General features: G+C 73.3%; 104 protein-coding genes and 1 pseudogene. 57 read left to right on the top strand and 48 right to left on the bottom strand.

Translation table 11 applies throughout. From position 1 onward, the window contains the following. Positions 1-69 precede the first annotated feature (69 nt). Positions 70-1992, top strand: coding sequence for a cholesterol oxidase substrate-binding domain-containing protein (locus ABZW30_RS09515; RefSeq protein WP_355670460.1), 1923 nt, complete (start codon positions 70-72; stop codon positions 1990-1992). 26 nt (positions 1993-2018) lie between these two features. Here ABZW30_RS09515 and ABZW30_RS09510 read toward each other — a convergent pair whose 3' ends face one another. Then, entirely contained in the window at positions 2019-2609 is a 591-nt protein-coding gene (locus tag ABZW30_RS09510) for an XRE family transcriptional regulator (protein WP_355670459.1), read from the bottom strand. Positions 2610-2847: 238 nt separating this feature from the next. Here ABZW30_RS09510 and ABZW30_RS09505 point away from each other — a divergent pair, with 238 nt between their 5' ends. Both ABZW30_RS09505 and ABZW30_RS09500 read left to right on the top strand, forming a co-directional pair. Continuing rightward, positions 2848-3612, top strand: coding sequence for an AzlC family ABC transporter permease (locus ABZW30_RS09505; protein ID WP_355670458.1), 765 nt, complete (start codon positions 2848-2850; stop codon positions 3610-3612). After that, the gene (locus ABZW30_RS09500) at positions 3609-3920 is read left to right on the top strand and encodes an AzlD domain-containing protein (protein WP_355670457.1); all 312 of its coding nucleotides are present in this window, start codon (positions 3609-3611) and stop codon (positions 3918-3920) included. Before ABZW30_RS09505 ends, ABZW30_RS09500 begins: the two co-directional genes overlap by 4 nt. A gap of 120 nt (positions 3921-4040) precedes the next feature. On the opposite strand, the gene ABZW30_RS09495 is transcribed toward ABZW30_RS09500, so the two are convergent. Then, positions 4041-4352 (bottom strand): hypothetical protein, encoded by a 312-nt coding sequence (locus tag ABZW30_RS09495; protein WP_355670456.1) that lies wholly within the window; start codon positions 4350-4352, stop codon positions 4041-4043. Positions 4353-4384: 32 nt separating this feature from the next. Continuing rightward, a complete protein-coding gene (locus ABZW30_RS09490) occupies positions 4385-4924 on the bottom strand; it encodes a GNAT family N-acetyltransferase (protein WP_355670455.1) in 540 nt (179 codons plus the stop codon). Between the two features lie 89 nt (positions 4925-5013). Here ABZW30_RS09490 and ABZW30_RS09485 point away from each other — a divergent pair, with 89 nt between their 5' ends. From ABZW30_RS09485 to ABZW30_RS09460, 6 genes are all read left to right on the top strand, one after another. After that, the gene (locus ABZW30_RS09485) at positions 5014-6201 is read left to right on the top strand and encodes an acyl-CoA dehydrogenase family protein (protein ID WP_355670454.1); all 1188 of its coding nucleotides are present in this window, start codon (positions 5014-5016) and stop codon (positions 6199-6201) included. A gap of 73 nt (positions 6202-6274) precedes the next feature. Then, complete coding sequence (locus ABZW30_RS09480; RefSeq protein WP_355670453.1) at positions 6275-6649, top strand: hypothetical protein; 375 nt, start codon at positions 6275-6277, stop codon at positions 6647-6649. After that, positions 6646-7506, top strand: coding sequence for an ATP-grasp domain-containing protein (locus ABZW30_RS09475; protein ID WP_355670452.1), 861 nt, complete (start codon positions 6646-6648; stop codon positions 7504-7506). Before ABZW30_RS09480 ends, ABZW30_RS09475 begins: the two co-directional genes overlap by 4 nt. Before the next feature lie 175 nt (positions 7507-7681). Then, positions 7682-8560 (top strand): alkaline phosphatase family protein, encoded by an 879-nt coding sequence (locus ABZW30_RS09470; RefSeq protein ID WP_355670451.1) that lies wholly within the window; start codon positions 7682-7684, stop codon positions 8558-8560. A gap of 362 nt (positions 8561-8922) precedes the next feature. Continuing rightward, positions 8923-9405 (top strand): hypothetical protein, encoded by a 483-nt coding sequence (locus tag ABZW30_RS09465; RefSeq protein ID WP_355670450.1) that lies wholly within the window; start codon positions 8923-8925, stop codon positions 9403-9405. A 239-nt stretch (positions 9406-9644) separates the two neighbouring features. Beyond that, positions 9645-10931 (top strand): multidrug effflux MFS transporter, encoded by a 1287-nt coding sequence (locus ABZW30_RS09460; protein ID WP_355670449.1) that lies wholly within the window; start codon positions 9645-9647, stop codon positions 10929-10931. 144 nt (positions 10932-11075) lie between these two features. Here the strand turns inward: ABZW30_RS09460 and ABZW30_RS09455 are convergent, their stop codons facing one another. From ABZW30_RS09455 to ABZW30_RS09405, 11 genes are all read right to left on the bottom strand, one after another. Beyond that, on the bottom strand, positions 11076-12818 hold the full coding sequence (locus tag ABZW30_RS09455; protein WP_355670448.1) for a carbohydrate binding domain-containing protein: 1743 nt from the start codon (positions 12816-12818) through the stop codon (positions 11076-11078). A 384-nt stretch (positions 12819-13202) separates the two neighbouring features. Then, positions 13203-13616, bottom strand: a complete 414-nt coding sequence (locus tag ABZW30_RS09450; protein WP_355670447.1) for a hypothetical protein — start codon at positions 13614-13616, stop codon at positions 13203-13205. A 339-nt stretch (positions 13617-13955) separates the two neighbouring features. Then, positions 13956-14552, bottom strand: a complete 597-nt coding sequence (locus ABZW30_RS09445; protein ID WP_355670446.1) for a hypothetical protein — start codon at positions 14550-14552, stop codon at positions 13956-13958. A gap of 138 nt (positions 14553-14690) precedes the next feature. Next, positions 14691-15623 carry an ABC transporter substrate-binding protein gene (locus tag ABZW30_RS09440; RefSeq protein WP_355670445.1) on the bottom strand — a complete coding sequence of 311 codons (933 nt, stop codon included), beginning with the start codon at positions 15621-15623 and terminating at the stop codon, positions 14691-14693. 50 nt (positions 15624-15673) lie between these two features. Further along, complete coding sequence (locus ABZW30_RS09435) at positions 15674-16351, bottom strand: ABC transporter permease (RefSeq protein WP_355670444.1); 678 nt, start codon at positions 16349-16351, stop codon at positions 15674-15676. Continuing rightward, positions 16348-17016, bottom strand: a complete 669-nt coding sequence (locus tag ABZW30_RS09430; protein WP_355670443.1) for an ABC transporter permease — start codon at positions 17014-17016, stop codon at positions 16348-16350. The genes ABZW30_RS09435 and ABZW30_RS09430 overlap by 4 nt, the downstream gene beginning before the upstream one ends. Continuing rightward, positions 17006-18199, bottom strand: coding sequence for an ATP-binding cassette domain-containing protein (locus ABZW30_RS09425; RefSeq protein ID WP_355670442.1), 1194 nt, complete (start codon positions 18197-18199; stop codon positions 17006-17008). Before ABZW30_RS09425 ends, ABZW30_RS09430 begins: the two co-directional genes overlap by 11 nt. Positions 18200-18474: 275 nt before the next feature. Beyond that, complete coding sequence (locus ABZW30_RS09420; protein WP_355670441.1) at positions 18475-18861, bottom strand: rhodanese-like domain-containing protein; 387 nt, start codon at positions 18859-18861, stop codon at positions 18475-18477. Next, on the bottom strand, positions 18855-19379 hold the full coding sequence (locus ABZW30_RS09415) for a cysteine dioxygenase family protein (RefSeq protein ID WP_355670440.1): 525 nt from the start codon (positions 19377-19379) through the stop codon (positions 18855-18857). The genes ABZW30_RS09420 and ABZW30_RS09415 overlap by 7 nt, the downstream gene beginning before the upstream one ends. A gap of 221 nt (positions 19380-19600) precedes the next feature. Then, a complete protein-coding gene (locus tag ABZW30_RS09410) occupies positions 19601-19678 on the bottom strand; it encodes a putative leader peptide (protein ID WP_101948289.1) in 78 nt (25 codons plus the stop codon). A 64-nt stretch (positions 19679-19742) separates the two neighbouring features. Next, positions 19743-22751, bottom strand: coding sequence for a hypothetical protein (locus ABZW30_RS09405; RefSeq protein WP_355670439.1), 3009 nt, complete (start codon positions 22749-22751; stop codon positions 19743-19745). 533 nt (positions 22752-23284) lie between these two features. Between ABZW30_RS09405 and ABZW30_RS09400 the strand changes: the two genes are divergently transcribed. From ABZW30_RS09400 to ABZW30_RS09380, 5 genes are all read left to right on the top strand, one after another. Further along, the gene (locus ABZW30_RS09400; RefSeq protein WP_355670438.1) at positions 23285-24127 is read left to right on the top strand and encodes a nitrilase-related carbon-nitrogen hydrolase; all 843 of its coding nucleotides are present in this window, start codon (positions 23285-23287) and stop codon (positions 24125-24127) included. 11 nt (positions 24128-24138) lie between these two features. Continuing rightward, on the top strand, positions 24139-25569 hold the full coding sequence (hydA, locus tag ABZW30_RS09395) for a dihydropyrimidinase (protein WP_355670437.1): 1431 nt from the start codon (positions 24139-24141) through the stop codon (positions 25567-25569). Between the two features lie 77 nt (positions 25570-25646). Beyond that, the gene (locus ABZW30_RS09390; protein WP_355670436.1) at positions 25647-26660 is read left to right on the top strand and encodes a TIGR03842 family LLM class F420-dependent oxidoreductase; all 1014 of its coding nucleotides are present in this window, start codon (positions 25647-25649) and stop codon (positions 26658-26660) included. 27 nt (positions 26661-26687) lie between these two features. Continuing rightward, the gene (locus ABZW30_RS09385) at positions 26688-28256 is read left to right on the top strand and encodes an NCS1 family nucleobase:cation symporter-1 (RefSeq protein WP_355670435.1); all 1569 of its coding nucleotides are present in this window, start codon (positions 26688-26690) and stop codon (positions 28254-28256) included. A gap of 237 nt (positions 28257-28493) precedes the next feature. Continuing rightward, a complete protein-coding gene (locus ABZW30_RS09380) occupies positions 28494-28760 on the top strand; it encodes a GlsB/YeaQ/YmgE family stress response membrane protein (protein ID WP_355670434.1) in 267 nt (88 codons plus the stop codon). A gap of 83 nt (positions 28761-28843) precedes the next feature. On the opposite strand, the gene ABZW30_RS09375 is transcribed toward ABZW30_RS09380, so the two are convergent. From ABZW30_RS09375 to ABZW30_RS09360, 4 genes are all read right to left on the bottom strand, one after another. Then, the gene (locus tag ABZW30_RS09375) at positions 28844-29761 is read right to left on the bottom strand and encodes an ADP-ribosylglycohydrolase family protein (protein ID WP_355670433.1); all 918 of its coding nucleotides are present in this window, start codon (positions 29759-29761) and stop codon (positions 28844-28846) included. 107 nt (positions 29762-29868) lie between these two features. Next, on the bottom strand, positions 29869-30456 hold the full coding sequence (locus ABZW30_RS09370) for a TetR family transcriptional regulator (protein ID WP_355670432.1): 588 nt from the start codon (positions 30454-30456) through the stop codon (positions 29869-29871). Positions 30457-30511: 55 nt separating this feature from the next. Continuing rightward, the gene (locus ABZW30_RS09365; protein ID WP_355670431.1) at positions 30512-31525 is read right to left on the bottom strand and encodes an aldo/keto reductase; all 1014 of its coding nucleotides are present in this window, start codon (positions 31523-31525) and stop codon (positions 30512-30514) included. A 134-nt stretch (positions 31526-31659) separates the two neighbouring features. Continuing rightward, the gene (locus ABZW30_RS09360; RefSeq protein WP_355670430.1) at positions 31660-32481 is read right to left on the bottom strand and encodes a class I SAM-dependent methyltransferase; all 822 of its coding nucleotides are present in this window, start codon (positions 32479-32481) and stop codon (positions 31660-31662) included. 184 nt (positions 32482-32665) lie between these two features. Here ABZW30_RS09360 and ABZW30_RS09355 point away from each other — a divergent pair, with 184 nt between their 5' ends. The 8 genes from ABZW30_RS09355 to paaE all read left to right on the top strand — a co-directional run bounded on the left by ABZW30_RS09355 (position 32666) and on the right by paaE (position 40847). Then, positions 32666-33979, top strand: coding sequence for a histidine kinase (locus ABZW30_RS09355; protein ID WP_355670429.1), 1314 nt, complete (start codon positions 32666-32668; stop codon positions 33977-33979). Then, positions 33976-34635, top strand: coding sequence for a response regulator transcription factor (locus ABZW30_RS09350; protein ID WP_355670428.1), 660 nt, complete (start codon positions 33976-33978; stop codon positions 34633-34635). Before ABZW30_RS09355 ends, ABZW30_RS09350 begins: the two co-directional genes overlap by 4 nt. Before the next feature lie 650 nt (positions 34636-35285). Next, the gene (locus tag ABZW30_RS09345) at positions 35286-36677 is read left to right on the top strand and encodes a M20/M25/M40 family metallo-hydrolase (protein ID WP_355670427.1); all 1392 of its coding nucleotides are present in this window, start codon (positions 35286-35288) and stop codon (positions 36675-36677) included. Between the two features lie 241 nt (positions 36678-36918). Further along, entirely contained in the window at positions 36919-37905 is a 987-nt protein-coding gene (gene paaA / locus ABZW30_RS09340; protein ID WP_355670426.1) for a 1,2-phenylacetyl-CoA epoxidase subunit PaaA, read from the top strand. Continuing rightward, positions 37902-38219 (top strand): 1,2-phenylacetyl-CoA epoxidase subunit PaaB, encoded by a 318-nt coding sequence (gene paaB / locus ABZW30_RS09335; protein WP_355670425.1) that lies wholly within the window; start codon positions 37902-37904, stop codon positions 38217-38219. Before paaA ends, paaB begins: the two co-directional genes overlap by 4 nt. Positions 38220-38232: 13 nt before the next feature. Next, positions 38233-39138, top strand: coding sequence for a 1,2-phenylacetyl-CoA epoxidase subunit PaaC (gene paaC / locus ABZW30_RS09330; protein WP_355670424.1), 906 nt, complete (start codon positions 38233-38235; stop codon positions 39136-39138). Further along, positions 39135-39674: a 1,2-phenylacetyl-CoA epoxidase subunit PaaD gene (gene paaD / locus ABZW30_RS09325; protein ID WP_355670423.1), complete on the top strand. Its 540-nt coding sequence runs from the start codon at positions 39135-39137 to the stop codon at positions 39672-39674. The genes paaC and paaD overlap by 4 nt, the downstream gene beginning before the upstream one ends. Next, on the top strand, positions 39675-40847 hold the full coding sequence (paaE, locus tag ABZW30_RS09320; protein WP_355670422.1) for a 1,2-phenylacetyl-CoA epoxidase subunit PaaE: 1173 nt from the start codon (positions 39675-39677) through the stop codon (positions 40845-40847). It begins immediately after the preceding gene. A 13-nt stretch (positions 40848-40860) separates the two neighbouring features. Here the strand turns inward: paaE and ABZW30_RS09315 are convergent, their stop codons facing one another. Both ABZW30_RS09315 and ABZW30_RS09310 read right to left on the bottom strand, forming a co-directional pair. Then, positions 40861-41964, bottom strand: a complete 1104-nt coding sequence (locus ABZW30_RS09315; RefSeq protein ID WP_355670546.1) for an NAD(P)-binding domain-containing protein — start codon at positions 41962-41964, stop codon at positions 40861-40863. A 273-nt stretch (positions 41965-42237) separates the two neighbouring features. Then, positions 42238-42609 carry a YbjQ family protein gene (locus ABZW30_RS09310; protein ID WP_355670421.1) on the bottom strand — a complete coding sequence of 124 codons (372 nt, stop codon included), beginning with the start codon at positions 42607-42609 and terminating at the stop codon, positions 42238-42240. A gap of 124 nt (positions 42610-42733) precedes the next feature. Between ABZW30_RS09310 and ABZW30_RS09305 the strand changes: the two genes are divergently transcribed. From ABZW30_RS09305 to ABZW30_RS09295, 3 genes are all read left to right on the top strand, one after another. Further along, positions 42734-43663, top strand: a complete 930-nt coding sequence (locus tag ABZW30_RS09305) for a hypothetical protein (RefSeq protein WP_355670420.1) — start codon at positions 42734-42736, stop codon at positions 43661-43663. A gap of 67 nt (positions 43664-43730) precedes the next feature. After that, on the top strand, positions 43731-44258 hold the full coding sequence (locus tag ABZW30_RS09300; protein ID WP_355670419.1) for a hypothetical protein: 528 nt from the start codon (positions 43731-43733) through the stop codon (positions 44256-44258). A gap of 89 nt (positions 44259-44347) precedes the next feature. After that, on the top strand, positions 44348-45094 hold the full coding sequence (locus tag ABZW30_RS09295) for an aminoacyl-tRNA hydrolase (protein ID WP_355670418.1): 747 nt from the start codon (positions 44348-44350) through the stop codon (positions 45092-45094). Between the two features lie 134 nt (positions 45095-45228). On the opposite strand, the gene ABZW30_RS09290 is transcribed toward ABZW30_RS09295, so the two are convergent. From ABZW30_RS09290 to ABZW30_RS09280, 3 genes are read right to left on the bottom strand one after another with little or no spacing between them, the layout of a single operon-like run. Beyond that, entirely contained in the window at positions 45229-45984 is a 756-nt protein-coding gene (locus ABZW30_RS09290; RefSeq protein ID WP_355670417.1) for a hypothetical protein, read from the bottom strand. Positions 45985-46022: 38 nt separating this feature from the next. After that, the gene (locus ABZW30_RS09285; RefSeq protein ID WP_355670416.1) at positions 46023-46802 is read right to left on the bottom strand and encodes a hypothetical protein; all 780 of its coding nucleotides are present in this window, start codon (positions 46800-46802) and stop codon (positions 46023-46025) included. Then, positions 46799-47716: an ATP-binding cassette domain-containing protein gene (locus tag ABZW30_RS09280; RefSeq protein ID WP_355670415.1), complete on the bottom strand. Its 918-nt coding sequence runs from the start codon at positions 47714-47716 to the stop codon at positions 46799-46801. Before ABZW30_RS09280 ends, ABZW30_RS09285 begins: the two co-directional genes overlap by 4 nt. A gap of 182 nt (positions 47717-47898) precedes the next feature. On the opposite strand from ABZW30_RS09280, the gene ABZW30_RS09275 reads away from it, so the two are divergent. Next, positions 47899-49104, top strand: coding sequence for a histidine kinase (locus tag ABZW30_RS09275; RefSeq protein WP_355670414.1), 1206 nt, complete (start codon positions 47899-47901; stop codon positions 49102-49104). Continuing rightward, complete coding sequence (locus ABZW30_RS09270; RefSeq protein WP_355670545.1) at positions 49104-49808, top strand: response regulator transcription factor; 705 nt, start codon at positions 49104-49106, stop codon at positions 49806-49808. The genes ABZW30_RS09275 and ABZW30_RS09270 overlap by 1 nt, the downstream gene beginning before the upstream one ends. Before the next feature lie 31 nt (positions 49809-49839). Here ABZW30_RS09270 and ABZW30_RS09265 read toward each other — a convergent pair whose 3' ends face one another. From ABZW30_RS09265 to modA, 3 genes are all read right to left on the bottom strand, one after another. Then, positions 49840-50910: an ABC transporter ATP-binding protein gene (locus tag ABZW30_RS09265; protein ID WP_355670413.1), complete on the bottom strand. Its 1071-nt coding sequence runs from the start codon at positions 50908-50910 to the stop codon at positions 49840-49842. Between the two features lie 17 nt (positions 50911-50927). Then, positions 50928-51728 carry an ABC transporter permease gene (locus tag ABZW30_RS09260; RefSeq protein ID WP_355670544.1) on the bottom strand — a complete coding sequence of 267 codons (801 nt, stop codon included), beginning with the start codon at positions 51726-51728 and terminating at the stop codon, positions 50928-50930. Positions 51729-51799: 71 nt separating this feature from the next. Further along, positions 51800-52633: a molybdate ABC transporter substrate-binding protein gene (modA, locus tag ABZW30_RS09255; RefSeq protein ID WP_355670412.1), complete on the bottom strand. Its 834-nt coding sequence runs from the start codon at positions 52631-52633 to the stop codon at positions 51800-51802. Between the two features lie 339 nt (positions 52634-52972). On the opposite strand from modA, the gene ABZW30_RS09250 reads away from it, so the two are divergent. From ABZW30_RS09250 to ABZW30_RS09220, 7 genes are all read left to right on the top strand, one after another. Then, positions 52973-54040 (top strand): RNA ligase (ATP), encoded by a 1068-nt coding sequence (locus ABZW30_RS09250; RefSeq protein ID WP_355670411.1) that lies wholly within the window; start codon positions 52973-52975, stop codon positions 54038-54040. Positions 54041-54178: 138 nt separating this feature from the next. Beyond that, positions 54179-55543: a cytochrome P450 gene (locus ABZW30_RS09245; protein ID WP_355670410.1), complete on the top strand. Its 1365-nt coding sequence runs from the start codon at positions 54179-54181 to the stop codon at positions 55541-55543. A 339-nt stretch (positions 55544-55882) separates the two neighbouring features. Next, complete coding sequence (locus tag ABZW30_RS09240) at positions 55883-56731, top strand: MHYT domain-containing protein (RefSeq protein WP_355670409.1); 849 nt, start codon at positions 55883-55885, stop codon at positions 56729-56731. A 41-nt stretch (positions 56732-56772) separates the two neighbouring features. Further along, positions 56773-59505, top strand: a complete 2733-nt coding sequence (locus tag ABZW30_RS09235; protein ID WP_355670408.1) for a nitrate- and nitrite sensing domain-containing protein — start codon at positions 56773-56775, stop codon at positions 59503-59505. Continuing rightward, positions 59502-59912, top strand: a complete 411-nt coding sequence (locus tag ABZW30_RS09230) for a roadblock/LC7 domain-containing protein (protein ID WP_355670407.1) — start codon at positions 59502-59504, stop codon at positions 59910-59912. Before ABZW30_RS09235 ends, ABZW30_RS09230 begins: the two co-directional genes overlap by 4 nt. 197 nt (positions 59913-60109) lie before the next feature. Next, entirely contained in the window at positions 60110-60457 is a 348-nt protein-coding gene (locus ABZW30_RS09225; protein WP_355670543.1) for a DUF742 domain-containing protein, read from the top strand. Continuing rightward, complete coding sequence (locus tag ABZW30_RS09220; protein WP_355670406.1) at positions 60438-61079, top strand: ATP/GTP-binding protein; 642 nt, start codon at positions 60438-60440, stop codon at positions 61077-61079. The genes ABZW30_RS09225 and ABZW30_RS09220 overlap by 20 nt, the downstream gene beginning before the upstream one ends. Positions 61080-61254: 175 nt before the next feature. Here the strand turns inward: ABZW30_RS09220 and ABZW30_RS09215 are convergent, their stop codons facing one another. Next, complete coding sequence (locus tag ABZW30_RS09215; protein WP_355670405.1) at positions 61255-61626, bottom strand: hypothetical protein; 372 nt, start codon at positions 61624-61626, stop codon at positions 61255-61257. A 316-nt stretch (positions 61627-61942) separates the two neighbouring features. Between ABZW30_RS09215 and ABZW30_RS09210 the strand changes: the two genes are divergently transcribed. After that, complete coding sequence (locus tag ABZW30_RS09210) at positions 61943-62446, top strand: RNA polymerase sigma factor (protein ID WP_355670404.1); 504 nt, start codon at positions 61943-61945, stop codon at positions 62444-62446. Positions 62447-62590: 144 nt separating this feature from the next. Further along, a complete protein-coding gene (locus ABZW30_RS09205) occupies positions 62591-63556 on the top strand; it encodes a hypothetical protein (RefSeq protein ID WP_355670403.1) in 966 nt (321 codons plus the stop codon). Positions 63557-63650: 94 nt separating this feature from the next. Here the strand turns inward: ABZW30_RS09205 and ABZW30_RS09200 are convergent, their stop codons facing one another. After that, complete coding sequence (locus tag ABZW30_RS09200; RefSeq protein WP_355670402.1) at positions 63651-65048, bottom strand: cation:dicarboxylase symporter family transporter; 1398 nt, start codon at positions 65046-65048, stop codon at positions 63651-63653. A gap of 219 nt (positions 65049-65267) precedes the next feature. On the opposite strand from ABZW30_RS09200, the gene ABZW30_RS09195 reads away from it, so the two are divergent. The 4 genes from ABZW30_RS09195 (at position 65268) to ABZW30_RS09180 (ending at position 70811) form a co-directional block, all read left to right on the top strand. Next, positions 65268-66947, top strand: a complete 1680-nt coding sequence (locus ABZW30_RS09195; protein WP_355670401.1) for a sensor histidine kinase — start codon at positions 65268-65270, stop codon at positions 66945-66947. Continuing rightward, entirely contained in the window at positions 66944-67666 is a 723-nt protein-coding gene (locus ABZW30_RS09190) for a response regulator (RefSeq protein WP_355670400.1), read from the top strand. The genes ABZW30_RS09195 and ABZW30_RS09190 overlap by 4 nt, the downstream gene beginning before the upstream one ends. Before the next feature lie 308 nt (positions 67667-67974). Beyond that, on the top strand, positions 67975-69300 hold the full coding sequence (locus tag ABZW30_RS09185; protein ID WP_355670542.1) for a diaminobutyrate--2-oxoglutarate transaminase: 1326 nt from the start codon (positions 67975-67977) through the stop codon (positions 69298-69300). Next, entirely contained in the window at positions 69297-70811 is a 1515-nt protein-coding gene (locus tag ABZW30_RS09180) for a pyridoxal-dependent decarboxylase (protein ID WP_355670399.1), read from the top strand. Before ABZW30_RS09185 ends, ABZW30_RS09180 begins: the two co-directional genes overlap by 4 nt. 124 nt (positions 70812-70935) lie before the next feature. On the opposite strand, the gene ABZW30_RS09175 is transcribed toward ABZW30_RS09180, so the two are convergent. The 10 genes from ABZW30_RS09175 to ABZW30_RS09130 all read right to left on the bottom strand — a co-directional run bounded on the left by ABZW30_RS09175 (position 70936) and on the right by ABZW30_RS09130 (position 83128). Further along, complete coding sequence (locus ABZW30_RS09175; RefSeq protein WP_355670541.1) at positions 70936-71733, bottom strand: inositol monophosphatase; 798 nt, start codon at positions 71731-71733, stop codon at positions 70936-70938. Between the two features lie 222 nt (positions 71734-71955). Beyond that, positions 71956-73158, bottom strand: coding sequence for a type III PLP-dependent enzyme (locus ABZW30_RS09170; RefSeq protein WP_355670398.1), 1203 nt, complete (start codon positions 73156-73158; stop codon positions 71956-71958). Next, complete coding sequence (locus ABZW30_RS09165; RefSeq protein ID WP_355670397.1) at positions 73155-74924, bottom strand: IucA/IucC family protein; 1770 nt, start codon at positions 74922-74924, stop codon at positions 73155-73157. The genes ABZW30_RS09170 and ABZW30_RS09165 overlap by 4 nt, the downstream gene beginning before the upstream one ends. Next, positions 74921-76105, bottom strand: a complete 1185-nt coding sequence (locus ABZW30_RS09160; RefSeq protein WP_355670396.1) for an MFS transporter — start codon at positions 76103-76105, stop codon at positions 74921-74923. The genes ABZW30_RS09165 and ABZW30_RS09160 overlap by 4 nt, the downstream gene beginning before the upstream one ends. Beyond that, on the bottom strand, positions 76102-77826 hold the full coding sequence (locus ABZW30_RS09155) for an IucA/IucC family protein (protein ID WP_355670395.1): 1725 nt from the start codon (positions 77824-77826) through the stop codon (positions 76102-76104). The genes ABZW30_RS09160 and ABZW30_RS09155 overlap by 4 nt, the downstream gene beginning before the upstream one ends. After that, entirely contained in the window at positions 77823-79022 is a 1200-nt protein-coding gene (locus ABZW30_RS09150; protein WP_355670540.1) for an ATP-grasp domain-containing protein, read from the bottom strand. The genes ABZW30_RS09155 and ABZW30_RS09150 overlap by 4 nt, the downstream gene beginning before the upstream one ends. 101 nt (positions 79023-79123) lie before the next feature. Beyond that, positions 79124-80116: an iron-siderophore ABC transporter substrate-binding protein gene (locus ABZW30_RS09145; RefSeq protein ID WP_355670394.1), complete on the bottom strand. Its 993-nt coding sequence runs from the start codon at positions 80114-80116 to the stop codon at positions 79124-79126. Between the two features lie 36 nt (positions 80117-80152). Continuing rightward, on the bottom strand, positions 80153-81034 hold the full coding sequence (locus ABZW30_RS09140) for an ABC transporter ATP-binding protein (protein WP_355670393.1): 882 nt from the start codon (positions 81032-81034) through the stop codon (positions 80153-80155). After that, entirely contained in the window at positions 81034-82068 is a 1035-nt protein-coding gene (locus ABZW30_RS09135; protein WP_355670392.1) for an iron ABC transporter permease, read from the bottom strand. The genes ABZW30_RS09140 and ABZW30_RS09135 overlap by 1 nt, the downstream gene beginning before the upstream one ends. Before the next feature lie 94 nt (positions 82069-82162). Then, complete coding sequence (locus ABZW30_RS09130; protein WP_355670539.1) at positions 82163-83128, bottom strand: iron ABC transporter permease; 966 nt, start codon at positions 83126-83128, stop codon at positions 82163-82165. 230 nt (positions 83129-83358) lie between these two features. Between ABZW30_RS09130 and ABZW30_RS09125 the strand changes: the two genes are divergently transcribed. Beyond that, positions 83359-84240, top strand: coding sequence for a (2Fe-2S)-binding protein (locus ABZW30_RS09125; protein ID WP_355670391.1), 882 nt, complete (start codon positions 83359-83361; stop codon positions 84238-84240). A gap of 21 nt (positions 84241-84261) precedes the next feature. On the opposite strand, the gene ABZW30_RS09120 is transcribed toward ABZW30_RS09125, so the two are convergent. Beyond that, positions 84262-84633 (bottom strand): DUF6191 domain-containing protein, encoded by a 372-nt coding sequence (locus ABZW30_RS09120; RefSeq protein ID WP_355670390.1) that lies wholly within the window; start codon positions 84631-84633, stop codon positions 84262-84264. Positions 84634-84738: 105 nt separating this feature from the next. On the opposite strand from ABZW30_RS09120, the gene ABZW30_RS09115 reads away from it, so the two are divergent. The 4 genes from ABZW30_RS09115 (at position 84739) to ABZW30_RS09100 (ending at position 90778) form a co-directional block, all read left to right on the top strand. Further along, a complete protein-coding gene (locus ABZW30_RS09115; RefSeq protein ID WP_355670389.1) occupies positions 84739-85497 on the top strand; it encodes a dienelactone hydrolase family protein in 759 nt (252 codons plus the stop codon). 181 nt (positions 85498-85678) lie between these two features. Continuing rightward, complete coding sequence (locus tag ABZW30_RS09110) at positions 85679-86602, top strand: alpha/beta hydrolase (protein WP_355670388.1); 924 nt, start codon at positions 85679-85681, stop codon at positions 86600-86602. Between the two features lie 113 nt (positions 86603-86715). After that, entirely contained in the window at positions 86716-88629 is a 1914-nt protein-coding gene (locus tag ABZW30_RS09105; RefSeq protein WP_355670387.1) for a serine/threonine-protein kinase, read from the top strand. 505 nt (positions 88630-89134) lie between these two features. After that, positions 89135-90778 (top strand): M4 family metallopeptidase, encoded by a 1644-nt coding sequence (locus ABZW30_RS09100; protein WP_355670386.1) that lies wholly within the window; start codon positions 89135-89137, stop codon positions 90776-90778. Positions 90779-90940: 162 nt separating this feature from the next. On the opposite strand, the gene ABZW30_RS09095 is transcribed toward ABZW30_RS09100, so the two are convergent. Together ABZW30_RS09095 and ABZW30_RS09090 are read right to left on the bottom strand one after the other, a co-directional pair. Then, positions 90941-91333, bottom strand: coding sequence for a VOC family protein (locus ABZW30_RS09095; protein ID WP_355670385.1), 393 nt, complete (start codon positions 91331-91333; stop codon positions 90941-90943). 60 nt (positions 91334-91393) lie between these two features. Further along, positions 91394-91807 (bottom strand): helix-turn-helix domain-containing protein, encoded by a 414-nt coding sequence (locus tag ABZW30_RS09090; RefSeq protein ID WP_355670384.1) that lies wholly within the window; start codon positions 91805-91807, stop codon positions 91394-91396. 124 nt (positions 91808-91931) lie between these two features. On the opposite strand from ABZW30_RS09090, the gene ABZW30_RS09085 reads away from it, so the two are divergent. Next, on the top strand, positions 91932-92597 hold the full coding sequence (locus tag ABZW30_RS09085; protein WP_355670383.1) for an NAD(P)-binding domain-containing protein: 666 nt from the start codon (positions 91932-91934) through the stop codon (positions 92595-92597). A 225-nt stretch (positions 92598-92822) separates the two neighbouring features. On the opposite strand, the gene ABZW30_RS09080 is transcribed toward ABZW30_RS09085, so the two are convergent. Then, the gene (locus ABZW30_RS09080) at positions 92823-93599 is read right to left on the bottom strand and encodes a MerR family transcriptional regulator (protein WP_355670382.1); all 777 of its coding nucleotides are present in this window, start codon (positions 93597-93599) and stop codon (positions 92823-92825) included. Between the two features lie 239 nt (positions 93600-93838). On the opposite strand from ABZW30_RS09080, the gene ABZW30_RS09075 reads away from it, so the two are divergent. The 3 genes from ABZW30_RS09075 to ABZW30_RS09065 all read left to right on the top strand — a co-directional run bounded on the left by ABZW30_RS09075 (position 93839) and on the right by ABZW30_RS09065 (position 97440). Continuing rightward, positions 93839-95410: an NAD(P)/FAD-dependent oxidoreductase gene (locus tag ABZW30_RS09075; RefSeq protein WP_355670381.1), complete on the top strand. Its 1572-nt coding sequence runs from the start codon at positions 93839-93841 to the stop codon at positions 95408-95410. Positions 95411-95560: 150 nt separating this feature from the next. Next, the gene (locus ABZW30_RS09070; RefSeq protein ID WP_355670380.1) at positions 95561-96538 is read left to right on the top strand and encodes an alpha/beta hydrolase; all 978 of its coding nucleotides are present in this window, start codon (positions 95561-95563) and stop codon (positions 96536-96538) included. After that, positions 96535-97440 carry an SDR family oxidoreductase gene (locus tag ABZW30_RS09065; protein ID WP_355670379.1) on the top strand — a complete coding sequence of 302 codons (906 nt, stop codon included), beginning with the start codon at positions 96535-96537 and terminating at the stop codon, positions 97438-97440. Before ABZW30_RS09070 ends, ABZW30_RS09065 begins: the two co-directional genes overlap by 4 nt. 94 nt (positions 97441-97534) lie before the next feature. Here ABZW30_RS09065 and ABZW30_RS09060 read toward each other — a convergent pair whose 3' ends face one another. Further along, complete coding sequence (locus ABZW30_RS09060; RefSeq protein ID WP_355670378.1) at positions 97535-98857, bottom strand: PLP-dependent aminotransferase family protein; 1323 nt, start codon at positions 98855-98857, stop codon at positions 97535-97537. A gap of 97 nt (positions 98858-98954) precedes the next feature. Between ABZW30_RS09060 and ABZW30_RS09055 the strand changes: the two genes are divergently transcribed. The 3 genes from ABZW30_RS09055 to ABZW30_RS09045 all read left to right on the top strand — a co-directional run bounded on the left by ABZW30_RS09055 (position 98955) and on the right by ABZW30_RS09045 (position 102642). After that, positions 98955-99626: a LysE family translocator gene (locus tag ABZW30_RS09055; protein WP_355670377.1), complete on the top strand. Its 672-nt coding sequence runs from the start codon at positions 98955-98957 to the stop codon at positions 99624-99626. Positions 99627-99862: 236 nt separating this feature from the next. After that, positions 99863-100636 (top strand): SDR family oxidoreductase, encoded by a 774-nt coding sequence (locus tag ABZW30_RS09050; RefSeq protein WP_355670376.1) that lies wholly within the window; start codon positions 99863-99865, stop codon positions 100634-100636. Between the two features lie 164 nt (positions 100637-100800). Beyond that, a complete protein-coding gene (locus ABZW30_RS09045; RefSeq protein WP_355670375.1) occupies positions 100801-102642 on the top strand; it encodes an ABC transporter ATP-binding protein in 1842 nt (613 codons plus the stop codon). A gap of 19 nt (positions 102643-102661) precedes the next feature. On the opposite strand, the gene ABZW30_RS09040 is transcribed toward ABZW30_RS09045, so the two are convergent. Further along, the gene (locus ABZW30_RS09040) at positions 102662-103330 is read right to left on the bottom strand and encodes a lysophospholipid acyltransferase family protein (RefSeq protein WP_355670374.1); all 669 of its coding nucleotides are present in this window, start codon (positions 103328-103330) and stop codon (positions 102662-102664) included. A 175-nt stretch (positions 103331-103505) separates the two neighbouring features. On the opposite strand from ABZW30_RS09040, the gene ABZW30_RS09035 reads away from it, so the two are divergent. Beyond that, positions 103506-103718 (top strand): EF-hand domain-containing protein, encoded by a 213-nt coding sequence (locus ABZW30_RS09035; RefSeq protein WP_355670373.1) that lies wholly within the window; start codon positions 103506-103508, stop codon positions 103716-103718. Between the two features lie 84 nt (positions 103719-103802). Here ABZW30_RS09035 and ABZW30_RS09030 read toward each other — a convergent pair whose 3' ends face one another. Further along, positions 103803-106022, bottom strand: a complete 2220-nt coding sequence (locus ABZW30_RS09030; RefSeq protein WP_355670372.1) for a CDP-glycerol glycerophosphotransferase family protein — start codon at positions 106020-106022, stop codon at positions 103803-103805. A 706-nt stretch (positions 106023-106728) separates the two neighbouring features. Here ABZW30_RS09030 and ABZW30_RS09025 point away from each other — a divergent pair. Together ABZW30_RS09025 and ABZW30_RS09020 are read left to right on the top strand one after the other, a co-directional pair. Next, entirely contained in the window at positions 106729-106998 is a 270-nt protein-coding gene (locus ABZW30_RS09025; RefSeq protein WP_355670371.1) for a hypothetical protein, read from the top strand. 225 nt (positions 106999-107223) lie between these two features. After that, a complete protein-coding gene (locus tag ABZW30_RS09020) occupies positions 107224-107679 on the top strand; it encodes a YjbQ family protein (RefSeq protein WP_355670370.1) in 456 nt (151 codons plus the stop codon). A gap of 258 nt (positions 107680-107937) precedes the next feature. On the opposite strand, the gene ABZW30_RS09015 is transcribed toward ABZW30_RS09020, so the two are convergent. Both ABZW30_RS09015 and ABZW30_RS09010 read right to left on the bottom strand, forming a co-directional pair. Further along, on the bottom strand, positions 107938-108504 hold the full coding sequence (locus ABZW30_RS09015) for a DUF1990 domain-containing protein (protein ID WP_355670369.1): 567 nt from the start codon (positions 108502-108504) through the stop codon (positions 107938-107940). Positions 108505-108579: 75 nt separating this feature from the next. Continuing rightward, complete coding sequence (locus ABZW30_RS09010; protein WP_355670368.1) at positions 108580-109698, bottom strand: FAD-dependent monooxygenase; 1119 nt, start codon at positions 109696-109698, stop codon at positions 108580-108582. Positions 109699-109909: 211 nt separating this feature from the next. Here ABZW30_RS09010 and ABZW30_RS09005 point away from each other — a divergent pair, with 211 nt between their 5' ends. Both ABZW30_RS09005 and ABZW30_RS09000 read left to right on the top strand, forming a co-directional pair. Further along, positions 109910-110938 carry a TetR/AcrR family transcriptional regulator C-terminal domain-containing protein gene (locus tag ABZW30_RS09005; protein WP_355670367.1) on the top strand — a complete coding sequence of 343 codons (1029 nt, stop codon included), beginning with the start codon at positions 109910-109912 and terminating at the stop codon, positions 110936-110938. A gap of 9 nt (positions 110939-110947) precedes the next feature. After that, on the top strand, positions 110948-111181 hold the full coding sequence (locus tag ABZW30_RS09000; protein WP_355670366.1) for a hypothetical protein: 234 nt from the start codon (positions 110948-110950) through the stop codon (positions 111179-111181). Between the two features lie 10 nt (positions 111182-111191). On the opposite strand, the pseudogene ABZW30_RS08995 reads toward ABZW30_RS09000, so the two are convergent. Continuing rightward, positions 111192-112019: pseudogene (locus ABZW30_RS08995) on the bottom strand (SbcC/MukB-like Walker B domain-containing protein); the annotation flags it as partial. Positions 112020-112202: the final 183 nt, after the last annotated feature.

The following is a 112202-nucleotide window of genomic DNA, read 5'->3' as shown; positions in this document are numbered from 1 at the left end:
CGGACACCGGCCCGCCCCGGACCGCCGCAGTTCGGCCCGGGGACACCAGCGCAGGGGGAGCGGACCCGGATGACCACAGGACACGGAGTGAACGGCGGAGCGGGTGGACGAGCGGGCGGCGAGGGGAACGACCCGGGCCGCAACCGGGGGAGCGGCCTGAGCAGGCGCCGGCTGCTCGGCGCGTCGGCGGCACTCGGCGGTGCGGCCTGGCTGCTGCGCGGCACCGTCGGCCCGGACAGCGCCGAGGCCGCCACACCCGTACCGCCCGGCCTGCCCGCCGGCACCGAGCTCTACCAGCGGGTCTTCCAGAACTGGTCCGGCGAGATCCGCACCGACCAGCTGTGGACCTGTGCGCCGCGCACCCCCGAGGAGGTCCCCGCGCTCGCCGACTGGGCGCACGCCAACGGCTGGCGGCTGCGCGCCACCGGCTACCGGCACACCTGGGCGCCGCTCACCGTCGCCAATGGGACCCCGGACAGCGCCCGCGTGCTGCTCCTGGACACCGGCCGCCACCTCACCGCCCTCACCGCCGACTCGCCCACCACCGTCCGGGCGCAGACCGGCGCGAGCATGGAGGCGCTGCTCGCCCACCTGGCCGACCGGGGCCTCGGCCTGACGGCCTGCCCGGCCCCGGGCGACCTCACCGTCGGCGGCGTGCTCGCCATCGGAGGCCACGGCACGGCCGCCCCCGCCGCAGGCGAACTGCGGCCGGACGGGCACGGCTACGGCTCGGTCAGCAACCAGGTGGTCCGGCTCACCGCCGTCGTCCTCGACCCGGCCACCGGCCGCTACACCCTGCGCACCTTCGACCGCGCCGAGGCCGACAGCGCCGCCTTCCTGGTGCACCTGGGCCGCGCCTTCCTCACCGAGGTCGTGCTGCGGGCCGGAGCCGACCGGCCGCTGCGCTGCGTCAGCCGACTCGACATTCCGGCCACCGAGTTGTTCGCCCGCCCGGGCAGCGACAGCGGCGGCGGACTGCTCGGGGGAGTGCTCGGCGGACTGCTGGGTGGCGGCGGCCCGCGCACCCTGGCCGACTTCGTCGAGCGCGACGGCCGGGTCGAGGCGATCTGGTTCGCCTACACCGACTACCCGTGGCTCAAGACCTGGACCGTCACCCCGGCCAAGCCGCTCGCCTCCCGGGCCGTCGAACAGCCCTACAACTACCCCTTCTCGGACAGTATTCCGGAACCTGTCGCCCGGCTGGCCGGCCAAATCATCGGCGGAGCCTGGGGATCGGCCCCGCTGTTCGGCCAACTCCAGTACCTCATCGCCAAGGTGGCGCTCACCGGTGACCTCACAGACGTCCTGCTGTCCGGCGGACTGCTGCGCGACCTGCTCACCGGCGACCTGATCACCCACCTGCTCGCCGGCGGCCTGCGCTCCGACCTCTGGGGCCTCTCACGCACTCTGTTGCAGTACGTCCGGCCCACCACGCTGCGGGTCACCGCCAACGGCTACGCGATCCTGACCAAGCGCGCCGATCTGCAGTGGGTGGTCAGCGAATTCGCCGCCTACTACCGGCAGTTGCTCGGCGAGTACCAGGCCCGGGGCGAGTTCCCGGTGAACGGCGCGGTGGAGATCCGGGTCACCGGCCTGGACGACCCTTCGTTCTCCGGCGTCCCCGGAGCCCGTCCGCCGCTGCTGTCCGCGCTAAGGCCCCGGGCCGACCGGCCGGAGTGGGACACCGCGGTCTGGCTCGACGTGCTCGCCCTCCCCGGCACCCCCGGCCTGGAGCGCTTCGCCCGGGACCTGGAGCAGTGGCTGCTGCGCACCTTCGACGGCACCCGGGCGGGAACGCGCGTCGAGTGGTCCAAGGGCTGGGCCTACACCGCCGACGCGGCCTGGGCCGACCCGGACCTGCTCGGCCGGGTCATCCCCGACAGCCTGCGCGTCGGGGGCGGGCCGGGCTGGGACGAGGCGGTCGCCGTACTGGACCGGCACGACCCGCACCGGGTGTTCGGAAACCCCTTCCTGGACGGGCTGTTGAAGTAGCCGGCCGCTGCCCCCCCCGGGGAGGGTCAGATGTGCTCCATCACGATCACCGCGAGGGTGTCCGGGGCCAGGGCGCGGAACAGGTGCGGGGCGTCGCCCGGGTAGCTGATGTAGTCGCCCGGGCCCAGCTCGACCGGCGCCTCGGCCGGGCCGACCAGGGCCCGGCCCGAGCCGATCATCACGTGCTCGACGGTGCCGGGCATGTGCGGGTCGGAGGCCCTGGTCTCGCCCGGCTGGGCCTCGATCCGGTAGATGTCGCGCCGGGCGTTCGGCGGGCAGGAGGACAGCACGGTGGCCGCGTAGTTGGCCTGCTCGGAGTGGGTCACCGGGCCCTCCCCGGCCCGCAGCACCTTGACGGTCGGGCGCGGCGGGTCGACCAGGCGGCTGAACGGCACGTTCAGCGCGACCCCGAGCGCCCAGAGCGTCTCCACGCTCGGGTTGCCCGCGCCCGACTCCAGCTGCGAGAGCGTCGACTTGGCGATGCCCGCGCGCCGGGCCAGCTCGGTCATCGACAGACCGCTGCGCTCGCGCTCACGCCGGATGGAGGCGGCGATCTGGCCGATCAGCTCCGTGCCGGAGCCGTTGGCGCCCGTGGGCTGGGAGGTCTGGTCACTCATGCTCGCCACTCACGCTTTCTCCGGGCTCCTCTGTCGTTTCTCGGGCGGGTTCTCGGGCCGGCTCTCGGGTCGGCCTGCGGGCCGGTTCCCGAGTGGTCGGCCGCCGGTGCTTGGTGCTTGGTGCTTGGTGCCTGGTGTCGTTCATGCTGCCACGGTCGTCCGCGCTGATGTGCGTTCGCTCTGTCGGTCTTCCTGTTCGCCTTGACGAACCGCGCTTCGCGGGTTCACTCTGATGGACATGCGTTCGCTACTCCGAACACTGGAACACGCCACTCTTCGCGACATCGCCCTGGTCTGCCTTGCCGACGCCCTGGTCGGCGCCTCCTTCGGCGCGATCAGCGTGTCCGGCGGCCTGCCCCTCTGGGTGCCGATCGCCCTCTCCGTCCTCGTCTTCGCGGGCGGCTCGCAATTCGCGGCCGTCGGCGTGGTGCTGTCCGGCGGCGGCGCGCTCGCGGCCGTCGCCACCGGGCTGGTGCTCAACGCTCGGCTGCTGCCGTTCGGGTTCGCGGTGGCCGATGTGCTCCAAGGGCCCTGGTGGCAGCGGCTGTTGGGTGCCCAGCTGCTCACCGATGAGAGCGCCGCGTTCGCGATCCAGCAGCGTGACCCGCGCCAGCGCCGGGCGGCGTTCTGGATCTGCGGGATCGCGCTGTTCGTGGTGTGGAACGCCGCGGTGGTGCTCGGGGCGCTCGCGGGCGGGCTGATCGGGAACACGGACGCGGTGGGCCTGGACGCGGCCTTCCCGGCGGTGCTGCTGGCGCTCGTCCTGCCCTCGCTCGCGGACCGCCGGACCCGTACGGCGGCACTGGTCGGCGCGGTCGCGGCGGTCGCGGTGACGCCGTTCGTCCCGGCCGGGCTGCCGGTGCTGCTGGCACTGGTCGGGCTGCTGTTCGCCGGGCGGCCCGAGGCGGGGGAGTCGGCCGGGTCTGCTGAGAGTCCCGAGTCTGCCGAGCCTGCCGAGTTCGCCGCGGTCGACGTGGTGGCCGTGAAGGAGGGAGTCCGATGATGCCGCTGTATGCCGTCCTGCTGTTGGCGGTCGGGACGTACGCCTATCGGGTCGCCGGGCCGCTGCTGGGGCGCCGGCTCGCGCTCTCGGAGCGGCTGCGGCACCTGCTGGCCGTCGCGGCGGCGGTGCTGCTGGTCGCGCTGGTGGCGACCGGTGCGCTGACCCAGGGGCACGGCTTCGCGGGGTGGGCGCGCCCGGTGGGCGTGCTGGTCGCGGGGGTGCTCGCCTGGCGTCGTGCGCCGTTCCCGGCGGTGGTCGTCGCGGGCGCGGCGGCCACGGCGCTGCTGCGGCTGTGCGGGGTGGGGTGACGGCGGGCGACCCGGGGGGCGGCGGACGTTCGACGGGCAGGCTTCAGCTGACAGATTTCAGCGAACAGCTGACAGATTTCGAAATCTGTCAGCTGTTCGCTGAAATCCGCCCCCTCCCGCTCACTCCTCCGCGGTGCGCTCCGCCTGCACCTCCGGCCGCTTGCTGTCCCACAGCAGCTCCCACACTTTGAACACGCAGTGGTAGTCCCGCATGCTCCCCCGCGAGATCAGCAGGTAGGTGTCCCCGTCCCGGAGCAGCGTCTGCTGCCGGCTGTTGAACGGGTGCTGCGGGGTGAAGGTCGGGACGATCCGCCGCAGTTCCTCGACGGCCTCCTCGCGGGTGCCGACGACCTCGCCGAGCACCTTGCTGCCCCAGGTTCGGTCGCTGCCGACACCCACCGTCTCCTCGACGACCAGCGCCCAACGCGTCATGTTCCGCCTCCCCTTCCGTTCCGGTTGTTCCGTCACCGCACCAGCGACTTGAAGAAGATGGTGGTCGGGTGCAGGGTGCCCTTCGGGTCGGCCGCGTAGTCCGGCACCGAGCCGACCCGGGTCCAGCCCGTCGCCTCGTACAGTCGCTCGGCAGGACTGCCCGTCTCGGTGTCCAGCACCAGCAGCCGAAGGCCCCACCGCGCCGCCCGCTCCTCCAGCGCCGCCAGCAGGCGCCCGGCCAGACGGTGCCCGCGGTCCGCCGGGTGCACCATCAGTTTGGCCACCTCGCCCCGGCGTCGGCCGTTCGCCGTCGTAGCCGGCCGTAGCTGCACCGTCCCGGCGAGCCGCCCGGCCGCCTCCGCCCGAGCCGTCCACACCACCAGCCGTCCGGCCGCGACGTCCGGGATGAGGGCCCGCCACCACGCCGAGGACTCACCCGGCTCCAGCGAGGCGAGGAACCCGACCGAGGCGCCGCCGTTGACAGTCTCCACCAGCAGCCCGGCGAGCTCCTCCGCCGAGCGGTCCAGTTCCTCCGCCGTCACCTCGTCGACCACGTACGCCGTGCTGGACATGTCGCCTTCCTCACTCGCTCCCGTCCACCCGAGGCCGGGCGGGTTGCGGAATACTCCCCGGTATTCCGCCGAGAGTACAAGGAGCTTCAATGACGAAGCCGACCCGGATCGACCCGTCCGACCTGCTCGCCGTCGGCGACCTCCTCTCCGACGAGGAGCGGCTGATCCGCGACACCGTCCGCAAGTACACCGAGGAGCGGATCCGCCCGCACATCGGCGACTGGTTCGAGCACGGTGTCTTCCCGGCCCGTGAACTCGCCCCCGAACTCGGCGCCCTCGGCGTGCTCGGCATGCACCTCGACGGCTACGGCTGCGCGGGCGCCGACGCCGTGGCCTACGGGGTCGCCTGCATGGAGCTGGAGGCCGCGGACTCCGGGCTGCGCAGCTTCGTCTCCGTCCAGGGTTCGCTGGCGATGCGCTCGATCCACGCCTTCGGCTCCGAGGAGCAGAAGCAGCGCTGGCTGCCCGGGATGGCGGCCGGTGAGCTGATCGGGTGCTTCGGCCTCACCGAGCCGGACTTCGGTTCCGATCCGGCCAACATGCGCACCCGGGCGGTCCGGAAGGGCGGCAAGGACGGCGACTGGGTGCTGTCCGGCAGCAAGATGTGGATCACCAACGGCAGCATCGCGGACGTGGCCGTGGTCTGGGCGCAGACCGAGGAGGGTGTGCGCGGCTTCCTGGTCGAGCGCGGCACCCGCGGCCTGACCGCCACCGACGTGCACGGCAAGCTCTCGCTGCGAGCCTCGGTCACCAGCGAGCTCGCCTTCGACGAGGTGGTGCTGCCCGCCGACGCCGTGCTGCCCGGCGTCACCGGCCTGCGTGGACCGCTCTCCTCCCTCAACGAGGCCCGCTACGGCATCCTCTGGGGCACCGTCGGCGCCGCCCGCGACTGCTACACGGCCGCCCTGGACTACGCCAAGAGCCGGATCCAGTTCGACCGCCCGATCGCCGCCTTCCAGCTCACCCAGCAGAAGCTGGTCGAGATGATGCTGGAGGTCGAGAAGGCCTACCTGGTGGCGCTGCGGATCGGCCGGCTCAAGGAGGGGGGCGCGGCCCGCGCGCCGCACATCAGCTTCGGCAAGCTGAACAACGTCCGCACCGCGCTGGGGATCGCCCGCAGCGCCCGGACCGTCCTCGGTGCCAACGGCATCACCACCGAGTACCCGGTGCTGCGGCACGCCAACAACCTGGAGTCGGTGCTCACCTACGAGGGCACCAGCGAGATCCACACCCTGGTCCTCGGCGAGGCCATCACCGGCGAGCCCGCCTACCGCTGACGGCCAGTCCACACCGGTCGACCAGCGGAAATCCGGTGGCCGGGCCCGTTGCGGCCCGGCTACCGTTCCCGCCATGAACGGCCAGAGCACCCGGATGCCCCCGACCACCACCCTCTGGCGCCCCACCGGGCCGCAGGAGCTGGCGTTGGTCGAGGCCGCCGACCGGCGTGCCTGGCCGCCCCGGCTGCCCGAGCAGCCGATCTTCTACCCCGTCCTCAACGAGGACTACGCGATCCGGATCGCCCGCGACTGGAACGTGCCCGCCTCCGGCGTCGGCTACGTCACCCGCTTCGAGGTCGAGACCGACTTCCTCACCCGCTACCCCGTGCAGCGGGCCGGCGGTCGGACCATCCTCGAACTCTGGGTGCCAGCTGATGAGTTGGCCGAGTTCAATCGACACATCGTCGGCCGCATCGAGGTCGTCCACGAGTTCCGGCCCCAGCCGTGACGCCGCGCACGGGCCAGGCGGACATGGGTCAGGCTGGCACGGGCGAGGCGGGTACGGGCACGGCCGCGGCGGAGCGGGTCCTGCTCACCTCCGCCCAGACCACCAGCACCACCACCCTGCTCGCCGAGGCCGCCGCCCGGCGCGGCCTGACCACCGCCGTCCTGGAAGGCCCGGGGACGCTCGAGCGGCTCGCCGGGCGGCCCGTCCACTGGTACGGCGGGCCGCTCGCCGCCGCCCGGATCGCCGCGCCGCTCGGCCTGGCCCTGCTCGAACCCGGGGACGACTGGCTCGCCCGGCTCCCCGAGGAGTTCACCCGTCGGCGGATCGAACTCACCACCCTCGCCGAGGCCTGGACCCTGCGCCACCCGGCCTTCGTCAAGCCGCCCGCCGACAAGTCGATCCCGCCCGCCGTCTACCCGGACGGCTCCCGGCTGCCGCGCACCGGCGAGCGGATCGGCCCCGACATGCCCGTCCTGGTCAGCGAGCCGGTGACCTTCGCCGCCGAGTACCGGCTTTTCGTCCGCGACGGCGAGGTGCTCACCGGCAGCCGCTACGCCCGCTTCGGCCGACTCGACCCGGCGCCGCTGACCGACGGGGCCGCCGCCTTCGCCCGCCGCCTGCTCGACGCCGTCGGCGACACCCTGCCCAGCGCCGTCGCCCTGGACGTCGGCCCGATCGCCGACCCGTACGACCCGGCCGAGCACTGGGCCGTGGTCGAGGCCAACCTGCCCTGGTTCGCGCACTGTTACGCCGCCGACCCGGAGCGGGTCCTCGACGTGGTGCTGCGCGCCGCCGGACCGGCCGCCGAACTCGCCGAGGCCGACCGCCGGTTCGTCCGCGCGCTGACCGACATCTGACGGACAGCTGACCGACAGCCGGTCGACGGCTGACCGGCGGCTTCCCGACACCTCGCGGACACCTGTCGTTCGACGTGGCGACGCCGAGCGGTACGGCGGGCGGTGGAGCATGGCGCGGTCGGCGGTGCCCTCGACGGGCGCGGCCGGGTGTGTACGACCGAAAGGAAGCCCCAGCATGTCCGCAGCTCAGTGGCCCCGCCCCCGGGTGCTCGTCGTCGGGATCGACGGAGTACGCCACGACTACCTGGCCGAGGTGCCGATGCCACGCCTCCAGGAGGTCGCCGAGGCCGGGTTCCTGGTGCCGGTCACCGTCGCGGACAGCACGCCCACGATGTCCGGCCCCTGCTGGGCCACCATCGTGACCGGCGTCGAGCCCGCCAAGCACGGCGTCTGGGGAAACCACCTGGGTGGCAACCGGCTCGACGTCTTCCCCGACTTCGCCACCCGCCTCAACCGCGGCGACCGCCGCCGCACCTTCGTCGCGGCCGGCTGGGACCCACTGATGATCAACGGGTCCGGCGGCCCGCTGTTCCGCGCCCCCGGCCGGCTCTCCTACATAGCCCCGGCCGAGGACACCCCCGAGGCCTGGGAGACCGTCGACGAGGAGGTCACCCGGGAGGCCGTCCACGTCCTCTCCACCGCCGACCCCGAGGCCTCCTTCGTCTACCTCGGCGCCGTCGACGAGACCGCCCACTTCCTCGGCTGCGGCGAGGAGTACCGCGCCTCGATGCGCACCGCGGACGAGCGGCTCGGCCGTCTGCTCGACGCCGTCCGCGGCCGGGCGACCTACGCGCAGGAGCAGTGGACCGTCATCGTCGTCACCGACCACGGGCACGTCGACGCCGGCGGCCACGGCGGGCGCACGGTCGAGGAGCGGACCGCCTGGGTCGCCTGCGCCGGGCACGACATCCCGGCCGGCCCGCCCACCGGTGAGATCCGCCACCCCGACGTCGCCGCCCAGGTGTACGCCTCCCTGCTGCGCCCCATCGATCCGCACTGGACCCTCGACGGGCGCCCCTTCCCGGTCGCCCGACCGGTGCCGGCGACGGTCTGACCCACCTCTGCCCCGGCACTGTTCGGCGGACCCGTTCGAGGCGGTCCGTGCCCCGGGTGCAGCAGGCGGGGCTGCGGCGCTCCCGCGCCTCAGCCAGGCTCGATCGGGGCCCGAACGGCACGTACTCGGGGATCGGGCCGCCGGACATACGCCTGAAGGTGGAGACGGTACCCCGTGGGTTGGATGCGAGATCGCGACCTCGTGGTGACGATCCGAAGGGTCGGCCCGGGCCACGATAGGTACAGCCGGACGGCGGACCATTCCGTCGGACGCTCCGGACGCTCCGGACCGTCCGGACCGGCTGGAAACGGTCACATCGGCAACCGGCACATCGGCACCGGACACGGAGAGGGCAGTCGGGCATGAAGGGCATCGTGAGCAAGGTCGCGCTGGGAGTCGCGGGCACCGGCATGGCCGTCGCCGTGGCCGCCGTGGCAATCGGCCCGCGGGTGTCCGAGTGGTGGGACGGGCGCCACCAGGAGCAGGCCTCGTACGAGAGCGGGTCCCAGGCCAAGGCCGACCGCCGATCGATGCCCACCTGGCTGCCCGACAACGCCTCCTCGGTGAAGTACCTGATGTCCACCACGGGTGACGACCGCCTGCTGCGCGCCACCCTCCCCGAGGGCCGGCTGCCCTCCGGCTGTACCGCCGGGCTGCCGGGCAAGGGCCCGCACCCGGTGCCGGCCTCGCTCAAGGCCGGCTGGTTCCCGGAGCGCATCGCGACCAAGGCGAGCGGCAGCTGCGGGCACTACAATGTGACACTCACCGGCAACCAGCTCTACGCGTGGCAGGACGGCGCGGCGGTGCAGGCGGCCCGTCGGGCCGAGCACGTCGCCAAGCACTGAGGGTGCTGACCGGGAGCTGATCCCGGATCAGCCGTCCTGACCAGGGAGTGGAACGGCCCGCCTGGCACCGGAAGGTGGCCGGCGGGCCGTCGTCGCGCGCATGCCGTGAGCCGTGCGGCGTGCTGTGATCGGCCAGTGGGCGGATCCGCCCGGACGCACCCCTGCTGTCTTTTCCCCTGCCGGGCTGCGATAGGACGGATCGCGAGCGAACCCACGTCACCGCGTCCGTTAGGAGAGCCATGCCCGGCCCGACCGTCGGCCCCGCCGACGACACGTCGACCGCTTCCGCACCCGCAGCAGACACCACGTCCGGCATCGGCCGGCCCGGTGCCGACCGGGCGGTGATCGCGGTCCTCGGCGGTCTCACCGCGCTCGGCCCGCTCACCACCGACCTCTACCTGCCCGGTCTGCCCGCGATCGCCGAGGACCTGACGGCCGAACCGGCGGCCGTTCAGCTCACCCTCACCTTCTCGATGTTCGGGGTCGCGGCCGGGCAGCTGCTCTTCGGACCGCTCAGCGACCGTTTCGGGCGCCGCCCGCCGCTGCTCGTCGGCCTGCTCGTCTACACCGTGTCCAGGGTGGTGTGCGTGCTCGCGCCCAACCTGTCGGTGCTGATCGCCGCCCGCTTCGTCCAGGGCGCGGCCGGGTCGGCGGGGCTGGTCATCGGGCGAGCCGTCGCCAGGGACCGCTTCCAGGGCGTCGCGATGCTGCGCTTCCTCGCCTCGATCGCGCTGATATCCGGGCTGGCGCCGATCCTCGCCCCGATCATCGGCGCCCAGCTGATGCGGTTCACCTCCTGGCGCGGCACCTTCGGCGCGCTGACCGCGCTCGGACTGCTGCTCACCCTGGCCGCGTTCGGCGCGCTGCGCGAGACGCTGCCGACACAGGCCCGGGACGGCGGCGGGGTGGGCACGGCGCTGCGCACCATCGGGCGGCTGCTGCGCCATCGTCCCTTCCTGGGACTTGCGTTGACCAGCTCGCTGTCCTTCGGTGCGCTGTTCGGCTACATCAGCGGGTCGTCGACGGTGCTGCAGCACGTGTACCAGGTCTCGCCGCAGACCTACAGCCTGCTGTTCGGGCTGAACTCGCTCTCGATCGTGGTGATGACCCAGCTGAACGGGCGGGTGCTGGCCCCGCGCTTCACGGCGCGGGCGCTGATGCTGGGCGGGCTCGTGACGGCGATCGCGGCCGGGGTGGCGCTGGTGCTGCTGACGACCGTGTGGGACTTCGGGCTGGCTGGGTTCTGCCCACCGCTGTTCGTGCTGATGGGAAGCCTCGGGGTGGTCCTGCCGAACACGGCGGCGCAGGCGTTGGGCATGGTCGAGCCGCAGGTGGCGGGGACGGCCTCGGCGCTGCTGGGCGCCGGCAGCTTCCTGTGCGGGGCGCTGGTCGCGCCGCTGAGCAGCCTCGGCGGACGGCCGTCGGCGGTGTTGCTGGCGGTGGTGGTGCTGGGGTGCGGGGTGCTGGCGACGGTGGCGTACGTGACGATGTGCCGACCAGGGTGGTTTCGGGCCGCGGCGAGCTGACCTCGGCGGGCGGGGGAGAGCCAGCGGCGGGTGACAACTGATGGCAGGTGGCAACCGACGGCGAACAGATGACGGCTGACAGATGTTGAAATCTGTCAGCCGTCATCTGTTACAAGTCGGCCGTCGGCCGTCAGTCATCAGCCGCTAGGCGATCGCGAAGTCGTCCCCGTAGACATTGCCCTGCCCGTACCAGCCGTGCAGGTACACCGTCACGGTGCCCGAGGAACTGGTCGTGAACGGCACGGACAGCTTGGTCCAGCCCGAGGAGTCGGTCCAGGTGCTGGCGGTGGCACCGCCGCTGACCCCGACGTAGGCGTAGTCGCCCTGCACCCACCCGCTCAGCGTGTAGCCGGTGTTGGGCTGCAGCGTCACGGTCTGCGAGCACTCGCCGGTCTGGCTCGCGCCGGGCGCGGCCCGCAGCGCGTAGGAGCCGGAGTGGACCGGGGTGGAGACCACGCCGCCGCCGCTCTGGCAGGTCCACGGGGCCAGGCTTCCGCTCTCCAGGTCGCCGTTGACCAGGCCGGTCGACGGCGCTGTGCCGGTGACGGTCAGCGAGTAGGTCGCGGTGTGGGTGCCGGAGGCCGCGCTGCCCGTGATCGTCAGCGGGTAACTCCCGGGCGCCACCGCGGAGGTGGTGGCGATGTCGAGCGTCGCGCTGCCGCCTGCGGTGACGCTGCCGGGGGTGACGGTGGCGGTGACGCCCGCCGGGGCGCCGCTCACCGACAGGCTGACGCTCTGCGCCGAACCCGCCGTCACCGCCGTCGCGACGGCCGCCGAGGTGGACGAACCGGCGGTGACCGTGGCCGAGTCGGGGTTCACCGCCACCGAGAAGTCGTTGGTCACCGTTGAGCCGCCGGTGAACGGCGCGAAGACGTGGGAGAAGTCCCAGGTGTTCTGGCTGATGCCGGAGCAGGAGTCGTCCCCGCCCTTGCCCGGGCAGCCGCCGTTGTCGCGCTGGAGCGCCCAGAAGGACAGCGTGTTGATGCCCTTCGACACCGCCCAGTTGTAGACGGTGGTGGCGTTCGCCACCGTGAAGGTCTCGGCCGCTCCGTAGTCGTCGATGCCGACCATCTCGGTGATCCCGATCGAACCCCACAGCTGCGCCGGCGTCTTGGACGGGTAGAGCTTGGCCAGCTGGTTGTACAGGCCCTGCGCGGAGGTCTGGGTGTCGGCCGCCATGTCGTGGGTGGCGCCGTCGTAGTAGTCGAAGGTCATCATGTTGACGACGTCGATCCGAGCGTTGTTGCCGACCGCGTTCTTCAGCACCGCGAGACCGCTGGCGGCCAGTCCGCCGGTGGTGGTCGGCAGGGTGTAGGAGAACTGGACGGCGCGCCCGTTGGCGGCGGCCCAGTCCTGCACGGTCTTGATGGCCTTGTTGCGGCGGTCGATCCCGGCCGTGTTGGTGAGCGAGTTGTCCTCGATGTCGAGGTCGATCCGGCTGATGTCGTAGGTGGTGATCAGGTTCTCGTAGGCGGCCGCGATCTGGTTGACGTCGGTGCAGCTGTCGGCCAGCTCGGTGCCGGTGTTGTCGGCGGTGTAGCCGCCGAAGGAGGGGATCACGTCCCCGCCGTCGGCCCGAATGGTGGCGATGTCGGCGCCGAAGGTCGAGGAGGAGACCGGCTTGGAGGTGTCGCCGTTCCAGTACGGGGTGCAGGAGCCCTTGGTGGCGGCCTGCAGGAAGGCCATCGTCAGGTACTTGGCGCCGGACTGCGCGGCCAGGGTGGCGGGACTCTGGCCCGTCCAGGACTCGAAGTAGGGGGCGAACACCCGGCTGGGCAGAGGGTTCGCGGCCTGGGCGGGGCCCGTTCCGGCGGCGACCGGACCGGCCGCGGCGGCCAGTGTGGCGCAGGCCGTCAGTGCGGCCTGGACGGTTCTGTGAAGACGCATGGATTCTCCAACAGGCATGGTGGGGCAAGACGTTGGGGAGGTTCGAGCGGGCCGGGGCATCGGCGGCCGTGTGGGGTCGGCCGCGCGGGCCCCGGTCCGGGGTGTTCGAGACGGACACAAGGGCGTGCGGAACCCGTCGACTCGCGTGGAGGCGGGCGACGGTGCGAACGTGCGCACGCCGTACGGAGCGGGGGCGGAGCGGAACAGGGCAGGGCGGTGCCTCAGCCGCCGGTGGTCACACCCCCACAGTGCATCCCGGTCGGATCGACATGCTTATGTTTGGACTAGACCACTGGCCTGTCAAGGGACCTGACTGTTCGTCAGTATGTGGCCTCGGCTGCCGAAGGAGGGGGATCGGCGGCCGGGCGCGGCGGAGTCGGGTGGTCAGGCCGCGCGGCGCAGGTCGCCCAGCGTCTCCTCGACCAGCCGCAGGGCGGTGGTCTCCTGGTAGTAGCGCGGAGGCTGGAGCTTGATGACGGCCTGCGTCAACCATTCGTCGTCACCCAGGAGTTCCGTGCGGCGCTCGCAGGCGGCGTGCAGCAGTATGAAGCGGAGCAGCAGGATGTGACGGGCGGGGTACCAGGCGCGGTGGTGGGTGAATCGCGCGGTCCAGTCCTCCTCCGGATCGCGCAGCGCGGAGCCCAACGCGGCGCCCGTCCAGGGGCTGTACGGCCGGAGCGACAGGAAGCCGGCGGACCTCGTGGCGAAGACGGGGTCGCAGGCCACCTGGAGGCTGATGCCCCGGAAGCGGTCCCAGGTGACCAGCTTCGGTTCGCGGTCGACGACGCGGTGCTCCATGCCCTCGGGGAGGAGGGCCAGATGGGCCTAGCGGGTGTGGTCGCCGATCACCCAGTGCTCGTCCGTGCGCACCAGTGGGCCGAGCTGCAGCGGGCGGGTGGCGTCGGCGGGGGCGGGCGAGGCGGTCCGGTCGGCGTTCACGGTGGCTCCTCGGGCAGGGTTCGGCACCTTGCCGACCAGTCTTCCCGGCTCACCTTTCACCGACCCTACACGACTCCCGCCTTTTCCCGTACGGGAGTTAGGGTCCGCGGATGCCGATGGCCGCGCACCCGGCGGGCGGGGCGCGGCCACGGCTGCCCGGAGCTCAGGACGCCGGGCGGTCAGGGGGCACTGAGCGCTCTAGCGCGGTGGCGGGCAGAGCGTGGCGCGCAGCGCGTCGTTGATCTTCGCGGCGGTGTCCGGCCCGAAGCCCTGCGGGTGGTCGGGCGAGGTGAAGTGCTGGTCGGCCAGTTCGATCAGCTTCGCCTTGTCCTTGGGGAACTGGTACATCGACTGGCACTGCTTGCGGGCCTGCTCCACCACCTGGTCGGGCTTGTCGCCGACGATCGCCGGGTCGATCGCCTTCAGCGCGGCGACCACCTTGCCGGTCACGTCGGCGTCCGGCTTGGCGGGCAGCCCCGCGTCGGCGGGCGGGGCGGGCTTGGCCGGGGCCGAGCCGTCCGTCCCGGGCGCCGGTGCGCCCGTGGCGCCGTCGGCCGTGCCGGTCGCGGAGGGTGCGGGGGTGCCGGGTGTCCCGGCGGTCCCGGACGTTGAAGCGGTCGAGCCGGTCGAGCCGGTCGAGCCGGGGGTCGAGGCATCGGACGGGGTGGCGGCGGCGGTGGTGGGGGAACCGGCCGCGGCGGTGGCCTTGCCCGAGCTCGATCCCGAGCTGGAGCAGGCAGCGAGGCTCACCGCGGCGAGTGCCGTGAGGGTGGCGGCGAGGAGTCGAGTGCGCATGGCGCCACACTGTCATGTTCGCGGCGTCGAGGGGAAGGTCCCCCGGACGGCGGACGGCGGACGGCGGCCCGGAAGCCGAGGCCTCCGCACCGGCGTCCGAAGGGCGAGCCGTTCACCGTCCGCCGTACGCCCCGGGCGTCAGCCGAGCCCGTTGGCCTTCAGCCAGTCCTTGGCCACCGCCGACGGGTCCTCCTTGTCGACCGCGACCCGCTTCATCAGCGCCGTCAGTCCGGCGGTGTCCAGCTTGGCCGACACCGCGTTGAGCGCTGCCGTCGCGGTGGCGTTCACGCCCGCCTTGCTGACCAGCGGGGTGACGTTCTGCGCGCCGAAGACGTTCTTCGGGTCGGTCAGCGGGACGAGCTTGTACTGGACGATCTTCGGGTCGGTGGTGAACACGTTGCCGACCTGGATGCTGCCGTCCTTGAGCGCGTTCGCGGTGGTGTCGGCGGTGGGCTTCCACTCCTTGAAGGTCAGCCCGTAGACGTCCTTGAACTGCTGCTCGCGGCGGGACTTGAACTCCGGCGGACCGCCGATGGTGAACTCGCCGGCCTTGGCGGCCAGGTCGGAGATGCTCTTGAGGTTGTACTTGTCGGCAGCCTCCTGGGTGACGCTGAGCGAGTCCTTGTCCTCGGCGGGGGAGGAGTCGAGGATCCCCAGCGAGGCGGGCAACGTCTTGGTCAGCGCCGCGTTCACGTCCTGGGTGGTGACGGCGGTGGCCTTGGCGTCCAAGTAGGCGAGCAGTGAGCCGTTGTACTCGGGCAGGACGGTCAGGTTGCCGCTCTGCAGCTGCCCGTAGAGCACCTCGCGGCTGCCGATGTTGAACTTCTCCTCGACCTTGACGCCCTTGGCCTTGAGGGCCTGCGAGTAGATCGAGCCGAGCAGGACGTTCTCCGGGAAGTTCGCCGAGCCGACGACCACCGTCGACCCGGAGTCGCCGCCGGTCGCGGCGGCGCCCGCCGCGGCGCCCGAACCCCCGTCGAGCGGGTTGCTGCTGGAGGAGCTGCAAGCGGTGGCGCCCAGGGCGAGCGTGGCGAGGGTGCCGAGGAGGACGGCGCGCCTGCTTCTCTTCATCGTCGACATGGTGACAGTTGTCCTTCCGGAACGGATGGGAGCGGAGAGTTTCAGCGGGCCCGGCGCTGGGCGCGCACCCCGGGCGGGAGCGCGAACCGGGCGAGCAGGGCGAAGAACAGCTGGGCGCCGACCGCGAGCAGCACCACCAGCAGCGCGCCGCCGACGGTCACCGCGTACTGGCGGGTGGCCAGTCCGTCGATGACGTAGCGGCCCAGACCGCCCAGTCCGACGTAGGCGGCCACCGTGGCGGTGGCGATCACCTGGACGGTCGCGGTGCGGAAGCCCGCCAGCAGGGTCGGCGAGGCCGACGGCAGACAGACCTGGAGGAGCACCTGGGGGTGGGTCAGCCCGATGCCGCGCGCGGCGTCCCGGACGTCCGGGTCGGTCCCGCGTACCCCTTCGACGGCCGCCACCAGCAGCGGCGGCGCGGCCAGCGCGACCAGTGGGATCAGCACGGCGGTGTCGCCGACCCCGGCGAGCAGCACCGCGAGCGTCACCAGACCGAGGGTGGGCAGGGCACGGGCGGCCCCGGCCAGCGCGGTGACCGCGGTGACGCCGCGCCCGGTGTAGCCGATCAGCAGCCCGAGCGGCACGGCCAGCAGGGCCGCGAACAGCAGGGCCTCACCGGAGAGCAGTAGGTGCTCGGTGATCCGGTGCACGATCGAGTCCGGACCGCTGCGGCGGTCCGGGGCGGAGAAGAAGTCGTTCAGCCAGTTGAGCCAGTTCACGAGCCCGCTCCCTTCTCCCGGACGGCCCAGGGCGCGAGCAGCCGCCGGGCGGCCACCAACAGCAGGTCGACGGCCAGCGCGAGCACGGCGATCAGTACGATGCCGGCCACGATCGGGGTCGGGAAGGTGCGCTGGAAGCCGTCGACGAACAGGTAACCGAGCCCGCCGCGCCCGACCAGTGCGCCGACGCTGGCCAGCGAGATGCTGGACACCGCGGCGACCCGCAGTCCGGCGATCAGGTACGGCACGGCGGCGGGCAGTTCGACCGAGGTCAGTCGGTGCCACGGCCCGTACCCCATCGCGGTGGCGGCCTGTCGGACGGACTCGGGGACGGCGCGCAGCCCGTCCACGGTGGTCGGCAGCAGCACGGCGAGGGCGTAGAAGGCGAGCGGGATCATCACGGTCGCCTGGGTGGCGAGCCCGGTGTAGGGGATCAGCACCACGAACACGGCCAGCGAGGGCAGCGCGTAGACGACGTTGAAGACCGCGGCCAGCGGCTGGTACAGCCGGGGGAACCGGGCGCAGGCCAGACCGAGCGGGACGGCCAGCAGCAGGCCGATGAGCACCGGGACCAGGGCGATCACGGCGTGGTCGGCGAGCAGATGGCCGAGGTAGCCGAGGTGGTCGCCGATCCAGTACCAGCGGACGATCGGTTCATCGTCCATCGTCGGCTCCGTCCGCCCGATCGGCTCCGGTCGTCTCGTCGGCGCCGGTCGTCGTGTCGGTGCCGGCGGTCTCGGCGGTGCCGCTCGCCCCATCGGTGCCGGCCGGCTCGCCGGTGTTGACTCTCTTGTCGAAGGCGGCGCCGGTTCCCGTGACAGGCGCGAGCGCCGCGAAGATCGCCTCGCGGCTCACGGTGCCGGTGGCCCGGCCCTCGGCGTCCAGCGCGACCGCGACCCCGACGGGGGAGAGCACGGCGGAGTCCAGGGCGGTGCGCAGGGTGTCGGTGTCCGGGCGGTAGCCGGCCACCGGCTGCAGCTCGGCGGCGACGGCGTTGCGGTCGATCCAGCCGATCGGGCGGCGCTCGTCGTCCAGGGCCAACTCCCAGCCCCCGTACCGGACTCCCTCGCCGACCGGGCGGAGCGGGACGGCGCCGGCGGGGCGCAGCCCGAGACCGCGCAGGCCCCGGTCGCGGCCGAGGAAGGCGGCCACGCCGTCGTCGGCAGGGGCGGTCAGCAGGGTGTGTGGGTCGGCCAGTTGGGCGATCCGACCGTGCTCGCGCAGCACCACGACCTGGTCGCCGAGCCGGACGGCCTCCTCGATGTCGTGGGTGACGAACAGCACCGTCTTGTGCAGCTCGGACTGCAGCCGCAGCAGCTCGTCCTGCAGCCCGGCGCGCACCACCGGGTCGACGGCGCTGAACGGCTCGTCCATCAGCAGCACCGGCGGGTCGGCGGCCAGTGCGCGGGCCACGCCGACCCGCTGCTGCTGGCCGCCGGACAGCTGGAACGGGTAGCGCTTGGCGGTCTCGGGGACGAGCCCGACCAGTTCGAGCAGTTCGGCGGCCCGGGCGCGGGCCTTCTTGCGGTCCCAGCCGAGCAGGTAGGGGACGGTGGCGATGTTGTCGATCACCCGCCGGTGCGGGAAGAGCCCGGCCTGCTGGATCACGTAGCCGATGCCCCGGCGCAACTTGGCGGGTTCCAGCTGGGCGACGTCGGTGCCGTCCAGCAGCACCCGGCCCGAGGTGGGCTCGACCATCCGGTTGACCATGCGCAGCAGGGTGGTCTTGCCGCAGCCGGACGGTCCTACCAGGACGGTTATCCGACCGGTCGGGACGTCCAGGTCCAGGCCCTCGACGGCGATGGTGCCGTCGGGGTGGCGCTTGCCGGCGCCCTCGAATCTGATCACGGGGTGTTTCCTCGTCAGGGCGCCCCGGGGAGGCGGCGCCTGTGTCGTTCGGTCGTTCGGTCGGGTCGTTCGATTGACGGCGGCTCCAACCGCCCGGGCGTTCTTCCGCCCGCGTGGTTGCCCAGGTTTGGACCGGCGGAAACTCCGATCAGATTATGACCTGAATTATCTCCTGTCCGTGATTTACCGTGTGGCACGCGCCGTGGAGCCCGGCTCAGACCAGGCTTGAGCCCCCGTTCGCCGCGCCGCTTCCGTGCTCCGCTCGGGCCCGCGGCTCAGCCGCCCGGGCGGGTCGGCAGCCCCGCGGCCGCCCAGCCGGCGAAGCCGCCGTCCAGGTCGGTCGCCCGGTGCAGTCCCAGCGCACGCAGCGACGCGGCGGCCAGGCTGGAGGCGTAGCCCTCGGAGCAGACCACGATCGGCTCGATGTCGTAGCCCGTGGCCTCGGGGATGCGGTGACTGCCCGTCGGGTCGAGCCGCCACTCCAGGACATTGCGCTCGATGATGAGCGAGCCGGGGATCTCGCCCTCGGCCGCCCGCTGCGCCGCCGGACGGATGTCCACCAGCAGCGCGCCCTCCAACTGGGCCTGGTACGCCTCCCGGGCGCGCGGGCGGTGCACGCCTTCGCGGGCGCGCTCCAGCAGGTCGTCGATCGTGGTCACCACTGCTCCGGTCCTTCCTCCGAGGTGCGGACGAGCCCACCGGCCCGCAGGTCGTAGTGCGCCATCGAGCTGAGCGGCGGCGAGTAGGCGTGCAGGGTGACGGCCGGGCCGGAAGCGGTGTTGCGGACGTCGTGCACGTACTCGGGGCCGAAGGCCCGGGCGGTCCCGGCCGGGACCCGGCGGATCAACAGGCCCTGCTCCGGGCCGCCGAGGGACAGCTCCTCCAACTCGCCGAGGGCGACGGTGAACGCGCCGCGCGAGCCGCCGTGGTCGTGGAAGCCGGTGGACTGGCCGGGCAGCCAGCTGATCAGCCACACCTCGTGGTCGTCCTCGGCCACCAGGCGCCGGTACCAGCGCTCCTCGGCGGAGAGGCGGACCAGGTGGATCCACCGCTCGGGCCGCTCGGCCAGCTCGCGGACGACGGTCCGCAGGGCGTTCGGGGTGAGCGGAGCACGGGCGCGCTCGGCGGGGGGTGTCTCGGGGGTGTGCGTCGGGGTCTCGGCGGCGAGGTCCGGGCTCATGGGGCGTCCTCGGGTGCGGCGGGAACGTCGGCGGGGTGCGTCCGGGTGCGGCGGCCGAAGCGCTGGTGCCTGGGCGGGCGCGGGCCGACGGAGCGGCCCGGCACCACCGGGCACGGCACGCACGGTGCCGCCGGGCGGGCGGGAGTCAGAACTGCGGGTGCAGGTGCGCGGCGCGGGCCCTGGTGGACGTCACAGGGTGGGACCGGCGGGGGAGAACAAGGTCAACAGGCACAGATGGAACTCGCCTGGCGTCGCAGATCGACGTGCAGGCGGCAAACCAGAGTGGTGCCGGAGTCCATGAACCGGATCCTTTCCGAGCCGGTCGGACGAAGTCAAGCCGGGACGCCCGACTGTTGCGCCCTGTTAACCCTCGGCGGAGCGGCACGGCGCCGGGGCAGCCGCGGCCGACGGCGCCTGTGCGCAGTGGCCGGACGGCGTCGAGGGCGAGCCGCCGGGCGGCTGCGCGGGGACCGGCGCGACGGCGGAGCCCCCGGCGGGCGACAGTGCCTGTTCGATCACCGGCCCCGCCTGCTCGCCCAGGTAGCGGCCGAGCGTCTGGTAGGCGTCGAACTGCTGGTGGTTGAACCACTGGTCACTGGTGCCGTCGTTCGGGAAGGCCCGGTTCGCCACCGCGTAGGAGTGCAGCTCGTACGGCATGTCGGCGGTCAACACCGCCTGGAGGACGATCAGAGTGCCGTGCCGGTCGGGCTCCGGCCGGCCGTCGGTGTCGGGGTAGCGGATGTCGCCGGTGATCACCCCGCGGGCCGAGAGTCGGTCGGAGAGCTGGGCCGCCAGCCCGCGCAGCGGTGCGCCGGCCCCGTCCCGCCCAGCGGCCCCGTCCCGGTCGCCGGCCCCGTGCTGGTCGGCGGTGGCGCTGCCCGGGATCAGCAGCTCCGGCCGGTGCAGGGTGATCACGATGCCGAGCTCCTCGCGGGCCAGGGTGATCGCGGCGGCCAGGTTCGCGGCGTAGCCCGAGTCCCCGCTGGCGTCGATGCACACGGCCGTCCGCACCCGGTGCCGCAGCAGCTCGACCAACCCGAGGTTCTCGTAGTGGCCGCCGTCGGTGGTGAGCAGGAAGCGGTCGTCCGCCGGGAACCGGCCGGTCAGCTCCCGCAGTTGGTACGGGAGCCGACGGACCGCGGGCTGCGCCGCTCGGCGCCAGTCCGGGGCGCCGGACCAGACCGGGCCGAGCACCGCCGGGTTGGGCAGCCATGTCCCGAGCCGGGCGTTGGTCACCGCGAACAGGCCCTGGTAGACCTGGGACTGGCGCCCCATGGCGGAGGAGAAGGCGGCGCCGGAGACGGCCATCGCCGACTGGACGGTGAGGTCCCGGGCGATGTGCCGCCGGGTGCGCCGCTCCAGCAGGTCGGTGCGCGCGTACCCGACGTCCGGACCGCCCACGTAGTCGTGGGAGAGCGAGAAGGAGACCGCCCGACGGCCCGGCGGCGTACGGGAGTTGCCGGAGAGGTTGGCCGCGGTGGAGAAGATCACCTGCGGGAAGTCGGGGTGCCGGGCGGCGTAGTGGCTCAGCCAGGTCTGCTCGCGGTAGAAGTCGTACCGGCGGGCGAACGACCGGCCGCCCTCGTTGACCCGGCGGACCGCGAACGCCGAGGCCAGGCGCAGCCGGTAGAACGGGTGCAGGCTCATCCAGGTCTGGTCGAGGTTGAGTCCGACCGCGCCGAGCACCAGCGGCAGCAGCACCTGGACGGCCGTCGGCCAGGCGTACCCCGTGGCGACCGCCCAGCCGAGGGCCAGCAGCGCGCCCGCCGTCAGCGCGGTGAGGGCCGCCCACACCACGACGTACTGCGGCAGGTTGGCGGTCATCCGGCCGCCGAGCCGGCCGATGCCGCGCAGTGCCCCGGCGACCGCGGCCGCGCCGCTGCGGATCGTGCGGCGGTCGCGCCAGAGTATGCCGAGCAGGAGCGCGAGGTAGCTCAGCACCACGGTCAGGCTGAGCCCGGCGCCGGTCAGCTGCGGACCGGCCGCCAGCGCCTGTTGGAGCCGGACCGCGCCCCAGGCCAGCCCCGGCACCGCCAGCACCCCGACGGCCAGCAGGGCGGCCAGCGCGAGCGCGGCGTAGTAGAGCCGGTGCAGCGTGCGTGGCAGCAGCGCGTGCCAGCCGAGCGGCGGGAAGGCCAGCAGCCACAGCAGCCAGCATCCGGCCGCCGCGGCGAGCAGCGCTCCGACGGCGGCCAGCGCGGGCGTCCGGAACACCAACTCGCCCGGTACGGCGCCCGCGTGCCGCAGTCCGGCCGCCGCCAGGCCGTCCAGGTCGGTGAGGGGGAGGGCGTGGTAGAAGCGGCTGAGGCCGAGGCCGAGCACCAGGACGGCGGCCAGCAGCAGGGTGAGCGCCGACAGCACGCCGCGCAGCAGCGTCCCGAGGGCGACCAGCCACTCGCCGGTGCCGTCGGCGATGAACTTGCTGTGGCGGCGGAGGTGGTCCTCCTCCGGGGAGCCGGGCTCCAGCACGGTGTCGGCCGTCAGCCCCGAGACGGCGTGCACCGGGCTGCCGGGGGCGGAGTCGCTGAGCGCGAGCTGCAGTGCGCCCACGGTGTAGCCGCCGCCAGAGACGGAGACCAGGTACCGCGCCCGTTTGAGCCACGGGCGCAGCGCCTGGAGGGCGCCGAGCGTGACGCAGGCCGAGCGGATGCCACCGCCCGAGGCGCAGAAGCCCAGCTCGGCGGGCTCGCGGCCGGGCGGCACCCGGGCGGCTTCGCGCCAGTGGGTGCGGGCGTCGGGTGGCTCCTCGGACGGCTGCCCGCCGTGCCGGGCGGCCGTCGGCCAGGGCGGGATCAGCGCCGGACGCTCCGGGTCGGTCTCGTCCGCGGGCTTCGACGAGGAGGGCAGCAGCCCGCGTACCGCCCGGGCGGCCGTCACCGTCAGCAGGCCCGCCGCCACCACCCCGGCGGGCGGGAGCAGCAGCCAGGCGACGGTGGAGAGCGCGGCCGCCAGCGCGAACGGGGTGTCGGAGCCGCCGTGGTCGAGCCCGATGCGCAGCAGAACGTTCCCGGTGAGGTCGCAACCGGCCGCGAGCAGCCCGGCCCCGCCGACCGTGAGGACCAGGGCCCGCCGCCGCCGGCCGAGCACGTACCCGCCGAGCAGCGCCGCGGCCACCAGCGTGAGCCCGCACCCGGCGGTCAGCCAGACCTCGGCGCGCAGGGCGGCCGCGTAGTCCCCGGCGTGCTCGCCGACCACCGCCTCGGCGGCGGTACGGGAACCGGCCAGCCGCAGGGCGACCTCCCGCGCAGGGGGCGCCTGCCGGTGGTACAGCAGCCGGCCGAGGACCAACGGGAGCAGGGCGCCGAGGGCGAGCAGCAGGCCCGCCCACGCGGGCAGGGCGGGCGGGCGCCCCGCCGCCTGGCCGTCACCCACGGCCGCACCCGAAGGACCCGTCGCGCCTGAAGGGCCCGCCGTATCCGGAGTACCCGCAGTACGCTCCGCGCGCTTGCTGAACGCTGCCACCCACACCACTCCTTGGTCCTGATGCCACCCCGTGTCGTCGCCGTGCCGTCGTCCGATTCCCCTGCCCGATCCCCGAATTGACGCCTCCAGGCCCCGGTGTGACGGTCCGTCGCGGCATCCACCGGCGTTTTACCCGGCGGTGGCCGATTCCGCACCCCGGGCGCCCGCATTCACTCGAATGAGTAAGGAGCGCACTTCCGGGGTAGATGAGCGTTTCATCCCACCCCGGGCCACCCGCGTGTCCGCGTAACAAGATCGCCCCAGACGCGTTACCGCCAACGTATTGTCAGGCCACCAAGGCCCGGCCTACCGTCTACAGATCGCTTTCTACGCACGTAGACCCCTGCGGTTCCCCGAGCGGACCCGCAGGAGAGACCCACCCCGTCAACCCTCAGACCGCGGGCCCGACCGCTCGGCCGGGCCCCGGAGTTGCGGAGGTACCCATGTCGCAGATCGTCCGTGCCGCGCTCGTCCAGACCCGCTGGACCGGCGACCAGGAGAGCATGATCGCCCTCCACGAGCGGTACGCCCGTGAGGCCGCCGCCCAGGGCGCGAAGATCATCGGCTTCCAGGAGGTCTTCAACTCCCCGTACTTCTGTCAGGTCCAGGAGCCCGAGCACTACCGCTGGTCCGAGGCCGTCCCGGACGGCCCGACCGTGCGCCGGATGCGCGAGCTCGCCCGCGAACTCGGCCTGGTCATGGTCGTTCCGGTCTACGAGGAGGAGCAGACCGGCGTCTACTACAACACCGCCGCCGTGATCGACGCGGACGGCAGCTACCTCGGCAAGTACCGCAAGCACCACATCCCGCAGGTCAAGGGATTCTGGGAGAAGTACTACTTCAAGCCCGGCAACCTCGGCTGGCCCGTCTTCGACACCGCCGTCGGCAAGGTCGGCGTCTACATCTGCTACGACCGCCACTTCCCCGAGGGCTGGCGTGCCCTGGGCCTGGCCGGCGCGCAGATCGTCTACAACCCCTCCGCCACCAGCCGCGGCCTGTCCGCCTACCTGTGGCAGCTCGAACAGCCCGCCGCCGCCGTCGCCAACGAGTACTTCGTCGCCGCCATCAACCGGGTCGGCACCGAGGAGTACGGCGACAACGACTTCTACGGCACCTCCTACTTCGTCGACCCGCGCGGCCAGTTCGTCGGCGACGTCGCCTCCGACAAGGAGGAGGAACTCGTCGTCCGCGACCTGGACCTGGATCTGATCGAACAGGTCCGCCAGCAGTGGGCGTTCTACCGCGACCGCCGGCCCGACGCCTACGGACCGCTCGCCGAGGCCTGAGGAGCACCGCGATGACCACCCGCGACCCGCACCAGCGCACCGTCGTCCGCGGCGGCCTCGTCATCACCGCCACCGACGAACTCCACGCCGACGTCCTCATCGAGGGCGAACGCATCGCCGCGCTGGCCGCCACCGGCAGCGCCGCCGCCGAGGCCTGGACCGCCGAGACCGTCATCGACGCCACCGGCCACTACGTCATCCCGGGCGGCGTCGACGCCCACACGCACATGGAGCTGCCCTTCGGCGGCACCGCGGCCTCAGACACCTTCGAGACCGGCACCCGCGCCGCCGCCTGGGGCGGCACCACCACCATCGTCGACTTCGCCGTCCAGCCCGTCGGCGGCTCGCTGCGCGAGGGCCTGGACACCTGGCACGCCAAGGCCGAGGGCAACTGCGCCGTCGACTACGCCTTCCACACCATCGTCTCCGACGTCAACGACGCCGTCCTCAAGGAGATGGACGCCCTCGTCGACTCCGGCGAGTCCACCTCCTTCAAGCTGTTCATGGCCTACCCCGGTGTCTTCTACAGCGACGACGGCCGCATCCTGCGCGCCATGCAGCGCGGCGCCGCCAACGGCGGGCTGATCATGATGCACGCCGAGAACGGCATCGCCATCGACGTCCTGGTCGAACAGGCCCTCGCCGCCGGTCACACCGCCCCGCGCCACCACGGCGAGGTCCGCCGCGAACTGCTGGAGGCCGAGGCCACCCACCGGGCCATCAAGCTCGCCCAGGTGGCCGGCAGCCCGCTCTACGTGGTGCACGTCTCCGCCGCCTCCGCCCTCGCCGAACTCGCCCAGGCCCGCGATGCCGGGCTCAACGTCTTCGGCGAGACCTGCCCGCAGTACCTCTTCCTCTCCACCGACAACCTCGCCGAGGAGGGCGCGGACGGCTTCGAGGGCGCCAAGTACGTGTGCAGCACGCCGCTTCGGCCCCGCGAGCACCAGGAGGCGCTCTGGCGGGGGCTGCGCACCAACGACCTCCAGGTGGTCTCCACCGACCACTGCCCGTTCTGCTACGTCGGGCAGAAGGAGCTCGGCCGCGGCGACTTCTCGAAGATCCCCAACGGCCTTCCGGGCGTGGAGAACCGGATGGACCTGCTCCACCAGGCCGTGGTGGACGGGCACATCAGCCGGCGCCGCTGGGTCGAGATCGCCTGCACCACCCCGGCCCGGATGTTCGGGCTGCACCCGCGCAAGGGCACCATCGCGCCGGGCGCCGACGCCGACCTGGTCGTCTACGACCCCGCCGCGGTGCAGACCGTCTCCGCCGCCACCCACCACATGAACGTGGACTACTCGGCCTACGAGGGCCGACAACTCACCGGCCGGGCGCGGACGGTGCTCTCACGCGGCACCGTCGTGCTGGACGGCGGCAGCTGGCTCGGCCGGGCCGGTCACGGTGCCTTCCTGCGCCGTGACACCTGCCAGTACCTGACCTGAGCCCTCCCTTCTCCCGCCCGGGGTCGCGCGGCACACGCCGACCCCGGGACGCCCTCCCACCCCTCCCGGAGCCATCCATGGACATCGGCCTCGTCCTGCAGACCGACCCGCCCGCCCGCCTGCTCATCGACCGGATGATCCGCGCCGAACAGGCCGGGTTCAGCCACGGCTGGACCTTCGACTCCTGCGTGCTGTGGCAGGAGCCCTTCGTCATCTACAGCCGGATCCTCGCCGAGACCGAACGCCTGACCGTCGGCCCGATGGTCACCAACCCCTCCACCCGCACCTGGGAGGTCACCGCCTCCCTGTTCGCCACGCTCAACGACATGTACGGCAACCGCACCGTCTGCGGCATCGGCCGCGGCGACTCCGCCATGCGGGTCGCCGGACGCCGGCCCGCCACCCTCGACCGGCTCTCCCAGGCCATGCACGCCATCAAGGAGTTGGCCGAGGGGCGCACCATCGAGGTGGACGGCACCGAGATGCACCTGCCGTGGGTGGGCCCCGGCGCCGCGCTGCCGATCTGGATGGGCGCGTACGGCCCGAAGGCGCTCGCGCTGACCGGCCGTCAGGCCGACGGCTTCATCCTGCAGTTGGCCGATCCCTACCTCACCGAGTACATGGTCAAGGCGGTCCGTGCCGCTGCCGTCGAGGCCGGCCGGGACCCGTCCTCGCTCACCATCTGCGTGGCCGCCCCCGCGTACGTCACCACCGACGACTCGCCCGCCGCGCTCGCCCACGCCCGGGAGCAGTGCCGCTGGTTCGGCGGGATGGTCGGCAACCACGTGGCCGACCTGGTCAGCCACTACGGCGAGCACTCCGGCCTGGTGCCCGACGCGCTCACCGACTACATCAAGGGCCGCCAGGGCTACGATTACAGTCACCACGGCCGGGCCGGGAACCCCGACACGACGTTCGTCCCCGACGAGATCGTCGACCGCTTCTGCCTCATCGGGCCGGTGGAGGCTCAGCGCGCCCGACTGGCGGAGCTCCGCTCGCTCGGCGTCGACCAGTTCGCCGTCTATGCCATGCACGACGCCGTCGAGGCCACCATCGACGCCTACGGAACGGACGTCATCCCCCATCTCTGATCCCCTTGTGTCAGACGGGAGTTGCCCATGACCGACTCCGCGACCGGCGGCAGACAGCGGCAGTACCCCGACGGCCGGGTCGAACTCGACCCGGCCGACGGGGCGTTGCCTCCCAACGGCTTCACCAGTGACGACCTGCGGCCGGTCCCGGTGCGGCAGCGCACCTGGACCACGTACAACTTCCTGGCGCTCTGGGTCGGCATGGCCCACAACATCCCGTCCTGGACGCTGGCTTCGGGCCTGGTCGCGATCGGCATGGACTGGAAACAGGCGGTGCTGACCATCGCGCTCGCCAATCTGATCGTGCTGTTCCCGATGCTGCTCACCGGACACGCGGGTACCAAGTACGGCATCCCGTTCCCGGTGTTCGCCCGGGCCTCGTTCGGGCTGCGCGGGGCCAACCTGCCCGCACTGATCCGGGCGGCGGTGGCCTGCGCGTGGTTCGGCATCCAGACCTGGATCGGCGGTGAGGGCATCTTCCTGCTGGTGGGCAAGCTGTTCGGCGAATCCTGGCGCACGGCACCGGAGCTCGGCGGATACCCGTGGACGCAGTGGCTCTCGTTCCTGCTGTTCTGGCTGATCCAGATGGCCGTCATCGCCCGCGGGATGGAGGCGCTGCGGCGCTTCGAGAACTGGGCGGCGCCGTTCGTCATCGTCGGAGCGCTCGCCATGCTGGTGTGGATGGCCGTCAAGGCGGGCGGGTTGGGGCCGCTGCTCTCCCAGCCGTCCCAGCTGGGCTGGGGCAAGGGGTTCTGGAAGGTCTTCTTCCCGTCGCTGATGGGGATGATCGGCTTCTGGTCCACCCTGTCGCTCAACATCCCCGACTTCACCCGCTTCGGCGGCAGCCAGCGGGCCCAGATCCGCGGCCAGGCGCTCGGCCTGCCGACGACGATGACGCTCTTCGCGCTGCTGTCGGTGCTGGTCACCTCGGGCTCCGAGGCGGTCTACGGCGAACCGGTGTGGGATCCGATCAAGCTGGCCGCGAAGTTGGAGAACCCGGTCGCCATCCTGTTCGCGCTGCTGACCGTCCTGATCGCGACGCTGTCGGTGAACATCGCGGCCAACGTCGTCTCCCCGGCCTACGACCTGACCAACCTGCTGCCCCGGTTCGTCGACTTCCGCACCGGGGCGCTGATCACCGGCGTGGTCGGGATCGCGATCTTCCCCTGGAGGCTGATCGCCGACCCGCACGTTTACATCTACGTCTGGCTGGGAGTGGTCGGCGGACTGCTCGGAACGGTGGCCGGGGTGCTGATCGCGGACTACTGGGTCGTGCGCCGAACCAGCCTCCACCTCGCCGACCTCTACCGTCCGTTCGGCGCGTACTGGTACACGGCCGGGTGGAACTGGCGGGCGGTGGTCGCGCTGCTGGTCGGCGGCCTGCTGGCGGTCGGGGGCTCGTACTCGCCCGTCGACGGGCGCGGGGTGAAGCAGGGCCCGTTCCCGGTGGACGGGGTGATCCCTTTCCTCAAACCGCTCGCCGACTACGGCTGGGCGGTCGGTTTCGCGTCGGCGTCGGTGCTGTACCTGGGGCTCAGCGCGGTGTTCGGCGGGTGGCGGGGAACGGGCGCGGGGCGGCACGCGGCGGGCGGGTGATCGGTGGCCCGGGGAGCGACCGACCGGATTCAGCGGACGGACAGCGGCGGACGGACAACGGCGAACAGATGACGGCGGACAGCGTCGGAAGGGCGCCGCGCGCGGACCGGTCGGTTCCCGGTGGCCGGATCCCGCTCGTCCGCCCCGGACGGGGGAACCGGGCCCGCGGGCGGCGGCGTCCTCAGGGGCAGAGCGGGCGGGACGGGGCCGTCGCGCTGCGGACGGGAGGGATGACGGATGAGCATCGTCGCGTGGATCGTGCTGGGCCTGGTGGCCGGAGCCCTGGCCAAGCTGCTGTTGCCGGGGAGGGACCCGGGCGGCCTGATCGTGACGACCCTGATCGGTATCGCCGGCTCCTTCGTCGGCGGCTGGATCGCGTCCCACTTCCTGCACAGGTCGATCACGGCGCGCTTCTTCGACGGTCCGACCTGGGTGTCGGCGATCGGTGGCGCGCTGGTGCTGCTGATCGCCTACCGACTGCTGTTCGGCAACTCGCGTCGCTGACCGTGGAGTCGTCACGAATCTGACGGGCCGGCCCCCGGGGGAGGGGGTCGGCCCGTACGTTTCACCGCTCGGCGCCGTGCGGCTCAGGACTCCGCCGACACCTCGGCGACCCAGTCCGGCAGCTCTTCACGGGCGGCGAGCCAGGCGGCCGGGATGTCCGTGAGCCCGGTGCGGGCGGCGACCACCCCGGCGGCGATGGCGCAGGTGGTGTCCATGTCGCCGCCGCCCTCCAGGGTGTGCCAGATCGCCTCGGGCAGCGAGTCCAGGTGTCCGGCGGCGGACCACAGGGCGAACGGGACGGTGTCCGGAGCGGAGATCATCAACCCCGAACCGAGCACCGTGGCGGCGTGCCGGACGCTGGTGCTCCCGGGCATCCGGGCGGCGATCCGCAGGCCGGAGCGGACCTCGCTGTCCGGCAGCCGCCCGGCCACCTCGGTCAGCAGCTCGGCCCGCCCGGGCGGGGTTCGGCCCCGGCTGCGGACGGCGAGCGCCGCGGCGAGGGCGACCGCCACCGCGCCGGTGACCGCCTCCGGGTGGAAGTGTGTGGTGAGCGCCTGGAGTTCGGCCTGCCGGGCCACCTCGTCCAGGTCGTCGGCGAACCACGCGCCCAGCGGGGCGACCCGCATCGCGGCGCCGTTCCCGTGTGAGCCCTGGCCCTCGAACTGGCCCGAGGTGATGGCGCGCCAGTCCCCGCCCGCGCCGATCCCGCGCAGCACCCGGTGCATCGAGGGGCCGTACTTGCGCCCGTACTCGCGGGTGTACTCCGCCGCGAACTGCTCGGCCAGCGTGTCCTGGTGGACCTCGCCCCGGGTGGCCAGGTGGCGGACCAGGACCAGGGCCATCGCGGTGTCGTCGGTCCAGTGCCAGGGCGCCGGGCGGGCCAGGCGGCCCGCCCGGGCGGCGGGCGCCTCGTCGGCCGGGACCGAGAACCACCGGTCGCCGAAGGCGTCGCCGAGGGCGAGCCCCCGCAGGCTGTCCAGGACCGGACCGGCCACACGCATGTCATCCTCCATGTGAGATCAACTGTGGGCGGTAGTCTGCTCGACGATCGAGGCGCCGGCGACCGGATTTCGCTCCGGACACCGGCGCCTCGACTGCCGACAGTGCGCTACTTGGCCTTCAGGCCGCCGAATACGAGCTTCCAGACCGCCTCGAAGCGCTCGTCCGCGGTCGGCTCGGACCAGGTGGGCGCGTAGGCCGGATCGTGGAAGGGCGCGGTGGCGTCGAAGACGGCGCGGGCGGTGCTGAGGATGTGGGCGAGCTTGAACTCCTTGCGGTCCATGCCGTCCTGGACGATCTGCGCGATCTGCTTGACCAGGGTGTCGATGTGCGCCGCCACGATGCCGCTGTTCTCCCCGACCAGCACCATGTAGGTGGCGAACAGCTCCGGGTCGTCCAGCGCCTTCTTCCGCTTGGCCGCGAACAGGGTGGTCAGCCAGTGCTTGAGGCGCTCGGCGGCGCCGCCGGCGTCGATCGAGATGGTCTCCAGCTCGTGATGCGCCTGGTCGAGCCAGCGCTGGGTGACCGCCTCGCGCAGGGCGGCCTTGCTGGGGAAGTGGCGGTAGACGCTGCTGTGGCTGACGCCGAGTTCGCGGGCGACGTCCACGACGGTGGCCTTGGCCGGGCCGAACCGCCGGAGGACTTCCTCCGCCGCGATCAGGATCTGCTCGGCGGTGAGTGCGGTGTCCGTGGTCACGGGGAGGGCCGTCCTTAGGGTCGTGCGGTCAGGTGGTGCGGAGGGTTTCCGCTGGTCAGCGTTCGCTGTCCAGGTTCGCCATCTGCGCGGCAGCGTACCGGTCGCCCGCGGCGGCACCGGCGGGGACGGCCGCCTCGATCGCGGCGAGGTCGTCCGCGGTCAGCGCGACGTCCAGGGCTCCGAGGGCCTCGGTCAGGCGGTCCCGGCGGCGGGCGCCGACCAGCGGGACGACGTCCTCGCCGCGCGAGGCGACCCAGGCGATCGCCACCTGGGCGACGCTCGCGCCCTTGGCGACGGCGACCTGGCGCAGCGCCTCCACGAGCGTGAGGTTGTGGGTCAGGTTGTCGCCCTGGAAGCGCGGGCTTTGGCCGCGGAAGTCGGTGCCGGCCAGCGAGCGGTCCTGGTTCCAGTGGCCGCTGAGCAGGCCGCGCGAGAGCACGCCGTACGCGGTGATGCCGATGCCGAGTTCACGGGCGGTGGGCAGCACGGCGGCCTCGATCGAGCGGGAGAGCAGCGAGTACTCGACCTGCAGGTCGCTGATCGGGTGGACGGCGGCGGCGCGGCGCAGGGTGTCGGCGCCGACCTCGGACAGGCCGATGTGGCGGACGTGGCCGGCCTTCACCAGGTCGGCGATGGCGCCGACGGTCTCCTCGATCGGGACCTTCGGGTCGAGGCGGGCCGGGCGGTAGATGTCGACGTGGTCGGTGCGCAGGCGGCGCAGGGTGTAGGCGAGCGCGGTCTTGGTGGCGGCCGGGCTCGCGTCGTAGCCGAGCCACTGGCCGTTCGGGTCGCGCTGGGCGCCGAACTTCACGCTGATCTGCACGCTCTCGCGGTCACGGCCGCGCAGCGCCTCGTGGATCAGCAGCTCGTTGTGGCCCATGCCGTAGAAGTCGCCGGTGTCGAGGAGGGTGATCCCGGCGTCCAGGGCGGCGTGGATGGTGGCGATGCTCTCGGCTTCGTCGGCCGGGCCGTACAGGTCGGACATGCCCATGCAGCCGAGGCCGAGGGCGGAGGTGACGGGCCCGGAGGTGCCGAGCGCGCGCTGTGCGGGGCGGGTGGTCGAGGCCATGAGTACTCCAGGGACGGGGGCGGCGCCGGGTGGCGCGGGCGGTGTGACCCGGGTCTCACTATGGCACGACAGCAAACAGATTTCAAAATCTGTTCGCTGTCGTCTGTTATCTGAAATTTGAAATCTGTCGATTGTCATCTGTTCGGAGCAGCGGGGGCCGGTGTCTGGGTCGGTGTCGGAGCGGCGGGGGCCGGTGCCGGGGTAGGCGAGCGCAGCAGGTGGGCCCGGGCGGGCGGCAGGTTGCGCCACACCGTGCGCTCGCCCAGTCCGTACGTCGCCTCGAAGCGCCGCAGCAGCCGCACCACCGCCCGGTGTCGGGCACCCTGACGCGGGCCGGAGGTGAGCGTGCGCACGGTCGTCGTGCCGAGGTAGCCGAAGTACGTCAGCTCGCCGCCGGGCGCCAGCAGCCGCAGGTAGAGGTTGAGGATGTCCCGGACTTGGGCCGGCTCGAAGTTGGTGAACGGCAGCCCGGACACGATCACGTCGTACCGTCCTTCGGAGCCCGGGGTGGCGCCCGTCCCCTCGGTGGTCGCCCCCTTGCCCGCCGCGGGCAGCTCCTCCACCCGGCAGACCGACAGCCGCAGCTCCACCCCCGGCCCGCGTGCCGCAAGCACCGGGTCCTCCCGCAGCCGCTCGGCGAAGCGAGGGTTCGCCTCGACCACGTGCAGCCGGTCGCCCGGGCGGAGCACCTGGGCCAGCCGTCGGGTCACCACGCCCGTCCCGGCGCCGACCTCCAGCACCGAGATCGGCCGGTTCGGACGGCTGGTCGCGGGCACCACCAGCGCGTTCACCAGCTCCGCGCCGCTCGGTGCCAGCGCGCCGGTGTCGTGGAAGATGCGCAGTGCCTCAGTGAGGAACAGCAGGTGGTCCCCGCCGGCCGGCGAACCGAGCGTGTCGCGCGAACTGAGCTGCGGGGCGGGGGAGTCGGGGCGGCGGTGGAGCTGTCCGTTCGTCATGCCGTCGACGCTAGGGAGGTCGCGGCGGCTCGGAATCGGCCGGTGAGCGGCGCCGACCCCCGACCAAAGTCGAGGGTGCGGCCACCCGGGAGAAGGGGGCGTCGGGCCGCCGCCCGACCTAGCATCGAGCGGACGGACGGACGGACGGACAGGCGGACAGGCGGGGCGGGAGGGGAGGAGTCCGATGCGCGCAGGCCTGCTCGGCTGGTACGGCCCGTACCGCCAGCCCCGGACCGACACGCTGCTGCTGCTCGGCATCCTCGCCCTCGCCGTCGAGGAGGGCCTGGCTCAGTGGCTGAACACCGACGGCCCGCTGCGCCTGCCCCGGACCGCAGTTGCCGCGCTCGCCGCGCTCTGCCTGCTGTTCGCCCGGCGCTACCCGGTGGCCTCGGCCGTTCTGCCGGTGCTCACCGGCGGCCTGTTCAACCGGGCCTTCCCCGCCCTGTTCAGCGTCTACTACCTCGCCTCCCTCGGTCGGACCGGACCTGCGGCGGCCGGTGGCGCGGTCGTCGCGCTGCTCAGCGCGACTCGGGCTGACCCGTCGGTGGGCTGGGCGGGCACCACCGGCTCCCAACTGCTCGTCCAAGCCGCCGTCCTGTCCGTCGGGCTGTGGCTGCACGGCCGCCGAGTGCTGATCCGCACCCTGCACGAGCAGGTCGAAACCCTGCGCCGCGAGCGCGAGTTGCGGGCCGAGCAGGTCCGCTCCGCCGAACGCGCCCGGATCGCCCGGGAGATGCACGACGTGCTGGCCCACCGGCTCAGCCTGCTGGTGCTGCACGCCGGGGTGCTGCGCGACCAGGCCCGGGCCGGGACGGTCGCCGCCGACCCGGACCGGCTCACCCACCGCCTCGAACTGCTGCGCACCACCGCCGCCCGCTCGCTCGACGACCTGCGCGACGTCCTGGGTGCCCTGCGTGCCGACCCGCCAAAGCCGCCCGCCGCCGGGGAGGAGCCGCCTGCACCGACCGGGGCGCCCCGCGTGCCGGCTCCGGCCCTGCGCGACCTCGCCGAACTGGTCGGCGAGGCGACCCAGGCCGGGCAGCAGGTCGAACTCGCCCTCTCCGGCGACCCGGAGGCCGTACCGACCACCCACCGGCTGGCGGTGCACCGGCTCGTCCAGGAGGCACTGACCAACGCCCGCAAGTACGCCCACGCCGCGCCCGTCACCGTCCGGGTCGGTTACGGCGCCCCGGCCACCACCGTCGAGGTCCGCAACGGGCCGGGCGAGGCGCCGCCGAACGGGCCGGGCAACGGCGGCGGGTACGGCCTGGTGGGGCTCAGCGAACGGGTCGGCGCACTGGGCGGCCGTCTCGACGCGGGCCCGGACGGCACCGGTGGCTTCCGGCTCTCCGCCCGGCTGCCCGCGCCGGACCGCCCGCCGCAACCGCTCTCCGCCCCCGAGGACCGCCAGTCCCTGGAGCCACCCACTCCGCAGCCGCCGACCCCGCAGTCGCCGACCGCGCAGTCACCGACCCCGCAGCCGAAGGACGTCGCATGATCCGCACGATGGTGGTCGACGACGATGCGCTGGTACGCCTCGGACTGGTCGACCTCCTCGCCCAGGACCCGGCCCTGACCGTGGTCGCAGAGGCCGCCGACGGGCTGCAGGCCGTCGAGCTCGCCCGCGGCCACCGGATCGACGTCGCGCTGATGGACATCCGGATGCCACGGCTCGACGGCATCGCCGCCACCCGGCGGCTGCGCGAACTGCCGGACGGCCCGCGGGTCATCGCGCTCACCACCTTCGACCTGGACGAGTACGTGTACCAGGCGCTCGCCGCCGGGGCCGACGGCTTCCTGCTCAAGGACACCCCACCCGCCGAGATCGCCCGGGCCGTCCACGTGGTCGCGGGCGGCCAGGGGATGTTGCACCCGGCGGCCGCGCGACGGCTGATCGACCGGTACCACCGGGTCGGCGCGCCCCGGTCGCTCGCCGCCCGGAGCAGGGTCGCCGGGCTCACCCCGCGCGAGACCGATGTGCTGCGCGAACTCGCCGACGGGCTGTCCAACGCCGAGATCGCGGGCGTGCTGGGGATGCGGGAGAGCACCGTCAAGGCGCACGTCAGTCGGATCCTGACCGCGCTCGGCGTCGGCAACCGGGTCCAGGCCGCGCTGCTCGCGCGGGACGCGGGGGTGGTCGGGGACGGTGCCTGACGGCCGGCGCTCGCGAGGGCGGGCCGGGGCGCAGCGTCGGACGGTGTTCACGCGAATGTTCCCCGGACGTCAGGCCGGGGGCCGTGGTGGGCTTCCCTGAGCCCTCGCGTGCCCCCGGTTCGTATCGCCTGCTGAGCCGTTGTCACCCATCCGGCGTGGAATTGCCGTGCCTTGGCGCTTTACGCTGCCGAACCCGGGCAGCGGGTCCATGGTGGAGATGGGCGCGATCCGGCGACCGCGCCCGCGCGCCGATCCGGGCCCGCGCGCCGAGCGCCCGCCGCCGTTGTCCGACGGGTGTCCCAGGCAGGGGCCGGTACCGGCACGCTGGGAGCAGGGCCACCTCGCAGGAAACCGAACGGTTCTTCTAGGCTCACATCTTGGCTTCCCTGCGGTGGTTCGGCCTCTGCGCCCGCCCCCAGGAAGCCGCCGTGCACGGGGCTCCGGGCGGACCGGGGCACCGGATCGAGCGAGGAGGACGCAATGCCAAGCACGCCGCCCAGCCGTTCCACCGTACTTGGGCCAGACGGGCCGTTCCGGCGGGCCGTCCATCATCCCGGCCGACCGGTGCGGTCCGGGCGGGCCTGGTGTCCGGGCGGGAGCGGTCGGCCGGTACGGCCGCTGAATACCGGCGGCGGCCGCGGAGGCGAGCGTTGAGTCCCCAGATCGTCGGGTCGCAGGCCGCTCCGGGTGCCGCCGCCGAACCCGACCCCGTACCGGTGACTGTTCCGGCCGCCGCCGACGGTGAAGCACTCGTTGCCGCTGCCGCTGCTGCTTCCGCCACTGCCGCTACCGCCGCATCTGCCACATCTGCCGCATCTGCCACTTCCACTACGTCTGTCGCGGCCAAGGCCGCCGCCGGTGTCCCTACGGCGCTGCCGGGCCTGCCGCAGGCGCTCAGCGCCCGCGCCCGTACCCTCGCCGGTGCCGTCCGGCGGCGCTGCGCCGACCTGGCCAGGATCGAGTCGCCGAGCGGGGACGCGCCCAGACTCGACGCGCTGGCCGAGGAGTTGGCGGCCGGCTTCCGCGCCACCGGGGCCACCGCCCGCCGCGAACCCGGGCCGGCCGGTGACCACCTCGTACTGGAGTGGGAGGGCAGGGACGAGACCCTGCCGCACCTGCTGATCGTCGGCCACCACGACACCGTCTGGCCGGTCGGCACCCTGGCGGACTGGCCGGTGGCCGAGCAGGACGGGCGGCTCACCGGGCCCGGTGTGGTCGACATGAAGGGTGGACTCGCCATCCTGGAGGGCGCGTTGGCGCTGCTCGCGGGCCTGGGGGAGCGGCCGCACCGCGCCGTGCGGCTGGTCGTGGTCTCCGACGAGGAGGTCGGCAGCCCGGACGGTCGGCGCCTGGTCGAGCGCCAACTGCGAGGCGCGGCAGCGGTGCTGGGGCTGGAACCGCCGCACCCGGACGGGCGGCTGAAGACCGCGCGGCGCGGCAGTACCAGGGTCCGGCTCACCGTGACCGGGCGGGAGGCCCACGCGGGCAACGACGCCCACGACGGGGTGTCGGCGGTGGACGAGCTCGTCGACCAGCTGGTGGTCGTCCGCGGCCTTGCGGGCCAGCCCGGCACCGAGCTCAACGCCGGTCGGATCAGCGGGGGTTCGCGGGCCAACGTGGTGGCCGGCCGGGCCGAGGCGGAGCTCGGCCTGCGGTTCGCCACCGCCGAGGCGCAGCGCCGTACCCTGGACAACCTCGCCCGGCTCACCGCGCTGCGCCCGGGTGCCCGGGTGCGGACGGAGGTGCTGTCCAGCCGCCCGGCCTGGCCTGAGCGGACCGGCAACCCGCTGCTGCGGCACGTGCGTTCGTTGGCCGCGGTGCTCGGGCAGCACTTGGACGGCGCCCCGGCGGGCGGGGCCGGGGACACCAACCTGCCGGGCTCGCGCGGGCTGCCGACGCTGGACGGCTTCGGTGCGGTGGGCGCCGGCGCCCACGCGAGGCACGAGCACATCCGGCTGGACCAGCTCGCTCCCCGGATCGCCCTGCTGGCAGCGCTGCTCGCCGTGCCGCTGCCGCGGTTGCGGGACCGCGCGGAGGGGTGAGCCGGGGCGGCTGACAGAGGGGCGCTGACAGCGGACGGCTGGCAGCGAACGAATGACAGCTGACAGATTTCAGATTCTGTCAGCTGTCATCCGTTTCCGGCGCCCCGTTCGTCCCTTGCCATCCCTCCACTCCGCCGCGCAGAATGGTACCGACCGAACGGTCAGTCGGTTGGCCCGGGCGCCCGACGGGACGCAGAGCGCAAGAGTGGGAACACGAGAGGGGACCGTGGTGACAGCAGAGGTGGCAGAGGCGGTCCCCGCGCAGACGCCGGAGGACCGGTTCGAGACGGTGATCGCCGCCGAGCAGCGGATCGAGCCCAGGGACTGGATGCCCGACGCCTATCGGGCCACCCTGATCCGCCAGATCGCCCAGCACGCCCATTCCGAGATCATCGGCATGCAGCCCGAGGGCAACTGGCTCACCCGGGCCCCCTCACTGCGCCGCAAGGCCATCCTGCTCGCCAAGGCCCAGGACGAGGCCGGCCACGGCCTCTACCTCTACGCCGCCGCCGAGACCCTCGGCGTCGACCGTGCCGAACTCACCGAGAAGCTGATCAGCGGCCGTCAGAAGTACTCCTCGATCTTCAACTACCCCACCCTCACCTTCGCCGACGTCGGTGTGATCGGCTGGCTGGTGGACGGCGCCGCGATCTGCAACCAGGTCCCGCTCTGCCGCTGCAGCTACGGCCCGTACGCCCGTGCGATGGTGCGGATCTGCAAAGAGGAGTCCTTCCACCAGCGCCAGGGCTACGAGCTGCTGATGACCCTGATGCGCGGCACCGAGGCCCAGCGCCGGATGGTCCAGGACGCCGTCGACCGCTGGTGGTGGCCGTCGCTGATGATGTTCGGCCCCTCGGACGCCGACTCGCCGAACACCGCCCGCTCGATGGCCTGGCGGATCAAGCGCCACACCAACGACGAGCTGCGCCAGCGCTTCGTCGACATGACCGTCCCGCAGGCCGAGCACCTGGGCGTCACCCTCCCCGACCCCGAGCTGCGCTGGAACGAGGAGCGCGGCGGCTGGGACTTCGGCGAGCCGGACTGGTCCGAGCTGACCAGGGTCATCCACGGCCAGGGCCCCTGCAACGCCCAGCGGGTCGACCGTCGGCGGGCCGCCCACGAGGACGGCGCCTGGGTGCGCGAGGCGGCCGTCGCCTACGCGGCCAAGCGCGCCGCCGAACAGACCGCCCCCGTCGAGCAGCACACCGAACAGGAGAACGGAAAGTGACCGAGCCCAAGGCCGAGTCCCCGGCCGAGTCCAAGGCCGGCTGGCCGCTGTACGAGGTGTTCGTGCGTCCCCGGCGCGGCCTGAACCACGTCCACGTCGGCTCGCTGCACGCGTCCGACGACCGGATGGCCCTGCTCGCCGCCCGCGACCTGTACACCCGCCGCAACGAGGGCGTCAGCCTCTGGGTGGTCCGTTCGGACGCGATCACCGCGTCCACCCCGGACGAGCGCGACCCGTTCTTCGAGCCCAGCGGCGACAAGGTCTACCGCCACCCGACCTTCTACGACATCCCCGAGGATGTCCCGCACATCTGACGGGGGAGCCACCGTGCACGACCACACCACGTCCACCACCGAGGACGACCACGTCTACCTCAGCCTCACGGACGCCACGCCAGGCCCCGAGGGCGAGGGCCGCTGGGCGTACGGGACGGGCTTCGCCGACCCGCTGCTCGGCGTGGACACCGTCCTGCCCGCCGGTCTGGACGGCGCCGACCTGGCCGCCTACTGCCAGATGCTCGGCGACGACGCCCTGATCCTCGCCCAGCGGCTGATCGAGTGGTGCACCCGGGCGCCCGAGCTGGAGGAGGAGGTCGCGCTCGCCAACCTCGGCCTCGACCTGCTCGGCCAGGCCCGGCTGCTGCTCACCCGGGCCGGCCAGGCGGACGGCTCCGGCCGCACCGAGGACGACCTGGCGTACTGGCGGGAGGAGCACGAGTTCCGCAACGTCCGCCTGGTGGAGACCCCGAACGGCGACTTCGCGTACTCGGTCGCCCGGCTGCTGCTGTTCGCCACCGCCCGCGGCGCGCTGTACGAGGCGTTGAGCTCGCACCCCGACCCGGTGCTGGCCGCGGTCGCCGCCCGGGGCGTCAAGGAGCTGGCGTACCACCGCGAGTACGCCACCGCCTGGACCCTGCGGCTCGGCGACGGCACGCCGTACTCGGCGGAGCGGATGCAGGCCGGGCTGGATGCGGTCTGGCCGCTGCTGGAGGAACTGTTCACCGCGCACCCGGTGGAACGGCGGGTGGGCGTCGACCCGGCGGTGCTGCGCGAGCCGGTGCTGCGCTCGCTCGGCGCCGTGATCGCCGAGGCCGGGCTGACCGTGCCGGACGTCCCGCCGCTGGCCACCGTGCTCGGTCGGGCCGGCCGGGACGGGGTGCACACCGAGTTGCTCGGCCCGCTGCTGGCCGAACTGCAGGTGGTGGCCCGCGCACACCCGGGGGCGACGTGGTGACGGACACCGTGGGCACCACCCGCGACCTGGCCTGGTCGGTCGCCGCGGCCGTCCCGGACCCGGAGCTTCCCATGCTCACCCTGGCCGACCTGGGGGTGCTGGCCGAGGTCGAGGTGGACGGCGGCGGCACGGTGACCGCCTGGTTGACCCCGACCTACTCGGGCTGCCCGGCCGTCGCCGAGATGGCCGCCGACGTGGACCGCCGGCTGCGCGTGGCCGGGTACCCGGACGTCCGGGTGCGGCTGCGGCTCGACCCGCCGTGGTCCACCGACCTGATCACCGCGGAGGGCCGCCGCAAGCTCGCCGAGGCGGGCATCGCTCCGCCGCGGCCGACCTCGGCCGTCGGCGCCGCCGGGGCCGGCCCGGTCCCGCTCACCTTCGGGCCCACCCGCACCGGAGCCGCGGCCGCCGTGCACTGCCCGCTCTGCGGCGGCACCGACACGGAGGAGCTGTCCCGCTTCGGCTCCACCGCCTGCAAGGCGCTCTGGCGTTGCCGCGCCTGCCGTGAGCCCTTCGAACGCGTCAAGGAGATCTGAATGCCCGCCGCCTCTCCCGCCGGCACCTCCGGCACGTCCGGCACGTCCGCCACGTCGGCCACGTCCGCGACGGACGCCGTGCGCCCCGCCCGCCGCCCGACCTTCCACCGACTGCGGATCGACCGGGTGGAGCGGCTCTGCGACGACGCCGTGGCGGTGACCTTCGAGGTGCCGGACGGCCTGGCGGCCGAGTACGCCTTCCGCCCCGGGCAGACGCTGACCCTGCGCAAGCTGGTGGACGGCGCCGACGAGCGCCGCTCGTACTCGATCTGCGCCCCCGTCGGGGGCCCGCTGCGGATCGCCGTCCGGGAGGTGCCCGGCGGGCTGTTCTCGCGCTGGCTGGTGCGAGAGGCCCGGCCGGGCGAGGAGGTGGAGGTGCTGACCCCGTCCGGGCTGTTCACCCCCGAACTCGTCGTCCCCGCCGACCACGTGCTGCTCGCGGCCGGCTCCGGCATCACCCCGATGCTGTCGATCGCCGCCTCCGTGCTGGCCGCGGACCGCCGCTCCACCGTCACCCTGCTCTACGGCAACCGGCGCAGCGACACCGTGATGTTCGCGGACGAGCTGGCCGACCTGAAGGACCGCTACCTCGGCCGGTTCCAGCTGGTCCACGTGCTCTCCCGGGAGACCCGGGACGCCGAACTGCTCAGCGGCCGGCTGGACCCGGAGCGGGTCCGGGCGCTGCTCGCGGCGCTGGTGGACGTCGGCAGCGTCGGGCACTGGTGGCTGTGCGGCCCGTTCGGCATGGTCACCGGGGCGAAGGAACTGCTCGCCGACCTGGACGTGCCCGGTGAGCGGGTGCACCAGGAGCTGTTCCACGCCGAGGACGAGCCGCTCTCCGAGCGCGACGAGGACTGGGACCGCGCGGACGGCGACGCCGAGGGCGCGCCCGGCGAGCGCAGCGAGGTCACCGTCGTCCTCGACGGGCGCGGCAGCACCCTCACCCTCCCGCGGGACCGGTCGATCCTGGACGGCGCCCAGCGCTCCCGCCCCGATCTGCCCTTCGCCTGCAAGGGCGGGGTCTGCGGTACCTGCCGCGCCCTGGTCACCGAGGGCGAGGTGGAGATGCGGCGGAACTTCGCGCTGGAGGAGAAGGAGCTGGCGGCCGGCTACGTTCTCACCTGTCAGGCCCGTCCGGTCACCGACCGGGTGACGGTCGACTACGACCGCTGACCTGCGCTGCGCTTCAGACGGCGGCGGGGACCTGCTCGGGCGCCTGCTCGGGCACCTTCGCCGGCTCCCCGAGCAGGTTGACCAGGTCGTTGACGGCCGCCCGCCCGGCCCGGTTGGCACCGATGGTGCTGGCGGACGGGCCGTAGCCGACCAGGTGGACGCGCGGGTCGGCGGTGGCGCGGGTGCCGGTCAGCGCGATGCCGCCGCCGGGGGAGCGCAGGCCGAGCGGTGCGAGGTGGCCGACCTCGGGGCGGAAGCCGGTCGCCCAGATGATCACGTCCACCGCCGACTCCTGGTCCCCCCAGGCGACCCCGTGCTCGGTGAGCCGGTCGAACATCGGCCGGCGGTGCAGCGCGCCCAGCTCCTCGGCGCGCCGGTAGGCGACCGAGGGGCCGAGGCCGGTCACGCTCACCACACTGCGTACCGGCAGTCCCTGGCGGACCCGCTCCTCGACCTTGGCGACCACCGCGCGCCCGTACTCGGGGGTGAACGGGCCCTCGTGGTAGACGGGTTCGGAGCGGGTGACCCAGACCGTCTCGCTGACCGCGGCCACCTCCGAGAGCACCTGGATCGCCGAGGCGCCGCCGCCCACCACCAGGACGCGCTTGCCCGTGAACTCCTCGGGACCGCCGTAGTCGGCGTAGTGCAGCTGACGGCCCGCGAAGTGCCCCGGGTAGTGGGGGAGGAAGGGACGGGTCCAGGTGCCGGTGGCGTTGATCAGCGCGCGGGTGGACCAGATGCCCCGGTCGGTCTCGACCAGCAGCCGGGCGTCGGGGCGGTCGGACTCGGCGCGCACCGCGCGAACCGCGACCGGGCGCACGACCGGGAGCGCGTGCCGGGTCTCGTACGCGGTGAAGTACCCCGGCACCACCTCACGCGCGGGGGCCTCGGGGTCGGTCGGCGGGAGTTCGGCGTCCGGGAGGTCGTGGAAGCCGTGCACGGTGGCCATCCGCAGGGACGGCGAGCGGTGCGCCCAGGCGCCGCCGGGCGTCGCGTTCGCGTCGAGCACGACGAAGCCGCCGTCGGCTCCCTCCCGGTAGGGGGCGAAGCCGCGGCGGCGCAGGTGGTAGGCGGCGGACAGGCCCGCCTGCCCGGCGCCCACCACCAAGACGTCCACGCGGCGCTGCGGCCCGTCGGGCCGTTGGCCGTCGAGTCGCCGGGCGTCGAGTCGCCGTCCGGCGAGTCGCCCGCGGTCGAGTCGCCGGCCGTCGGGAAGCTGCGGAGCGCCGTTGGTTGCACCGTAAACAGTCACGACAGTGAAACATCTGGGCGGCGGCGGCTGTTCCCGCGACCGGTTCCGGTGTCCGGGTCCGTAACCGCGGTCGCGTCGAAGCGCATCCGTCGAAGCGCATCACCGGCGCCGCGTTCCCGCGACGCGTGCGGGGAGGCCTCAGGCGATCCGGGAGATCACCGCGGCGGTGCCGTAGGCGCAGACCTCGGTGCCCACGTCCGCCGCCCCGGTCACGTCGAAGCGCATCATCAGCACCGCGTTGCCGCCGCGCGCCTTGGTCTGCTCGATCAGCCGCTGCATCGCCTCGTTGCGGCTGTCGACCAGGGTCTTCGTCAGGCCCCGCAGCTCACCGCCGATCAGCGACTTCAGCCCGGCACCGATCTGGCTGCCGACGTGGCGGCTGCGCACGGTCAGTCCGAAGACCTCGCCGATCACGTGGTCGACCCGGAAGCCGGGGATGTCGTTGGTGGTCACGACCAGGACGTCGGCGTTCGGGCCCTGCCCGCCGCCGTACTCGTTGATGTCAGCCATGGGGCCCATCCTGCCGGGGTCGTGCGTCCGAGTGACAGAGGCGCGGCCCGGCGGTGGCCGAGAAGGCTTCGCGAAGCTGGTTCAGACCGGTGATCGGGCGGCCGAAAAGCCGTACCGTAGCCCCATGGGCGAGCGAAGCGATCATCCGCAGGGGCCGGGCGCGGCGGAGTACTCCGGCGCGCCGGAGATCGAGGCGACGGTGGTGCTGGGCCTGCGGATCACCGACTGGCCGGCGCTGCGCGCGGCCGCGATCAGGGCCGTCGAGGAGCTGGACTTCGAGGGCATCGACCCGGCCGGCCAGCGCCGTGAACTGCTGCGCGAGGTGGCCGAGGACGCCAACGCGGCGCTCGGCGCGCTGCTGCACCCGGACCGGCTGGTGGCCGCCATCCCGGGTGTGGAGGCGATCGGCGGGACGCTGGAGATCAGCGTGACCGAGGACTTCACACCGGACTTCGCCGAACTGTTCCCGCTGGACGGCGAGGACGAGGACGGCGGCGCGGGCGCCGACTGGACCCTCACCCCGCGCACCGCCTGCCTGCTGCACGCCCAGCTGATCGGACTGGGCGACGCCGCCTACGACGACCTCGACGAGCACGGGGACGACCCGGTGATCGAGAGCGAGGACACCGACTGGACGGTCTTCGCCCGGCTGCCCCAGCGCACCTGGCGGCTGCACCGGGGCTGGCGCCGCGCGATGGCCCGGGCCTTCGACGACCTGGCCGACGACCTCGCGCTCGGCGAGTGGCCGCTGCCGCGCTGCCTGGCCGAGGAGATCGCGTTGCGGATGGCGCTGGTGGACGCCCGGGCGCTGCTGGGCTCCCAGCCCGAATCGGTGGCCGACATGATGGGCGATCTGCCGGCCGACCTGTACGACTACGACTGGGACGGCTGCCACGACGAGCTGTTCGGCGTCTACGGGCCGGACGACGGGGACCCGGAGCTGGGCGCCGAGCAGCGCACCGAACTGCTGCTGGCGGCGACGCACCCGGAGGGGTGGTTCCTGATGTACGAGGACGCGGAGGAGCGGGACCCGCAACGCGGGTACCGGCGCTGAGCGGGCGTCGGCCGGGGGCGCCTCCAGTGAGCGGGCACGGCGGTGGGTGGGCGGCTAGGCTGCGGGAATGTCCGATGTGTCCGGTGTATCCGATCCGTCCGATGCTTTCGCTGCGCCCGGTCCGCCCTCGGGGGAGTCGGGCGAGGACGAGCCGGTGCTGGCCCGGATCGCGCTCGGGCTGGACGGTGTGCAGGCGGCGCAGCGCGGACGGACGGCCGAGGCGCGGGCCAGCTTCGAGGCCCTGTGGGAGGCGCTGGGCGAGCGGGACGTGTTCCATCGCTGCGTCCTGGCGCACTATCTGGCCGACTTGCAGGACGACCCGCGGGCCGAGCTGGAGTGGGACCGGCGGGCGCTCGCGGCCGCCGACTCGTTGACCGCCGAGCGCGCCCAGATGTACGAGTCGGCGCTCCAGGTGCGCGCCTTCTACCCCTCGCTGCACCTCAACCTGGCCTCGGACCACCTCAAGCTCGGCGAGTCCGACCTGGCGCGCGAGCAGCTGGAACGGGCGGTGCGGAGCCTGGACGCGCTGCCGGAGGGCGCGTACGGCGCGGGAATCCGGGCGGCGGTGGACGAGCTGCGGCAGCGGCTGCGCTGAGCGGCTGGGCTGAGGGGCTGAACCGAACGACCGTGCTGCGTCCGGGGGCGGGCCGGGGCGGGTGGCGGCGGGGCTGGCATGCTGGACGGGTGACTTCTCCGTTCGATGCCCCGACCCCTGTTCCCGCGCCCGACGGCGCTCCCGACTCCGGGGACTCACCCGCGCCCGAGGGCCGTGACGCGCGGCCGCAGTACGTGCTGCCGCTGGTCGTGCGGCTGGAGCGGGCCACGCCGCCGGGGCGGACCGACGCGCTGGAGACCTCGGCGCGGGCGGTGCTCACGCTGCTCGCCGATCCCCGGGTGACCGAGCCGGAGGGCGAGTGGGCGGAGCGGGTCACGGCCTGGGAGGACGCCCGGATCCGCAAGGTGGTCCGGCGGGCCCGGGGCGGGGAGTGGCGCCGCGCGGGGGAGCTGCCGGGCATCACCGTGCAGGGGCGGGAGGCGGAGGTGCGGGTTTTCCCGCCGATCCCGTTGGACGGCTGGCCGAAGGAGCTCGCCAAGCTGCAGGTCTCCGGGACGGATCTGGAGGAGACGGCCGAGGTCGGTGCGCCCGAGCCGGGGCTGCCGGTGCTGTGGCTCAACCCGGAGCTGGAGATGAGCGCGGGCAAGGCGATGGCGCAGGCCGGGCACGCCGCTCAGCTCGCCTGGTGGCGGCTGGACGACGCGCAGCGCAAGGAGTGGGCCGAGGCGGGTTTCGCGCTCGCGGTTCGGACGGCCTCGCCGGAGGCGTGGGAGGGGCTGGTCCGCAGCGGGCTGCCGGTGGTCCAGGACGCGGGCTTCACGGAGATCGCGCCGGGGAGCTGCACGGTGATCGCGGATCACTCGGCGCTGCGGTGACGGGTCGCGGAGGGCGAGTGACGGGTGGTGGGTAACGGATGACAGCGAACGGATGACAGATTTCGAAATCTGTCATCTGTCATCTGTCCGCTGTACGCCGGCCCGCGTCCACCGTCCGCGTCGGCCGTCCGTCGTCAGGCGCCCGAGGCCTGGTACCGCTGCATCGCCCGCCACCCGCCGTACATTGCCGCGGCCGTCCAGAGCGCCATGATCAGCAGCCCGGTCCAGTGCCCGTAGTGGATGCCCGGTTCGGCCTGGGTGCGCGTCGCGTACAGACCGGCCCGGTCGGGCAGGAACTGGCCGACCTCACGGACGCCGGGGATCGCGGCCAGCCAGGTGGTGCCGAGGAACACCATCGGGGTGAGCAGACCGAGCGCAGCGCTGAAGTTGCCCAGCATCGCGGTCAGTCCGAGGCAGATCAGCACCATCATCGGGTGGTAGAGCGCGCCGGCCAGGAAGCTGCGGCCCAGCCCGGGAGTGGACGTGTCCAGACCGACGGTGGTGGCGACGGCCAGGAACGAGCCCGCCGTCGACAGCAGCCCGAGCAGCAGTCCCAGCCCGGCGCCGAGCAGCAGCTTGGCGCCGTACGACCGCCCGCGCCGGGGGACGGCGGTGAGCGAGGTGTTGATCATGCGGGTGTTGAACTCCTGCCCGATGAGCAGGATTCCCGTGCAGGCCACGGCGACATGGCCGAACAGCAGCCCGTAGTAGATCCCGCCGGCCGGGTCTTCGCCGGGGGTGTGGTCCTTCGTGCCGTAGGCCATGTTGACGGCGGCGGTGATGCCCACGGTCAGGGCCAGGGCGGTCAGCGGGGCCGCCCACTGCGAGGGCAGGGTGGTGAACTTGATCCGTTCGGCGCGCAGGGCGTTAACGGTCGGTCCCAGACTCATTCTCATCTTCCCTTCTTCCGGCGCCACTTGGCGCAGCGTCACTTGTCGCGCCGAAGGGCGCGCAGGCCGGCGTACGCCGACGCGGCCGTCCAGAGCGCCATGATCAGCAGCCCGGTCCAGTGCCCGTACGCGACCTGCGGGTCGTCGACGTAGTGGAGCGCGTACTGGCCGGCGCGGTCGGGCAGGAACTGCGCCACCAGCCGTGCCCCGGGCAGGCCGCCGAGCGCCGGCGACACCAGGAAGACGGTCGGGACGATCAGGCCCATGGCGGCGGTGAGGTTGCCGAACAGCGTGGTCAGCCCGAGGCAGAACACCACCAGCAGCGGCGGGTACAGCACTCCGGCGACGACGGCGCGGGTGAAGGCGGGGCCGTGCCAGTCGCCGGGGACGGTCGCCGCGTACCCCGCGAAGGCGCCCGCCGTACCGGCCGCGCCGACGACGAGGCCGACCAGCGCACCGAGCGCGAGTTTCGCGCCGTACATCCGGGCACGGCGGGGGACGGCAGTGAGGGAGACGTCGATCATGCGGGTGTTGAACTCCTGGCCGATCAGCAGGATGCCGAAGCAAGCCAGCGCGACATGGCCGAAGTTGAGCCCGTAGAAGACGCCCACGCCGGGATCGTCGACGATGTGCGGTTCCGCGCTGCCGAGTGCGGCGCCCACGGCCGTGGTGACGCCGGCGGTGAGCAGCAGGGCGAGCAGTGGGGTGAGCCAGAGCGAGCGGAGCGTGGTGAACTTGATGCGCTCGGAGCGGAGGACCCGGAGGGCTCGGACGGCGGGGGACACGTACGCTCCGGGGGAGCCGATGCCGATGCTCATGCGGCCACCTCCGCGCGGTACTCGACGCTGTCAGCGGTCATCCGCATGAACGCCTCCTCCAGGGAGTCCTGTTGGACCGCGATCTCGTACAGGACGACGCCGTGCGCGGCCGCGAGTGCGGCGATCCGCTCCGGTTCGGCGCCGGTCACCTCCCAGGCGCCACCGTCGACCTGGACGGCGGTGAAGCCGTGGTCGCCGCCGCCGAACAGCGCGGCCAGCTTGCCCGGGTCCACGGCCCGCACCCGGATCCGGGTGCGGCCGTGCTGGTCGATGAACTCGGCGGTGGGGGAGTCCGCCAGCAGTCGGCCGCGGCCGATCACCACCAAGTGGTCGGCGGTGAGCGCCATTTCGCTCATCAGGTGGGAGGAGACCAGTACCGACCTTCCCTCGGCGGCCAGTTCGCGCAGGAGTGTACGGATCCAGCGGATGCCTTCGGGGTCGAGGCCGTTCACCGGCTCGTCCAGCAGCAGCACCGCCGGGTCGCCGAGCAGCGCGGCCGCCACTCCGAGGCGCTGGCGCATGCCGAGCGAGAAGCGGCGGATGCGCCGACCCGCGGCGTCCGTCAGGCCGACCTGGCCGAGCACCTCGTCCACCCGGCGCTCCGGCAGGCCGTTGCTGGCGGCGAGCCAGCGCAGGTGGCCGCGAGCCGTCCGGCCGCCGTGCAGGGCTTGGGCATCCAGCAGCGCGCCCATCTGCCGCAGTGGGTCGGCGAGTTCGGCGTACGGGCGGCCGGCGACGAGGGCGCGTCCGGCGGTGGGCTGTTCCAGGCCCAGGGCGAGGCGCATGGTGGTGCTCTTGCCGGCGCCGTTCGGGCCGAGGAAGCCGGTCACCAGGCCGGGTCGGACCTCGAAGGTCAGGTCGTCGACGACGCGTCGTCCGTCGTACTCCTTGGTGAGGCCCTGGATTTCGATCACGGCCGCGCTCCCCTCTGGCTGGTCCGGTGCGGGTGCCGGCGCCCTGCCGACGATCACATTCCACTGGAGCGGCGGTCCCGGCGGATCCCGCCGCGGAGTGGAGCCGCCTCCCTCCTGGGAGGGAGCGAGCCCCCGGCCCGGGCGTGATCCCGAACCGGCCGCTGACCTGGCAGGATGGCTCGGTGACCAAGATCGCAGTGCCCCGAATCCTCGCGCCGCTGCTGGCCGGTGCCACCTACGCGCGTCTGCTGCACCTGCTGGTCGGATGGATCTCCATGGGAGTCATCCTGCTGATCTATCCGGGGACGTACGGGCTGACCCTCTCTCGGATCGTGGCGGAGGCCGTGGTCACGGATTGCGTCCTGCTGGTGCTCGTCGCCCTCATTCCGGCGGCGCGGCGGGCGGAGGGGGTCCAGGCCCGGCTGTTGCTGGTGCCCGACTGCGAGGCCGACATCGCCGCCGATCCCTCCGGCAGTTGGGCCGACCGGTGGCGCACCGCGCTCTGGCTGGTCGGCCGGGTCGCGCTCGGCTCGGCCGTAGGGATGGCGACGGTGCTCGGCCTCACTGACGGTGCCCACCTGCTGACGGGTACGCAGGGGCCGCGCTACCTCCTGCTGCTACCGGTGGCGCTGCTCGGCTACGGCTGGCTGGTGGTGGGTGTCGGGCGACTCCAACTCGCCATGGCGGTCCGGCTGCTGGGGCCGTCACCGGCGGAGCGGTTGGCGGAGGCGGAGCTGCGGGCCGAACGGCTGCTGGAGCGCAACCGGTTGGCCCGCGAACTGCACGACTCCATCGGCCACGCCCTGACGGTGACGGTGCTCCAGGCCGGTGCCGCGCGGGAGGTCGGGGACGCGGCCTTCGTCGCCAAGGCGCTCGAAGTCATCGAGGAGACCGGGCGGCAGGCCATGGAGGATCTCGAACGCACCCTCGTGCTGCTGCGCGAGAGCCCTGAGGGCGCGGCAACCGAACACCCGGGCGTCGACCAGCTGCCCGCGCTCTTCGACATCGCGCGGGCGGCCGGCAGCCCGGTCGAGGCGCTGGTCGACCTGTCGGAGGGGAAGCTGCCCGGGGTGCTCTCCCGCGAGTCCTACCGGATCGTCCAGGAGGGCGTCACCAACGCGCTCAAGTACGCGCCCGGCGAGCCGGTCAGCATACGGATCGCCGTCCGGGGCGGGCAGTTGGAGCTGCGCTGCGCCAATGCGATGTCGGCCGCAGGGGGCGTCGCGGTGCGGAATCCCGCCGCCGGGGCACGCAAGGGCGGAAAGGGGCTGCGCGGCATCCGCGAGCGGGCCACGCTACTCGGCGGGGAGGCCACGGCGGGGGCGTCGCGGGACGGCAGCGAGGAGTGGGTGCTGCATGTGCGGCTGCCCCTACGCTTGGGCTCGTGATGAATGATCTTGTGGCTGACGGTCCGACCAAGGGGGTCGCCGGGATGACCGACATCCTGCTCGCCGATGACGAGGAACTGGTCCGCGCCGGGATGCGGGCCGTCCTGGAGGCCCAGGGCGATCTGCGGGTGGTCGGCGAGGCGGCCGACGGCGCGGAGGCGGTGACCCTGGCCCGCGCGCTGCGCCCGCACGTGGTGCTGATGGATGTCCGGATGCCGGTCCTGGACGGCCTGGCGGCCACCCGCGAGCTGCTGCGCCCCGGCGCGCCGGGGGAGCGGCCGCCGCGGATCCTGATCGTCACCACCTTCGAGAACGACGACTACGTCTACCAGGCGCTGCGCGCGGGCGCGGACGGCTTCCTGCTCAAGCGCTCCCGCCCGGCCGAGATCGCCCACGCGGTACGACTGGCGGCCGCCGGCGAATCGCTGCTGTTCCCGGCAGCGATCCGCCGCCTGGCGGCCGGGCACGGCAACTCCGGCGCCCGCGCGGCGATGGCCCGGGCGGCGCTGACCGAGCGCGAGGCGGAGGTGCTGCGGCTGATGGCACGCGGGCTCAGCAACGGGGAGATCGCCGAGCAGCTGTTCCTCGGCGTGCAGACGGTGAAGACGCACGTCAGCAGCGTGCTGGCGAAGCTCGGCGCGCGGGACCGCACCCAGGCGGTGATCGCCGCGTACGAGTCGGGGTTCGTCGAGCCGTCGGAATGACCCACGCGGGCCGGGACGGCCGGCTGCGCGGTCAGGCCGGGTAGGCATGGGTCTGGGTGGCCTTGACGGAGGCCCAGACCTCCACCCCCGGCGCCAGCTCCAGCTCGGCGACCGCGGCCGGGGTGAGGTCGGCGGCCATCGGCAGGTCCCCCGACAGCGCGGCGCGCACCCGGTCGCCGTGCAGGTCCAGGCCGGTGACCTCGGCCTTCCACAGGTTGCGGGCGCTGGACTGCGGCCGTTCCCGGTACAGCGTCACCGCGGAGGGCGGGAAGGTCACGAAGGCCGGGCCGGCCAGCTCCTCCGCGGTGGCCACGACCGTGCCGTTCGGGAGGCTGACCTGGGAGCCCTCGGCCCGGCCCTGGTACAGGTTCAGCCCGACCAGGCGGGCGATGTAGTCGGTGCGCGGCCGCCGGGCGACCTCCGCCGGGCTGCCGGACTGCACCTCCCGGCCGTCCTCGATCACCACCAGCCGGTCGGCCAACACCATGGCGTCCAGCGGGTCGTGCGTCACCAGTACCGCCACTGCCTCGAACTCGGCCAGATGGCGCCGCAGTTGGGACCGGACGTCGAGCCGGGTGCGGGCGTCCAGGGCGGCCAGCGGCTCGTCCAGCAGGAGCAGCCGGGGACGGACGGCCAGCGCCCGGGCGAGCGCCACCCGCTGCGCCTGACCGCCGGAGAGCCGGCCGGGGCGGACCGAGGCATGCTCGGCCAGGCCCATCCGGTCCAGCCAGGCGAGCGCCTCGGCGCGGGCCTCGCGCTTGGGGCGGCCCTGGCAGCGCGGTCCGAAGGCGACGTTGTCGAGCGCGCTGAGGTGCGGGAACAGCAGGTAGTCCTGGAACACCACACCGACCGGCCGCTCCTCGGCGGGGGTGTGCAGGCGCTGCGCCGGGTCCTCCAGCAGGTGGCCGTCCAGGCGCAGGTGGCCGCCGGTGAGCGGGAGCAGGCCGGCCAGGGCACGCAGGGCGGTGGACTTGCCGGCGCCGTTCGGGCCGAGCAGTGCGATCACCTCGCCGGGGGCGGCGGTGAGCGCGAGGTCGAGGGTGAACGCGGCGCGGTCCACCCGGAGATGGGCGTCGAGGGTGGTGGTGTCGGTGGCGCTCATGGGCTCCGCATTCCGGGTCACGAGGTCGACATCCAGCGGTCGCGCAGGCCGACCAGGACGGCGACGGAGACCGCCAGCAGGACCAGCGACAGCGCGATCGCGGCCTCCGGGTCGGACTCCATGGCCAGGTAGACGGCCAGCGGCATGGTCTGGGTGCGGCCCGGGAAATTGCCCGCGAAGGTGATCGTCGCGCCGAACTCGCCGAGTGCCCGGGCCCACGCCAGGACGGCCCCGGCGGCGATCCCCGGGGCGATCATCGGCAGGGTGACCCGTCGGAACGCGGTCAGCCGGGAGGCCCCCAGGGTCGCGGCCGCCTCCTCGTAGCGGGGGTCGGCCGCCCGCAGCGCGCCCTCGACGCTGATCACCAGGAAGGGCATCGCCACGAAGGCCTCGGCGATCACGACCCCGGTGGTGGTGAACGGCAGCGTGATGCCGAAGGCCGAGTCCAGCCAGGAGCCGACGATCCCGCGCCGCCCCAGCACCAGCAGGAGCGCCACACCGCCGACCACCGGCGGCAGCACCAGCGGCAGGGTGACCAGCGCCCGGATCACCCGCCGGCCGGGCAGCTCGGTGCGGGCGAGCAGCCAGGCCAGCGGGACGCCGAGGACCAGCGAGACCGCGGTGGCGGCCGTCGCGCAGACCAGCGACAGCCGCAGGGCCTCCCAGACGGCGGTGCTGGTGAGCTGCTCGGACAGGCCGCTCCACGGTGCCCGGACCAGCAGGCCGACCAGCGGGAGGATCAGGAACGCCAGTCCGAGCAGTGCCGGGAGCAGCAGTGTGACCGGGACGCGGTGCGCGCCCGGGCGGCGGCGCGGCAGGGCCTTCGCGGGTCCTGCCGTCGCCGGGGCGCCCTGGTCCTCGGCGCCGTCGCGGCCGGTGGTGCGGTTCTTCACGGCGCCTGGAAGCCCGCTGCGGTCAGTGCCTGCTTGGCCTCGGGCGACTGGATGTAGGCGACGAAGGCGGCCGCGCCGTCCTTGTTCGGCGCCTTGGCCAGCGCGGCGATCGGGTAGTCGTTCACGGCCTTGTCGGCCTCGGGGAAGTCCACACCGTCGATCTTCGCGGCATCGGACTGCACATCGGTCTTGTACACCAGGGAGGCATCGACCTCGCCGAGCTCGACCTTGGTGAGCGCGCCCTTGACGTCCTGCTCCAGGGTGACCGGGGTGAGGTTGAGGCCGGCGGCCTTCAGCGCGGTCTGGGCGGCGGCGCCGCAGGGTACCTCCTTCGCGCACAGCGCGACCTTCACGCCGGGGGCGGTGAGGTCCTTCAGGCCGGCGATGTGCTTGGGGTTGCCCTTGGGCACGGCGATGGCGAGGGTGTTCTTCACGAAGGTCTTCGGCTCGCCGCTGGCGCCGCCCGCGTCGGTGACGGTCTTCATGGTGGCGGGGCTGGCGGCGGCGAACACGTCTGCCGGGGCACCGGAGTTGATGCTGGTGGCGAGGGCGGAGCTGCCGCCGAAGTTGAACGTGACCTTGGTGCCCGGGTTGGCGGCCTCGAACTTCTTGCCGAGGTCGGTGAAGGTCTCCTTGAGTGAGGCGGCGGCGAAGACGGTGATGTCGCCGTGGGCCTTCGGGGCACTGCCGGTGCCGGTGGTGCTCGCGCTGCTGCTCGCGGCCGAGGAGGTGGAGCCGCCGTCGCTGCCGCAGGCGGTGACCCCGAGGCTGAGGGCGAGGGCCGCTGCGGCGACGGCGAGTCTGCGGGTAACGGTGGTGCGGGTGCTCATCGGTGCTTCCCCTCCGGGGTGCGCGCCGGAAGGGGCGCGGAGCCCTGGCCGCAGGTGCGGCCATTACGGCGATCATAGTGCCGCAAATGCGAGTGATAAATCCTCTGTCGCTTCGCACAGGCGGGGTGGGGCAGGCGGCTCGGGCCCGCTGTGGGAAGGCTCAAACGTGCACGGACGGTACGTGTGTGGGGGGCGGTTCGGCGGGGTCGTCGGCGCCGCCGTGGAAAACCCGTCGCACCGAGGTCGGTCGAACGGTCAGAGTGTTCGTAGCCCGGTCGTACGATCGATGAGCGGTCGTGCCGGGCGCCCGACGTTCGAGCCCAGGGGAAGAGTCCGCCCATGTCCACACTTCGAGTCACTGCCGAGAGGCTCGTCATTCTTGAGCACCCGAACGCCGACGCTCTGGAGTTGGCGCAGGTCGGCCTCTATCGGGCGGTGGTCGCAAAGGGTGTCTACCGGACCGGCGACTTCGCCCTCTACATCCCCGAACAGGCCGTCCTCCCGGATGGGTTGATCACGGAGATCGGGCTGACCGGCAAGCTGGCCGGCTCCCGGGCGAACCGGGTGAAGGCGGTACGGCTGCGCGGAGAGCTCTCGCAGGGCATCGTCTGCCGGCCCGGTGCGCTCGCCGACACCGACCTGGCCGCGGCCGCCGACCGGGGCGAGGACTTCGCCGAGCTGCTCGGGATCGTCAAGTGGCAGCCGCCGGTGCCGACTTCGATGAACGGCGACGTGGTCAGCGCGCCGGACCTGCTGCCCTGGGTGGACGTCGAGAACCTCAAGCGCTACCCCGACGTCTTCGAGCCGGGCGAGCCGGTGGTGCTCACCGAGAAGCTGCACGGCAGCTGCTGCCTGGTCACGTACACCGCCGCCACCGAGGAGGTGCAGGTCTCCTCCAAGGGGATCGGCGCGCAGGGGCTGGCGCTGGCCGAGGACGGGCGCAACCTGTACTGGCGGGCGGTGCGCGCGTACGACCTCCCGGCGGTGGCGGCCCGACTGGCCGAACGGCTGGGCGCCGAGCGGGTCGGCATCTTCGGCGAGGTGTTCGGCGAGGGCGTGCAGGACCTGACGTACGGGGCCTCCGCGCGCACCGAACGGCCCGGGTACGCCGTATTCGACGTGTCCGCCGTGGTCGACGGGCAGCTGGCCTGGCTGCCCGCCGCCGAACTGCTGGACGGCGAGCTGCCGTTGGTGCCCGAGCTGTGGCGCGGGCCGTTCGACACCGAGACTGTGCTGGCGTACGCGCACGGCAAGGAGAGCCACTCCGGGCGCGAACTCCACCTGCGCGAGGGCGTGGTGGTCCGGCCGGTGGCCGAGCGATGGAGCCCGGTGCTGGGCGGGCGGGCGATCGCCAAGGTGGTCAGCGACGCCTATCTGACGCGCAAGGGCGGCACCGAGTACGAGTGATCCCGGCGCCTGTGGCCGGCGCCTGTGCTTGGGGCGGGTGCGCACGATGCGCGCCCGCCCCCGCGTTTCCGCTGGACGCTTCCACGACTGAATACCCGTCAGTAAGGTTGAAGGGTCGCCAGCGCAGAAGGAGTGCCGATGACCACCGCAGCCGCCGTGCCCGGACCGGCCGGGAACCCCCTGGTCGGGTCGCTCTTCGACCTCACCCGCCATCCGCTGCGCACCCACCTCGCGGCCCGTCGCGACCACGGGGACGTGGTGCGCTTCCGGGCCGGACCGCCCGGCCTGCGGGTCGAGTTCTACGGGGTCTTCTCGCCTGAGGGCGCCCACCAGGTCCTGGGCAGCGAGGCGGCCAACTTCCGCAAGGAGAACAGCTTCTACGACGAGCTGCGGACCAGCGTCGGCAACGGGCTGCTGACCAGCCAGGACGGCGACTACCAGCGCCAGCGACGGCTCGTCCAGCCGCTGTTCACCCGGCGCCGGGTGGACGGCTACGCGGACGCGCTCGCCCAGGAGGCGCAGGCGCTCGCCGAGCGGTGGCGGGCCGTGCCCGGCGGGGTGGTGGACGCGGCGCAGGAGATGTCGCGATTCGCGCTGCGCGCCGTCGCGCGGATCCTCTTCGGCGCCGATGTGGAGGAGGCGGTGGAGGTGGTGAACCGCAACTTCCCGGTGCTCGGCGAGTACATCAAGGAGCGCGGCTTCGCGCCGGTCCGGCTCCCGCGCACCTGGCCGACGCCGAGCAACCGGCGCGGCGCGGAGGCGCAGCGGGCGCTGTACGAGATCTGCGACCGGATCATCGCCGAGCGGGCCGCGCGCGGGGGCGGCGACGAGGGCGCGGACGACCTGCTGACCCTGCTCGGGCGGGCCCGCGGCGAGGACGGCGAGCGGCTGGATCCGGCCGAACTCCGTGACCAGGTCCTGGTGTTCCTGCTCGCCGGGCAAGAGACCACGGCCACCTCGCTGGCCTTCGCGCTGCACCTGCTGGCCAAGCACCCGGAGCAGCGCAAGCTCGCGCAGGAGGAGGCGCGCACCGTCCTGGCCGGGCGGGCGCCGACGGCGGCGGACCTGGAGCGGCTGCCGTACATCACCCGGGTGCTGAAGGAGGCGATGCGGCTCTTCCCGGCGGCGGCGCTGATCGGGCGGCGGGCGGTCGAGGAGACGGTCATCGACGGGCACGTCATCCCGGCGGGGGCCCAGGTCGTGGTCGCGCCGCTGGTCACCCAGCGGCACCCGGACCATTGGGCGGAGCCGGAGCGCTTCGACCCGGACCGGTTCCTGCCGGAGGAGGAGAAGGCCCGGCACCGGTACGCCTGGTTCCCGTTCGGCGGGGGGCCGCGGGCGTGCATCGGGCAGCACTTCTCGATGCTGGAGGCGGTGCTGACCCTCGGGGTGCTGCTGCGGGACTTCGAGATGGAGGTGGTGGACCGGCGGGTGGCGCTCGTGCAGAGCATCACGCTGAGGGCGGCGAGCCCGATGCGGGTGCGGGTGACGGCGGCTGGCTGACGGGTTTCAGCGTTCAACTTTCAGCGGACAGATAACAGATTTCGAAATCCGTCATCTGTCCGCTGTTAGTTGTCTGTTGTTCGCTGTCGCTCGCCGCGCCGCCACCACCGCTCGTCCGAACCTGGGCACACGACCGGGTCATTCGAACACATCGCACCCGCCATGCGGGCAGCTTTTCAGATCTTTCGGTGGCCGATTCCGGCCCCTCGATAGCGTCCCAGGCACCCCAGGTCGAAAGCGCACATGCGGACGGCATATGCCTCGCGTGCAGTCCGCCCGGCCGGGGAGCCCGGGCGCACCGCGTACCGCCCCGGGCCTGACCGGTCGACCGGAGGTCCCATGGGCACCCTCAACCAGTTCAGCTTCGGCTGGCTGACCCCCGTCCTCTCGTACGTGATGGCCTGTGCCGGCGCCGCCCTCGGGCTGCGCTGCACCCTGCGCGGCCTGGCCGCGAGCGGCGCCGCCCGTCGGAACTGGCTGATCACCGCCGCCGCAGCGATCGGCTCGGGCATCTGGACCATGCACTTCGTCGCGATGTTCGGCTTCACCGTCGACGGCACCGAACTGCGCTACAACGTGCCGCTGACCGTGCTCAGCCTGGCGGTCGCGGTGCTGGTCACCGGCCTCGGCCTGACCGTGGTCTGCTACGGCAGACACCGCGGCCTCGCCCTACTGGGCGGCGGCTTCACCACCGGGATCGGCGTCGCCGCGATGCACTACCTCGGCATGGCCGCCGTGCGGATGCACGGCGGGCTGCGCTACGACACGGGAACGGTCGCGTTGTCCGTGCTGATCGCGGTGGGCGCCGCGACCGCCGCGCTCTGGGCGGCCGTCACCATCCGCAACGTGTACGCGGCGGCCGCCGCCTCGCTGGCCATGGGACTCGCCGTCAGCTGCATGCACTACACCGGCATGGCCGCCGTCCACGTCCAGCTGGACCCCGCCCGCACCGGTCTCGGCGGGGCCAGCCCGATGGAGTTCGTCTTCCCGCTCGCCGTCGGCCTCGGCTCGTTCCTCTTCCTCGCCTCGGCCTTCGCAGCCCTCTCCCCGACCGCCCAGGAGCGGGACGGCTACCTGGCCGCGGGCGAGCTGACCATCGAGGAGTTCCCCGCGCCGGCCGCCCACCCCGACGTCGAGCTCCCGGGCGCGGAAGCCCCCGACCGGTTCCGTCACGACCGCGCCGCCTGACCCCGGCACCGAGCCCGCCCCGCCCGAAAGGCCCCTCACCCATGCGAGAAGACCGCGGTACCGCCCCCGGCGCCCGCCGGGGTGCCCACGCCGGGCCGCCCGCCCGTCCACCGCGCCCCGGCCCCTGGCTGCGCGGGCTGCGCCCCCGGACAGTCCGCGCCCGGATCATCGCCCTGCTGATGGTCCCGGTCGTATCCGTCATCGCCCTCTGGGGCTTCGCGACCGTCACCACCGCCCAGGGCGTCTGGGACCTGCTGCGCCTGCGCGACGCCCAGCGCACCCTGCTCACCCCCGTCGCCGGGACGGTCGCCGGCCTGCAGGCCGAACGCGCCGCCGTCGGCCAGCTGTTGGCCGCCCCGGGCTCTTCCCCCTCCGCTGCCCGGGAGAGCGCCCTGCGGGAGGCCGCCAGCAGCACCGACCGGGCGCTCGCCCCGCTGTTCCCCGACCCCCGGCACCCCGGCCAGGGTTACAACCGTGCCGACGCCCAGGGCCTCGGCGCCGACGCCGCCGCCCGCCTGGACGCCCTCGGCGCCTCCCTCACAGCGCTGCCCGAGCTGCGCGCCCGGGTGCTGGCCCGGACCGTCGGCTGGCCCGAGGCGTACGCCGCGTACGGCGCGGCCGTGGATCGGGCGCTCGCCGTGTCCGGCGCCGTCGCCCCGCAGCAGGACGGCCGGGCGGCCGCCGACACCCGGGTGCTGCTGGACCTCGCCCGCTCCCGTGAACTCCTCGCCCGCGAGGACGCGTTGCTGCGCACCGCCCAGCTCTCCGGCGCGCTCGGCGACGACCAGCTGCGCGAGTTCTCCGGTGCGGCCTTCGCCCGGCGAGAGTTAGAGCAGGGCTCGGCCGCCGACCTGCGCCCCGCCGACCGGGACGCGCTGCTTGCCGTCACCGACGGCCAGGACCACCGCGAACTGGTCGGCTACGAGGAGAAGGCCCGCATTGCCGCCGACGGCCGGGCCGCCGTCGCCGCCGTGCCCGCGGACCGGTGGGCGATGGTCGCCGGGAACGTGGCCGGGGGCCTGCGCGCCGTCGAGGACCGAGCCGGACGGCTCGCCGCCGAGCGCCAGAACCCCTATGCCCTGGGCCTGTTCACCCCGGCCGGGATCGCCGTGCTGCTCGGTCTGCTCGGGGTGGTCGCCTCGCTGGTGATCTCGGTGCAGATCGGCCGCGGCCTGGTCACCGAGCTGATCGGCCTGCGGAACTCGGCACTCGACCTCGCCGGTCGCAAACTGCCCGCCACGATCCGCAAGTTGCGCGCGGGGGAGGAGGTGGACATCGACACCGAGGCGCCCCGGCCGGTGGGGCGCGACGACGAGATCGGCCAGGTGCACCGGGCTCTCGGCACCGTCCAGCGGGCGGCCGTCACGGCGGCGGTGGAACGGGCCGAGGTGCTGTCCGGGGTCTCCGGAGTGTTCGTCAACCTCGCACGCCGCAGCCAGGTCCTGGTGCACCGCCAACTCACCCTGCTGGACGCGATGGAGCGGCGCACCGAGGACCCGTCCGAACTGGCCGACCTGTTCCGGCTGGACCACCTGACCACCCGGATGCGTCGGCACGCGGAGGGCTTGATCATCCTCTCCGGGGCCGTCCCCGGCCGGGCCTGGCGCCGACCCGTCCCTCTGATCGACGTGGTGCGCGCGGCCGTCTCGGAGGTCGAGGAGTACGCCCGGGTCGAGGTGCACCCGCTGCCGCGGGTCGCCGTGGTCGGCCACGCCGTCGCCGACCTCACCCACCTGGTGGCCGAACTGGTGGAGAACGCCACCGGGTTCTCCCCGCCGCACACCCGAGTGCACATCCGGGGTGAACAGGTCGGCAACGGCTACGCGTTGGAGATCGAGGACCGCGGCCTCGGCATGGGGCCGACCCCGCTGGCCGACGCCAACCGCCGGATCGCCGCCGCCGAGCGGACCGATCTGTTCGACAGCGACCGGCTCGGCCTGTTCGTGGTCAGCCGGCTCGCCCGACGGCACGACGTCAAGGTCTCGCTGGTGACCTCCGCGTACGGCGGCACCACCGCCGTGGTCCTGCTGCCCACCGGGGTGCTGGCCGACGAGCGGGACGGCAGGGAGCAATTCTTCGAGCCGGTACCGGAGTTGGACGTCATGACCGCCCCGGAGGGTCCGGTCGCCGCGTCGTGGCTGGAGCCGGCACCGCTCCCGACCGAGGGGTCGTCCTTCCCCGGCGACGGGGTGACGGAGATCGAGCTTCCGGCGGCGGGTGGGCCGCTGCCGGAGGGCGGGGCTCTGCTGGCCTTCGGCGTCCGGGGCGACGACCCCGAGCCGGTGCGCCGCACCCCCTTCCGGGCCTCCGGTGCCCGGACGGCCGGACCGGCTGCGGACGGGGGCCCGGGTGCCGCCTCCCGTCCGCAGTCCGGTCCGCCGCAGCCGTACCGTACGCCGGTCGCGCCGGTGGCCCAGGTGGCTGAGGTGGCCGCCGGGCAGGCCGGTGGGGAGGTCGCCGGGACGGCGCAACCCGGCGACGGGCCCGAGGAGTTGCCGCGTCGAGTCCGGCAGGCGAGCCTGGTGCCCCAACTGTGCGAGGCCCCGGCCGATACGGGCCCGCGCACCCGCCGGACCGCAGCCTCCGGATCCGGTGCGACGCCCGCGAGCCGCAGCCCGGAGGCGGCGCGGGCGGCGATGTCCGCATTCCAGAGCGGCTGGGCGCGCGGACTGCGCCCCGACCGGCGGCCCGAGGAACCGCCGACCGACCCCGCCCGGCCCCGGCCGCTGCGCCACCACCCGTCCTCACCCCGACCCGAAGGAGACCGTCCGTGATCGGCACCACCCACCGCGCGGGAGAACTGAACTGGCTCCTAAACGAGTTGGTCCAGCGCGCCCCCGAGGTCCGCTTCGCTGTGATGCTCTCCGCCGACGGCCTGGCCATGGGCACCTCGACCGGACTGGACCGCGAGGACGGCGAGCACCTGGCAGCCGTCGCCTCCGGCTTCCACAGCCTGGCCAAGGGCGCTGGCCGGCACTTCAACGCGGGCGAAGTCCGCCAGACCATGGTCGAGTTGGAGGGCGGATACCTGCTGGTCGCGGCGGCCGGGGAGGGCACCTGCCTGGCCGTGTTCGCCGGCGCGAGGGCCGATCTCGGGCTGATCGCCTACGAGATGGCCAGACTGGTCCGCCGGGTCGGGGAGCACCTGAACGCCGCGCCCCGCGTGGTGCACGGCGGGTGAGCCCAGTGCCCCAGCCGGACCGGCCGCATCGAGCGGACCGCCCTCAACAGCCGGACCGCCCCTACCAGTCGGCGCCCGCGTTCCACCCGTACCACCAGCGACATCCGGAGCATCCAAGGGCGGAGCCCGGCGGACACCCCCGCAATCCGCTCGCCGCCGCCCACCGGGCCCGCTGGTACGACGACGAGGCCGGGCCGCTGGTCCGCCCGTACGCCATGACCAGGGGCCGGACCGGGGTCGGCGAGCAGCGGTTCGACCTGATCGCCGTGGTCGTGTCCGACCTGCCCGACCCGGCGCTCGCCCCGGACGCCCCCGAGCCGCCGGTCGGCCCGGAACAGGCGCGCATCCTCGGCCTGTGCCGGGGCGCGTCGCTGTCCGTGGCCGAGCTGGCCGCCGACCTCGACCTGCCGGTGGGCGTCGTACGGGTGCTGCTCGGCGACCTGCTGGCGGCCGGGCTCATCCGGATCAGCCGCCCCGTCCCGCCCGCCCTGCTCCCCGACGAGCGCATCCTCCAGGAGGTCATCCATGGACTCCGCGCACTCTGACCGTCCGTCCGACCGTTGGCCGTCCGACCCGGTGGACCCGGCCGACACCGTGCTCGCGCTCAAGATCCTGGTGGCGGGCGGCTTCGGGGTCGGCAAGACGACGCTGGTCGGCGCGGTCAGCGAGATCCGCCCGCTGCGCACCGAGGAGCGACTGACCGAGGCCGGGCGGGAGGTGGACGACCTCGACGGGGTGGGACGCAAGACCACCACCACGGTGGCGATGGACTTCGGCCGGATCACCATCCGCGAGGGCCTGGCGGTCTACCTGTTCGGCACCCCGGGGCAGGACCGGTTCTGGTTCCTCTGGGACGAACTGGCGCAGGGCGCGCTCGGCGCCGTGGTGCTGGCCGACACCCGGCGGCTGACCGACTGCTTTCCGGCCGTCGACTTCTTCGAGCACCGGGGCATCCCGTTGGTGGTCGCGGTGAATCGTTTCGCCGGTACGCGCGAGTTCGGGCCGGAGGAAGTCTCCCGCGCGTTGGACCTGGAAGCCGGTACACCGGTGGTGCTGTGCGACGCGCGGCGGCGGGCCTCGGGGAAGGAGGTGCTGATCAACCTGGTCGAGCACGCGGGGCGGATGCATACCGCGCGGCTGCTGGCGGAGGCCTCGTCGGTTCGGTGAGAGCCGAGCTCGACGGACGGATCTCAACCGATCTCAACGGGTCTCAACCGATCTCGGCGAACGGACTTCAGCGAACGGACTTCAGCGAACAGAGTTCAGCTGACGGATGACAGATTTTGAAATCTGTCATCCGTCGGCTGTCGATTGTCGTCCGCTGCCCGTCGTCGCTACCCGCTCAGCTGCGCCACTGGAAGATGATCTTCGTCCAGGTGGACCCCGGGCAGTTGCCCCACACGGCCCAGGCCTGCGGCCGCGCGCCGATCCACAGGCCGACCGTGTAGGTGCCGTTGGCGCAGTAGGTGATAGTGCGCAGCTGGCCGGAGTAGATGTTGCAGTACCCCTCCCAGCGCCAGCCGTAGTTGGCGGTGATCACGCAGTGGTAGGCGGCGGCGGCGATGTGGGGCGAGGCCGCCGCGGCGCCGGGGGTGATGGTCTGGTCGGCGGCCGGCGCCGCGGCGGCCGGCGTGGTGGCGGTCCCGAGCATGCCCAGGGCGGCCGCGGCGGCCATCCCGAACGTGGCGATCTTCCTGGCGATGCAGCCTCGCATGGCGGTTCTCCTCGCTCAACGGTTCCCATCGGGCGGAGCGCCCCGGCCGGCGCGGCGGCGGTCGGGGGTGAATTCCCGCCCCCCGTCCGGCCGGTGACGAATTGCACACGAATGACTGCGCAGCGTGAGACGACGAACTATGATGTGATCTGTGTCACAACCCGCTCGGTTGGGCTGAGGCCAGCCTCAACTGGGCGTTCGGATGCCGATTTCCGGGGAGAGCGGCATGGCGGATTGCAGCGGACGATATGCGGGCGGGCGAGGGAAGGAGTTCGGAACGGGTCCTACGGAACGCCAATCCGCCGATTTCAACCAGGTGTTCACCGACCTGCTGCCCAGACTCCACCAGGCGGCCGCGATGCTCACCGGAAGCCAGCTGGCGGCGGGTGACGTCGTCCACGACGCCTATCTGCGGATCGCCAGAAGCCCCGAGCGGTTCCTCAGTCATCCGCAGCCGTACGCCTACGTGTTCACCACGATGACGAACATCCTGCGCGACCAGTGGCGCCGGGAGCGCCGCCGGTTGGCGCTGCCCGAGGTGCCCGATCCGGCCGAGGCGGCGGAACGTGGCCGGTCCGCGCTCGACCCGCGGTCCGGCGGGATGGCCGAGCTGCAGGCGCGCTGGGAGGTGATCCGACTGCTCGGCTTCCTGACCGCCAAGCAGGCCCGGGCCGTGGTGCTGGTGGACCTCGACGGCTACTCCGTGGACGAGGCCGCCGAACTGCTCGGCCTGCACCGCAGCACCCTGGCGGTCACCCGGCGCCGCGCTCACGGTCGACTGCGTGCCGTCCTGGAGCGGGAGCGTCGGCGCGGTGCCTGAGGGCAGCGCCTTAGGGCAACCGCTGAGAGCGGCGGCTGACGGCCGTCCCTGAGAACGGCGCCGGAGGACCCCGACCGGCCCTCCGACGCACCGAACTGACGGCAAGTCGGCTGATGCGCCGCCCCGGCCCGTACGCTGAAAATCGTGATCACGGACGATGACCGCCGCCTCTGCGCCCTGGCCGAGGACGGCCGCTGGCCCGAGCTGCTCGCCGCCTACCGGCAGGGTCGGGCGGCTGCCGTCGTGCAGGCCGGCGAGCAGGCCGCCGCGGCCCTGACCGCGCCGCTCGGCCACCTGATCGCCTATTCGGCGCCGCCCGAACTGGCCGTCCGGCTGTTCGACGCGGACGGCGGCGAGGGGGCGGTCGCCGGGGTGGCCGACCACGATGCCGGTCCGCTCTGGGAGGTGCTGGCGACCCGGCACTCCTGGCTGCGGCTGGCCCCGCTGCTCGGCCCGGCCCCGGTGCGCCGGCTGGTCGCGCACACCCGGGTGCTGCTCGGCGAGGACCTCTCGTACGGGGCCGAGCCCGACCCGGAGGGCGTGCCCCTGCGGCTGGAGCCATGGGAGACGGCCGGTTGGGGTGAGGCCTCGCGGGTGCGCGAGTACCTGCCCGGCGGGGGAGCGCGCAGCGCGGTGCTGACCCTGCCGGCCTGCAGGGAGGGCCTGGGCGAGGTCGAGCTGCCGGAACCGGGTGCGCGGCTGGGCGGTCAGCGGGTCACCCGGGCGCTGGCCGAACTGGCCGCGCTCGTGCCCTGGGCGGAGGTGGTCTGCGTGCGCGGCCAGGCCCCGCTGGCGGCCGCCGTGCTGGCCGGGGGCCGTCGGGTGGTCGGCGGGTACCTGCCGTTCGCGCTGGCCTACCCGGCGCTGGTGCAGGCCGCCGCCGTGGGCCGCGCCCAGGGCGGCGCGCACGGGCGGCTGGGCCTGTGGCGGGCGCTGGGCGCGATGGCCGGTGCGGACCGGCCGGACCGCGCCGAGGTGACCGCCCTGGTGGCCCGGATGCGCTGCTTCACCTGGCAGGAGCCGGCCGCCGGACTGCGCCATCTGCACCTCGCGCTGGAGGACCCGGCGAGCGGGGTGGCCTGGGCGGTCAGCGGCTCCCAGGAGTTCTGATCGGCGGAGGACAGCGGGAACCCCCGGCCCGGCGCCGTTTCCGGGGGTTGGTGGGAGGCGCCGGGCCGGGGGAGTCGAGGGGTGGCGGGGCCGCTCAGGCGGCGGATGCGGCGGGTACCGCTCCCTGGGCGGGGAGGGCCTCCGGTGCGGGCTCGGTGGTGCCCGCGGCGCCGTGGGTGTCGACCAGGGTCAGCTCGTCGAACGGCAGCTCGCCGCCCAGCACCCGGCGGGCGCGCTCGGTGTCCAGTTCGCCGGTCCAGTGTCCGATCAGCACGGTCGCGACGGCGTTGCCCGCGAAGTTGGTGAGCGCCCGGGCCTCGGACATGAAGCGGTCGATGCCGACGATCAGGCCGACCCCGTCCACCAGCGCCGGCTTGTGCGACTGGAGTCCGCCCGCGAGGGTGGCCAGCCCGGCGCCGGTGACCCCGGCCGCGCCCTTGCTGGCGATCACCATGAACACGAGCAGCGAGAGCTGCTCGCCGATCGACATCGGCTTGTCCATCGCCTCGGAGATGAAGATCGAGGCCATGGTGAGGTAGATCGCGGTGCCGTCCAGGTTGAAGCTGTAGCCGGTGGGCACGGTGATGCCGACGACCGGGCGGCTGACGCCCAGGTGCTCCATCTTGGCGATCAGGCGGGGCAGCGCGCTCTCGGAGGAGGAGGTCGAGAGGATCAGCAGGAACTCGCGGCCGAGGTACTTGAGCAGCGCGAGCACGTTGATCCCGGCGACCAGGCGCAGCAGCGCGCCGAGCACCACGACGACGAACAGCACGCAGGTCACGTAGAAGCCGATCATGATCACGGCGAGGCTCTTCAGGGCGGCGGTGCCGGTGGCCCCCACCACCGCGGCCATGGCGCCGAAGGCGCCGATCGGCGCGACCCACATGATCATCGACATGATCCGGAAGACCAGCCGTTGCAGGTGCTCGATCCCGCGCAGCACCGGGGCGCCGACCGGGCCCATCGCCTGCAGCGCGAAGCCGGCCAGCAGTGCGACCAGCAGGGTCTGCAGCACCTTGCCCTGGGTGAGGGCGGAGAACAGGGTGTCGGGGATCATGCCGAGCAGGAAGTCGGTGGTCGACTGGGCGCCGCCGGCGGCCGCCTGGGCGTGGCCGGACTTGGCGAGCGCGGCGGTCAGGTGCAGGCCGTCGCCGGGCTCCAGCAGGTTGCCGACGACCATGCCGATGGCCAGCGCGACGGTCGACATGGCGAGGAAATAGCCAATGGCCAGGCCGCCGACCTTGCCGACCTTCGCGGCCTTGGTGACCGAGCCGATGCCCAGCACGATGGTGCAGAAGATCACCGGGCTGATCATCATCTTGATCAGATTGACGAAGCCGGTACCGACCGGCTTCAGCTCCACGGCGAAGCCGGGGGCGACCAGCCCGACCACCACACCCGCGATCACGGCGGCGATCACGGCGAGGTAGAGGTAGTGGGTCCGGTCCTTGCGTCTGGGTCCCCCCGCCGTTGCGGCTCCAGCGATCGACATCTGCGGCTCCTTCGCCCTGCAGTCCTGGCGGCCCCGGGTGGTGGGCCGCTCCGACTATGGGTCTCGGGCGTGACGGAGGTCACGTTTGCGTTCATAGAGTTCACGATCGGGCCTTCCCAGGGCTCCCGGTCGTGCGTTCCCGGAGTTCCCCGAGTTCTCGGCCGAGGCGGGTGACGGGACTCCTGGGGAGCCTCGTGGGCGTGGTGCACACTGGCAGGCATGTCCGTGCCCACCGCCCCCACCCGCCCGCGTTGGCGGCCGCCCCTGCCGTGCCGGCTGGTCCGTAGCCTGGCCGGGCAGCTGTTCGTCGTCCAGGTGGTCATCGTGGCCGCCGTGGTCGCGGGCGGCGCGGTGCTCGCCTACCTGTACACCGCCGAGCGCACCGAGGACGCGGCCCGCCGCGAGGTCACCTCCGTCGCCCACGCCGTCGCCGACTCGCCGTCCGTCCGCTCCGCCGTCGCCGGGCCCGATCCGACCGCGATGCTCCAGCCGTACGTCGAGCAGGTGCGCCAGGACACCGGGGTCTCCTTCATCACCGTCATGGACACCGGCGGGGTGCGCTGGACCCACCCACTGCCCGATCAGATCGGCAAGCGCTACCTCGGACACATCGACTGGGCGCTCGCCGGCCAGACCCGCAGCGAGACGTACACCGGCACGCTCGGCCCGTCCGTGCGGGTGGTCACCCCGGTGTGGGACGACCGGCACCGGGTGGTCGCACTGGTCAGCGTGGGCCTGACGCTGGAGTCGATCTCCGCCCAGCTGAGCGGCCCGCTGCTGGCCCTGGTCGGGGTCGCGGTGGCCGCGCTCGCCCTCGGCGGGGTCGGCACCTACCTCGCCAACTCCCGGCTGCGGCGGCACACCCACGGCATGGGGCCGAGCGAGCTCAGCCACCTCTACGAGTACCACCAGGCCACCCTGCGCTCGGTGCGCGAGGGGCTGATCCTGCTCGACCGCTCGCACCGGGTCGTGCTGTGCAACGACGCCGCCCGCGAACTGCTCGGCCTGACCGGCGAGTTGGATGGGCGGCCGATGGCGGAGCTGGGCCTGCCGGAGGCGCTGGTGGCGGCCGTGCTCGGCGAGGCGCCGGTGCGGGACGAGGTACACCTGACCGCCGAGCGGGTCGTGGTGCTCAACACCTCCACCATCGGCACCGGCCTCGGCCGGGTGGTGACCCTCCGAGACCACACCGAACTGCAGTCACTCAGTGGCGAGTTGGACTCGGTGCGCGGCTTCACCGAGGCGCTCGGGGCGCAGGCGCACGAGGCCGCCAACCGGCTGCACGCGGTCGTCTCGCTGATCGAGCTCGGCCGCCACGAACAGGCGGTGGAGTTCGCCACGGCCGAGCTCGAACTCGCCCAGCAGCTCACCGACCGGGTGGTCGCGGCGGTCGGCGAGCCGGTGCTGGCCGCGCTGCTGCTCGGCAAGGCGGCCCAAGCGGCGGAGCGGGGCGTGGAGTTGACCCTCACCGAGGACAGCCGGATCGACGACGGGGTGCTTCCGTCCGGCCTCTCCGCCCGGGACCTGATCACCGTGCTCGGCAACCTGATCGACAACGCCGTGGACGCCGCGATCGCCGGAGCCGCGCAGAGTCCCGTGCCGCCGGAGGTCACCGTCACCGCCCGGATCGACGGCGAGGGCTCCCCGGACGCCTGCCTGCTGCTGCAAGTCGCCGACACCGGGGCGGGCATCGACCCGGCCGCCGTCCGGGACGTGTTCCGGCGCGGCTGGAGCACCAAGCAGGACGGCCACGGACACGGCCTCGGGCTGGCCCTGGTCGCCCAGGCCGCCCGGCGCAACGGCGGCACCGTCGAGGTCGGGCGGGAGCGAGGCGCCGTGCTCACCGTGCGGCTGCCGCTGGCCGGCCGGGCTCGGGAGCGGGAAGGGGCCCTGACGTGACGGCGGCCGAGGGTGCCCGGTCGGGGATCTCCGTGCTGGTGGTCGAGGACGACCCGGTGGCCGCCGCCGCGCACACCCTCTACGTCGAGCGCGAGCCCGGCTTCCATGCCGCCGGGACGGTGCACAGCTGCGCCGACGCGCTGCGCTTCCTGGAGAGGGCGCGCGCCGCGGGGACGCCCGTCGACCTCACCCTGCTCGACCTCTACCTGCCGGACGGCCACGGCCTCCAGCTCTGCCGCACGCTGCGTGCGGCCGGGCACGGCACCGACGTCATCGCGGTCACCTCGGCCCGCGACCTCGCCATGGTGCGGCAGGCGGTGTCGGCGGGGGTCGTGCAGTACCTGCTGAAACCGTTCAGCGCGGCCGCCCTGCACGACCGGCTGGAGCGCTACGCCCGCTACCGCGACAGCCTCGGCCGGGCCGGGGAGGCGACCGGGCAGGACGAGGTCGACCAGGCGTTCGCGCTGCTCCGTACGTCCGAGCGCAGCACGCTGCCCAAGGGGCTGAGCGCGCCCACCCTGGACACCGTCGCATCCGTCCTGCGCGAGGCGGCGACCGGGCTGTCGGCGGCGGCCGCGGGCGCCGCCGCCGGGGTCTCCCGGATCACCGCGCGGCGCTACCTCGAACACCTGGTGGACACCGGGCGGGCGGTGCGGGAGCCGCAGTACGGGAACGTTGGGCGGCCGGAGCTCTGCTACCGGTGGAAGGGCCGGGAGTGAGCCCTCGGCGCGGTTGAGGTCCGGGCGCGCGGCGACCCCGGGCGTTCGGGCGCGCGGCAACCCCGGGCGTTCGGGCGTGACCTTTCGGTGCCGCGCTCGTTGGATCGGTCGGGGGTGGCGCCAGTCATACCGGGGAGGTTCACTCGCTCGGGTGGTTCTCGGTGCCCCTGAGGCAGTCCGCCAGGTCATGGGCGATAAAGTTAGGCTTACCTAACTTCTTCTGGGGGTTCGCCTTGTCGCTCGCCGCCGTACCCGCCCAGGCCGCCTCCGGGGCCACCGCCACCGGGGCCCCGCCCGTCGGCGAGGCCATCCTGCGCCGCCAGCGCGTCCGCGAGTCCGCCGCCCGGACGTACGCCCGCTCCTTCCCGATCGTCCCGGTCCGGGCCAACGGCATGACCGTCGAGGGCGCCGACGGGCGGCGCTACCTCGACTGCCTCTCCGGCGCCGGCACGCTCGCCCTCGGCCACAACCACCCCGTGGTGCTGGAGGCGATCCGCCGCACCCTCGACAGCGGCGCCCCGCTGCACCTGCTCGACCTCGCCACCGCCGAGAAGGACGACTTCACCAGTGCGCTGTTCGAGAGCCTGCCCGCCGAGTTCGCCGACCGCGCCCGGGTGCACTTCTGCGGACCGGCCGGGACGGACGCCGTCGAGGCGGCGCTCAAGCTGATGCAGACCTCCACGGGCCGTGCAGGCGCGCTCGCCTTCACCGGCGCCTACCACGGCATGACCGCCGGAGCGCTCGCGCTGACCGGCAGCGTCGCGGTCAAGGAGCCGCTGCCGAGCGGCGGCGAGGTGGTCCGGCTGCCCTACCCGTACGGCTACCGCTGCCCGTTCGGGGTCGGCGGGGAGGCGGGCGCCGAACTCGCCGCGACCTACGTGGAACGGCTGCTGGACGACCCCTCGGGCGGGGTGGTGCCGCCCGCCGCGATGATCCTGGAGGCCGTCCAGGGCGAGGGCGGGGTCGTCCCCGCGCCGGACGGGTGGCTGCGCGAGATGCGGCGGATCACCGCCGAGCGCGGCATCCCGCTGATCGTGGACGAGGTGCAGACCGGCGTCGGACGCACCGGCGCGATGTGGGCGGTCGAGCACAGCGGCATCGTCCCGGACGCCATGGTGCTCTCCAAGGCCATCGGCGGCAGCCTGCCGCTCGCCGTCGTCGTCTACCGCGAGGACTACGACGGCTGGCGGCCCGGCGCCCACACCGGCACCTTCCGGGGCAACACCCTCGCCATGGCCGCCGGGGCCGCCACCCTGCGGTACGTCGCCGCGCGCGGGCTGGCCGAGCGGGCCGCCGTGGTCGGCGCGCGGATGGTCGCCCGACTGCGGGAGCTCTCCGCCGAACTGCCGGTGATCGGCGATGTGCGCGGGCGCGGGCTGATGCTCGGCGTCGAACTGGTCGACCCGACGGCCGAGGCCGACGCCTGCGGGGCCCGTCCGGCCGACCCGGCGCTCGCCGTCCGGGTCCGGGAGGCGTGCCTGGCGCGGGGGCTGATCGTGGAACTCGGCGGGCGGCACGACGCGGTGCTGAGGCTGCTGCCGCCGCTCACCATCACCGACGAGCAGGTGGCGGCGGTGCTCGACCGGCTGGCGGAGGCGATCGAAGCCGCTGCTTCCGCCCGGGGTGGCGCGTGACCTCCGAGTCCGGCGCCGTACCCGAACTTCCGGGTGACGACGTCCCGTTGGACGCGCTCGCGGGCGGGGCCGGTGGCCCTGGTGTGCTCGGGCCGCTCCTGGCCGCCGTCCTCGACGCGCTCGACACCGGCACCGGGCTGCGCTCCGGTCCACTACCGGCGGGCAGTCCCGCCGAGATCGCCGCCCTGGTCGCCGACGGACTGGCCGGCGCGGCCGGTCGCGGCGCGCTGGCCCGGCTCACCGAGCTGCTCGCCTACGGCTCCGTCGACCCGGCCGACCCGGCCTGCGCCGCCCACCTGCACTGCCCGCCGCTCGCCGTGGCGGCCGCCGCCGACCTCGCGGTCAGCGCGCTCAACCCCTCGCAGGACTCCTGGGACCAGGCCCCCGCCGCGACCGCCCTCGAAACCGCGCTGCTCGCCGAACTCGCCGCGCTGGTCGGCTACGACCCGACGCGCGCGGCGGGCGTGCTCACCTCGGGCGGCACCGAGTCCAACCTGATGGGGCTGATGCTGGCGCGGGACCAGAAGCTCGACGGCATCGTGGAGTTGGACGGCCTCCCGGCGGGCGTGCGGCCCTGCATCCTCGCCTCCGAGGCCGCGCACTTCTCCGTCCAGCGCTCCGCCGCCCTGCTCGGGCTCGGCGAGCGGGCCGTGGTCAGCGTGCCGGTTGATCGCCGACTCCGAATGCTGCCCGAGGAGTTGGAACGCGCCATGGCCGAGCTCAGCTGGGTCGGGCGGACCCCGATCGCCGTCGTCGCCACCGCCGGCACCACCGACACCGGCGCGATCGACCCGCTGGAGGCCGCCGCCGACCTGGCCGGCCGCTACGGCGCCTGGCTGCACGTCGACGCCGCGTACGGCGGCGGCGCGCTGCTCTCCGACCGACTCGCCCCGCTGCTCGACGGCATCGCCCGCGCCGACTCGGTCTCCCTCGACTGGCACAAGCTCGGCTGGCAGCCGGCCGCAGCCGGGGTGTTCCTGGTCCGGCGGGCGGAGACCTATGTGTCGCTCGCCCGGCGCGCCGAGTACCTCAACCCGGTGGACGACGAACAAGCCGGCTACCCCAGCCTGCTCGGCCGCTCGCTGCGCACCACCCGCCGGGCCGACGCCTTCAAACTGGCCGTCACCCTGCGCACCCTCGGCCGGGACGGGCTCGGGCGACTGGTGGACGGCTGCCACGAGTTGGCGCTGGCCGCCGCCTCGGCCGTCCGTGCCGAACCCTCGCTCGAACTCCATGCCGAGCCGGTGCTCACGGCTCTGCTGTTCCGCTATCGGCCGCCGGGGCTGACCGACGAGGCCGCCGTCGACGAGCTGAACGGGCAGCTGCGACGACTGCTGCTGCGCACCGGGCGGGCGGTGGTCGGGCGCACCGAGCTGCCGGGCGAGGGACCGGGACGGGTCCGGCTGAAGCTGACGCTGCTCAATCCGCACACGACGGTGGGGGAGGTGGGCGCGCTGCTGCGGGAGGTGGTCGGGGCGGGGCGCAAGGTCGCGGGGGAGCGGGCGGGGTAGGGCTCGGCCCGAGGTCGCCTGAGGCAGCCCGGGCCCGTCCGGGCCCGCCTCCGGTTCCGGTCCTCGGGCTTCGACTTCGGGTTTCGAACTTCGGGTGGAGGCGGGTGCGGGGTGCGGCGGGGGGTCAGTCGCCGAGCAGGATGTCGTGGGCGAGTTCCCAGGTGCGGGGGTCGGCGGCGACCAGGAGGCCGTCCTCGCAGCCGGGGGCCTCGGGGCGGTAGGAGGTACCGTCCAGTCGGGCGGCGACGCCGCCGGCCTCGCTGAGCAGCAGGGAGCCGGGGGCGTGGTCCCAGGGGAGGGTGCGCCAGTAGAGGATGAAGTCGAACCGGCCCTCGGCGACGTCCGGGTACTCGATCCCGGCGGCGCTTCGGCCGGGGGAGATCTCGCCGAAGGCCGAGCAGTTGGCCTCCAGCCGGCGGCGCCGGTCCGGGTCGAGGAAACGGCTCTTCAGGATGCCGGTCAGCTTGGCGGGGTCGGCCGGTGCCGGCGGGCGGGTGAGGCGCTCACCGTCGCGCCAGGCGCCGGCGCCCAGTTCGGCGCGGTAGCCGGTGGCGGTGGTGGGCTGCCAGATCCACGAGGCGACGGTTCGGCCGGAGCGGACGAGGGAGCACATCACGGCGTAGTCGGGGCGTCCGGCGACGAAGTTGGAGGTGCCGTCCACCGGGTCGACCAGCCAGACAGCGGGCTCGTCGTGGATGGCCCGGGCGAGCGACGGGTCGGCGGAGACCGCCTCCTCGCCGACCACCGGGACGGGGAGCAGCTCGCGCAGACGGCGGGAGATGATGGCCTCGGCCTCGCGGTCGGCGACGGTCACGATCTCGCCGGGCGCCTTCTCCATCACTTCGCCGGCGGCCAGTGCCCGGAAGCGCGGCTCCACCGCCTCGGCCGATGCCTCGGCGAGTATCTCCGCCACCTTGTCCATCAGCACGTTCGCGCTCCCTTCGCTGCCTACCACTGTCGCACGCTTGCGCGAAGGGGGTTGCGGCGGACGGGGGCGGAGAACAGCTGACAGATGACGGATAACAGATGTTGAAATCCGTCATCCGTCATCTGTTATCTGTCGGCTGAACTCCGTCAGCCGTCAGCCGTCAGCCGTCGGTCGTCGGTCGTCGGTCGTCGGCCGAAGGCCACCACCCGTTCGCCCTCACGCCCCCAGGTAGTGGAACCCCGGGCGCGGGTGCATCAGGAACTCGTGGTGCGAGATGTTCCACGCGTATGCGCCCGCCATCGCGAACAGCACGCGGTCCGCCGCCCGCAGGCCGTCCGCGCCCCCCGTCGCCCGCGCCAGCACGTCCTTCGGGGTGCACAGCTGCCCGGCCAGGGTGGCCCGGCCGGTGGTGACGGCGGGGCGGGGCCAGGGGTGCGGCCAGGCGTCGACCGGGAGCACCTCGAAGGGCTGGGAGTGCCCGCGGGTGGCAGGGGTGCGCAGGTGGTGGGTGCCGCCGCGGACCACGGCGAAGTCCTCGCCGTGGCTCTGCTTCACGTCCAGCACCTCGGTCGCGTACCAGCCGCAGTAGGCGGTCAGCGCCCGGCCCGGCTCGATCCGCAGGGTCAGTCCGGGGTGGGCGTCGAGCAGCTTGGCCAGGCCCTCGCCGAAGGCCGTCCAGTCGAAGCGTTCCGCCGGGTCGTCGTAGTCCACGGCCATCCCGCCGCCGATGTTGACCTCGGCCAGCGGGAAGCCGTTGCGCTCGGCCAGTCCGGCGGACCAGGTGACGATCTGCTCGGCCACCGACAGCTGCTCCGCCGCCGCCAGCCCGCTGGCCAGGTGGGCGTGCACCCCGCGCAGGCGCAGCTGCCGCCCGAGCGGACCGCCGCAGGTGAGCAGCCGGACGCACTCCTCGGCCTGCTCCGGGTCGAGCCCGAACGGCGTCGGCCGTCCGCCCATCGCGAGCGGCACCGCGTCCAGGGCGTCGGTGACCACCGGCAGGTTGACCCGGAGCAGCACGTCCACCGCCGCCTCCGGCCGGTCGGCGAGTACGGCGCCGAGCCGGTGCAGCTCCTGCTCGCTCTCGACGTGCCAGCGGTGCACCCCGGCGTCGACGGCGGCGGCGATCTCGGCCGGGGTCTTGCCCGGCCCGCCGAAGGCCAGCGGCGCATCCGGCACCGTGGCCCGCACATGCGCCAACTCCCCGCCGCTGGAAACCTCGTAGCCGTCGACGGCGTCGCGCAGCGCGGCCAGCAGCGGTGCCTCGGGGTTGGCCTTGGCGGCGTAGTACAGCTCGACCCGCTCGGGCAGGGCGGCCCGGACGGCGGCGGCGTGCTCGCGCAGCGCGGCCAGGTCGTAGACGTAGGCGGGCAGTTCGTCGGCCGCGAGGGAAGCGACGTGACGGTGGACGGTGCTGCTCATCGGAGGGCGCTCCCGGCGGGAAGGTGGGCGGTCATGCGGGCGGCCTCGGCGAGCACCGAGCCGGCCAGCGGGGAGGGCAGCCGGACGTACCCGGCCTCGCGGTCGGCCTTGCGCTCCCAGCGGGTCAGCAGGTTGGCCTTGGCGGGCAGCGGGACGCCGGCCAGCAGGGCCCGCAGCCGGGGCGGTCGGCCGTGTGCGGCGGCGTACTCCTCCAGGGTGTCCCGGACGGCCTGCCAGAGCGCGCCCTCCAGCTCGGGGTGCCGGTCGGCGAGGACGGCGAGCAGTTCGGCGACGTGGTTGACCAGCAGGCAGTAGACCACCCGGTCCCAGCCACGCTCGGCGTCGTACGTCATCGGGTCGGCCACCTCGGGCGGGAGGGCGGCCAGGATGTCGGCGTTGTGCTCGGGGAGCAGCTTCGTCCCCTCCAGGTCGCGGAAGAGCACCTGGGCCGGACGGCCGTCGGCGTCGACGCCGATCAGCACGTTCTGCAGGTGCGGCTCCAGCACCACCCCGTGGTCGAAGTAGGCGGCCAGCACCGGGGGCAGGAGCAGCCGCAGGTAGGCACGCCACCAGTCGAGGGCCGCAGCACCGTCCGAACCGTCACCCAGCAGCCGGGAGATGTGCGCCGAGCTGGTCGGGTGCTCGTCGGCGACGGCGGCCGCGAGCAGCGGGGTGACACCGGGCCGCAGCAAGCCGCCGAAGCCCTCGCGCAGGATCAGTCCGAAGCCCTCGTACAGGGCCCGGTCGGGGTGGCCGTCGGCGCCGGGCAGGGCGAGGGTGCGGAAGGCCGGCTCGCGCAGCATCGCCGCGTCGGGGAAGCGCCGGGCGAGGTCGCTCAGCGCGGGGGCCAGCAGCCGGGTGAGTTGCACGGCACCGGTCAGCTCGTAAGCAGCGTTTTTGCGCAGGCAGTTGGTGATGCGGACGTTGAGGCTGAACTTGAGGAAGGCGTCCGCGCCGTGCAGGGTGCGCACTGAGGCGGTGGCGGTGAAGCGCTCGCCGCGCGGGCCGAGGTCGAGGATGTCGCCGCGCGTGATGGCCTCGCGTACCAGCGGGTGGTCGCCGATGAGCTGGTACTGCCAGGGGTGGGCGGGCAGTAGCCGGTAGCCGGCCGGGACCTCGCCGAGGCCGTCCAGCAGGGCGCTCGCGCTCCCGTCCAGGGACTCCTCGGCCAGCAACTCGGCGCGGACGGCGAGGTGGCGCAGCGGGAAGGCCGCGCGGGACTCGGGCGCGTACCGGCTCCAGTCGCCGCGGGCGGCGGAGCGGGACTTGGGGGCCGGGTGGAAGCGGTGGCCGAACAGCAGGGCCTGCTCGGACTCCAGGTAGCGGTCGTCCCCGGCGGCCGGGCGCTCCTCCAGGCCCTGGCTCACGCCGTGGTGGCTGGACGCCACCTGGTCGAGGAACTCCTCGTTCACCGTGCCGGTGCGCAGCTCCAGTTCGTCCTGGGCGTACTCGGCCAGCTCCCGCCAGCCCAACTCCCGCCAGCCGGCCGCGGTTTCCTCGAAGACCGGTCCGGTGAAGCGGTGCGCGCCGAGCAGCGAGGTGCGGCGCAGGGCGACCCGCAGCAGGGTGCCTCGGCGGGGCATGCGCAGCAGCAGGTGGCCCTCGTCGGCGGCGGTCTGGTGCTCGGGCGCGGAGACCTCGCGCAGCAGGCAGTTGAGCAGGGTGTGGGCCACCGCCTCGTCGGCGGTCGGCAGGTCGGTCGACAGGTCGTCGGGGAGGTCGGTCGCGGTGGTGGTCGACTGCGGGTGGGCCGTACGGGCGGTCATCGGGGGCTCCTACGGGTCAGGAGGGCGAGCAGGGCGGCGGCCAGTGCGGCGGCGGTGCCGGTGACGACGGGGGCGGCCGGTCCGCTGCTGCCGTTGGCCAGCGCGGCGGCGAGTCCGGCGGCGACGGCACCGCACTTGGAGACGGTCTCGCGGGTGCCGAACATCCGGCCCGGCGCGCGGCCCCGGGCGGCTTCGGCGGCGAGGACGGCGAGGCAGACCAGGCCGAAGGTCATGCCGAGCCCGAGCACCGTCCGGGTGAGGACGAAGGTGAGCAGGGAGTCGGCCGGGGCGTGTCCGGCCAGCCCGAGGGCGACCAGGGCGAAGCCCAGGGCCAGCCCGGTGCGGGGCCGCGCCTCGACGGCGGCGTGCACCCGTCCGGCGGCGATCAGGTAGACCAGGTGCGGCAGCGCGAACAGGAAGCCCGCGACCGTGCCGTTGACGCCCGGCAGCCGCTGCTGCACCAGGGTGATCAGGTAGGGGAAGGAGATGATGGTGGCGAAGACGAAGGCGAACTCGAAGGTGTAGAGCAGCCTCAGTGAGCCCGGCGGGTCGGCCTGCGCCGCGTCGCCGTCGACCGGCGCCGCGGCCGGGCGGATCGGCTCCGGCAGGAAGCTGAGCAGCACGGCGGCGGTCAGCGGCAGCAGCGCCATCACCAGGTACTGCCGGTGCGGGTCGATCCACGGCGACAGCGCGCCCACCAGGATCGGCGCCGCGACCAGGGAGGCCCGGGCGCTGCCCTGCATCAGGGTCAGCGCCTTGGACAGCCGGGATCCGTCCAGCGCCGAGGCGAGGTAGCCGTTGGTGGCGGAGAAGGTGCCGCCGAGGAAGCCCTGGAGCACCAGCGCGATGGTGAACGCGGGCAGGCTGTCGGCGGCGCCCGCGAGCAGGAAGGAGACGGCGAGGCCGAGTTGGGCGCGCAGCAGCAGCCGCTTCTGGCCGAAGCGGTCGGCCAGTCGGCCCCACAGCGGTGCGCCGAGGGCGGTGAAGACGGTCGGCGCGATGTAGAGCAGACCGGCCCAGCGGCCGTCGTGGTCGCCGAGGCCCGGGAGGATCTCGGTGAGGTAGGGCGGCAGGCCCAGGGCGGCGAAGGAGGCGACGAAGTAGCAGCCCGCGATGGCGTGCACCTGCCGTCGGTCCAGTCCGGCCGCCCCGACCGGCCGCGCCAGCGGTTCGACGGTCATCGTGAACCGCCCTTCGGTAGCAGGTAGTTGGGGCCGTCGGTGTAGTGCTTGTTGATGTCGGCGGCGCCGCTGCGCTCCTTGTTGAGCAGGGTGCCGGCACTCACCATGGCCTTGACGGGCAGCCGTTCGGCCTCCAGCAGGTCCGTGCGCAGTGGCTGTCCGGCCGGGCCCAGGCGGTCGAGGGCCTCGCCGAGGATGTCGCGGAGTAGTCCGAGGCCGCGCTCCGGCGGTACCCGGTCGTGCGCGGCGAGGCCGAACGCGAGCGAGGCGGCGCACAGGTGGCCGGTGATCGTGGTGAACAGGTCGGTGAGCGCGCGGTCCTGCTCGCCGAGGATCCTGGGGTCGCGGAACTCGGCGGTCAGCTGGGCGAGTTCGCCGATCCGGGCGGTGTTGATCCTCGGCCCGTCGTTGTCCTTGTAGAGCAGCCGCAGACCGGTGCCGTCCAGGACGAGCGAGGTGTTCTGCTGGTGCGACTCCAGGGCGATGCCGTAGCCGAACAGGGTGGTCTGCCAGTCGACCAGCAGCCGCAGCAGCTCCTCGTACAGCCCGAGGACGGAACCGGCGTAGAAGCGGTCGGCCAGGTGGTCGATCACCAGCCGCCCGTCGGGTGCCTCGGCGAGCAGGGCGGCCAGCGGAACGGTGACGGCGTCGTCGAGGCCGTCCGGGTAGCGGCGCAGCAGCACGGCCAGCAGCTCGTCGTCGGCGTGGGCGTAGCGCTGCTCGTCGACGTGTAGTACCCGCCCGGCGAAGCGCGGCTCGCGGGCGACCACGGCCTCCACCAGGCGCTGGCCGACCGCCCCGTTGACCAGGGTGACCGGCTTGATGGTGCGCCGGTTGCGCAGCCCCAGGGTCGCGGTGGCCAGCGGGAGTTTGAGGTGGCAGGCCGGGTCCTGGGCGACGGCGACGGTGCGCATGGACAGCGTCGGCAGCACGGTGAGGTACGGCTCGGGGGCGAGCACCGCGCCCGGCGCGATCCGCTCGAAGTCCTCGCCCGCGGTGAGCGGGTGGACCGGGACGGTGAGGAACCCGCCCGGGACGCCGAGCTGTTCGGCGGTCGGCCACCAGGCGGGCAGCGGGCCGTCGCCGCGGACGGTCAGGTGCGCGGCCGGGACTGCGAGCCAGCGGAGCTCGAAACTCGGGTGGAACTCCGGTGCGTAGGATCGAAGTTGCTGCTCGGTCAGGCCGGAGCGGCCGCGGGCGGTCGGGTAGACCGGGTGGTCGAGGAAGGCGGCGAGGGCCTCGAAGCCGAGCGAGGCGCTCGGGCCGGCCCAGTCGGCCAGGTCCTTGCCGTAGCGCTCGGCGAGCACCGCGTGCACCTCGGGGCGGACCCGGTCGTGCAGCTCCATGGTGGCCAGGGTCTGGCGGCACTCCTCGGCGAAGGCCAGGTGGCCGGGCCGGTCCAGCGGATCGGCGCGCTCGGCCAGGTGAGCGAGGATGGCGGGCAGCTCGGTGAGCCGGACGCCGTCGGCCTCCAACTCCGGGAGCCGGGCCGCATGGTCGCCCTGGAAGCCCTCGGGGGCGACCGGTAGGGCGAGCGTCCCGTTGCTCAGCCAGGGGCCGTCGGCCCGCTGCTCCAGGACGCCGTCCGCGCGCAGGCCGAGTACGTCCTCGCGCAGCAGGGCGGACAGCACGCGCAGGGTCAGCCGGTCGGCCGAAGTCGCGTCGGCGGGCGTGCTGTCGACGACCGGGCTGTCGGCGGGCGTGCTGCCGGTCGGCGTCATGAGGCGATCTCCCAGCGGTTGGCGGCGATGAACTCCGCCACGGCCGTGTCCACCGCGCCCTGGTCCGGGCCGACCGCCCAGACGACGCCCAGGTAGTCCCGGTTGGTGCGGTAGAGCTCGTGCCTGGCGCCGAGTTCGCGCACCGGGCGGTAGGAGAGCGTGACCCCGTCGGCCCGCCGTTCGAACAGCGGCTCGGGCGCGGCGGTCAGGGTGCCGGCCCGGTCCGCGCAGACGCGCTCGTGGCGGGCGTGCCGGTCGGTGCGTGCGCCGAGGTCGACGGGCAGCGTCTCGCCGAGGTGGGTGCGCAGCACCAGCTCGAAGTAGGGGATGCCGAGGATCTCGGCGAGCATCAGGTCGCACTGGTCGCCGATGGCGCGGTAGTTGACCTCGATGATGCGGGCGCGGCCGTCCGGCTGGAGGACGAACTCGGTGTGGCAGGCGCCGAGTCCGACGCCGAGCGCGTCGAGCTGGGCGAGCACCTGGTCGATCACCGGCTCGGGGTGCGCCGGGGTGAAGGTCAGCACCTCCTCGATGAAGTCCGGCGGCGGGGAGAGCCGGGTGCGGAAGCCGCCGAGGACGTGCCGGACGCGGCCGTCGCCGAGGGTCTCCAGGGTGCACAGCGCGCCGGCCAGGAATTCCTCGACCACCAGCGTGGCGCCGGTGCGGCGCTGCTGGATCTCCTTGACGCGCAGGGCGAGTTCGTCGGCGTCGGCGACCAGCGTGACGTCCTCGCTGGCGACACCCTCGCGGGGCTTGAGGATGCACGGGAAGGGCGGGGTGAGGTCGGCCGGGTCCTGCCCGGGCGCCAGCTCGGCGGACCAGACCCGGTCCAGGCCGGTCTCGGCGAGGTGGCGGCGCAGCTCGCCCTTGTTCTTGGCCCGCAGCGCGGCCTTCCAGTCCTTGGCGGGCAGGCCGAAGTAGTCGGCGACCAGGGCGGTCTGGGTCTGCAGGTGGTCGCTGTTGCTGAACACCGCGTCGGGCGCGTGGTGTTGGGATATCGCCCCGATCACCTCGCGGAAGTCCTGGACGTCGCACTCCACCAACTCGTACGTGAACTCGGCGTCGGCGTAGGCGCGTTGGTGGTCCTCGACGTGGTCGGTAAGGACGGTGACGTCGAGACCGAGCCGGGCGGCGGCGGGCAGGAAGCCGCGGGTGACCGAGTCGGTGGGGTTGAGGGCGAGCAGGTAGAGCCGCATGGGGGTGTCCTTGGGGGCGAGGTGACGGGCGAAGGGCGGCGAACAGATCACAGATGACAGATTTCGAAAGCTGTCATCTGTTCGCCGTCATCTGTCATCGGTTACTTGGGCGCGTCCACGCCCGCCGCCTTGGCGATGTCGACGAGCATCGCGTCCGCGGCCTGGACGCCGATGCCGGACATCCAGGTCTCGTCCGGAACGTTGAACACCTTGCTGTTCTTGACGGCGTTCAGGCCCTGCCAGACCGGGGTCTGCTGGACCTCGCTCTCCTTGGTCTTGGTGGGGTCGTCGGCGGTGGTGACGAACACCAGGTCGGCGTCGGCCTGGCTGATCTGCTCGGCGCTGACCTCGATGATGTTCTTGTCCACGTCCTGAGAGGCCGGACGGGCCAGGCCCACGTCCTTGAGCACCACACCGCTGTAGGAGGCCTTGGCGTACAGGCGGGTCGGGCCGGCCACGAAGCGCACCACCGAGGCGGTCGGCATCGCCCCGTTGTACTTCGCCTTGATCGCCTCGCCCAGCTTGTGCGCCCGCTCCTCGTAGTCGGCCAGCGCCTTCTTCGCCTCGTCCTCCTTGCCGAGCGCCTGGGCGTACAGCGCCAGGTTCTCCTTCCACGGGAACCCGGTGGTCTCGGCCAACACGGTCGGCGCGATCGCGTTCAGCTGGTCGTACACCTTGGCGTGGCGGACCTTGGAGGACAGGATCAGATCGGGCTTGAGGGAGGCGATCAGTTCGAGGTTCGGCTCGTTCATCGGGCCGACGTCCTTGGTGTCCTTGATCTTGTCCTTGAGGTAGTTGGGGAACCCGCCCTCGGTCTTCATGTGCGGGGACACCGCGCCGACCGGCGTGATGCCGAGCAGCGTGACGTCGTCCAGCTCGCCGCTGTCCAGCACCACCACGCGCTTGGGCTGGGACTTGATCTCGGCGGTCCCGGCGGCGTGCTTGACGCTGCGCGGGAACCCGGCGGCGGTGCCGGCCGAGGCGGCGGACACGGAGTCGCCGGACTTGGCGGCGTCCCCGTTGCTGCCGCAGGCGGCGAGGAGCGTGGCGGAGAGCGTGACGGCGAGGACGGCGACGGGAAGTCGGCGGTTCATGGGGGTTCCTTGGGTCGGGTCGAACACGGGGGGAGTTCAGGCGGTGGCGGTGGCGGTGGCGGTGGCGGTGGCGGCCCGGCTGCGCGCCCTGGGCACGACCAGCGGGGTTCCGGTCTCCGGGTCGGGCACCACCCGGCACGGCACGCCGAACACGGACTCCACCAGCTCGGCCGTCAGCACCTCGGCGGGCGGACCGGCCGCAGCGAGCCGTCCGTCCTTGAGCACCACCAGATGGTCGGCGTACCGGGCGGCCTGCCCGAGGTCGTGCAGCACCATGACCACGGTGCGCCCGGCCTCGGCGTGCAGGTCGGCGACCAGGTCGAGCACGTCGAGCTGGTGCCGCAGGTCGAGGAAGGTGGTCGGCTCGTCGAGCAGCAGCAGGTCGGTCTCCTGGGCGAGCGCCAGCGCGATCCACACTCGCTGGCGCTGCCCGCCGGAGAGCCGGTCGACCTGCCGGTCGCGCAGCTCGGCGGTGCCGGTGCGCTCCAACGCCTCTTCGACCGCCGCCTGGTCGGCCTTGGACCACGGGCTGAGCATCCGCTGGTGCGGGTAGCGCCCCAGCCGCACCAGCGCCTCGACGGTGACCGCCTCGGGCGTGACCGGCTGCTGGGGCAGCAGGCCCATCCGCTTGGCGAGCGTCCGCGCTGGCATCCGATGGATGTCGGCGCCGTCCAGGGTGACGGTGCCGGTGGCCGGGTCGAGCAGCCGGATCAGTCCGCGCAGCAGGGTGGACTTGCCGCAGGCGTTCGGTCCGACGATCGCGGTGACGGCGCCGCCGGGCAGTTCGAGGTCGAGCCCGTCGACGATGGTCCGGTCGCCGTAGCGCAGTCCGAGGCCGTGGGCGGCGAGCCGGTTGGCGCCGACCTGATCGGTGGCGGCTTGATCGGGGGCGACCTGGTTGGTGGCCGAGCTGGTCATCAGCTGCTCCTCTGGGGAAGCCGGCTCTGGCGGATCATCAGCACCAGGAGCCAGGGCGCGCCGAGGGTGGCGGTGACGGCACCGACCGGCAGGCCGTGGACGGGGATCACGTGCAGCACCAGGAGGTCGGCCGAGAGCAGCAGCACGGCGCCGGTGAGCGCAGTGAGGCCGAGCGTGCCGAGGGTGGGCGGTCCGGCGAGCAGTCGGACCAGGTGCGGGACGGCGAGCGCGACGAAGGCGACCGGCCCGGTGAGGGCGGCGGCCAGCGAGGCGAGCGTGATGGTGAGCAGCAGCAGCCAGAGCCGGTCCCGGGCGGGGTTGAGGCCGAGCCCGCCGGCCGAGTCGTCGCCGAGGTCGAGGACGGCGACCCGCCGCTGGCAGAGCAGCACGGCCCCGGCGGTCAGCGCGATGGCAGTGCCGCCGATCCACACCTCGGTCCAGTTGCGTCCGTACAGCGAGCCGGTGGTCCACTGCATCGCGGAGGAGGCCAGCTCGGCCGGGAACCGCACGATCATCAGGTTCACGGCGGCGGCCAAGCCCTGCTGGACCGCCAGGCCGACCAGTGCCAGTCGGGTGACGGCCATCTTCGAGCGCCAGGCGAAGCCGCCGAGCAGCAGCGCCGCCAGCAGCCCGCCGCCGACCGCGGCCACCGGGATCAGCTGCTGGGAGGCGCCGGTGGCGAGCATCAGCACGGCGCCGAAGGAGGCGCCGCCGGTGATGCCGATGGTGTCGGGCGCGGCCAGTGGGTTGCGGAACAGCCGCTGGAGCATGGAGCCGGCCATCGCCAGCCCGGCGCCCGCGATCAGGGCGGACACCACGCGTGGCGCACGGAACTGCTGCACCACCAGGACGTTCCCGGGTTCGCCCTGCCCGACCAGGGCACGCAGCGCGTCCCAGGAGGAGATGCTCACCTGGCCGGTGCCGAGCGCGATGCCGGTCAGCAGCACCAGCAGGGCGAGGGCCACCAGCGACCAGGCGGCGGTACGGGCCCGGCGGCGGGCGATGGCGCCCAACGGGACGGCGAGCGCGGTCATGCGCCCACCTCGCTTCGCTCGGCAGAGGCTTCGCGCAACGCGCACCTCTCGATGGCTCGCTCGCTTCGCTCGCTCATGCGCCCACCTCGCTCGCTCACTTGGTCACCTTCCGGGCCAGCACCGCGAGCAGCGGGGCGCCGAGGAAGGCGGTCACGATGCCGACCTCGATCTCCGAGGGGCGCACGACGAGCCGGCCGAGCACATCGGCGGTGAGCAGCAGCAGCGGACCGGCGATCAGGCAGCCGGGCAGCAGCCAGCGGTGGTCGTTGCCGAGCAGCGGGCGGACCAGGTGCGGTGCGGCCAGTCCGATGAACGCCACCGGTCCGGCGACGGCGACCGCGCTTCCCGCGAGCAGTACGACGGCCAGTCCGCCGACCACCCGGATCCGGGCCACCGGCACGCCCAGCGACTGCGCGGTCTCGTCACCCAGGGCGAGTGCGTTGAGCGCGGGCGAGACGGCGAAGGCGCCGAGCAGGCCGAGCGCCAGGAACGGCAGCACGGGGGTGAGGGTGTCCAGGTGCCGCCCGGCGATCGAGCCGGCCAGCCAGAACCGGGCTTCGTCCAGGGTGCGGTGACTGGCCAGCATCAGCGCGGAGGTCCAGGAGGTGAGCACCACGGTGAGCACGGTGCCGCCGAGCGCGAGCCGGACCGGGTCGAGGTCCCCGCCGCGCCGGGACATCGCGTACGCGGCGACGGCGGCGACGGCCGCTCCGGCGAAGGCGAACCAGACGTACTCGACCGGGCGGGAGAGGTCCAGGGCGTAGATCGCGGCGACCACGGCGAGGCTCGCGCCGGCGTTGATGCCGAGGGTGATCGGCGAGGCCAGCGGGTTGCGGGTGACGCCCTGGGCGACCGCCCCGGCGACGCCGAGCGCGGCTCCGACGGCCAGTCCGATGAGCGTGCGCGGGACGCGAAGGCCCGTCACCACATCGGCGTCACCGCCGTGGGCGGCGCCGGTGAGGGCGTCGATCACGGTCGACAGCGGGATGGATCGGGAGCCCAGTGCGAGGCTCAGGGACGCACACAGCACGAGCGCGCACACGCCGGCGACCAGCAGCAACGGCCGCTGTACCGCCGAGGAACGAGGCGTCGCCGGGGCTGTGGTGGCGGGCGGGTCGGTTCTCAACACGAGTCGACATCTTAGGTTAGGTTTGCCTAAGTTCGTCAAGATCGACCGGCGGCCCGGGTGGTCCGCTCGACCGTGGCGCGAGGTGGTCGGGTGGCCCGTTGAGGCATTGTAAGGTGAGGCTCACCTTAATCGATCATTCGGAATCGATCACGGGAGTGCCCATGGTCCCCGGAACACCCCTGCCCGTACGCCCCCAGGTGCGACCGTCCGCCCTGGTCGGCGCCTACGAGCGGCTGCGCGAGCTCTGCCCGGTGCTGGAACTGCGCCTGCTCGGCCCCGTCGAGCCCGACCCCTCGGCCGCCGACGGCTGGTACTCCGGCGCCCAACTCGCCACCGACGAACGGGCGCTGGCCGCCGTCCTGGGCGGAGCCGAGGAGCGCATCGCCGCCGAGCACGGCCGCGCGCCCCGCCCGCACGTCACCGCCTCCCGGCTACTCCACCACTACGTCTGGTCGGCCTGCCTGCTCATCGCCGGCCCCTGGCACCTCGCCCGACGGGTCCCCGCCGTCGACCCCGCCGACCTCTGGCTGCACGCCCCCACCGGCCGGCTCGCGCTGCGCCCGGGCGGACACGTCGCCCTCGCCGGCGCTCCCGCCGGGGCCCTCACCGGCGGTCTCCCCGGTCACCTCCCGGGCGATGACGAACTGCGCGCCGAACTGCGGGCCGCCGTGGTCGCCCACCTCGAACCGGTGCTCGCCGCCTTCGCCGGACCGACCCGGCGCCGCGACCGCGCCCTCTGGGGCATGGTCACCGACGACCTCGCCTCGGCCGTCTGGTACCTCGGCCGGATGCTCGGCGCACAGGACGCCGCCCTCGCCGTCGCGGAGGAGGACGCCGTCGCCGCCGCCGACGCCCTACTGCCCGGCGGCACCCTGCCGCTGCCCGGCGCCGCCGACTTCCGCCGGCTGCGCACCTCCGACGGCCGTGAACACCACACCCGCACCAGGCTCGGCTGCTGCCTCTACTACGCGGTCAAGCCGGAGGCCGTCGCCTGCCTGACGTGCCCGCGCACCAGCGACGAGGAGCGGCTGCGCCGACTCTGACGGTCCGTCCACGAGGCCGCCCTACCGCCCGCCGCCGTTCCCGCCCCCGTCCCCCTCGGTCCGGTCCCCGTCCCCCTCGGTCCGGTCCCCGTCCCCTTCGGGCCGGCGCAGCACCGCCACGCCCCGGTCCAGGTCCACCCCGAAGTGCGGAGGCGCCCCGGCCTCCGCGTCGTCCCGGTGCGCCAGCTGCTCCCGCCGCTGCTCGATCTGCACCCGCTTGCCCGGGCTGAACAGCGCGTGCAGCTCGTCCAGGCCACCGCCGCCGCCCACCCCCACCCCGGGCTCGCGCGGCCGGCGGCGCGGTGAGGACTCGCCCCACACCTGGCAGGCCGCCAGCACCACCAGCCCGACCGTCACGGCCACCGCGCACCCTACGCCCACGATCCACCCCATGTCCGCTCAACGCCTCGCCACCGCAACGGCGTTCCCGGGCGGGCGCCGCCGACCTCCCCGGGCCCACCGGATACGCTGTCCACGAACCGTAAGGAGAGCCCTACCGTGACCGTGTGCGGAACCCTCGTGGACATTCCGACGGCGGACGGCACCGCCGACGCCTATCTCACCCACCCCGACGACGGCGAGCCCCACCCCGGTGTCCTGTTCTACATGGACGCCTTCGGGCTCCGGCCCCACCTCAAGGCCATGGCCGACCGGATCGCCGCAGCCGGGTACACCGTCCTCGTCCCCAACGCCTTCTACCGCAACGGCCGCGCGCCGCTGGTCGAGCTGCCCGAGCTGATCGACATCGAGCAGTGCGACGAGATCTTCGACCAGATCGTCCCGTTGCTCGCCACCCTCACCCCGGAGGCCACCGCCGGCGACGCGGACGCCTTCCTGCGGTGGTTCGCCGAGTCCCCGCTGGTCCAGGACGGCCCGATCGGGCTCACCGGCTACTGCCGGGGCGCCGTCCTCGCGCTGCGCACGGCCGCCAGCCATCCGGACCGGATCGCCGTCGTCGCGGGCTTCCACGGCGGCAACCTCGCCACCGGCCGCCCGGACAGCCCCCACCTGGGCGTCCACCGGATCACCGCCGAGCTGTACTTCGGCCACGCCGACCAGGACGAGTCGCTGCCGCCCGAGCAGATCGCCCGGCTCGACAAGGCCCTGACCGCAGCCGGGGTGCGCTACCGGGCGGAGGTCTACTCGGGCGCCCCGCACGGCTACACCCAGGCCGATACCACCCGCTACGACGCGGCCGCCGACGCCCGGCACTGGGAGGCGCTGCTCTCCCTGTTGAAGCGCACCCTGCCCGCGTAGGGCCTGTCTTCGAACTCCCGCCTGCCGGCGACACCGGGGCACGCTCCGCCCCGTTTGTTGGTTCTCGGTTCGCCGGACGGCCGGACGGTGTTTGGGCGCCGGTGCCCCTGGGCAGTCAGCGTCGGGTTCCTGCCGCGCAGGGGCAGGAACCCACGCTGACGGATCCAGGGGGGAACCGAACGTGCAGACCGGGTGGGAAACGCGAGTCGGGCCGGGGGGCCTGAAGGGCGTCCAGGAAGCCATCGTCAAGGTCCTCGCCGAGCGCGCCCCGGCCGAGGTGCGGTCGGGTGAACTCGACCGCGACGGACGGGCGTTGCGCTGGGTGGAGGCCGGCTCGGGCACCGGTGCGCCGGTGGTGCTGATCGCCGGCAGCGGCACTTCCTCGCTCACCTGGGCGCCGGTGCTGCCCGAACTCGCCGAACACGGCCGGGTCGTGGCGTACGACCGGGCCGGGCTCGGCGCCAGCGAGCCCGACCGCGCCCTCGGCCTGACCCTGGAGGCGCAGACCGGGGACCTGGCCGCCCTGCTGCGACACCTGGACGCCGGACCGGCCATCCTGGTCGGGCACAGCTGGGGCGGCCAGCTGGCCCAACTCCTCGCCTGGCAACGGCCGGAGCTGGTGGCCGGCCTGGTGCTGGTGGACCCGGCCCACGAGGAGTTCCGGCCGCCGGCCATCGGCGCCGCCGAGGCGGTGCTGATCCGGCTCTGGCTGCTCCGGACGGTGCTGGTACCGACGGCGGGGCCGGGCGCGGGCGACGCGCTCGCCCGGGCCGAGGCGGCCGTCGTCGCCCATCCGCACCAGCGGCGGACCGTCCTCAGCGAGAACCGGATGACCGGCCTCGGCGTCCCCGAGCTGCGCCGCCGACGCGCCGCCGGGCGGCTGCCCGAGGTGCCGGTGGCCGTGCTGAGCGCGACCGAGGGACTGCCCCGCGCCATGCGCGCCCGCTGGACGGCCCTGCAGTCCCGGATCGCGGCCAACGCCGCCCGAGGCGGCCACATCGTGGTGAACGGTGCCGGACACGCCGTCCACGCCGACAAGCCGCGCGCCGTCATCACGGCCGTCCTGGAGGTGTCCGAGCATGCCCGAAACATCCGGAACGCCTGACGAATCCTCCCAATGTCCGTCCGAACAGCGCCTGCTGGGGTCGCGGCACGCTCTGGCACACTGTGTGCCGACGACCCGCCGGGGCGGGTCATGACACCTGGGGGGACAGGTCGATGAGTAGCACGGGCACCGTGCTCGGCGGGCGGTACACGCTGGTCGAGAGGGTCGGCGGCGGGGGCATGGGCGCGGTCTGGCGGGCCGACGACGAGGTACTGGCCCGGCAGGTCGCGATCAAGATCCTGCGCGCGGACCTGTTCGAGGACGGCACCGCCGTCCAGCGCTTCCGCCGGGAGGCCCAACTGGTGGCCGCGATCGACCATCCCGGCATCGTGGACGTCCACGACTACGGGGAGAGCGGCGGGGACGGCGACGAGCGCTGCGCCTACATCGTGATGGACCTGATCGAGGGCCGTCCGCTGAACCAGGTGCTCAAGGAGAGCGGTCCGATGAGCGCCGAGCGCGCCCTCGGCATGCTCGCCGACGCCCTGGACGCGCTGCACGCCGCGCACCGGCGGGGGATCGTGCACCGGGACATCAAGCCGTCCAACCTGATGGTGGGCCCCGAGGACCGGGTGGTGATCACCGACTTCGGCATCGCCCGGGCGATCGCCAGCACCAAGCTCACCGCCCCGTACGCGATCATCGGCACGGCGGCGTACATGTCCCCCGAGCAGGCCGCGTCCGCGAGCACCGGGCCCGCCTCGGACCTCTACTCGATCGGCGTGGTCTGCTACGAGCTGCTGGTCGGTCAGGTGCCGTACCTGGGCGAGGGGCCGCTACAGGTCGCGCTCAAGCACGTCAACCAGCCGGTGCCGGAGCTGCCGGAGACCTTCCCGGCGGCGGTGCGGGAGCTGGTCGCCAGGGCGCTGGCCAAGAACCCCGACGACCGGTACGAGAGCGCCGCCGAGATGGCGGCGGCGGCCCGGGCGGCGATCGGCGCGCCCGCGGCGCCGTGGAAGCCGGCGGACAGCGGGACGATCGACCTGCGGGCGGCGGGGGCCGGCACGGGCGGTGCGGACCCGGTGGTGAAGGTGGACCCGCAGGCGGACACCGAGCCGGGCAAGCGCCGCTCGCGGCGCACCCTGCTGGTACCGGTCGTCATCCCGATCGTCATCTCGATGGGCACGGCGACCGCCCTGCTGATCGACCGCAGTCCCGGCAACTCCGTTGCGGCCGTGCCGCCCGCCGCCCAGCCGACCGTGGTGGTGACCGTTCCGGCGGCCCAGACCGCCACCACTCCCGCGGCCACCACGACCGCGCCCGCCACCCCACAGCCGACCGACACCCCGTCGGCCACCCCGGCCGCCGACCAGCCGCCGCCCGGCGGACAGCCGAACCAGCAGCAGGTGCCCGTCCAGGTCCCGGGCCAGGGCGGGAACGGCGGCGCGGTGGGCGGCGGAGGCGGCGGCGCCCAGCCGGGCCGGACCAGCGGAGGCGGGGGCGCCAACTCCGGCTCCGGCGGTGGCGGTACGGCGTCCGGTGGATCCGGCGGCGGTCAGGCCGGCCAGCCCACCGGCGGCGGTGGCGGGGGAGGACCGGTCGCCCCGCCGGACCCCAAGCCGCAGCAGCCGAGCCAGACCACCACCGGCGGCAACCCGCCCGCCCCGCAGACCCCCTCCCGGCCCGCGTCCTGCGGCGGTGGCAACTGGAGCACCATCGTCAGCGTCAAGGACGGCCGTCCGATCGGGATGCGCAACGACAACCTGAGCGGCGACAACCCGATGGTGCTCGGCGGCGCCGCGCAGTACGGCTGGGTGCGCTCCATCGACCCGGGCAACTGGACCCTGATCAACGCGTGCAACAACGGCGGCCCGATGCTCGTCCAGACCATGGACGGCAAGGTCGTGCTGAACAACGGGTACAGCTTCCTCACCCGGTGGACGGTCCGCAGCGGCAGCACTGCGGGTTCGTACACCCTGGGCGACTACCAGAACCAGTCCTGCATGACCGACAACGGCCCCGGCAACGAGATCACCATGGTCACCTGCACTCCCGGTAACTCGGCGCAGGAGTGGCGGTTCCAGTGACGGCGGACCGGAGGCGGGCGTATTTAGCAGACGCCCGCTCGGCAGGGCAAGGGGGACCGGTGGCGGGACCTCGCCATCCACATGTCAAGGGTGTGTATGGAAACCTCTACACACTTGTAAAAGCCGATCGATTGATGATCGGAACTGATCGCTTTGCCGAGGGCTGATGGCCATTCAGGTGTCGGCGCAGGCGGTTGGCCGTTGTGCGGGTCCGAACCCGCCGTTCGGCGAGGTGAATTGCCCCGATTTGACTGCCGCTTGACCTGCTTTACCAACTGGCGGGACCTGGCCAATAACTGAGGTAGACCTGTCATTTCACCTATTGGATTGTCATGCTTCTGGTCATCCCCCAGCGGTAGCCCCCACCCCCACCCCTTGGTGGCGAGCCGCTCGACCGCACGGGGTTTCAGCACGTCAGCGCCCGTCCCGCCCCACAGGTGCCGACCCCGGCCCCCGGGACGCGGTGCGACCGCGCCCACACGCGGTTTCCCGGAAGGACTCGTACGTGAAGCGAAAGCTCGCGGCTGTCGCCGTTCTCTCGGCCACGGCCATGTTGACCGGTGTGATCCAGGTGAGCACCTCCGTCGCCCAGGCGTCGCCGGCTGCCCCCTCGCTCCAGGCCCAGGCCGTTCAGCAGCACGCCGCCGTCGTCGCGGTGGCGAAGGGCCAGTCCGGCCCGATCGCCAAGGCGCTCGCGCTCGGCGACCAGGAGAAGCTGGTGGCCAAGGACGCCATCGTCGACAAGGACGGCACCCGGCACCTGCGCTACGAGCGCACCTACGCCGGCCTGCCGGTGATCGGCGGCGACCTGGTCGTGCACCAGAAGGCCGACGGTGCCGTGAAGTCGGTCAACAAGGCGGTCTCCGCCCAGATCACGTTGCCGAGCCTGACCCCGCAGATCCCCGCGGACAAGGCCGCCGACCAGGCCACCGGCGCGGTCAAGTCCACCGTCGGGGTCACCGTCGACTCCGACGAGTCCCCGATCGCCGGCGTCCACCAGACCGGCAAGCCCGAGCTGGTCGTCTGGGCCACCGACGGCAACCCGCGTCTGGCGTACCGGACCACCGTCGAGGGCGTGCGCGCCGACGGCACCCCGAGCAGCCAGATCCTGATCACCGACGCTTCGAGCGGCAAGGTCCTCTCCACCCACGAGAAGATCGAGACCGCGGCCGGCACCGGCAACGGCGTCTTCGTCGGCCAGGTCCAGCTCACCACCAACCAGAACGGCTCGCAGTTCGAGCTCAAGGACACCACGCGCGGTGGCCAGTCCACCACCGACATGAACAACGGGACCTCGGGCAGCGGCTCGTTGTTCGCCAACCCCAACAACAGCTTCGGTGACGGCACCGCCTCCAACCGCGAATCCGCCGCCGTGGACGCCCAGTTCGGTGCCGCCACCACCTGGGACTTCTACAAGAGCACCTTCAGCCGCAACGGCATCCGCAACGACGGTGTCGGCGCCCTCAGCCGGGTGCACTACGGCTCCAACTACGTGAACGCGTTCTGGAGCGACGACTGCTTCTGCATGTCGTACGGCGACGGTAACGGCGACGCCGCCCCGCTGACCGAGATCGACGTGGCCGGCCACGAGATGACCCACGGCGTCACCGCCGCGACGGCCGCGCTCAACTACTCGGGCGAGTCCGGCGGCCTCAACGAGGCCACCTCGGACATCATGGGCACGATGGTCGAGTTCTACGCCAACCTGCCCTCGAACCCGCCGAACTACTGGATCGGCGAGCTGATCAACCTGCGCGGTGACGGCAGCCCGCTGCGCTACATGGACCAGCCGAGCAAGGACGGCCAGTCCGCCGACAACTGGGACCCGAACGTCGGCAACCTGGACGTGCACTACTCGTCGGGTGTGGCGAACCACTTCTTCTACCTGCTGTCCGAGGGCAGCGGCGCGAAGACGATCAACGGGTTCAATTACAACAGCCCGACGGCCGACGGCTCGACGCTCGCGGGCATCGGCCGGGACAAGGCCGCGCAGATCTGGTACCGCGCGCTGACCACGTACTTCACGTCCACCACGGACTACGCGGGCGCCCGTGCGGCGACCCTCAGCGCGGCCTCGGACCTGTACGGCGCGAACAGCACGGAGTACAACGCGGTCGCGGCCACCTGGACCGCGGTCAACGTCAACTGACTCGGGCCTGAACCGGACCGGTCCTGAGTTGGGCAGGGCCGGCCCGGGGCGCGTCAGAGTTGCCCGGCCGCGTGTGGGTGCCTGTCGGCCGGGCTGACGGCGGGGGCGACGGTGTGCGGACCACCGTGGTCCCCGCCGTCGCGTGTCTCCGGTGGGGCCGGATCAGCCGAGGTCCTGGGCCACCTCCCACACATGGCCGGCCGGGTCGGCGAAGGCCGCCGTCCGCCGACCCCACGGCCGGTCCACCGGGCCGTTGAGCAATGTGACGCCGCGCTCGGTCAGTCGGGCGCAGACCGCGTCCACGTCCGGCACCCGGACGGTGAGCGGCGCCCGCACCCCCGTGGCGGGCGCCGCCACCGCCGCCGGTGCCACCAGCTCCGGCGCCTGCTCCGCCGCCAGCAGGTTGACCAGCAGGTTCCGCAGCCGGAGGACGGCCGAGGCGTCGTCCTCGTGGACCACCGGGAGGCCGAAGATCTCCTGGTAGAAGGCCTTCGCGGCGGGGACGTCCGCCACGAAGAGCGTGATGACTTCCAGTTCGTCCGGTCGCGTGTCCATGGCCGTCCTCCGGGTCGTCGCATATGCACGACGAGGGTGGCACGCGGGACTGACAGTGCGTCAGTGCGTGCCGGGGCCGGAGTGGCGCTCCTGGGCCGCGAGGACGGCGTCGCCGTGGACGGCGGCCCAGGCGCCGAGCGCGCGGATCGGGCCGATCAGGGCGGTGCCGGCCACGGTGAGGGTGTAGTCGACGCGAGGCGGGGCCTCGGCGTAACGGCGGTGCTCCACCAGGCCGTTGTACTCCAGTCGACGCAGGGTCTCGTTGAGCACCTTGGGGCTGATCCCGCCGATCCGGTCCAGCAGGGCTCGGGGGCGCATCGGCCCGCGCTCGCCGAGGACGTACACCACCACGCTGTCCCAGCGGTTGGCGATCACCTCGAAGGCCAGCCGGGCGCGGCAGTCCGCGGCGAACACGCCGCCGCCCAGGTCCTCGTCCGTCCCGTCCTCGGCGTCGCCCCGGTCCTCGCTCCTCATGTTCCCATCCTGCCCGATCCGTTGCGTACCGGGCGGTGTGCGTCGGCCCGGCTAGCGTCCGGGGCAAGGCGGTTCGCGGAGGGCGGCCGCCGGTGACGGGCAGTGCGAATGCGAGGGATGGACCATGCGGATCGGCATTCTCGGTACGGGCGCGATGGCGGCGGCGCTGGGCGGGGCCTGGGTGCGGGCCGGACACGAGGTTCTGGTGGGCGGGCGCGACGTGGCGGCGGCTCGGCGACTCTCCGTTTCGGTCGGTGCGCTGGGTGGTGGTGAGTTGGCGGAGGCGGCGCGGTTCGGGCAGGCCGTGCTGGTCGCGGTGCCGGCGGAGGCGGCCGTTCCGGTGGTCGTGTCGCTGGTGGGCGAACTGGCCGGTCGGACCCTGCTGGACTGCACGGTGCCGATGGCCCCCGGTGCGGGCGGGCCGGTGCTGACCACGGCGGGGGCCGAGGACTCCATCGCCCGGCGGCTGGCCTCGGCGGCGCCGGCCGCACGGGTGGCCAAGGTGTTCGGGATCTGCCACGAGAGCATCTGGACCCTGTCGCGGCCGGACTTCGAGGGGGCTTCGCTCGGTGTTCCGTACTGCGCGGACGATCCGGCGGCGGGTGCCGTGGCCGCCGAGCTGGTGGCCTCGATGGGGTGCGCGCCCGTGGACTGCGGCGGCCTGGACCGGGCCGGGCTGCTGGAGGCGACGGCCGTGTTCGCGGTGGGCGTCTGGTGGTCGGGCGGCGAGGCACGGCACGTCTTCCCGTCGCCGGCTCTGGCGCCGGGGGCGTTGGACGACGACGAGTAGGGGCGAACAGATGACAGCAAACAGATGACAGCTAACGGATGACAGATTTCAACATCTGTCATTCGTTAGCTGTCGCACCAGATCCCCCCGCATCTGGTCCAGGACCAGCTCCAGCTGAGGGGTCGGGTCATCGGCGGCTCCTCCAACGGGCGGGCCGCTCCGACGGGCGGATCGCTCCCGACGGGCGGACGGGGCGCGGGAATCCCTGCCCGCCTGGCGGGCTCGCTACGCCTCGGAGCCGTACTCCCGTCGCTGGCGCAGCAGTTCGGCGTACTCGGCCTTCACCAGTCGGTCCATCGCCAGCGTGAACTGGGCGTCGGCGACCGTACGGGCGAGCGGCCGGACCCGCAGGATGCGCTCGGTGAGCCGGGCCGCCTCGCCGGGCGCCAGCGGGGTCTCGCCGGAGAGCGCGCTGAGCAGGTACGCGCTGACCACCTCGATGAAGATCTCGGCGATGGCGTCGACGTGCTCCCGGGTGCGTCGGCTGGCGTCCAGCACCGCGGAGAGCGGCACGCCCTCCGTGACCAGCTCGGTGGTGGCGTCCATCAGCCGACGGCTGACGTGGGTGATCCCGTCCTCCTCGACCGTGATGTAGCCCTGGGCGATCGACTCGGCGGTGTTCTCCTCGGTGAGCTGGTCCCCGAAGGCGGTCTTCAGTTCCTCCCAGCCCAGGCGCACCGGGGTTTCGTCCGACCAGGGTGCGACGATCGCCGCCTCCAGCCCGATCAGCTCGGCGACGTCCCGCCCGCTCTCCCCGGCGCCGATCAGTTCGGCGATCCCGCCCAGGGTGTGGCCGCGTTCGAGTAGTTCGCCGATCATTCGCAGCCGGGACAGGTGCTCCTCGCCGTACCAGGCGATCCGACCCTCCTTGCGGGGCGGCTGGAGCAGTTTGCGCTCGCGGTAGAAGCGCAGCGTGCGGGTGGTGATCCCGGCCGCTTCGGCCAGTTCCTCCACCCGGTACTCGCGCTTTTTGTCGTCCGCAGCAGCTCTGACCTTGTCCACGGCGATCAGCATAGGTCCGTGGCGTCGACTGGGGATCCTTCGGGATCCTTCGGGAACTTCCGGTGAATCGGGGCCGTCGCGCTTCTTCCATCCGGTGTCGGCAAGGACTACCCTGCCAACCATGCCAGTGATTACTGGCGCGATTGGCAGGGTCCCGGAGGCGAGCCTCCGGGAGGTTCCGGGGCGGGACGCCTCGGGAGAGCGCGACGATCACCGCCCCACCCTCAGGAGGTTGCCGCATGGCATCCAGCAGCAAGCGCCCCCGCTCCGGCGCGTCCGTAGCGACCGACACCACTGCTGCGCAGGAGACCGTCCCGCACGTCCGGGTGGCGGTGATCGGCTCCGGCTTCGGCGGCCTCGGCGCCGCGGTCCGGCTGCGCCGAGCCGGGATCACCGACTTCGTCGTCCTGGAGCGCGCGGACTCCGTAGGCGGCACCTGGCGCGACAACAGCTACCCCGGCTGTGCCTGCGATGTGCCCTCGCACCTCTACTCCTTCTCCTTCGCACCCAACCCCGACTGGCCGCGTAGCTTCTCCGGCCAGTCGGACATCCGCGCCTACCTGGAGAAGGTCGCCACCGTCTTCGGCCTGCGTCCGCACCTGCGCTTCAACACCGAGGTGCTGGAAGCCCGTTGGGAGAACGATCAGACCCGCTGGCGGATCACCACCTCGGCCGGGCAGTGGACCGCCGACGCGATCGTCTCCGCCGCCGGACCGCTCGCCGACCCGCAGATCCCCGACCTGCCGGGCCTCAGCGGCTTCCCCGGCAAGGTCTTCCACTCCTCCCGCTGGGACCACGACTTCGACCTGACCGGCAAGCGCGTCGCGATGGTCGGCACCGGGGCCTCGGCCGCCCAGATCATCCCGGCGATCCAGCCCAGGGTCGGCAAGCTCACCGTCTTCCAGCGGACCCCGGCCTGGGTGCTGCCGCGCCGCGACCGGGAGATCAGCCAGCTGGAGAAGTGGCTGCACGGCCGCCTCCCGGTCACCGCCAAGATCCGCCGCGGCACCCTCTTCGCCCTGCGCGAGCTCCAGGTGGACGCCTTCGTGCGCCGCCCCGGAATGCTGCGTGTGGTCCAGCAGCTCGCCGAACGCCACATCGCCCAGGGCGTCGCCGACCCGGCGCTTCGCGCCAGGCTCACCCCGGACTACCGGATCGGCTGCAAGCGCATCCTGCTCAGCAACACCTACTACCCGGCGCTCGCCGCCGCCAACACCGAGGTCGTCCCCTCCGGCCTGCGTGAACTGCGCGGCTCCACCCTGGTGGCCGCCGACGGCAGCGAGCGCGAGGTGGACGCCATCGTCTTCGGCACCGGCTTCCATGTCACCGACATGCCCATCGGCTCCCGGGTGTTCGGTGTGAACGAGACCAGCCTCGCCGAGGAGTGGAAGAGCGGCATGGAGGCGCTGCGCGGCTCGACCGTGCGCGGCTTTCCCAACCTCTTCTTCGTGATCGGCCCCAACACCGGTCTCGGCAACAGCTCGATGATCCTCATGATCGAGTCCCAACTGAACTACCTGATCGACGCGTTGACAACGCTCAGCTCGGTCGGCGCCACCGCGATGCAGCCCACCGCCCGGGCCCAGCGGCAGTGGAACCTCGAACTGCAGCACCGGATGGACCGCACCGTCTGGACCACCGGCGGCTGCCGCAGCTGGTACCTGGACCCGAGCGGCAGGAACACCGTGCTCTGGCCCGGCTCCACGACGTCCTTCCGCCGTGCCACCCGCAAGGTCGACCTCGGCGAGTACGAGCTGATCATGCGCGCCGCACCCGCCAACGCCCGTACCGCCCAGGAGGTTTCCGCATGAGTGAGCGGAGCGAGCGAGTCATGAAGAGGTGCGTGTTGCGCGAAGCGCCTGCCGAGCGAAGTGGGGTGGGCGCATGAGTGAGCGGAGCGAGCGAGTCATGAAGAGGTGCGTGTTGCGCGAAGCGCCTGCCGAGCGAAGCGAGGTGGGCGCATGAGTGCCGCCGCCCAGTTGCCCGCCGAGTACGTGCCGCCCACGCCCGTCGAGGAGTCGAGCGTCCGCTCGGCCGACGGCATCCGGCTGCACGTCGAGGTGCACGGCCAGCCGGGCGCGCCCACCGTGGTGCTCTCCCACGGGTGGACCTGCTCGACCGCTTTCTGGGCCCCGGTGATCCGCGAACTCTCCGACCGTTACCGGGTGGTGGCCTACGATCAGCGCGGCCACGGGCGCAGCGAGATCCCGCCGAGCCGGGCCCGCTACTCCACCCGGGCGCTCGCCGAGGACCTCGCCGCCGTGCTCGCGCGGACCGTTCCGGCGGGGGAGCGGGCGGTGCTGGCCGGGCACAGCATGGGCGGGATGACCATCATGGCCGCCGGCGGTCGCCCCGAGGTCGCCGAGCGCACCGCCGCCAATGTGCTGATCTCCACCGGACCGGCCGAGTTGGTCGCCGAACTCACCGTTCTGCCGGAGGGCGTACGGGCCCCGGGTCTGCGGCGCTTCCTGCACCGGCGGCTGCTGCGCTCCCGGATGCCGCTCGGGCCGGTCACGCCGGTCAGCCGCACCGCGCTCAAGTACGCCACGATGGGACCGAGTTCGCCCGCCGGTCAGGTTGAGGCGACGGCCCGGATCGTGCACGCCTGCCCGACCGCGGTCCGCGCCCACTGGGCCGGGGTGCTCGACCGGCTGGACGTACGCGCCGGGCTCGGCCGGATCACCGCGCCGACCGCCGTGGTGGTCGGCACCGCGGACCGGCTGACCCCGCCCGTGCACGCCCACCGGATGGTCGCCGAACTCGCCGACCCACAGGGGCTGTTGCTGCTACCCGGGGTCGGGCACATGGCGCCGCTGGAGCGCCCGGTGGAGGTCGCCGCCGAGATCCACCGGATGGCCGCCGCGCACCTGGCCGCCGAAACCCCCGTTGCCGTTCACGCCGTCGCTGCTTCCGCCGTCGAGAGGACCACCATCGCATGAACGCCATCCCGCCGTTGTCCGCACAGGTGGTGGTGGTCACCGGGGCCGCCCGTGGCATCGGGGCCTCGCTGGCCCGCAAGCTCGCCCGGCGCGGCGCCGAGGTCGCGCTGCTCGGGCTGGAACCGGAGGAGCTGAAGGCCGTTGCGGCGCAGTGCGGCGCGGCCGCCACCTCCTGGGAGGTGGACGTCACCGACGTGGAGGTGCTCAGCGACACCGCCCGCCGGATCAAGGAGCACTACGGGCGGATCGACGCCGTGGTCGCCAACGCCGGCATCGCCATCGGCGGACCGCTCACCGACAGCGACCACCGGGCGTTCAGCCGGGTCATCGAGGTCAACCTGCTCGGCAGCGTCGCCACCGCGCGGGCCTTCCTGCCGGCGCTGACCGAGAGCCGCGGCTACCTGTTGCAGATCGCCTCGCTCGCCGCGCTGACGCCCGCGCCGCTGATGAGCGCGTACTGCGCCAGCAAGTCCGGAGTGGAGGCCTTCGCCCACTCGCTCCGCGCAGAGGTGGCCTACCAGGGGGTCAAGGTCGGTGTGGGGTACCTGAGTTGGACCGACACCGACATGGTGCGCGGCGCCGACCAGGACGCCGCGCTGAAGCAGATGCGCAGCCGACTGCCGTGGCCGGCCAACAAGACGTATCCGCTGGAGCCCGCGGTGGACCGGATCGTCGCCGGGATCGCCCGCCGGTCCCCCCATGTGTACGCCCAGGCCTGGCTGCGCGGCATGCAGCCGGTGCGCTGGCTGCTGCCGAGCCTGATCGCGGTGGTTGGCTCCCGAGACGTCGCCAAGATCGCCCCGCAGCTCGCCGCGACCGCAGCCTCCCGGCTGCGCGCCGTCGGGGCCGGTGGCGCCGCGGACACGGCGGCGCGGGGGAGCCGGGCGGGGGCGGACGGCTGACAGTCGACAGCTGACGGACCACGGCTGACAACTGACAACTGACAGATTTCGAAATCTGAAATCTGAAATCTGTCAGTTGTCGGCTGTTTGGCTGTCAGCCGCCCGCCGCGATCCCCACCAGCACCCCCAGCGCCCGCGCCAGCGCCGGCAGCGGCGGCGAGGCCAACCCGACCCGGACCGCCGACGGCGTGCTCCGCGGGTCGACGGCGAACGCCGCCGCAGGCGTCACCGAGATCCCCGCCCGCGCCGCCGCCGCGACGAAGGTCTCCGCCCGCCAGGCCCCCGGCAGCTCCCACCACAGGTAGTACGAGCACGGGTCCGCCCGCAGCCGCTGCCCCGCCAGCACCTCCCGCGCCAGTGCCTGCCGAGCCGCCGCGTCCGCGCGCTTCGCCGCCTCGACCGCCGCCAGCGTCCCGTCCCCGATCCAGCGCACCGCCGCCTCCAGCGCGAAGCCGCTCGGCGCCCATCCGCCCGCCCGCAGCGCGCCCGCCACCCGCTCGCGCACCCCGTCCGGGACGACGGCGAACCCGGTGGTCAGCCCCGGGGCGAGCCGTTTGGAGAGGCTGTCCACCAGGACGGTCCGCTCGGGCGCCAGCGCGGCGAGCGGTGACAGCCCGGGCCGCAGAAAGGACCAGACCGCGTCCTCGACCACCGGCAGGTCCAGCCGGCGCAGCTCCCCGGCCAGCGCGACCGCCCGCTCGTACGGCAGGCTCGCCCCGGTCGGGTTCTGCAGTCGCGGCTGCACGTACACCGCACGCAGCGGCGCCGCACGGTGGGCCGCTGCCGCGGCCTCGGGCAGCAGCCCGTCCTCGTCCATCGCCAGCGGCACCAGCCGGATGCCCAGCCGCTCCGCCACCGCCTTGACCACCGGATAGGTCAGCGCCTCCACCCCCAGTCGCTGCCCCGGCGGCACCAGCGCGGACAGCGCCCCCGCCATGGACTGCCGCCCGTTGCCCGAGAACAGCAGGTGCTCCGGGTCGACCGGCCAGGCGTCCGTCGACAACAGCCCCGCGAAGGCCCGCCGTGCCGCGCCCGTCCCGACCGCACCGACCGGCCGCAGCGCCTCGCCCAGCGCGTCCGCCCGCAGCAGCGGCGCCAGCCCGTCGGCCAGCAGCTCGTCCTGTCCGGGTGCGGTCGGGTAGTTGAGTTCCAGGTCGACCGGCACGGCGGCGGGCTCGGTGAGCGCGACCCGCCCGTCGTCCGTACCCTGCCCGGCCCGCACGAAGGTGCCCCGCCCGACCTCCCCGACGGTCAGCCCGCGTCGGACCAGCTCGCGGTAGACCCGGGTCGCCGTCGAGCCGGCGATGCCCCGGCTGCGGGCGAAGGCGCGCTGGGTGGGCAGCTGCTGGCCGGGTCGCAGCCGTCCGTCGGCGATGTCGGCGGCGATCCCGTCCGCGATCAGGCGGTAGTCCTCCATCGGCGGTCAGCTCCTTCCGAGTCCTGAGCGATACAGCATTGCACCGAGTGCAAAGTCGTCATTGCATCGAGCTCGCGGCGCACTCTAGCCTCCTCCCATGAGCGAGTTGGACGCGTTGATATCCGCGGTGGACGGCCACGCCGTGCTCGGCATCGCCGCCGTGGCGCTGGGCATGGCGCTGTCGCCTGGGCCGAACATGATCTACCTGGTCTCGCGCTCGATCGCGCAGGGCCGCCGCGCCGGGCTGGTGTCACTGACGGGCGTCGCGACCGGCTTCCTGGTCTACCTGGTCGCGGTGACCGCCGGGGTGGCCGCCGTCTTCTCGGTGGTGCCCGCGCTCTACACCGCGATCAAGCTGGCCGGCGCCGGCTACCTGCTCTGGCTGGCCTGGAAGGCGGTCAAGCCGGGCGGCACGGCGGTCTTCGCCCCGCAGCAGCTGCCGCCGGACCCGCCGCGCCGCCTGTTCGCGATGGGCTTCCTGACCTGCCTGCTCAACCCCAAGATCGCCATCATGTACATCTCGCTGCTGCCCCAGTTCGTGGCGCCCGAGCGCGGCCACGTCGCCCTGCAGAGCCTGGTGCTGGGCCTGGTCCAGATCGTGATCGCGGTCGCCGTCAACGGTTCGATCGCGATGAGCGCGGGCACCATCGCGAACTTCCTCAACCGCCGCCCGGCCTGGCTGCGCGTCCAGCGCTACGCGATGGGCACCGTCCTCGGCGGCCTCGCCGTGCACATCGCCGCCGACCGCGCCAAGGCCGTCGCGGTCTAATCGGTACGACTGGCGTCTCAGCCTCGGCGGCGTCACGCTGTCTGACGTCGAAGCGGTTTCGGCCCCGAGCTGGGCAGGCGTCAGATGTGCCTCCTCGCCTGGATTTCATCACCCGGTCGGGCGATGATCCTGTCCGGTACCACGAGCACGACCGACCGCCTGTATCCGCAGCCCGCTGAGCAGGGGAGTCGCCCTGGGTGTGGGCTCGACTGCGGCGAGTCGGTACGGTCGGGGGTATGACCACAGCCTTGATCACCGGCGCGACCGCCGGCATCGGAGCCGCGTTCGCCCGCCGGCTCGCCCGCAGCGGCTACCAGCTCGTCCTGGTGGCCCGGGACACCGAGCGCCTGGAGCGCGCGAGCGCCGACCTGCACGCCAAGTACGGCATCGAGGCGGAGGTGCTGCGCGCCGACCTCTCGACCGATGAGGGCATCGCCGCCGTCGAGGCCCGGCTCGGCGACGCCGAGCGCCCGGTGGACCTGCTGGTCAACAACGCCGGCTTCGGCAACAAGGGCGCCTTCGGGGCCGTCCCGCTCCAGGCCGAGCTGGACATGGTGAAGGTGCACGTCGAGGCGGTCCTGCGCCTGACCACGGCCGCCCTTCCGGGGATGCGCGAGCGCGGCCGGGGCGCGATCGTCAACGTCGCCTCGGTCGCGGCCTTCCTGCCGCGCGGCACGTACGGGGCGAGCAAGGCGTGGGTGGTGAGCTTCACCCAGGGCGTGCTGCGCGACCTCGGCGGTACGGGCGTGCGGATGATGGCGCTGTGCCCGGGCTTCACTCGCACGGAGTTCCACGAGCGGGCCGGCATGGGCACCGGCAACATCCCGTCCTGGTCCTGGCTCTCGGCCGAGCGGGTGGTCGACGAGGCGATGCGCGACCTGGCGCGCGGCAAGTCGTTGTCGGTGCCGGGCAGGCGTTACAAGGCGGCCGTGGCCATCGCCCGGATGCTGCCGTCCGGCAAGCTCGGCGGCCTGTCCTCCAAGGCGGCGCGTACCTACCGGACGAACTGAGGCTCCGGCGGTCGGTCGGGGGATTGCAGCCGCGAGGGAATAGAGTCACTCTCACTATTAGCTTGCCTAACTATGAGCTGCTCTCGCTATGCTGGCAGTCACCCGACCGCCGCCCCCGCGCCCGGCCCCACGCCCCCGCGCGCCCGACCCAGGGAGGCCCGTCCTTGAGGCCCGCCGCCATCGACTGGACCCCGCCCGAGCACGCCGAGGGCGATCCGCGCCCGCCGGCCCAGTGGAGGCGCATCCTCGCGCTGTTCCGCCCGTACCGGGGCCGCCTCGCCACCGTCGGGCTGCTGGTGGCCGCGTCCGCCGTGGTCTCCGTCGTCTCCCCGTTCCTGCTCAAGGCCGTCCTGGACACCGCCATCCCGCAGGGCCGCACCGGGCTGCTCAGCCTGCTCGCGCTCGGGATGATCCTCACCGCCGTGGTGAACAGCGTCTTCAACGTGCTGCAGACCCTGATCTCCACCACCGTCGGCCAACGCGTCATGCACGACCTGCGCACCTCCGTCTACAGCCACCTGCAGCGGCAGTCGCTCGCCTTCTTCACCCGCACCCGCACCGGCGAGGTGCAGTCCCGGATCGCCAACGACATCGGCGGCATGCAGTCCACGGTGACCTCCACCGCGACCAGCCTGGTCTCCAACCTCACCGCGGTGATCGCCTCGATCGTCGCCATGGTCGCGTTGGACTGGCGGCTGACCGTCGTCTCGCTGCTGCTGCTCCCGCTGTTCGTCTGGATCAGCCGGCGGGTCGGCCAGGAGCGCAAGAAGATCACCACCGAGCGGCAGAAGCAGCTGGCAGCGATGAGTTCGGCGGTCCAGGAGTCGCTCTCGGTCAGTGGAATCCTGCTCGGCCGCACGATGGGCCGCTCCGACTCGCTCGCCCGGGAGTTCACCGGACAGTCCGACCAGCTCGCCGACCTGGAGGTGCGGGCCAGCATGGCCGGGCGCTGGCGGATGAACACCATCCAGATCGTGATGGCCGCGATGCCCGCGCTGATCTACTGGGCGGCCGGGCTGACCTCCGCCGCCGGCGCGCCGATCGTCTCGGTCGGCACCCTGGTCGCCTTCGTCACCCTCCAGCAGGGCCTGTTCCGGCCGACCGTGAGCCTGCTCTCCACCGGTGTGGACGTGCAGACCTCGCTCGCGCTGTTCCAGCGCATCTTCGAGTACCTCGACCTGCCGGTGGAGATCGCCGAGCCGGCGCACCCGGTGAGCCTGACGGACATCCGCGGCGAGGTCCGCTTCGAGGGCGTCGACTTCCGCTACGACCCCGAGCAGGAGCGCCCGACCCTGGCCGGCGTCGAACTCAAGGTCCCGGCCGGGAGTTCACTGGCCGTGGTCGGCGAGACCGGCTCCGGCAAGACCACCCTCAGCTACCTCGTGCCGCGGCTGTACGACGTCACCGGCGGCCGGGTCGCCCTGGACGGCGTGGACGTGCGCGAGCTGTCCTTCGACACCCTGGCCCGCGCGGTCGGCGTGGTCTCCCAGGAGACCTACCTCTTCCACGCCTCGGTCGCCGAGAACCTGCGCTTCGCCAAGCCCGGGGCCAGCGACGCCGAACTGGTCGAGGCCGCCCGGGCCGCGCAGGTCCACGAGACCATCGCCGCCCTCCCGGACGGCTACGACACCCTCGTCGGCGAACGCGGCTACCGCTTCTCCGGCGGCGAGAAGCAGCGCCTCGCACTCGCCCGCACCATCCTGCGCAACCCGCCGGTGCTGATCCTGGACGAGGCCACCAGCGCGCTGGACAACCGCACCGAACGCGCCGTCCAGCAGGCCGTGGACACCCTGGCCGCCGGCCGCACCACCATCACCATCGCGCACCGGCTCTCCACCGTCCGCTCCGCCGACCAGATCGCCGTGCTCGACCGCGGTGAGGTGGTCGAACTCGGCACCCACGAGGAGCTGGTGGAGCTGGACGGCCGGTACGCGGCGCTGCTGCGCAGGGAGGCGCCGGACGCGGCGGCGGCCTCCCTGCCGGAGACCGCCCTCGGACACGCGTAAGGCCTTCGGGGAGGGGCGGTCAGGCCGCCTTCGGCACCTCGTTGTAGCTCTCCACGACCTCCTGGCCGGACAGCCGCTGGATCGCCGCCATGACCTCGTCGGTCACCTGGCGACGGGCCTTCAGCGAGCGGGCCTGCCCGTGCAGCTCGTCGAAGTGCAGCGGCTCGCCGAAGCGGACGGTCACCTTCTTGATCCGCGGGACGCGCTTGCCCACCGGCAGGATCTGCTCCGGGCCCTCCAGGGCCACCGGCACGACCGGCACGCCCGCGGTCAGCGCGAGCCAGGCGACGCCCGTCTTGCCCCGGTAGAGCCGGCCGTCGAGGGACCTGGTGCCTTCGGGGTAGATGCCGAAGGCCTTGCCGTCCTCCAGGATCTCCAGCGCCGACTCCAGCGAGGCCTGGGCGGAACGGTAGGTGCCGCGCTCGACCGGTACCGCGCCGATCGACTCGAAGAAGCCCTTGGAGATGCGGCCCTTGAGGCCCGGTGCGGTCCAGTACTCGGCCTTGGCGAGGAAGTGGACCCGGCGCGGGGAGGTGAGCGGGATCACCACGCTGTCGATGAAGGACAGGTGGTTGCTGGCCAGGATCACCCCGCCCTTGCGCGGCACGTTCTCGGCACCCTCGATGACCGGGCGCCAGATCCCCCGTGACACGGGTTTCAGCACCAGCCTGGTGACGAGATCGAGCATGTTCCCTCCCTGGACGAACGACCGCCCGGGAGGTGCCCGGGCCAGCAATCAGATCCGCAGACTACGACACCCACCCCCGCGCCCGTCCACTCCCGCCCGCCGTGGCGCGTACCACGGCCGGGTAGGGTACGGCCGTCCGAACCGAGCACGACCCCGCAGTACCCAGGAGGAAACGATGGAGAGCGTCGAGGCCATCAAGGAGATGTTCGACCGTTTCGACAAGAACGGCGACGGCAAGATCACCGCGGCCGAGTACGCGCTGGCCGCCAACGAGATGGGCGACCACAGCGTCACCATCTCGATGGCCGAGGCGCTGATCCACGCGATGGACACCCGTCACCAGGGCTACCTGGACTTCGAGGAGTTCCTGGCCGCCCGCCAGGGCTGAACTCGCGCTGACGGGGCCGGTCGCCGTACCGGCGGCACCGGCCCCGTCCTCAGGCCCCGAGGCCCTGCCCGCGGCCCCGCCGGGTCAGCCGTGCGCGACCGGGAACACCCGGCGCACCACCCGCTCCGCCGCCCCGCCGTCGTCCCACACGCAGAACTTCTCCCGGAACCTCGCCCGCGCCGCCGGCTCCGGATCGCCCGCCCGCAGCGCCCGCGCCAGCCCGTCGGCGTCCGTCGTGACCGCGCCCGGTGGCTCCTCGAACAGGTCGAAGTACACGCCGCGCTCGCGCTGGTACTCCTCCCAGTCCGGCGCGAAGACGACCACCGGCCGGTCCAGCACCGCGTAGTCGAACATCATCGACGAGTAGTCCGTCACCAGCGCGTCCGCGGCCAGGTAGAGGTCCTCCACGGTCGGGTGCGCCGACACGTCCACGATCTCCGCCGCGTCCTCACCCGCCGTCAGGTCGCCCGGGCCGCCGGCGTGGAAGTAGTGGGTGCGCACCAGCAGCGTGAACCGCGGCCCCAGCCGCCGGGCCAGCTCCTCCACGTCCAGCAGCGGCAGGTAGCCGCCCTTGCCGCCGCGGTGGGTCGGCGCGTACAGCACGGCCGTGGTTCCGGGCCGCAGCCCGAACCGCTCGCGCATCGCCCGGACTTCCTCCGGGGTCGTGTTGGCCAGCCGGTCGTTGCGCGGGTAACCGGTGTCCAGCATCTCGTACCGGCCCGGGAAGGCCCGGGTGAAGTGCTCGCTGGTGTGCGGGTTGGAGGAGACCAGGAAGTCCCAGCGGTCGATGGCCTCCTGGAGCCGGTCGAAGTCCATCCCCTCGGCCGCCTCCGGGCGCTTGCGCAGGTCCATGCCCATCGCCTTGAGCGGGGTGCCGTGCTGGGTCTGGACGTGCACCGTGCCCGGCCGTTTCACCATCGTGCGCGGGAAGTTGACGTTGTTGACGAAGTACTTGGCGGTCGCCATCGCCTTGAGGTAGGCGGGTGTGTTGACGATCACATACGGCACGCCGGGCGGCATGGTGGCGGCCTGGGTGCGGTTCTCCACCACCCACACGCCTCGGATCTGCGGGGCGAGTTCCTTCGCCTTCTCGTAGATCGCCGCCGGGCTGCACGCGTAACCCCGGTGCCAGTACGCGGCGTAGACCGCCAGGTGCTCGTCCAGCGGCAGGCGGCGGAAGGCGTTGTACGCGGTGAACCGGGCGCCGCTGCGCACACCCTTCTTGACCGCGGGCGCCACCGACCGTGCCCCGCGCTTGAGGTCGCGCGGCAGCCGGCCGGTGCGGCGCAGCTCCGCGTACGCGATCCGGGCGCCGCGCGCGGCCAGCCGGTATTGCACGCCGCGCACCCCGCCGGGGAAGCGGTAGTCGGCCGGGCGGTGCCGCTCGAAGTGCTGGGAGATCCGGCGGAAGAACTCCTTGCGCCGGTCGGCGGGGACGAGCCCGGGGGTGTCGTAGACGTTCAGCGCCTGGCGGACGGTCCGGTCGAAGACCAGGGTGCGCAGCGATTCCGGGACGGGCCGACCGGGGTGGTCCGGGTTGTCCGGGCCGCCCCATCGGTCCATGAAGGCGAAGATCGCGTCGTACTGGGCGAAGACGTCGGCGTGCTTGGGGGAGGCGGTCGCGGTGATCGCGCCGTCCCGGCCGCGCCGGTAGAAGTAGCAGGGGCGGTCGAGGTAGCGCAGCCGTTCGGCGGCCAGCAGCGCGGGGTAGGTGACCGAGATGTCCTCGTAGTAGCCGCGGCCGAAGGTGACGCCCAGGCCCTCCAGGAAGGCGCGGCGGAAGACCTTGTTCCACACCGACATCACGGTCTGGAACAGCGCGGGGTGCTCGGCCAGCGTGCAGCCCTCGACCAACGGGGAGCCGACCAGCACGTGCCGCCAGGGGTTGGGCTCCGTCCCGCCGTCCGGGTAGACGTGGGTGAAGTCGGTGAGCAGCACGTCGGCGGGGGTCTCCAGGCGGCGTTCCTGCTCCAGCTCGTCCAGGATCACGCCGACGGTCCGCTCGGGCACCCAGTCGTCGCTGTCCACGAACCAGACGTACTCGCCGCGCACCAGCGGCAGGGCGGCCGCCCGGGCGCCGCCGAGGCCCTGGTTCTCGGTGAGGTGCAGCACTCGCAGGCGGGGGTCGCGGGCCGCGTAGGCGTCCAGGATCGCGCCGGAGCCGTCGGGGGAGAGGTCGTCGACCGCGATCACCTCGAAGCGGGTCTCCGTGGCACGGGTTTCGCCGAGGATGGAGTCGAGGCAGCGCGGCAGGTACCGCTCCACGCCGTGGACCGGAAGCACGATGCTGAGGAGGAGGGACACGCTGGCCGAGTCTACCGATCCACCGGGCGCGACCTGCTGGGACGTCCGGTCGGTGGTGGGCGGCGGGGGCCGGGCCCGGAACCGCCGGTGCCGGGCCCCGAGCGGGGCGGCACCGGCAGTCTGGTGGCGGCCCGGCCGACCCTCTACGGCCGGCCGCCGGTCCGGGCACCCTGCGAGCCTGGCCACCGCAGCGTCGAGGTGACCGGGCAGTGGCTCGCGGGAGCCGGAGTTTGATCGAGTCATTTCATCACTCGAACGCGCGCCTGGGTGCGGTGCGGGCACCTGACACGTGCAAAAGATATTGCTTGGAGGATCGACGCGAGTCAATCCCTCGAATGTGTTCACTTCATGAATCATCCCGCTGGCACCGATCGCCCCGCCCGGTGATCGTTTTGTCGACCTTGCGGCTGTCCCCTATATGGGGGCGACTCGTCGACATGGCCGCGAGACCGCCCGGACGCCCCCGTGCGCCCGGCGCATACCGCGCGAACGGGTGCCGGGCCAATGCCTCCTGGCTCTGCTGACGGCCCGCGGGTCGTGCACCATCATTGATGCCTAGTCGTGATCGGACGGGTGGCCCCTGGTGCATCGTCAGTTGACGCTGCACGATACGGTGGCACAACACCAAGGACGGTTGCGCGAAGGCCGTCTGTCACGGATAGTCTTCGCCTCACGGCCCTGGCGCCTCGTAGGGGTGGGAAAACTGATGGAACACATGAAAGTGCGGACTCGGCCCCGTGTGCCGGCGATCCAATGCGGTGTCGGTGCGACCGGCCGGCGGATCGACCGACACCTGGCCGTGCTCGGCGCGCCCGCACTCTCGGCGGTGGACACCGCCGAGGCGCTCGGGCTGATAAGGGAGCTGACGCCGCGCGGCGCCGACGCCCCGGCGGCGGCCCGTCGTCGCCACACCCGGGTCTCGTTGCTGGCGCCGCTGCGCCGGCTGCGGCGCAGCCTCTTCGGCGGACGCGGCTAGCGGCCTCCCGGTCGCGGCCGACCCGGGCCCGACTCGACCCGACGGACCAATCGGTCCGTCGGGTCTTCGTCGTATCCGGAAGTCTGCCGGCAGGCAGGCCCGTCGCACAGTGGATCCACCCGTCGATTTGGTCTGAACCTCTCACCCTATGCGAGTTTGCCTCCCCGGCAAGGGCAGACGGCGAGGCAGTACGCCCGGCTCGCTGACCTGGGTCAGGATGGCGCCATGGCGGACAACAACCACTCCACGTCGACCGGCTCAACCGGCTCGTTCCAGACCACCACCCTGGAGATCACCACCGGCAGCCGCGAGGTCGCGCTCGACATCACGGACCGCTGCGCCGTGTTCCTCAACGAGCGGGCCGCCGGGCGCGACGGCCTGCTCAACGTGTTCGTCCCGCACGCCACCGCCGGGATCGCCGTCCTGGAGACCGGCTCGGGCAGCGACGACGACTTCCTCGCGACCCTGCGCGACCTGCTCCCGGCCGACGACCGCTGGCGCCACCGGCACGGCAGCCCCGGCCACGGGCGCGACCACGTGGTGCCCGGCCTGGTCGCCCCGCACGCCACCCTGCCGGTGATCGGCGGGCAGCTGGCGCTCGGCGTCTGGCAGTCCGTGGTGCTGATCGACACCAACGGGGACAACCCGCGCCGCACCGTCCGGCTGTCGTTCCTGGGCTAGGGCCAATGCCGGTGACTTTGCGTTCTGCCGCGGCCCTCTGCTCGAAGCATCGCCACAGGTCAGCGGCTCGCGATCGCTGTTAAGTCACCAGCATTGGGGCTAGGGCCAATGCCGGTGGCTCGACAGCGCCCGCGGGTCCTTGAACTGCGGTGATGACGGGGCCGGAAAGCTCTGAAGGCCGCAAAGTCAGTGGCATCGCGGCTAGGGCCTGGCATTGCGGCGAGGGCCTGCCTGGCGGATCTTGCCGGGCCCGGGCGATCAGCGGGCCCGGGTGGCGTCGGCGACGTGCTCGGCCACGGCGGTCAGGTAGCGCTCGATCGCCAGGTGCTGGCAGAGCAGCGCGACCGGACGGCCCAGCCGGGCGTACCAGGCGGAGAGCCGGGAGAACGCGGCGACCTCGAACCACACCTCGCCGTCGGCGTCCATCGACACCAGGAACGACTCCTCGCCGCACTCCGGGTGCCCGGGAAGCGTTCCGTACGCGAAGCCGATCCGGTCCGGCTCCGCCACCGTCCACACCACTCGGCAGGGGATCACCAGGCGCGGCCACCGGGTGCCCGGCAGGTTCAGCCGCAGTAGCACGGTGGCCCCCTCCCGGGCCGGCTCACCCGGCCACACCGCGAAGCCCGTCCCCAACTGGCTGCCCCAACCGCGCACATACCGTCCGGCCCACTCCAGCGCCTCCGGCCCTTGCCCCAGGTGGATCCGCCGCCGTAGATGCGCGTACCCGTCCGGCAGCCGACCGCCCCGGGTGGCCCCGACCTCGGCGTAGGTGGGGGCGGTGGCCCGGGCGGCATGCAGACGTCGGTGGAGATCGGCGACCATGTCGGCCACGGTAGTCGGGGGGCGGTGGCGCTCCGTGGGTGGGGTGGTTCGGATGTCGGTCGGCATCGTCAGTCGTCATCCGTCCAGTGCGATCGCGTTCTTCGCCCGCTCCACCGACTCCTCGGAAGCCGGCCCGCCCGGGTTGTCGGTGGCCAGCGCCTGATTGAGCCGGACGAACGGGCGCAGCCGCCGCTCGTACTCGGCGTAGGCGGCGCGGTGCTCCCCGCCGGAGCCGGTGAGCGCGTCTGCCAGCACGTACGCGCCGACCAGGGCGAGGCTGGTGCCCTGGCCCGACAGCGGGGAGGCGCAGTAACCCGCGTCCCCGAGCAGGGTGACCCGGCCCCGTGACCAGCGGTCCAGGTGAATCTGCGCCATGGAGTCGCAGTAGAAGTCCGGCGCTTCGGCCAGGGCCTTCAGCAGCCTCGGGGTCTCCCAGCGCAACGCGGTCATCCGTTCGGCGACGAGGGCCTTCTGCGCCTCGGGACCGCGCCGTCCGGCCGGCAGCGGCTCGCCCGCGAAGCCGAAGCCGATCCGCAGCTCGGAGTTGCCGCGCACCGGGTAGACGCCGTAGCCCGCCTCGCCCTCGCGCAGCCAGAGCTGCCAGTCCTCCAGGGCGAGGAAGTTGTTCGCGCTGAAGATCGCCAGGTGCATGCCGAGGTGGCGGGTGAAGCGCTCCTCGGGCCCGAAGGCCAGCCGGCGCACGGTCGAGTGCAGGCCGTCGGCCCCCACGGCCAGGTCGAAGCGCCGAGGCTCGGCGCGCTCGAAGCGGATGAGGGTGCCGGCCTCGTCCTCGGCCCGGTCGAGCGCGGTGACGGTGTCCCCGAAGACCAACTCGACGCCCTCCGCCGCCGCCCGGTCGTGCAGCACGCGGACGAGGTCCTCACGCAGCAGCTCGATGTCCCCGCTGTCGAGTCGCCCGCTGCTGAAGGTGCTCTCGGTGGAGCGGTGGATCTCCCGGCCGTCGCCGTCCAGTACGGACATGCCCCGCATCCGGGTGCGGTGGGCGCGGATCTCCTCCAGCATCCCGAGCCGATCGACCACCTTCAGCGCGACCCCGCGGACGTCCACCGCCTGCCCGCCGCCGCGCAGCCCGTCGGCCCGCTCCACGACCGTGGGGGCGAAGCCCCGACGGCTCAGCGAGAGGGCGAGCGCGAGGCCTGCGATGCCGCCGCCGGAGATGAGCACGGACTTCATTGACAGCTCCCTGCCGTTGGTGCGCCGATGGCGCTCGTACGGTGTACGCGTCCTGAATGTACGGCGTACGTACAGGGCCGCCAAGGGCCGTTTCCTGGCTGCTGAGCTAGTGCAGTCGGCGGATTCGAGGGAGCGTCGCTGGTAGGGTCTGAGCTAGTACAGCACTGGTCATCGCGGAAAGAGATCCGCATCACGTGAGGGAGCCGGCCGCATGGTCTCCACGCCCGAGCCCGTCCCGCCCTACCGACGCATCGTCGACCAGATCGCCCGGCGGATCACGGACGGCACGCTCGCACCGGGCGAGCGGGTGCCCTCGACGCGGCGGATCGCCCGGGAGTGGAACGTCGCCCTCGCCACGGCCACCAAGGCGCTCACCACCCTGCGGCTGGAAGGCCTGGTCGAGACCCTGCCCCGGGTGGGCACGGTGGTGGCGGCCCGCCGGGCACCCCGGCGTCGTCCGAGCGCTCCTTCGGCAGAGGCTTCGCAGACCGCCGTTTCGGCGGCCTCGGGAGCGGCCGTCGAGCTGAGCCGGGAGACGATCGTCCGGGCCGCCCTGGAGATCGCCGACCGTGAGGGCCTCGGCGCGCTCTCCATGCGCAGCGTCGCCGCCCGACTGGGCGTGGCGGCGATGTCCCCGTACCGGTACGTGCCGAGCAAGGACGACCTGGTGCTGCTGATGGCGGACGCGGCCTTCGGCGAGGAGACGTACCCGGCCGAGCCGACGGGGGACTGGCGGGCACGCCTGGAGCTCGGCGCGCACACCCTGTGGCGGACCTACCGCCGCCACCCGTGGCTCGCGCAGGTCGGCGCGCTCACCCGGCCGCTGATGCTGCCCGCGCTGATGGACCATGCCGAGTGGGCGCTCGCCGCCCTGGACGGCCACGGTCTGGACGCCGCGACCATGCTCGACCTGCACGTCCTGCTCTACTGCTACGTCCAGGGCGTCGCCGTCCACCTGGAACGGGAGGTCCAGGCCGAGGCCGGTACCGGCCTGACCGAGGACCAGTGGATGGACCGCCAGGGCCCGGCACTGGCGGCGCTGGTCGCGGGGGAGCGGCACCCGGTGTTCGCGCGGACCGTCGGGAGCGTCGGGGACGGCTACGACCTGGACCTGGACTCGCTGTTCGCGTTCGGGCTGGGGCCGATGCTCGACGGGGTCGGGGCGATGATCGAGGCGGCCCGGGCCCGTGCCGGGGGTCTTCGCGGGGGCGTCTTGCCGCAGGGCGGGGGCGGGGAGTAGGAAGGCGGCATGAACGACAGCGCGACGGACGATGCGGTGGTGACCGAGGGCGCGGCGGTGTGTGAGCTCGCGCCGGACGGCTCGGCGGGGGCCGCGCTGCGGCACGACCCGGGGGCGACCGGGCCGCGGGCCGACTGCGTGCTGTGCGGGGAGCCGACCGAGCTGCCGGCCGATCAGCCGGGCGGCACCCTGTGCCCGGTGTGCGCCTGGCAGCAGGCGCAACGGGTGGCGTGTTCGGGCTGACAGGCCGTTCCTAGGCGTCCTCCCGGGTGGCCAGGGCGAGGGTGGAGCCGTGGCGGCCCTTGCGGACCATGAGCTGGGCGGGGATGCGGCTGCGCAGGTCGGCGACGTGGCTGACGATGCCGACCGCGCGGTCCCGCTCGCGCAGGCCGTCGAGGACGTCCATCACCTCCTCCAGGGACTGTTCGTCCAGGGTGCCGAAGCCCTCGTCGATGAACAGGGTGTCCAGCGGCATGCCGCCCGCCTCGTCGGTGACCACGTCGGCCAGGCCGAGGGCGAGGGAGAGCGAGGCGAAGAAGCTCTCGCCGCCGGAGAGGGTGGCGGTGTCCCGCTCGGTGCCCGTCCAGGCGTCGACCACCCGCAGGGCCAGGCCGGAGCGCTTGTTGCCGGTGCCCCGGTCGTCGCTGTGCACCAGGGTGTAGCGGCCGCCGGACATCCGGACCAGCCGGTCGCTGGCCGCCGCCGCGACCTGCTCCAGCCGGGCCGCCAGGACGTACGACTCCAGGCGCATCCGCAGCCGGTTCTCGGTGGAGGTGCCGGCGGCCAGCGCGGCGAGCCGATTGATCCGCCCGTACCGCTCCAGCGCCGGGGCGAGGTCCCCGGCCAGTTCGGTCAGCTGCCGCCCGATCACGGCCAGCGCACCGCAGCGCTCGCGGGCGGCCGACCGGGCGGCATGCGCCCGGCCGAGCCGGTCGGTGGCGGCGCCGAGCGCGGCAGCGGCGGCGGACAGGTCGACCGGCGGACGGGCCGCGGCCTCGGCCAGTTCGGGCAGCGCGAGCTCGTGCCGCACGGCGGCCGACTCCGCGCGGTGCCGCTCCAACCGGGCCTCCAGCCGCTCGCGCTCCTCGCGCGGCAGCAGCACCGCGAGCGCCGCCGCGGCGTTACGGGGCGCTCAGGCTCAAGAGCCCGCTGTCCACCCGCTTCTTCGTCGGCGTGGTGATGATGGCGCTCAGCATGGTCCCGATCCTGCTCGTCGATCCGCCGGGAGATCGCCGGCTCCACCGACCCGGTCACCACCCGCGAC

It is taken from the genome of Kitasatospora sp. NPDC004669 (genome assembly GCF_040609455.1).
GTDB lineage: Bacteria > Actinomycetota > Actinomycetes > Streptomycetales > Streptomycetaceae > Kitasatospora.
This window is presented reverse-complemented; position numbering and strand designations above follow the sequence as displayed.

Coding starts and splice junctions, on each gene's coding strand:
- ABZW30_RS09515 (WP_355670460.1), top strand. CDS start 70: ATGACCACAGGACACGGAGTGAACGGCGGAGCGGGTGGACGAGCGGGC.
- ABZW30_RS09510 (WP_355670459.1), bottom strand. CDS start 2,609: ATGAGTGACCAGACCTCCCAGCCCACGGGCGCCAACGGCTCCGGCACG.
- ABZW30_RS09505 (WP_355670458.1), top strand. CDS start 2,848: ATGCGTTCGCTACTCCGAACACTGGAACACGCCACTCTTCGCGACATC.
- ABZW30_RS09500 (WP_355670457.1), top strand. CDS start 3,609: ATGATGCCGCTGTATGCCGTCCTGCTGTTGGCGGTCGGGACGTACGCC.
- ABZW30_RS09495 (WP_355670456.1), bottom strand. CDS start 4,352: ATGACGCGTTGGGCGCTGGTCGTCGAGGAGACGGTGGGTGTCGGCAGC.
- ABZW30_RS09490 (WP_355670455.1), bottom strand. CDS start 4,924: ATGTCCAGCACGGCGTACGTGGTCGACGAGGTGACGGCGGAGGAACTG.
- ABZW30_RS09485 (WP_355670454.1), top strand. CDS start 5,014: ATGACGAAGCCGACCCGGATCGACCCGTCCGACCTGCTCGCCGTCGGC.
- ABZW30_RS09480 (WP_355670453.1), top strand. CDS start 6,275: ATGAACGGCCAGAGCACCCGGATGCCCCCGACCACCACCCTCTGGCGC.
- ABZW30_RS09470 (WP_355670451.1), top strand. CDS start 7,682: ATGTCCGCAGCTCAGTGGCCCCGCCCCCGGGTGCTCGTCGTCGGGATC.
- ABZW30_RS09465 (WP_355670450.1), top strand. CDS start 8,923: ATGAAGGGCATCGTGAGCAAGGTCGCGCTGGGAGTCGCGGGCACCGGC.
- ABZW30_RS09460 (WP_355670449.1), top strand. CDS start 9,645: ATGCCCGGCCCGACCGTCGGCCCCGCCGACGACACGTCGACCGCTTCC.
- ABZW30_RS09455 (WP_355670448.1), bottom strand. CDS start 12,818: ATGCGTCTTCACAGAACCGTCCAGGCCGCACTGACGGCCTGCGCCACA.
- ABZW30_RS09450 (WP_355670447.1), bottom strand. CDS start 13,616: ATGGAGCACCGCGTCGTCGACCGCGAACCGAAGCTGGTCACCTGGGAC.
- ABZW30_RS09445 (WP_355670446.1), bottom strand. CDS start 14,552: ATGCGCACTCGACTCCTCGCCGCCACCCTCACGGCACTCGCCGCGGTG.
- ABZW30_RS09440 (WP_355670445.1), bottom strand. CDS start 15,623: ATGAAGAGAAGCAGGCGCGCCGTCCTCCTCGGCACCCTCGCCACGCTC.
- ABZW30_RS09430 (WP_355670443.1), bottom strand. CDS start 17,016: ATGGACGATGAACCGATCGTCCGCTGGTACTGGATCGGCGACCACCTC.
- ABZW30_RS09415 (WP_355670440.1), bottom strand. CDS start 19,379: ATGAGCCCGGACCTCGCCGCCGAGACCCCGACGCACACCCCCGAGACA.
- ABZW30_RS09410 (WP_101948289.1), bottom strand. CDS start 19,678: ATGGACTCCGGCACCACTCTGGTTTGCCGCCTGCACGTCGATCTGCGA.
- ABZW30_RS09400 (WP_355670438.1), top strand. CDS start 23,285: ATGTCGCAGATCGTCCGTGCCGCGCTCGTCCAGACCCGCTGGACCGGC.
- hydA (WP_355670437.1), top strand. CDS start 24,139: ATGACCACCCGCGACCCGCACCAGCGCACCGTCGTCCGCGGCGGCCTC.
- ABZW30_RS09390 (WP_355670436.1), top strand. CDS start 25,647: ATGGACATCGGCCTCGTCCTGCAGACCGACCCGCCCGCCCGCCTGCTC.
- ABZW30_RS09385 (WP_355670435.1), top strand. CDS start 26,688: ATGACCGACTCCGCGACCGGCGGCAGACAGCGGCAGTACCCCGACGGC.
- ABZW30_RS09380 (WP_355670434.1), top strand. CDS start 28,494: ATGAGCATCGTCGCGTGGATCGTGCTGGGCCTGGTGGCCGGAGCCCTG.
- ABZW30_RS09375 (WP_355670433.1), bottom strand. CDS start 29,761: ATGCGTGTGGCCGGTCCGGTCCTGGACAGCCTGCGGGGGCTCGCCCTC.
- ABZW30_RS09365 (WP_355670431.1), bottom strand. CDS start 31,525: ATGGCCTCGACCACCCGCCCCGCACAGCGCGCGCTCGGCACCTCCGGG.
- ABZW30_RS09360 (WP_355670430.1), bottom strand. CDS start 32,481: ATGACGAACGGACAGCTCCACCGCCGCCCCGACTCCCCCGCCCCGCAG.
- ABZW30_RS09355 (WP_355670429.1), top strand. CDS start 32,666: ATGCGCGCAGGCCTGCTCGGCTGGTACGGCCCGTACCGCCAGCCCCGG.
- ABZW30_RS09350 (WP_355670428.1), top strand. CDS start 33,976: ATGATCCGCACGATGGTGGTCGACGACGATGCGCTGGTACGCCTCGGA.
- paaE (WP_355670422.1), top strand. CDS start 39,675: ATGCCCGCCGCCTCTCCCGCCGGCACCTCCGGCACGTCCGGCACGTCC.
- ABZW30_RS09310 (WP_355670421.1), bottom strand. CDS start 42,609: ATGGCTGACATCAACGAGTACGGCGGCGGGCAGGGCCCGAACGCCGAC.
- ABZW30_RS09305 (WP_355670420.1), top strand. CDS start 42,734: ATGGGCGAGCGAAGCGATCATCCGCAGGGGCCGGGCGCGGCGGAGTAC.
- ABZW30_RS09300 (WP_355670419.1), top strand. CDS start 43,731: ATGTCCGATGTGTCCGGTGTATCCGATCCGTCCGATGCTTTCGCTGCG.
- ABZW30_RS09290 (WP_355670417.1), bottom strand. CDS start 45,984: ATGAGTCTGGGACCGACCGTTAACGCCCTGCGCGCCGAACGGATCAAG.
- ABZW30_RS09285 (WP_355670416.1), bottom strand. CDS start 46,802: ATGAGCATCGGCATCGGCTCCCCCGGAGCGTACGTGTCCCCCGCCGTC.
- ABZW30_RS09270 (WP_355670545.1), top strand. CDS start 49,104: ATGAATGATCTTGTGGCTGACGGTCCGACCAAGGGGGTCGCCGGGATG.
- ABZW30_RS09265 (WP_355670413.1), bottom strand. CDS start 50,910: ATGAGCGCCACCGACACCACCACCCTCGACGCCCATCTCCGGGTGGAC.
- modA (WP_355670412.1), bottom strand. CDS start 52,633: ATGAGCACCCGCACCACCGTTACCCGCAGACTCGCCGTCGCCGCAGCG.
- ABZW30_RS09250 (WP_355670411.1), top strand. CDS start 52,973: ATGTCCACACTTCGAGTCACTGCCGAGAGGCTCGTCATTCTTGAGCAC.
- ABZW30_RS09245 (WP_355670410.1), top strand. CDS start 54,179: ATGACCACCGCAGCCGCCGTGCCCGGACCGGCCGGGAACCCCCTGGTC.
- ABZW30_RS09240 (WP_355670409.1), top strand. CDS start 55,883: ATGGGCACCCTCAACCAGTTCAGCTTCGGCTGGCTGACCCCCGTCCTC.
- ABZW30_RS09235 (WP_355670408.1), top strand. CDS start 56,773: ATGCGAGAAGACCGCGGTACCGCCCCCGGCGCCCGCCGGGGTGCCCAC.
- ABZW30_RS09220 (WP_355670406.1), top strand. CDS start 60,438: ATGGACTCCGCGCACTCTGACCGTCCGTCCGACCGTTGGCCGTCCGAC.
- ABZW30_RS09215 (WP_355670405.1), bottom strand. CDS start 61,626: ATGCGAGGCTGCATCGCCAGGAAGATCGCCACGTTCGGGATGGCCGCC.
- ABZW30_RS09200 (WP_355670402.1), bottom strand. CDS start 65,048: ATGTCGATCGCTGGAGCCGCAACGGCGGGGGGACCCAGACGCAAGGAC.
- ABZW30_RS09195 (WP_355670401.1), top strand. CDS start 65,268: ATGTCCGTGCCCACCGCCCCCACCCGCCCGCGTTGGCGGCCGCCCCTG.
- ABZW30_RS09175 (WP_355670541.1), bottom strand. CDS start 71,733: ATGGACAAGGTGGCGGAGATACTCGCCGAGGCATCGGCCGAGGCGGTG.
- ABZW30_RS09170 (WP_355670398.1), bottom strand. CDS start 73,158: ATGAGCAGCACCGTCCACCGTCACGTCGCTTCCCTCGCGGCCGACGAA.
- ABZW30_RS09165 (WP_355670397.1), bottom strand. CDS start 74,924: ATGACCGCCCGTACGGCCCACCCGCAGTCGACCACCACCGCGACCGAC.
- ABZW30_RS09160 (WP_355670396.1), bottom strand. CDS start 76,105: ATGACCGTCGAACCGCTGGCGCGGCCGGTCGGGGCGGCCGGACTGGAC.
- ABZW30_RS09155 (WP_355670395.1), bottom strand. CDS start 77,826: ATGACGCCGACCGGCAGCACGCCCGCCGACAGCCCGGTCGTCGACAGC.
- ABZW30_RS09150 (WP_355670540.1), bottom strand. CDS start 79,022: ATGCGGCTCTACCTGCTCGCCCTCAACCCCACCGACTCGGTCACCCGC.
- ABZW30_RS09145 (WP_355670394.1), bottom strand. CDS start 80,116: ATGAACCGCCGACTTCCCGTCGCCGTCCTCGCCGTCACGCTCTCCGCC.
- ABZW30_RS09140 (WP_355670393.1), bottom strand. CDS start 81,034: ATGACCAGCTCGGCCACCAACCAGGTCGCCCCCGATCAAGCCGCCACC.
- ABZW30_RS09135 (WP_355670392.1), bottom strand. CDS start 82,068: ATGACCGCGCTCGCCGTCCCGTTGGGCGCCATCGCCCGCCGCCGGGCC.
- ABZW30_RS09125 (WP_355670391.1), top strand. CDS start 83,359: ATGGTCCCCGGAACACCCCTGCCCGTACGCCCCCAGGTGCGACCGTCC.
- ABZW30_RS09120 (WP_355670390.1), bottom strand. CDS start 84,633: ATGGGGTGGATCGTGGGCGTAGGGTGCGCGGTGGCCGTGACGGTCGGG.
- ABZW30_RS09105 (WP_355670387.1), top strand. CDS start 86,716: ATGAGTAGCACGGGCACCGTGCTCGGCGGGCGGTACACGCTGGTCGAG.
- ABZW30_RS09095 (WP_355670385.1), bottom strand. CDS start 91,333: ATGGACACGCGACCGGACGAACTGGAAGTCATCACGCTCTTCGTGGCG.
- ABZW30_RS09090 (WP_355670384.1), bottom strand. CDS start 91,807: ATGAGGAGCGAGGACCGGGGCGACGCCGAGGACGGGACGGACGAGGAC.
- ABZW30_RS09085 (WP_355670383.1), top strand. CDS start 91,932: ATGCGGATCGGCATTCTCGGTACGGGCGCGATGGCGGCGGCGCTGGGC.
- ABZW30_RS09075 (WP_355670381.1), top strand. CDS start 93,839: ATGGCATCCAGCAGCAAGCGCCCCCGCTCCGGCGCGTCCGTAGCGACC.
- ABZW30_RS09070 (WP_355670380.1), top strand. CDS start 95,561: ATGAGTGCCGCCGCCCAGTTGCCCGCCGAGTACGTGCCGCCCACGCCC.
- ABZW30_RS09065 (WP_355670379.1), top strand. CDS start 96,535: ATGAACGCCATCCCGCCGTTGTCCGCACAGGTGGTGGTGGTCACCGGG.
- ABZW30_RS09060 (WP_355670378.1), bottom strand. CDS start 98,857: ATGGAGGACTACCGCCTGATCGCGGACGGGATCGCCGCCGACATCGCC.
- ABZW30_RS09055 (WP_355670377.1), top strand. CDS start 98,955: ATGAGCGAGTTGGACGCGTTGATATCCGCGGTGGACGGCCACGCCGTG.
- ABZW30_RS09050 (WP_355670376.1), top strand. CDS start 99,863: ATGACCACAGCCTTGATCACCGGCGCGACCGCCGGCATCGGAGCCGCG.
- ABZW30_RS09040 (WP_355670374.1), bottom strand. CDS start 103,330: ATGCTCGATCTCGTCACCAGGCTGGTGCTGAAACCCGTGTCACGGGGG.
- ABZW30_RS09035 (WP_355670373.1), top strand. CDS start 103,506: ATGGAGAGCGTCGAGGCCATCAAGGAGATGTTCGACCGTTTCGACAAG.
- ABZW30_RS09025 (WP_355670371.1), top strand. CDS start 106,729: ATGGAACACATGAAAGTGCGGACTCGGCCCCGTGTGCCGGCGATCCAA.
- ABZW30_RS09020 (WP_355670370.1), top strand. CDS start 107,224: ATGGCGGACAACAACCACTCCACGTCGACCGGCTCAACCGGCTCGTTC.
- ABZW30_RS09015 (WP_355670369.1), bottom strand. CDS start 108,504: ATGGTCGCCGATCTCCACCGACGTCTGCATGCCGCCCGGGCCACCGCC.
- ABZW30_RS09010 (WP_355670368.1), bottom strand. CDS start 109,698: ATGAAGTCCGTGCTCATCTCCGGCGGCGGCATCGCAGGCCTCGCGCTC.
- ABZW30_RS09005 (WP_355670367.1), top strand. CDS start 109,910: ATGGTCTCCACGCCCGAGCCCGTCCCGCCCTACCGACGCATCGTCGAC.
- ABZW30_RS09000 (WP_355670366.1), top strand. CDS start 110,948: ATGAACGACAGCGCGACGGACGATGCGGTGGTGACCGAGGGCGCGGCG.